Raw genomic sequence first — 113076 nt, forward strand, 5'->3', positions numbered from 1 at the left:
GCCTCGGTATCGCCGCTCTGCATCACATATTGATACTGGCTCTTAGAAATCCGCCCGCCGATATTGAGGTTCTGGATCGGCTGGAAGAATGCCTGCATGCCCGGAACCTGGCGCGCCTTGGCCCGCAGCCGTCCGATGATCACACCGAGATTGTCGCGCGTCTTCTTCGGCTTCAGCGCCACGAACAGACGCCCGTAGTTTGCCGTCGTATTCGGTCCGCCGGCTCCCACGGTCGAATTGATATAGTCGATCGCGGGATCGGACTTCAGCAGTTCGACCAGCGCCAGCTGCCGCTCCTTCATTGCTTCGAAAGAGGTATCGGTTGCAGCTTCGGTCACGCCGATGAGGAAACCGGTGTCCTCCTGCGGGAAGAAGCCCTTCGGCACGACCATGTAGAGATAGACGGTGCCGCCCAGCGTGGCGAACGTCACCAGCAGCATCAGGAGCTTCCGGGCCAATACCCAGTCCAGCGTAACTTCGTAGGCCCAAAGCCAGGAATCAAACATCCGCTCGAAAAGACGAAGCACGATGTTCGGCTTCCTGGTCTGGTCATGCGCCTTCAGCACGCGGGCGCACAGCATCGGGGTCAGCGTCAGCGACACGAAACCGGAAACCACGATGGCGACCGAGATGGTGACGGCGAACTCGCGGAACACGCGGCCGACGATGCCGCCCATCAGCAGCACCGGAATGAACACGGCGATCAGCGAGAAGGTGATCGAGATGATGGTGAAGCCGATCTCGCGCGCACCTTTCAGCGCGGCCTCGAACGGCCGCATGCCGTGCTCGATGTGCCGGACGATGTTCTCCAGCATGACGATGGCATCATCCACCACGAAGCCGACCGACAGTGTCAGCGCCAGCAGCGTCATGTTGTTGATGGAATAGTCCAGCACGTACATCACGGCACAGGTTCCGAGCAGCGAGATCGGAACGGCGAGCGCCGGAATGAAGGTGGCGGAAGCCGAGCGCAGGAACAGGAAGATCACGAGGATCACGAGCGTAATCGCGATCAGCAGGGTCTCCTCGACGTCGGCGACCGCCTGGCGAATGGAGATCGAGCGGTCCATCAGCACGTTGATGGAAACCGAGGGCGGGATCGAGGCGCGCAGCGCCGGAAGCTTCGCGAGGATGGAGTCGACGACCGCCACCGTGTTGGCGTCGGGCTGTTTCTGGATTCCGAGCACGATGGAACGGTTGCCGTTCAGCCAGCTCGCGATCTTGTCGTTCTCGACGCTGTCATAGATGCGCGCAACCTCGTCGAGCTTGACGGGCGATCCGTTGACCCACTTGACGACGATCTTGCTGTAATCGGCCGCCTTGTCCATCTGTCCGGAGGCCACCAGGGCAACGTCCTGCTTCGGCCCGTTCAGCGTGCCGACCGGCGTCGACGAGTTGGCGCTCGCAACGGCGTTCCTGATGTCCTCGAGCGACAGACCGCGCGCGGCTGCGGCTTCCGGATCGGCCTGGACGCGGATCGCGAATTTCTGCGCGCCGTAGACCGAAACCTGGGCAACGCCCGGCAGCTGCGACAGTGCCTGGCCGATGGTGATGTCGCCATATTCGTTGACGGCCGACAGCGGCAGCGTGGCCGAGCCGAGCACGACGAACAACACCGGGAAATCCGCAGGGTTCACCTTGCGGAAGCTCGGTGGAATTTTCATCTCGATCGGCAGTCTTCGTTGCGCGATCGTGAGCGCGGTCTGCACGTCGAGCGCGGCAGCGTCGATGTTGCGGTTGAGATCGAACTGGATGGTGATGACGCTGGTGCCCTGCGAGGAGTTCGACGTCATCGAGGAGATGCCGGCGATGGTCGAGAGCTGGCGCTCGATGACGCCGGCGACGGAGGCCGCCATCGTATCTGCGCTGGCGCCCGGCAGGGTCGCGGTCACTGCGATGGTCGGGAAGTCGACCCTCGGCAACGCCGACACCGGCAGCAGGCGGAATCCGAACACGCCGAACGCAATGATCGTCGCCGTGATCAGCGTCGTCATGACCGGGCGGCGGATACAGATTTCGGACAGTGTCATGGGCTACGCCCCGGCCTTCCTGGCGCGCGGTTCGACGCGCGTTCCGTCCGACAGGAGTAATTGGCCGTCGGTGACGATGCTCTCGTCGCCGGACAGGCCCTCGGAGATCACCGAAAAGCCCTGGAAGGTGCGATCGACCTTCACCGGCTGGACCTTGGCTGCACCGTCCTTGACAACGAAGACGAAGTTGCCGCTCTGGCTGCGCTGCACGGCGATGGTCGGCACCACGACGGATTCTTCGGTGCGGATGATCAGCTTGGTCGAAACCAGCGTGCCCGGCCACAGCGTTTCGTTGCCGTTCTCCATGACACCGCGCACCGTGATCATGCCCGTGGCGGCATCGACGGCGTTTTCCACCATCGCCACCTTGCCCTCCTCCGAGCTCTGCCGGCCCGGAATGGTCGCGATCACCCGCGCACCATTCCTCGCCATGGATTCACGCAGATCGACCAGCACGCGTTGCGGGACGGCGAAGGTCACGTAGACCGGCGCCATCTGGTTGATGACGGCGAGCGACTGGGTGTCGGCGGGCCGCACGAAATTGCCGACCTTCACGTTCGCCGCGCTGATCCGCCCCGAGAACGGCGCGCGGATCAGGGTGTAGCTCTTCTGGACCTTGTAATTGTCGAGCACGGCCTGATCGGCCTTGATGGTGGCGGTCAGCGTATCCGACTGGGTCCTGGCATTGTCGAGATTGACCTGGGTGGTCGCACCCTTGGCGACGAGATCGGTGTAGCGGCGCAAGTCGCGCTGCGCCCCTTCGAGCTGCGCCTGGTCCTTGGCGAGCGTGCCTTCGGCCTGCTCGATCTGGGCGTCGATCTGCCGGGAATCGAGGGTGAACAGGAGGTCGCCCTCGTTGACCTTGGCGCCGTCCTGGAAATGCACGGCGACGATGGTGGTTTCCAGACGCGACTTCAGCGCGACGCTGGAAATCGGGGTCACAACACCGTTGGCATCGACATCGACGGGAACCGGCTTGCGCTCGGCCTTGGCGATCTCCACCGAGACGGTGCGGGGACGCTGCGGGCCCTGGGCGCTCGCATTACTGCCCATCCAGGAAGACCGGGTCGCAAAGGCGGCTACCGCCACAATGCCAAGCGCGCCTGCCAGTAAAATCCAGTTTCGTTTTTTCATGCTTCTTCGGTCCACCGGTCCAAAAAGGCCGGGACGGCTATTCCTGCCCGTTGGCGGCGAGTTTTGCGCCTTGTTTCTAAACAGTTACCACAGCCGGACGGCGCATGGTATGCCACTAAACTAAATTGTCGGTAATGGTCGGCCTTCCCCATGCGCATTGCTACCTGGAACGTCAATTCGGTCCGTCAGAGGATCGAGCCCCTGCTGGCCTGGCTGAAGGAGTGCTCGCCCGACATCGTCTGCCTGCAGGAAATCAAGTGCGTGGACGACGCGTTTCCACGGCTGGAAATCGAATCGCTCGGCTACAACGTCGTCACCCACGGCCAGAAGACCTTCAACGGGGTGGCGCTGCTGTCCCGGCTGCCGTTCGACGAGACCAAGTCGGGCCTCGCCGGCGACGACGAGGACGCCCATGCCCGCTTCCTCGAGGGCGTGGTCACGCTGAAGCACGGCGTGATGCGGGTGGCGTGTCTTTATTTGCCCAACGGGAACCCGGCGCCGGGCGACAAATATACCTATAAGCTCAAATGGATGTCTCGCCTTCTTGAGTATTCGAAGGAGCGGCTCAAGGCGGAGGAGCCGCTGGTACTGGCCGGCGACTTCAACGTCATCCCGGCGGCCGCCGACGTCCACAACCCCGCCGCCTGGGTCGACGACGCCCTGTTCCGTCCCGCCACAAGGGAAGCGTTCCAGTCCCTGCTCGGCCTCGGCCTGACCGACGCCCTGCGCGCCGTCAGCGATGCGCCCGGCCAGTACACCTTTTGGGACTACCAGGCCGGGGCCTGGCAGAAGAACTGGGGCCTGCGGATCGACCACCTGCTGCTGTCGCCGCAGGCCAGCGACCGGCTGGTCGATGTCGGCATCGACAGCTATGTGCGGGCCTGGGAGAAGCCGTCGGATCACGTGCCGGTGTGGGCGGATCTCGATCTGGAGACGGCCTGAGCCCGTGGCCTCCACAGCCCCGGCCAGCGAACCTCAGTCGCGGCGGCCCTTGACCCAGTGTTCGAGCATCTGCAGCGCCATGGCGCGGTCGCTCTCGGACGCCTTGCCGATCGCCCGGTTGTAGCTTTCCTTGATCCAGGCCTCTTCGGCGCCGGCGCTGTCGCGCGCCAGGGTCAGCCACATCAGCCCGCGGGCGCGCTGCGGCGGCATCTGGTCGCCGTTGAACAGCATCTGTCCGAGCAATGCCTGCGCCTGGTACTGGCCCTTCTGCGCGGCCAGACCGAGCCAGCGAATGCCCTGGCGGAAGCTCTCGGGTGAATTGCCGGTGCTCTTGAAGTAGAGCCGCGCCAGATCGTATTGCGCGTCCGCGTTGCCGAAATAGGACGCGGCATAGTTGAACATCTCGCGCGCGCGCTCGGGATCGGACTTCACTTTCGAGTTCGGGATGCCGCTCAGATAGTAGCGGCCGAGCGCCACGAAGGCATTCGCCACGATCGCCGCCTGCGGCGCCGACGGATTATCCTCGGCATGCTGGTTGGCGATGCGGCTGAAATATTCGAACGCGCGCAGGTCGTTCTGCGCCACGCCGTCACCGTCGGCGTACATCCGCCCGAGCTTCCACTGCGCCACGGGATGGCCGCCCTCCGCCGCATATTCCAGCGCGATCACCGATGAGGACGCCGCATTGGAGGCCATCGGCACCGCCGCTGCAGGAGTTGCGGCCATGGGCACGGGGGCCGGCGGAACCGGCCTGTTGCTCAGCGGTGCAGTCGGCGCGGGAGCGGGCGAAACGACGCCGAGCGGCGCGCCCTGCTTGACCGGGGCGTTGACCGGCGTGCCGTCGAATCCGAACGCGGGAGCCAGCGGGAGGGCCCCCAGAACGAACGCGAGTATGGTACGCCTAGATGTCCGCATAACACTGTTTCTCGTGTGCGCCACCAGGATGGGTAACCGCCCCGTCCACCGCTGGCCCGACCTGCTGGGCATACTTCCACAGCGCACCCGACGTATGATTGGTCGCGCGAGGGGCCCATTTGGTCTTGCGTTCAGCCAGTTCGGCGTCGGTCAATTTTACGTTAAGGGTACCGGCCTCGGCATCGATCTCGATGATGTCGCCGTCCCGGAGCAGCCCGATCGGCCCGCCAATGGCCGCCTCCGGCCCGACATGGCCGATGCAGAAGCCGCGGGTGGCGCCGGAGAACCGGCCGTCGGTGATGAGGGCAACCTTGCCGCCCATGCCCTGCCCGGTCAGCGCCGCCGTGGTCGAAAGCATTTCCCGCATCCCGGGACCGCCGCGCGGGCCCTCGTAGCGGATGACGATGACCTCGCCTTCCCGGTAGGTGCGCTTCTGGACGGACTCGAAGGCGTCCTCTTCGCGGTCGAAGCAGCGGGCCGGCCCGGTGAATTTCAACTTCGACATGCCCGCGACTTTCACGATCGCACCTTCTGGAGCGAGATTTCCCTTCAGGCCGACCACACCGCCAGTGACGGTGATCGGCTTGTCGGCTGGCCGCACTACATCCTGGTGCGGATTCCATTTCACGCTCTTGAGGTTTTCGGCGATCGTTCGGCCCGTGACGGTAAGGCAATCCCCGTGCAGGTAGCCATTATCGAGCAGCGTCTTCATCAGAAGCGGAATGCCGCCAACCTCAAACATGTCTTTGGCAACATAACGGCCGCCCGGCTTCAAATCGGCGACATACGGTGTTTTTTTGAAGATTTCGGCGACGTCGAACAAGTTGAATTGAATGCCGCACTCGTTGGCGATGGCCGGCAGATGCAGCGCAGCATTGGTCGAGCCGCCGGAGGCAGCGACCACGGCGGCGGCGTTTTCCAGCGATTTGCGGGTGACAATGTCGCGCGGGCGGAGGTTTAGCGCGATCAGTTCAACCACTTTCTCGCCGGCGGCGGAGCAGAAGGCATCCCGGATCTCGTAAGGCGCAGGCGCCCCGGCCGAGTACGGCAGGGCAAGCCCGATGGCTTCCGAGACGGTCGCCATGGTGTTGGCGGTGAACTGGGCGCCGCAGGCGCCGGCCGAGGGACAGGCCACCCGCTCGATTTCGTCGAGGTCGGCATCCGACATCTCGCCCACGGAGTGCTTGCCGACGGCCTCGAACATGTCCTGCACGGTCACGGGCTGGCCGCGGAAGCTGCCGGGCAGGATCGAGCCGCCATAGATGAAGATGGAGGGCACGTTGAGGCGGACCATTGCCATCATCATGCCGGGCAAGGACTTGTCGCAGCCGGCCAGCCCCACCAAGGCATCATAGGCATGGCCGCGGACGGTCAGCTCGACCGAGTCGGCGATGCATTCGCGCGACGGCAGCGAGGAGCGCATGCCGTCATGGCCCATGGCGATGCCGTCGGTCACGGTGATGGTGCAGAATTCCCGCGGGGTGCCGCCGCCGGCCGCCACGCCCTTTTTCACGGCCTGGGCCTGGCGCATCAGCGCGATGTTGCAGGGGGCGGCCTCGTTCCAGCAGGAGGCAACGCCTACGAAGGGCTGGTGAATCTGCTGGGTCGTCAGCCCCATGGCGTAGAGATAGGAGCGATGCGGCGCGCGCTCGGGCCCTTCCGTCACGTGACGGCTGGGCAACCTGCTCTTGATGTTCGTCCTGACGTCCATCGCGCGGTCCGTTTCCACCAGACAACTCGCTTGCGGTCCCGGGAGGTCCCTCCCTCGCCCTTCGCCAGTCCTGTGGATTTCTGGGGAAATGATTTCATGGAGGGGTGTGGCTAAAAAGCGGCGGTAGGTTCTACCAGCCGGCTTTCCACTCAAATGTTAGCTGTCTGTTGCAACGGCGACACAATCGTTGCCCTCAGGCAACCATAAAGACACCAAAAAGCCTCCTTCCTTTAGCCTTCGCCAGCCATGACCGGCAACCGGTCGATCGCATTGAGCCCGGGACGCCTGCGCCAGGCGATCTCCAATTCCGGCACGGCGAGCGCCAGGCGGGGCCAGCGCGTCAACAGCGCCTCGAGCGCACACTTGCCCTCGATGCGCGCGAGCTGGTGGCCGAGGCAGAAATGAATGCCGGTGCCGAACGCGACATGCCGGTTCGGCCTGCGCGCGAGATCGAGCCGCTCCGGATGCGGATTGGCCGCGGGATCCATGTTGGCCGCGGCGAGCATCGCCATGATGCGCTCACCCTTCTTGACGATGACGCCGCCGAGGTCGACGTCACGGCGCACGTAGCGCGGCTTGGTGAACTGCACCGGCGTGAGGAAGCGCAGGAATTCCTCGACCGCGAGATCGGCGCGGCTCCAGTCCTCCGCGAGCCAGTCGCGCAACGCGGGTTTCTTCAGGAGCTCATGCACGGCGCCGCTGATCAGATGCGTGGTGGTCTCGTGGCCGCCGAACAGCAACAGAAACACCATCGAGACGATTTCTTCCGGGCTGATGCGGCCGCCTTCCTTCTCGACCCGGACGATCTCGGCAATCAGTCCCTCTCCGCCGTGCCGGCGCACCGCTTCGACATGCGCTGCGATGTAGCGCCTCATCGCGTAGAGGTTCGGCAGCGCACGGAAGAAATCCAGCGCACCGGTGAGGCGGGAGAGCCCGCCGGCCCAGGCCATGAATTTCGAGCGGTCCGCCAGCGGCAGGCCCAGCAATTCGCAGATGACCGACAGCGGCAGGATGCGCGCATAGCGCTGGACGAGGTCGGCCGGACTGCCCCCGGCAAACAGCTCGTCGGCGAGCTGTTCGGCCGTGGCCTGGATATGCGGCTCCATGCCGAGCACGGCGCGGCGGCGGAACGCTTCGTCGACGATATCGCGCAGCCGCTTGTGATCGGGCTCGTCCATCGACAGCATGCTGTTGGCGAAGGTACGGATCATCGGCGGCATCCACCAGCGCATGCCCGCAACCTGCCCATCGGCCTTGCGAATGGTGAAGGTTTCGGTGTCCTTCAGCACACGGTCGACCAGCGCCTGGGTCGTGGTGACCCAGACCCGGCCCACGATGGGGAAGCGGACTTCCACGACTGGGCCCTGATGCCGCAGCCTTTCGAGCGACGCCGCCGGATTGCGAAAATAGTCCTGACCGGTGAAGTCCACGCGCGCCATGAGCCGATATCCCCGCTGCAGATTGGGGCGGCCGGCGCTCCATCCGCCCCGCTACGGCTGGCCTGTAATCCTCGAGCGCGCCCGGTCCGCGACATAGACGACAAAGATGGCCACGAATGAAAGGCAGAACAATCCCGCAGTCCACACAAGCGCATTACCCGCTGTCGACATGACTTTCTCCCTTTCACCCGAAATGGATGAACTAGGAAGCATCGGCGACAGCGGCAGCGACCGTGTTGCGCCAGATCAATTTTGCGGCACGGTAGCTCCGGTATCTGCTATTCGTATCCGGCGCGGCGCACGGTGACGCGGCACAGGCCTTCGCAGCCGATCTTTCGCGCGGCGCCCAGCGAGAAATCCAGCACCCTGCCGCGGGCAAACGGACCGCGATCCTGCACCGGGCATTCGATCCTCTTGCCGTTGTCGAGATTGGTCACGATGAAAATGGTGCCGAACGCCTCGGTGCGATGCGCGCAGGAGACGCCGTGGGGATTGAAACGCTTGCCGCGCGCGTCCCACTTGTCTTCCCAGTAGACGGAGGCCTCTTCGTTTTCAGCGGGCGGGCGCGCGACACGGCCCATCCACATCTGCTGGAATGTCTGGGCTTCGGCCGGCAGCGCTGCAAGCAGCAGCGCAAGCGCAGCCAGCCTTGTGCCCAGAAATCCGCAGCGACGATCTGCCATGCCCCACCATGTCCCTTGCCGGACCGAGGGGTGCCTTATGGTAAATGGCCGGGTTACAAATTTGGCGCAGGCGTGGCTGAATTTTGCACGGAGTCGGGCAGCGGAGAGGCAGGGCTGGAAGGGGCCCCCGGCCTAATCCACCTTGACGTTGGCCGCCTTGATCACCGGCCACCACTTGGCGATCTCGGCCTTCTGCCATTCGCCGAGCGCTTCCGGCGTCAGCTTGTCGCTCGGCGGCATCTGCAAGCCCAGATTCTCGAACTGCTTCTTCACCGCCGGATCGTTCATCGCCTCCACTACGGCGGCGTTCAGCTTTGCAATGACGTCCTTCGGCGTGCCCTTCGGCACCCACATGCCCGACCACAGGTTCATGTGGAAACCGTTCAATCCCGCCTCGTCGACGGTCGGAATGTCGGCCGCGGACTCGATGCGCTTGGGGTTCGTGACGGCATAGGCGCGAATATTGCCGGCGCGCACCTGCTGGATCGAGTTGGAGAGCTGGTCGACGATGAGATCGATCTGGCCGGCGACCAGATCGTTCATCGCCGGACCCGTGCCGCGATAGGGCACATATTGCAGCTTGATGCCGGTGAGATTCTCGAAATAGAGCCCGGCGATGTGGCTGCCGGAGCCCGCGCCTGCGGTGCCGGCGGCGGCCGGCGACGGCCGCGCCTTGAGCCAGTCGATGAACTCCTTCAGCGTTTTCGCCGGCACGGCGTTCTTGCTGACGAGGACCATGGTGTTGCTCGGCAAGAGGACGACGGGATCGAGATCGGCAACGAGGTCATAGCCGAGCTTGTAGATCGCGCCGTTGGCGACGTGGGTGCCGAGATGGCCGAAGGAGATGGTGTAGCCGTCCGCGGCCGACTTCGCCGCACGGCCGACGCCGATCGAACCGCCCGCGCCCGTGACGTTCTCGACCAGCACGGTTTCGCCGAGCGTGACCTTCATCCGCTCGGCGAGGATCCGGGCCATCGCGTCGGACGGGCCGCCGGCGGCAAAGGGCACCACGATGGTGACCGGGCGCGTGGGGAAGTTTTGCGCGGATGCCGGGACGGCGAACGCGAGAGCAGCAAGTAGAGCAGCCAACACTATTCTTCGCATGTCCTTCCTCCAACGCGCCACTTCAACCCTCATGGTGAGGAGCGCGTACGCGCGTCTCGAACCATGAGGCCACAGACGGGCCTTCATCCTTCGAGACGGCGCTTTGCGCCTCCTCAGGATGAGGATGTTACAGCTTCGCGAAGTCGATCGGCTTGTGGCGATCGAGCGTGCGCGTGACCGGCGGCAGCGGATATTTAAGCCCTGTCGCGCAATTAAACAGCATCACCCGGTCCGTCTTTGCAACACGACCTTCGGCGAGGCTCTGCTGGTAGGCAGCATAGGTGGCAGCGCCCTCGGGGCAGAGCAACAGCCCCTCCTCGCGCGCCACTTCGTTGAGCGCAGCAGAAATCTTCTCGTCCGGCACCGCAATGGCAAATCCCTTGCTCTCGCGCACGGCGCGCAGGATGAGAAAATCCCCGATCGCCTGCGGCACGCGGATTCCGGAAGCAATGGTGTGGGCGTCCTCCCAGCGGGTGGCGTGCTCGGTGCCTGCTTCAAAAGCACGCACCATCGGCGCGCAGCCCGAAGCCTGCACTGCGACCATCCGCGGGCGCTTGCTGCCGATGAAGCCGATGGCCTCGAGCTCGGCAAAGGCCTTCCACATGCCGATCAGCCCGGTGCCGCCGCCGGTCGGATAGAAGATCACGTCGGGCACCTCCCAGCCGAGCTGCTCGGCGAGCTCGAGCCCCATCGTCTTCTTGCCCTCGATGCGGTACGGCTCCTTCAGCGTCGAGGCGTCGAACCAGCCGACCTTTGCCTTGCCCTCGCCGACGATCTTGCCGCAATCGTCGATCAGCCCGTTGACGCGATAGACGGTGGCGCCCTGCAGCTCGATCTCGCTGACATTCACCTCCGGCGTGTCGGCAGGACAGAAGATCGTGGTCCTGATGCCGCAGGCCGTGGCATAGGCGGCGAGCGCCGCGCCCGCGTTGCCGTTGGTCGGCATCGCCATGTGCCTGATGCCGAGCGCCTTGCCCATCGACACCGCCATCACGAGGCCGCGCGCCTTGAACGAGCCGGTCGGCAGCCGGCCTTCATCCTTGACGATGATCTCGCCGCCGCCGAGTTTCTTGCCGAGCTTTGGCAAACGAATGAGCGGCGTCATGACTTCGCCGAGGCTGACGATGTCGGCGCATTTGCGCACCGGCAGCAGCTCGCGATAGCGCCACATGTCGGCGGGACGGTCGCTAAGCGCATCCTTGGTAAGCGCCTTCTTCACGCCCGCGAGGTCGTAGCGCACCAAGAGCGGCTTGCCGGCCTTCGAGAGATTGTGCACCTGGTCGGCGGCATAATGATCGCCCGCCATCGCGCATTCGAGATGGGTCACGAAGGTCGGGCGCTCGGTGGTGAGGTTGTCGTTGTCTTTCACAACTGTTCTTTCTGGTTTGCTTGTCATTGCCGGGCTCGACCCGGCAATCCATCTCTTGGCAAAACTCTTGTGAAGGACGATGGATGCGGGGGTCAAGCCCGCGCATGACGAGTTCGGATGAGGCTACACGTTCAACACCCGCCCGTAGGCGTCGAGCACGGCTTCCTTCATCATCTCCGACAGCGTCGGATGCGGGAAGACGGTGTGCATCAGCTCTTCCTCGGTGGTCTCGAGATTCATCGCGACCACATAGCCCTGGATCAGTTCGGTCACCTCCGCGCCGATCATGTGGGCGCCAAGCAACTGGCCGGTCTTCTTGTCGAACACGACCTTGATCAGGCCCTGGTCCTCGCCGAGCGCGATCGCCTTGCCGTTGCCGACGAAGGGGAAGCGGCCGACACGGATTTCGCGGCCGCCCTCTTTCGCCCGCGCCTCGGTCAGGCCCACGGAAGCGATCTGCGGGTGGCAATAGGTGCAGCCCGGGATGAGGTTCTTGTCCATGGGATGCGGATGCAGGCCCTTGATGGCCTCGACGCAGACCACGCCCTCATGCTCGGCCTTGTGCGCCAGCATCGGGGGGCCTGCAACATCGCCGATGGCGTAGATGCCGGGCACGCTGGTCTTGCCGTAGCCGTCGATGACTACGCAGCCGCGGTCGGTCTTGACGCCGAGCTTCTCCAGCCCAAGGCCTTCGATGTTGCCGACGACGCCGACCGCGGAGATTACCCGCTCGAACTCGGCCGCCTGCGGCTTGCCCTTGCCGTCGTCGATGGTGGCAACGACGCTGTCGGCCTTCTTCTCCAGCTTCGTCACCTTGGTGTTGGTGAGGATCTTGATTCCCATCTTCTCGAAACGTTTTCGCGCGAGGCCCGCGATCTCCGCATCCTCAACAGGGAGGATCTGCGGCAGCACCTCGACGACGGTGACGTCGCTGCCCATGGTATGGAAGAAGGAGGCGAACTCGATGCCGATCGCCCCGGACCCGACCACCAGCAGCGACTTCGGCATGCGGTCCGGCACCATCGCCTCGAAATAGGTCCAGACCAGCTTCTTGTCGGGCTCAAGCCCCGGCAGCACGCGCGGCCGCGCGCCGGTGGCAAGGATGATGTGCTTGGCCTGATAGGCGCCCTCGCCGGCCGTACCCTTCGGCGCCTCGACGGAGGACTTCTTCACGGTGACCTTGCCGGGCGCGTCGATCGAGGCCTCGCCCCAGATCACCGTGACCTTGTTCTTCTTCATCAGGAAGCCGACGCCGTCATTGAGACGCTTCGACACCCCACGCGAGCGCGCCACCACCGCCTTGGGATCGTAGCTGACCTTCTCGGCCGACAGGCCATAGTCCTTGGCGTGCTGCATGTAGTGATAGATCTCGGCCGAGCGTAAGAGCGCCTTGGTCGGGATGCAGCCCCAGTTCAGGCAGATGCCTCCAAGATAGGATTTCTCGACAATCGCGGTCTTGAAGCCGAGCTGCGCCGCGCGGATCGCGGTGACATAGCCGCCGGGACCGGAGCCGATGATGATGACGTCGAAGGATGTGTCGGCCATGGTGGCTCCCGTTCAACTCAAGTCGTTGCGCCGCTGGCGCGGCGCCTGGAGATCAATAGCCTGACCAGCCATTCGAGTGCGCCGATCAAGACCAGGATTGCCAAACCGATGCAGAAGATCGGCTGGGCGATATTTCGCGACAACTGCTCGCCGGAGAAAAACGCGTTGTGAATGACCGCTCTGCCCTGCGGGCTGACGATCACGACGATCGCAAGCAGCAACGAGATCCAGGGCCAGCGCGTTCGCATCCACCTCGCCCCCTCGCCGTACGCGTCACACCATCATCATGACAGGGTTTTCGATCAGCCGCCTGAAGGCGCCGATCAGCTCGGCGCCGAGCGCGCCGTCGATGGCGCGGTGATCGCAGGACAGGGTCACGCTCATGATGTGGGCGGCCTCGACCTTGCCGTTGCGCACCACGGCCCGCTCCTCGCTGGCGCCGACCGCGAGGATGGTCGACTGCGGCGGGTTGATCACGGCGGTGAAGTGGCTGATGCCGTACATGCCGAGGTTAGAGACAGAGGTCGTGCCGCCCTGATACTCCTGCGGCTTGAGCTTGCGCGTGCGTGCGCGGGCGGCGAGATCCTTCATCTCGTTCGAAATCGTCGACAGCGACTTGCTCTCGGCATTGCGGATGATCGGCGTGATCAGCCCGCCGGGCATCGCCACGGCGACGCCGATGTCGGAATGCCTGTGCTTGACCATGCCGGCTTCGGTCCAGCTGACATTGCAGTCCGGCACCTGCTGCAAAGCGACCGCGAGCGCCTTGATGACGAAGTCGTTGACCGAGAGCTTGTAGAGCGGCTTCTTTTCCTTGTCCTTGGGAGCCGCCGCATTGATCTGCTCGCGGGCATCGAGCAGCCGGCCGATGTCGCAATCGATGGTGAGATAGAAGGTCGGAATGCTCTGCGTCGCCGCGGTCAACCTTTGCGCAATCGTGCGGCGCATGCCGTCATGCGGCACGATGTCGTAGGAGCCCGGCTCGAACAGCGCGAGGATCTGCTGGTCGCTCATCGCCGGCGCGACGGCAGGCGCGGCTCCTGCTGCTGCGGCCGGGGCCTTCAGGCCCTTGCCGGATTTTGCGCCCTCGACGTCGCGGGCGATGACGCGGCCGTGCGGGCCTGAGCCGGCGATGCGGGCGAGATCGATGCCGGCTTCCTTCGCCAGCCGCCGCGCCAGAGGCGAGGAGAAAATGCGGGCGTGACCGTTGGCTTGCGCAGCCGGCGCGGCTTGCGGTGCCGCGGCAGGCGGCGATTTCGCGGCAGGCGCAGCAGCCGCCGCTGCGGCAGCCGGTGCAGGCGCCGCAGCAGGCTTCGGCGCTGGCGCAGCGCCCGCGCCTGCGGCCTTCACGTCCTCGCCGTCGCCGGCAAGGATAGCGATGACGTCGTTGACGGGAACATCGGCCGTGCCCTCCGGCACGAGAATCCTGGCGATCGTGCCCTCATCGACCGCCTCGACCTCCATGGTCGCCTTGTCGGTCTCGATCTCGGCGATGACGTCGCCGGACTTGACCTTGTCGCCCTCCTTCTTGAGCCACTTGGCAAGGTTGCCCTTTTCCATCGTGGGCGACAGCGCGGGCATCAGAATGTTGATTGGCATCGTCAGTGACCCTGTTGCGACCGCGGCGTGGTTGAACCCATGTCGGTTGGACGCGCGATTTCGGCTTCGAACATGTCGAGGATGCGCGCCAGCGCCTCTTCCTCGGAAAATTCCGACTCGCGCGCATAGGCGCGTGCGGCGTGGCGCGCGACATCGACCAGCAGGAGGCCCCACATGTCGGGCTCCTCGAAGGCGCGAGTGAACGCGATCGAAAGGCCGCCGTCGACGACGAAGGCGCGCAGCACCTCGGTGGCGTCTTCGCGGCCCATCACGTCAGGCGGCAGTGGCTGCTCCCTCGGACCTGCCATGGCGCCTACCGGTAGCAGACGGCCTTGGCGGCCTCGACCACCTCGGCGACGGAGGGCAATGCGAGCTTCTCGAGGTTGGCCGCATAGGGCATCGGCACGTCCTTGCCGGAGATGCGCGCCACCGGCGCGTCCAGATAATCGAAGGCGTGCTCCATGATGCGGGCGGCAACTTCCGCGCCGACGCCGGACTGCTGCCAGCCTTCCTCCACGGTCACGGCGCGTCCAGTCTTCTTTACGGAGGCGACGATGGTCTCGGTGTCCATCGGGCGCAGCGTGCGGAGATCGACGACCTCGGCCTCGATGCCTTGCCTGGCGAGTTCGTCGGCGGCCTTCAGCGCGTAGGTCATGCCGTTCGACCAGGAGACGATGGTGACGTCCTTGCCCCTGCGCGCCACGCGCGCCTTGCCGATCGGGACGACGTAGTCGTCGAGCTTCGGCACCTCGCCGGTGTGCCCGTAGAGCACTTCATTTTCCAGGAAAATGACGGGATTGGGATCGCGGATCGCGGCTTTCAGGAGGCCCTTGTAGTCGGCGGCGGAGAACGGCGCGATTACCTTGAGGCCGGGGACCTGCGAGTACCAGGCCGAATAGTCCTGGCTGTGCTGGGCGGCAACACGCGCTGCCGCGCCGTTGGGCCCGCGGAACACGATCGAGCAACCCATCTGGCCGCCGGACATGTACAGCGTCTTGGCGGCGGAGTTGATGATCTGGTCGATCGCCTGCATGGCGAAGTTGAAGGTCATGAACTCGACGATCGGCTTCAGTCCCGTCATCGCCGCACCGACGCCGACGCCGGCAAAGCCGTGCTCGGTGATGGGCGTGTCGATCACGCGCCTTGCGCCGAATTCCTGCAGCAGTCCCTGGGTGACCTTGTACGCGCCCTGATATTCGGCGACCTCTTCGCCCATGACGAAGACGTCGGGATCCCTGCGCATCTCCTCGGCCATCGCGTCGCGCAGCGCCTCGCGGATGGTTTGCGTGATGAACTCGGTGCCGGCGGGCACTTCGGGTTCAGGCTCGCTGACGGAAGCAGGTGCCGCAGGCTGCGCCGGTGCCGAGATCATCGGCTTGCCCTCGCCGACCGGCGATCTTGATTCCGCAACTTCATGCGCAACGCTCGGGGCTGGCGCTGCGGGCGCCCTGGCCAGATCGGCGGCGCTCTCGCCGTCGGCCAGGATCATCGCGATCGGCGTGTTGACGGCGACGTCGGCGGTGCCTTCGGGAATCAGGATCTTGCCGAGCGTGCCTTCATCGGTCGCCTCGACTTCCATGGTCGCCTTGTCGGTCTCGATCTCGGCGATGACGTCGCCGGACTTGATGGTCTCGCCTTCCTTTTTCAGCCATTTGGCGAGATTGCCCTTCTCCATCGTGGGCGACAGCGCAGGCATCAGAACTTGAATGGGCATGTTAGCTCCGGAAACTTGAAGGCTGCGCTCAGCGATAGACGTCGGTCCAAAGCTCGGACGGATCGGGCTCGGGATCCTTCTGGGCGAAATCGGCGGACTCGTTGACGATCTCGCGGACCTCGGCGTCGATCTTCTTCAATTCGTCCTCGGATACCTTGGCGGCCAGCAGACGATTGCGCACCTGCTCGATCGGATCGGAGTCGTGGCGGACTTTCTCCACTTCCTCGCGGGTGCGATACTTCGCCGGGTCCGACATCGAGTGGCCGCGATAGCGATAAGTCTGCATCTCCAGGATGAAGGGGCCGTTGCCGGCGCGGCACCAGGCGACGGCTTCATCGGCGGCCGCCTTCACGGCGCGCACGTCCATGCCGTCGGCCTGCTTGCCGGGAATGTTGAAGGAAACGCCGCGCTTGGAGAAATCGACCTGCGCGGAAGCGCGCGACACTGCCGTGCCCATGGCGTAGCGGTTGTTCTCGATGACGTAGATCACGGGGAGCTTCCACAGCTCCGCCATGTTGAAGCTTTCGTAGACCTGGCCCTGGTTGGCGGCGCCGTCGCCGAAATAGGCGAGCGAAACATTGTCATTGCCACGATAGCGGTTGGCGAAAGCGAGTCCCGTGCCGAGCGAGACCTGCGCGCCGACGATGCCGTGGCCGCCGTAAAAATGCTTCTCCAGGCTGAACATGTGCATGGAGCCGCCCTTGCCCTTGGAATAGCCGCCGCGGCGGCCGGTCAGTTCGGCCATCACGCCGTTGGCGGACATGCCGCACGCAAGCATGTGGCCGTGGTCGCGGTATCCGGTTATGACCTGGTCGCCCGGCTTGAGCGCCATCTGCATGCCGATGACGACGGCTTCCTGGCCGATATAGAGATGACAAAAACCACCGATCGCACCCATGCCATAGAGCTGGCCCGCTTTTTCCTCAAAGCGGCGGATCAACAGCATGTCGCGCAGCGCCTTGAGTTCCTGCTCTCTGGTGAATTCCGGGGGAGAACCCGTTCCCTTTTCCTGACCTGAATCCTTGGGTACGGCTTTCTTCGGTGCGGCCATGAACAATTCCGAGTGAGAGAATTAGGAAAACCCTTCCTAGCTCAACTCAAATCGCCGCGAAAGGACAGCCGCGCCGTCACGAAAATATTGCTATGCCGCACTGCAACCAGCGCGAAAATATTGGAGTCGATTTTGCGGACGGCGCAGAATTTCGTTTCGTGACGGAAAAAATGGCGGCGCGACCGATGAGCCGCGCCGCCACCGTGGTTCTTGCTGAGTGTGGTCCGGTCTCAGAAGAACCCCAGCTTCTTCGGGCTGTAGCTGACCAGGAGATTCTTGGTCTGCTGATAATGATCGAGCATCATTTTGTGGGTCTCACGACCGATGCCCGACTGCTTGTAGCCACCGAACGCCGCGTGCGCGGGATAGGCATGGTAGCAATTGGTCCAGACGCGGCCGGCCTGGATCGCACGCCCGAAGCGGTAACAACGGTTGGCATCGCGGCTCCAGACACCGGCGCCGAGGCCGTAGAGCGTATCATTGGCGATCGCCAGCGCCTCGTCATCGGTCTTGAAAGTCGTGACCGACACCACGGGCCCGAAAATCTCCTCCTGGAATATCCGCATCTTGTTGTGGCCGTGGAACACGGTGGGCTGCACATAGAAGCCGCCGGAGAGATCGCCCGGCAGCATCGCGCGGGCGCCGCCGGTGAGGAGCTGAGCACCTTCTTTCTTGCCGATGTCGATATAGGAAAGAATTTTCTCCAGCTGCTCGCTGGATGCCTGCGCGCCGATCATGGTGGCGGGGTTGCGCGGGTCGCCCTGCACGATGGCTGCGACACGTCCCAGCGCCCGTTCCATGAAACGCTCGTAGATCGATTCATGCACCAACGCCCGGCTGGGACAGGTGCAGACCTCGCCCTGGTTCAGCGCGAACATGACGAAGCCCTCAATCGCCTTGTCGAGGAAGTCGTCGTCCTCGGCAACGACGTCCTTGAAGAAGATGTTCGGCGACTTGCCGCCGAGCTCCAGGGTGACCGGAATGAGGTTCGCGCTGGCATATTGCATGATCAGCCGGCCGGTCGAGGTTTCGCCGGTGAAGGCGATCTTGGCTATGCGGGGGCTGGAGGCCAGCGGCTTGCCGGCTTCGAGGCCGAAGCCGTTGACGATGTTGAGGACGCCGGGCGGCAAGAGGTCGGCGATCAGCTCCATCCACACCATGATCGAGGCCGGCGTCTGCTCGGCGGGCTTGAGGACGATGCAGTTGCCGGCGGCGAGCGCCGGCGCGAGCTTCCAGCAGGCCATCAACAGCGGGAAGTTCCAGGGAATGATCTGGCCGACCACGCCGAGCGGCTCATGATAGTGATAGGCGACCGTGTCGTGGTCGATCTCGGCGAGGCTGCCCTCCTGGCCGCGCACGACGCCGGCGAAATAGCGGAAGTGATCGATGGCGAGCGGAAGGTCCGCGGCGCGGGTCTCGCGGATCGGCTTGCCGTTGTCCCAGGTCTCGGCGACCGCGAGCAGTTCGAGATTGGCCTCCATGCGGTCGGCGATACGGTTGAGGACGATGGCGCGTTCGACGACGCTCGATCGGCCCCAGGCATCCTTGGCGGCATGAGCCGCGTCGAGCGCAGCCTCGATGTCCTGTGCATCCGAGCGCGCGATCTTGCAGACCACCTGTCCGGTGACCGGCGACATGTTGTCGAAGTACTTGCCCGATTTGGGCGCGACCCATTTGCCACCGATGAAATTGTCATAGCGCTCGGCGAAGGGATGTCTGCTCGTCGTGATGAATTCCGGCTTGTTCATGGTTCACTCCCGCTGTGTTGTGTCGATCATTGAACGTCGTGGAGCGGCTGCGCCGTGTCGGCGACGTGGCGCGACCATGTTGGGAGAGCGGATCGTTGTCAGCGGGGTGGCGACAGGTCACCCGATCGACCTGTCGCAAATCTGCGACAGTCGCGGCCGCAAGATCATGCGGCGCTGCCGTCGATCTTCAGTGCTGCCTGATGGCGAACTGCTTGAGCTTGCGATGCAGCGTGGCGCGGCTGATGCCGAGCGCTTTCGCCGCAGCCGACACGTTGCCCTGGCTGCGCGACAGCGCGCGTTGCAACAGGCCGCGCTCGACACCGCCGAGTTGATCCTGGTCGGTGCCGCCCAGCAGATCGGCCGCCGGGACCGGCCGCAGCGGCCGGTCGCCGGGGAGACCGAGGGCAAGGCGGGCCGAGCGGGTCGCGCCGATCACGAGATCGTCGGCATCGACGGCCAGCAATCCATTGCCCTGCCCGTCGGCCGCCGGCACCAGCACGATGCGCGCCCTGGCGAACACGGCACGGAAGAGTTCGGATTCGATGCGCCGCGCCGCCTCGCCGGCGGCGAGCGCGATCAGGCCGGTAAAGGCATCGGTGCGGTCGGCGCGGCAGGAGGAAACGTCGAGCACGCCCGCGAGCTTCGCGTCCGGGTCGTAGACGGGGACGGCCGTGCAGCTCAGCAGCGTGTTGCGGGTGAAGAAATGCTGGTCGCGGTCGATGGTGAGTGCGCGCTGTTCGACGAGGCAGGTGCCGATGCCGTTGGTGCCTTCCTGTGCCTCGCTCCAGACCGCGCCGGTCCACAACCCCCAGGAGCGGAACGTGTCGTCATCGGCGGCATAGCCCCTTCGGTCCACCGGCACGCCGTCGCGATCGGCAAGCAGCACGCAGCAACCGGCGGCTCCGACCGCCTGGTAGAGACGATCCATCGCGCCTTGCGCGGCACACAGCAGCGGTTCGATCCGCTGCCTGACTGCCATCAGTTCGACATCGGACAGCCTCTGCGGCGGGCGGGTGACGGCGGGGTCGAGCCGGTGCAATCGGGAGGAACGGCACCAGGACGCGACAAGCGACGATCGGGCGGCCTCGCCGGACGCGATCGCCCTCTCAACGCGCGCGGAATGACGAGCGAGCTGCTGCCCTTTCATCGCATGGGTTCCCCTCCCTTACCCAAGCCTAGGGCACGCGGGTGGCATCACGTTTGATCGGGGTCAATTCGACTTTCGAAAAGTCTGGCAGCGGCCGGCCGACTTCAGTTGGCACTCCTGGGCGGTACGATCCGCACCAGGTCGCGCGGATTGGCGTAGTCGAGCTGGAAGCGCGCGCGCTCGTCGAGCATATCGGGATCGATCTGGCCGGAACGGAGCAGCGCCACCCGCTGCTCACCCTCGGCGCGCTCGCGCTTGAGCCGGACCAGTTCGGAGGTCAGCGCAATGATCTCCTGATCGAGTTCCTGCCGGGCGTTGAGGCCGTATTTTCCGGTATAGGCGTTGACGCCGAAATAGCCGACCAGGAGCCCCGCCATCGTATAGAGGGCGAGCCCCGTGAGGATCGATTTGAGTCGGGTACGCGAGACCATAGTGGCCCCAAGATGGGGCCACAGGGTTAAGGGACTGCTAAGGTAGGCTGTCGGAGCCGTCATTGCGAGGAGCGCAAGCGACGAAGCAATCCACCTGTCCGCGGTGTGGCCCGATGGATTGCTTCGCTTCGCTCGCAATGACGGAATGGTTGACGTTACCGGTTCTGCTTCTCGACGAAGGCGGCAAATGCCTCGAGATATTGCTGCAGCACCTTCTGCACGGGCTCCTTCACGAGTTCGCCCTTGTCGTTGAAGGCATCGCCCACGCCGTTGAGATAAATCTCGGGCTGGCCGAGGATCGGGCCGGAAATGCCGGGCAGGATGTTCTGCAGGTGCTTGGCCGCGGCGACGCCGCCGAGCGCGCCCGGCGAATTGGAAACGATGCCGGTCGGCTTGCCCAGGAACGAGCTCTTGCCGTAGGGGCGCGAGGCGACGTCGATGGCGTTTTTCAGCACGCCCGGAATCGAGCGGTTGTATTCCGGCGTCACGAACAGCACGCCGTTCGACTTCTGGATCTTCTCGCGGAACGCCAGCCAGTCCGCCGGCGGACTGGCCTCCAGGTCCTGGTTGAAGAAGGAAATCCCCTGCAGCGTGGTGACGTCGAGCTTGAGCGAGCTCGGTGCGAGCTTCGCCATCGCATTGGCGATCTTGAGCGAGAAGGCTTCCTTGCGCAGGCTGCCGACGATAGTGACGATGGTATGGGCCATTGGATTTCCCTGTTGAAATGACTTGCGGCTCCTCCCTCACCTAGCGCCGCGGCGAGATGGATGCAAGTGCATGAAAGTCGATTTTTGGAAACGGAGCGTTTTCGAGAATGCGATTGCCAAACGAAACAGGCCGCCCATGACGGACGGCCTGCCAGATCAGTTGTCGAGACCCGCGGTCAAATCACTGGGTTCCACGGGGCCGGAATGAGCCGGAACTTGCTGCCCTCCTTCTCGACATAACCGATCGAGGGGAAGGTAAAGTGGAAGCCGACCACCACAGCCTTCTCGCTCGAGGCCATATCGTAGAATTTGTGCCGCGTGGCCTGCGCCGCCATCGGATCGATGTCGAAAGCGACATGCCAGTCCGGATTGCGCAGGAACAGTTCGGGGATGTTGGTGACGTCGGACTGGATCAGCACGCGTGAATTGCCCGACACCACGGCGAACGCGGTGTGGCCCGGCGTGTGGCCGGCCGCCGCGATCGAGGTGATGCCGGTGACGACTTCCTTGTCCCAGTCGTATTTCGTCACCTTGTTCTCGATGCCGGCATAGACCTTCCGCACATTGGCGAAATAGTTCTTCATCATCGCGTTGGACTCGGCCTTGGCGGCGTTGTCGTCGCTCATCCAGAATTCCCAGTCCTTCGCCGGGACCATGATCTCGGCATTGGGGAACGCCATCGAGCCGTCGGCGGCGCGGATTCCGTTGGTGTGATCGGGATGCAGATGCGACATCAGCACGACGTCGATTGCCTTGGGATCGACGCCGGCGGCGGCGAGATTCTGCAGCGTGCGGCCGACGGCGCCCTTGCTGGATTCGAGATTGGCGACGCCGTTGCCGCAATCGATCAGCACCAGCTTGCTGCCGGTGTTGATGAGCTGCGGATTGAACGGCACGGTCACCATGCCCTTCGGCATGTAGGCGGCTTCGGCCGCGGCCAGCGCCTGCTCCTTGGGCACGTTCTTCACGAACGTATCCGGCATCGGAAACGTGCGTGCGCCGTCATTGATCGAGGTGCACTCGAAACTGCCGACCTTGTAGCGGTAGAAGCCCGGCGCCTGCGCGCCGGACACCGGCGCCGCAGCATGAGCTTTCGATACGACCAATCGCGACAGCGCCGCGGCTGCACCGAATGCAGCCGCGCCTGCCAAGAGGTCACGCCTGTTCAGATCCGTCATGGATGTCCTCCCTAAGCCCGGCGGTTTCCCCGCCCCTCATTGCGGCGGGAATCTTCTCCCGTTGCCGGGAGAACGCAAGCCGGTTTTATGGGGTGGACACCGCCCTCACGCGCCCTTGTTCGGGTTGATCAGGAATTTCTCGCCGGTCGAACGCTTGTTGTAGATGGCGATGTTGGCAGGATCGAGCACCTCCGTCAGCGACACCACCTTGGTGTAGTGGCTGGCGAAGGTGGTCTTCAGCTCGGCGGCGACGCGCTGGCGCAGCCGGCCGATCTCGGCCGGGCCGATCTTCTGCAGGAACGGCGTGAGCAGCCAGCCGCCCACGCCCCAGGTCAGGCCGAAGGCGCGGGTCAGTTCGGTCGGGCGGTTGTCGAGGCTGCCGTAGATGTAGACTTGCTTGTACACGTTCGAGCCGTAGCGGCTGTATTCCTTGGCCGTCTTGTTGGCGGCGATTTCCATGGCGGTGAGAATCTGGCTCGCCAGCTTGCCGCCGCCGATGGCGTCGAAAGCGATGGTGGCGCCGGTCTCCACCAGTGCGGCGGTGAGATCTTCCATGAAGGTCGGCGCCGTGGAATCGACGATGTGCTTGGCGCCGATCTTCCTGAGGATGTCGGCCTGTTCCTTGCTGCGCACGATGTTGACGAGGCCGATGCCGTCCTTGATGCAGATCTTGTTGAGCATCTGGCCGAGATTGGAGGCGGCCGCCGTGTGCACCAGCGCCTTGTGGTTCTCGCGGCGCATCGTCTCGGTCATGCCGAGCGCGGTCAGCGGATTGACGAACCAGGATGCGCCGTCGGCGGCCGTGGTGCCCGGCGGCAATTCCATGACGTCGCGCACCTTCATCACGCGATACTGCGAATACATCGCGCCGCCGATGATGGAGACCGTCTTGCCCATCAGCGCCTTGGCGGCGTCAGAAGAACCGGTCTTGACCACGACGCCGGCGCCCTCGTTGCCGACCGGCAGCGACTGGTCGAGCCGGGCCCCCATCATCCGCATCGCCGCTTCCGGCATTCTTGCGGTGACAACGGGGGAATCCTTCGTCCCGGACACTTGCGCGGCCGACATGTCGGCCGGGCCAATCAACAGCCCGAGGTCGCTGGGGTTGATCGGGGTCGCCTCGACCCGGACCACCACCTCATCCTCGGCCGGCTCCGGCGTCGGGACATTCACCAGCGATAATTCGAGCTCGCCGCTCTTCTTGACCAGCGAACGCAGTTGAAGCCCGCTCTTGCCGTCAGCCATGCTATTTCCTCCCTGCCATCCGGCGTCTTGCCGGTCTGCTTTTGCTTGTCTTGAACCATTGTCGATATGGTCGCGCTCGGCAATGATGTCCAGCCGCTAAGCCAGATTTCGATCAAGCCCTTTGCATGCCAAGGTCCATGTTTTCATCCCGTTTCAAACTTAGTTCGCCCGTCCTCCCGATCGCCCTGTGCATGGCCGTCGTCGCCGGCCTCACCGTGCTGCGCGCAATCTTTGCGACCACGATCGAGCTGCGGGTGGACGAAGCCTATTACTGGACATGGTCGAGGGAGGGCGTCGTTTCCTTTCTCGACCATCCGCCGCTGATCGCCTGGTTTGTCCGGCTCGGCACCGCGCTGTTCGGCGACAGCAATTTCGGCGTGCGCTTTCCCGGCCTCGTGGCGATGCTGGTCATGCAAGTGCTGCTGGCCGATATCGTCTGGCGCGTGGTGCGCGACTGGCGCTATGTCATCGCCGCCGTGCTGATGACGGAAGCCGCGCCGCATTACGGGCTGATGATGGCGAAGATCGCGCCGGATACGGCGCTGATCCCCTGCGAACTCGCCATGATCTGGTCGCTGGTGCGGCTGGCGCAATCCGGCGATCAACGCTGGTGGATTCCGGCCGGATTGTTCGGCGGGCTGGCGCTCACGGCCAAATACACCGCCATCCTTCTCGCCCCCGCGATCCTCGCCTTCGTGCTGGTGCCGGCCTGGCGCTGGCGGCAGCTTGCAAGTCCGTATTTCTGGATCGCCACCGCGCTAGCGCTGCTGGTCTTCTCGCCGGTGCTGTACTGGAACGCCGCACACGAATGGGCATCGTTCCGATTCCAGCTCGACCGGCCGCCGCAGATATCCGGCTGGACGGCACGCTTCATCGCCGACTTCGTCGGCCAGCAATTGGCGCTCGTCGGCGTCCTGCTGCTGCCGGTCGCCGTGGTCGGCGCATCGATGCTCGCCTTCCGCGGCTATCGCAACCGCGACCCGATCGCGATCCTGCTGTCGACTGCGGTGATCTTCCCGCTGCCGTTCTTTCTCGGGCACGCCCTTTCCACGCGGGTCGGCGACAGCTGGCCGCTGTTCGTCTGGCCGATCGCCTTCGCCTGCGCGGCGATCAATCTGAAGCAATGGCGGCAGCAAGTGCCGCAGTCGGTCTGGGCGCTGGGCGCGCCGGGCTTCATGGCAGTGGCCATCGCGAGTGGAATCGCCACCGTCGTCGCGGCTCTCTGGTACTACGTCGCAGGCTCGGCAAATTATCTCGGAAGGAACGACCCGATCGGCAAGGAAGCCACCTTTGCAGCCGTCGTTGCCGCTGCCGACAGCAAGCGGAAGGAAACCGGCGGCGGCTGGTTCGTCACCTCGGACTACCGCATGTACTCGATGCTGCGCTGGCACCTGCGCGATACGGTGCCGGTGGTGCAGCTCAACGAGCGCAGCCGGTATATCGGCTTCCGCAATCCCGCGCTCGAGGGCCCGGCCGGGCTCTACGTCGCGCCGAAGGACAATCCGAGGCCGGCCGTGTGGAGCGGAACCGGCGCCGCCTTGCAGCCGGCCGGGCAAGCCGACCTCGCCTGGCGCGGCACCGTCTTTGACGTCTACGCCTTTCAGAGGGTGACAGGCTGGCACCCGGTGTTCTCACCGCCGCCCGGCGATCCGCTCTACGCGGCACGCCCGAATTAGGTGGAGGACGCCGCACTCAATGTGACAAAATGGTACCATGGTACGTCGGCGTACCGAATTCGCCATTGTGTGTCCACATTGTGCCGGGAAACTTTGAACCGCGTCGCGTGCTCGATTGTGCAACCTGGCTTTTGGGGAGGCCCGGATGATGAACCCGCAGCGATTTGCCGTTGCAGCGGTGTTGTGTTTTTCGGCCGTTTACGCCAGCGAGCGCATCGCCTGGTTTTCCGGCATCGGATCGGCCGGCGCCGCCAGCACTGGCGCGGCACATGTCGTCGACCGCCTCGCACCGTCGCTTGCCGCCAATGTCGCGGTCGTGACCAAGCCCGCCGCCCAAGCCCCGGCGGCTGCAGCAGGCAATTTTGCAATCAGCAGCGCCGATGTGGCGACCGCAGCCGAATTGCTGGCCGAAGTCGCCGTGGAAACGAAGCCCGCCGCGGACAAGCAGCCCAATGTCGTCGTGGCCTCGCTGACCGACCCGGCAGAAGTCTTGCCCGATGCAATGACGTCCGTACAGGCCGCAGCCCAGGGCGCCGCCGAAGCGCAGCCTCAGGACGCTCCGCGCGGCCGACCCCGCCTCGAAATCGTCGGCGAGTGCCTGGTGGCGGAGGCATGCATCGACCAGTACCTGTTTGCGCTCTACGAGCGGACGCCCAAGGAAGACACCATCAAGGAAACCGAGCGGCGCAAGGTGATGGTCAAGCGCAAGGGCAAGCTGGTGACGGTCACGCGCAGCGTCACCAGGCTGGTCGACAATGATTTCACCTGGAAGGATCCGCATGCGGCGGAACGCGCCGGCATGTCGATGATCGACTACGTCATCGGCGGCATGGAGAAGAGCTTCAAGCTGAAGCTGTTCTACATGCTGCAGGCAGCCGAGAACGCCGGGCTGCAACCCGGCATCACCAGCGCCTTCCGCGACGACTATCGCCAGTCCATCGCCAGCGGCCTGAAGGCGGCAAGCAACAGGTCGTTCCATGGCGGCAGCACGCGTGGCGGCTATGGCCACGGGCTTGCGGCCGACATCGTCAGCGTCAACGGCGCGAGCCGCGCACAGCGCTGGGTCTCGACCGAAGCGCTGTGGAAATGGGTCGATGCGAACGGCAAGCAGTACGGGATCGGGCGTCCCTATCTCGGCCGCGACCCGCCGCATGTCGGCCCGACCGACGGCCAGGAATATACGTCCCGCCGCGGCGGGACCAAGGCCGCCGACGTCAGGAAGCGCGGCAAGCAGGCGGCGCAGGGCAAGCCCGCTCCGGCGAACGCACCCGCCCGGCGCGTCGCAGCCGCCATGTAACGCAGACCCGCCGGCAACCGACGGCGCGGATCAGGCCAGCGCCTTCAGCGCGGCCCTGCCCGCATATTTCGCCTGCTTGCCGAGCTGCTGCTCGATGCGCAGCAGCTGGTTGTACTTCGCCGTGCGGTCGGAGCGCGCCAGCGAGCCGGTCTTGATCTGCCCGCAATTGGTGGCGACCGCGAGGTCGGCGATGGTCGAGTCTTCCGTCTCGCCGGAGCGGTGTGACATCACCGCGGTGTAGCCGGCCTTGAAGGCCATCTCGACTGCGGCGAGCGTTTCCGTGAGCGTGCCGATCTGGTTGACCTTGACCAGGATCGAGTTGCCGCGGCCGGCCTTGATGCCCTCGGCCAGCCGGTTGACGTTGGTGACGAAGAGATCGTCGCCGACCAGCTGGCACTTGTTGCCGATCAGGTCGGTCAATTCCTTCCAGCCCTCCATGTCATCTTCCGACATGCCATCCTCGATCGAGACGATGGGATAGCGCGCGGCGAGGTCGGCGAGATATTTCGCCTGCTCGGAGCGCGAGCGGGTCTTGTTCTCGCCGCCATAGACGTAGTTGCCATCCTTGAAGAACTCGGTCGCGGCGCAGTCCAGCGCCAGCATCACGTCCTGGCCTGCCTTGTAGCCGGCCTTGCCGATCGCGTTCATGACGAATTCCAGCGCGGCATCGGCGGACGGAATGTTCGGCGCAAAGCCGCCTTCGTCGCCGACATTGGTATTGTGGCCGGCCTTCTTCAGTTCACCACGCAGGGTATGGAAAATTTCTGCACCACAGCGCAGTGCTTCGGCGAAGCTCCTGGCGCCGACCGGCATGATCATGAATTCCTGGAAGTCGATCGGGTTGTCGGCGTGCACGCCGCCATTGACGATGTTCATCATCGGCACCGGCAGCGTCCGCGCCGAGGTGCCGCCGACATAGCGATAGAGCGGCATGCCGAGCGATTCCGCGGCCGCCTTGGCGCAGGCGAGCGACACGCCGAGGATAGCGTTGGCCCCTAGCCGCTTCTTGTTCGGCGTGCCGTCGAGCGCGATCATGATCTCGTCGATCTGCACCTGGTCCTCGACCGAGTGATCGGTGAGCGCCTCGAATATCTCGCCGTTCACTGCGGCGACCGCCTGTTGCACGCCCTTGCCGAGATAGCGGCCCTTGTCGCCGTCACGCAGCTCGACCGCCTCGTGTGCGCCGGTGGAAGCGCCGGAGGGTACCGCGGCGCGGCCGACCGAGCCGTCTTCCAGCACGACGTCGACCTCGACCGTGGGATTGCCGCGGCTGTCCAGGATTTCGCGGCCGATGATGTCAACGATGGCGGTCATTTCTTCGTCCCCAATAGTGAGATGTGGCTGGATTTGGCGGGGGTCTTACACGGCGCGCAAGCAAATGTGAACGCTCTCGCCGCGGCCGGCATGGGACGCTTCGATGTGGTAGCGTTATGCTTCTCAAAGGTTGATCCAAGCGTCGAAACCTTCCCATTCAGAAGCCGGGGTAACGCCATGAATCGCCGCAAGTTTCTCACCGCAACGACTGCCGCATTCCTGGCTACCCCAGCGCTGCTGTGCCCCGTTCGCGCGCAGGAAGGCCCGTTCCGGGTGAAATACTTCGCCGTGGCCCCCGGATCGGGTTCGCGCGACACGGCGACCGCCCCTGACGGGACGATCTGGTATTGCGGCCAGCGCAACGGCACGCTGGGCCGGCTCGACCCCCGCGACGGCTCGTACAAGCAGATCGATCTCGGCAAGGGCGCAGCACCCCACGGCGTCATCATCGGCCCCGACGGCGCGGCCTGGATCACCGAGGGCGGCCAGAATGCGATTGCGCGGGTCGATCCCGGCGACCACAAGGTGCGATTGTTCCGTCTGCCCGAGAAGGATGCCTACGCCAATCTCAACACCGGCCTGTTCGACAAGAACGGGATTTACTGGTTCACGGGACAGAGCGGCATCTACGGCCGGCTCGATCCGAAATCCGGCGACATGGCGGTGTTCAAGTCGCCGCGCGGCCGCGGCACCTACGGCATCACCATCACGCCGAAGGGCGACATCTGGTACGCCTCGCTCGCCGGCAATCATATCGCGAAAATCGATCCCTCCACCGGCAACGCCACGGTGGTCGAGCCGCCGACGCCGAACCAGGGCGCGCGGCGGGTGTGGTCGGATTCGAAGGGACGCATCTGGGTCAGCGAATGGAACAGCGGCAATGTGTCGGTGCACGATCCCGCCGACAATTCCTGGAAAGCCTGGAAGCTGCCGGGCACCGGTCCCCGCACCTATGCCGTCTATGTCGACGAGAAGGACAAGGTCTGGCTGACGGACTTTGGCGCCAACGCCATCGTGCGCTTCGACCCCATCACCGAAAAATTCGACGCCTTCCCGAGCGACATGTCGGGCGCCAATGTCCGGCACCTCGCGGGCAAGCCCGGCGAGGTCTGGGGCGGTGAATCCGGCACCAACCGCCTGGTGCGGATCCAGACCGTCGCGTGAAATCGCTGGCGTGCCTGCTGCTGCTGCTGATCCCCGTCGCCGCCTCGGCGGATGACGGCGCAAGACTGTTCACGCCCTGCCGCGCCTGCCACAGCCTCGATCCAGCCGACCGGGGACTGCCCGGCCCCAACCTGTCCGGCCTGATCGGCCGCAAGGTCGGCGGCGATGCAGCGTTCGACTATTCGCCGGTGCTGCGCAAGGCGAACACGGACGGCCTGCGCTGGGACGCCGGGAAGCTCGACCGCTTCCTCGCCGATCCCGCCGAAATGTTTCCGGGGCTGTGGATGTCCCTCCGCGGCGTCGAGGATGCCGCCGATCGCGCCGCACTGGTGCGCTTCGTGTCCGACCCCGCCTCGCGTTGATAGTTGACGCCTTGCGTCCCTTGCGCCAATGACGGCCCTGAAGGACCAACATCATGGCGAAGAAATCCCTGCAACTCGGCCGCGCCGTGGAGTGGCCGGACAGTCCGGAGAAGGCGACGCTGGACCGCGTGCCCAATCCGCAAGCCGGCACCAATTACGTGGTGCGCTTCACCGCGCCGGAATTCACCTCGCTCTGCCCGGTGACGGGACAGCCTGACTTCGCGCATCTGGTGATCGACTATGTGCCGGGCCGTTGGCTACTGGAATCCAAGTCGCTCAAGCTCTACGTCGCGAGCTTCCGCAATCACGGCGCCTTCCACGAGGACTGCACCGTGATGATCGGCAAGCGCATCGCCGATGAAGTCAAGCCGAAGTGGCTGCGCATCGGCGGCTACTGGTATCCGCGCGGCGGCATCCCGATCGACGTGTTCTGGCAGACCGGCAGGTTGCCGAAGGGCATGTGGGTGCCCGACCAGGGCGTCGCGCCCTATCGCGGGCGGGGGTAACGAGCCCCACCGCTCGGGATCGAGACCTCGTTCGGCCTGGAGTGTCACTAAAGTCGGATACCGGCCGCGATGGCGGCATCCGAGTATTGCGCGCTTGCCGCGTCAATTTGAACACTGCGGGGCTGGATAACAATGGCGATAATGACCGTTGGCGGCAGGCCGCAACGACGGCAGCCCAATGGGAGGAGTGGAATGATCAAGTCCGTTATCAAGCTTGCGGCGATTGCCTTGGCCGGGACCGCAGTCACGGCATCGGGCGCGGTGGCGCAAGTCAAGCTGCCGCCGACGATCACGATGACCGCCTATGACACGGGCACGTCCGGCTTCAACATCACGGTCGCCATCGGCAAGATGATGAAGGACAAATACGGCGCGGATGCGCGCGTGCTGCCCGCCGGCAACGACGTCGCCCGCCTGCAGCCGCTGCGCGCCAACCGCGCCTCGATCTCGGCCATGGGCGTCGGCGTCTTCTTCGCCCAGGAAGGCTTGTTCGAATTTGCGACCAAGGAATGGGGACCCCAGCCGCTGCAGATCACGCTGAGCTCGGTCGATTGCAATGGCCTTTCGCTGGCGGTCGCCGGCGACGTCGGCGTAAAGACGATGGCGGATCTGAAGGGCAAGCGCGTCGGTTTCGTCGTCGGCTCGCCTGCGCTCAATCAGAATGCGCTGGCGATGCTGGCCTTCGCCGGGATCACGGCCAAGGATGTCAAGATCGTCGAATTCGCGAGCAACAACGCGATGTGGAAAGGCGCCAACAACAACGATGTCGATGCCATGTTCGGCTCGACCATCGCGGGGCCTGCCAAGGAGCTGCAGACCTCGCCGCGCGGCATCTTCTGGCCGCCGCTGCCGCACGCCGACAAGGCAGGCTGGGAACGGGTGCGCAAGATCGGACCGTTCTTCACCGAGCACAATGCCACCTGCGGCGCCGGCGATTTCTCAAAGGACAAGCCGGTCCAGATGGGCACCTACCCCTATCCGATCTACACCGTCTACGCGAACCAGCCTGAAGCCGACGTCTACATGCTGACCAAGGCGCTGATCGAGGGTTATGACGGCTACAAGGACGGCGCGCCGGGCGCCAGCGGGCTCGCCGTGAAAACGCAAACCAAGAACTGGGCCGTGCCGGTGCACCCGGGTGCGGTCAAGGCGCTGAAGGAAGCCGGGGTCTGGAGCGACGACCAGGACAAGCACAACAAGGCCCTGTTCAAGCGCCAGGACGTTCTGCTCGCCGCATGGGCAGATTTCAACAAGGGCAATCCGTCATCGGATGCGGCGAAATTCACCGAGGAATGGATGACGGCGCGCAAGGCGGCGCTCGCCAAGGCCGGCATGGTTGACAACTTCTGACGAGAAACACTCGAGTCATGGCCTCGCTTTCGGCCGCAGGTGGGTTGCCCACCTGCGGGGACCCGGCGCGCTGTCAGTACGCGCTGAGCAGGTCGACTTTGGCATTCGCCAGAATCAGCCGGCGCGCCAGCAGGGCTGAGAGGTTTCGCATGATTTTCATTGATATCTGCGGATGCAGCTGCCGGTAATCGGCGAACGCATCGAGCGGCAATTCCAGGCATTTCACGTCGGTATCCGCCCAGACGTCCGCGCTGCGGTGCTGCTCGATGATCGCCATTTCGCCGAACTCCATGCCGGGTCCGAGCGAGGCGAGCCGCACGCCGCTTGGCAGCTTGACGCTGACCATTCCGCTTTGCAGGAAGAACAGCGAGTTGGCAGGCTCGCCGGCGGCGATGATGCGCTGGCCGGTTTCGTAGCGCCGCGTGGTCGAGAGCTCGGCGAGGGCTGCGATCTCCTCCGGCGCGAGCTCGGCGAGCAGCGCCTGCTCGCCGAGATGGGCGGTCTCCTTTGAAATCGTGAAGCCGCCGTAGCGGTAGATCACCTGGTCCTCGGCCCATTCGATGGCGTCGTCGAGCACGGCAAAATGCCGGAGTTTCCGGGGATCGCCGACGCGGGCGCGAATGGCCGGCAGGACCGCCGATGTGGCCTCGACACCGGTGATGATGGCGGTGACGCCGGCATTGCCGAGCACCGTCAGATTCTCGCCGAGCAATTGTGCGCCGGCAGCGGTGAGATCGGGCACCCGGCGGAAATCGAGGATCAACAGCGGCGCGTTCGGCGGCTCGCTGGAGAGCCGGCGGGTGATGTAGTCGATCGCGGCGAAGTTGAGCGCGCCGACCAGTTCGATGACGCGGATGTCGCCGTGGCGCTCGTCCAGGATCTGCTGCTCATGCGGCTGGCGGCTGCGGCGCGAGGAAATGCCGAGGACGTCGTAGTCGGCAATGATGCAGGTACGCACGTCGGCGCTGCGGTTGAGCATGTGCAGGTCGAAACGCGCCGACAGCGCCTCGCACACCTTCAGGCCGCGCACGCTGTTGAAGTGGTCGTCGAGCAGCGGCGAAAACGTGCCGAGTCCCATCTGCGACGGCAGCGCCGCGACGATGCCGCCCCCTACCCCGCTCTTGGCGGGGATGCCGACGCGGTAAATCCACTCGCCGGCATAGTCATACATGCCCGAACTCGTCATGACAGACAGCGTGCGGGCGACGATGTGCGGCGTGATCACCTGCACCCCCGTCAGCGGATTGACGCCGCGATTGGCCAGCGTTGCCGCCATGACCGCGAGATCGCGCGCGGTGACGAGGATGGCGCATTGCCGGAAGTAAGTGTCGAGCACGGCGTCGACGTCGCCCTGCACCACCGAATAGTTGCGGAGCAGCCAGGCGATGGCGCGGTTGCGATTGCCGGTCTCGGCCTCTGAGGCATGCACGGCATCGTCGACGCCAAGCTCGCGGCCGGCGAACTGGCTGAGCTTCGCGCGCACGCGCTCGAAGGCGCCGTCACCCTCGACCTGATGAATCAGGCCGGAGCATGCGATGGCGCCGGCATTGACCATCGGATTGAACGGCCGGTTGTCGTTGGTGAGCCGGATCGAATTGAAGGCATCGCCGCTCGGCTCGACGCCGATTGCGGCCCCAACGCGCTCCTCACCCACCAGCTCCAGCGCAAGCGCGAACACGAAGGCCTTCGAGACCGACTGTATAGTGAAGGGTACCGCGCTGTCGCCGGCCTCGTAAACGTGGCCATCGATGGTGACGAGGCCGATGCCGAAATGGTCGGGATTGGCTTGCTTGAGTTGCGGAATGTAATCGGCCACCGCGCCGGAATTATCCGCCTTGAATTCCTCGTAGCACCCCGTCAGGAAGCGCTGCAGCGGCGGCTCGGTGGCATAGCCACTGAGTCGGGCAGATGGGTTGGCATGGGGGGTGCGAAAAGTTTGGGCATCCATATCGCCACAACTCAAGCAATCCGCGTGCCATGGAGGTTCCGCAGACGGTACGCGGGTGCGTCACTCGGCAGCAACGTCGGCGGGCCTGCGCTGCCGCAGCAGCCGCGCGCAGGCAAAGCCGAGCGCGATCATGATCGCGGCCGCGGTCAGCAGCGTCGGAATCTTGCCGGCCTGCTCAAGGCCGAAGCCATAGGCGATGGGGCCGAACGTCTGGCCCATGAAGAAGAAGAACGAATGCAGCGCCAGCGCCGTGGCGCGGGCCTCGACGGAAAGCTCGCTGGCAAACACCTGGATGCAGCCGTGGATCATGTAGAAGCCCCAGCCCATCAACAGCAGACAGGCGAGTTGGATCTTCCAGTCCGGGCCGAAGGCAACGGCGGCAAGTTGCAGTCCCACCAGCGAGGCGCCCGCGACCATCATGCCGCGCATGCCGAGCCGCGGCAGGAAGCGCGACACCGTCAGCGTGTAGAACAATCCGCCGACGGCAAAGCCCGCGATCACGATACCTGCGATGGAGAGTCTGACTTCGCCGAGATCGAACAGGAACGAGGCGATGTACGGAAACAGGCCGAGCACGCAGCAGCCCTCGATGAACACCGCCGCGTAGCAGTATCTTGCATTCGGGTTGGAGAAGATGGTGCGGTAGCCCTGCCGGATGGCGGAAAATCCGGCGTGCGGCGGCCGCGCCAGGGCCGCTCCCCGGAAGCCCGCGGCGATCACGATCGACGAGGCGATCACGAGCACGCCGAGCAGCACCAGCACGCCGCGCCAGCCGAGCAGGTCGCCGATCAGGCCCGACAGCGTGGCGCCGAGCAGGTTGCCTGCCATCGAGCCCGCCAGCGTGCGTCCGATCGCGACCTGACGCTTGTCGGGACCGACGAGGTCGCTGACCAGCGACAGCGAGACCGGAAACACGCCGCCGGAAGCGATGCCGGCGAGGATGCGCGTGACGAACAGCATGGTGTACGAGTTCGACAGTGCGCCGAGGATATTGGCGAGGCCGAGCAGCACGAGGCAGATCGTCATCAGCCGCGCCTTGCCGAACATGTCGGCGGCAGCCCCCAGCACCGGTTGCACGATCGCGAAGGTGAAGGCGAACACGGCCGAGAAACCCGCCGCACTCGCGATGCTCACGCCGAATTCGCTGGCGACATGCGGCAGGACGGGATCGAGCGCGCGGCCGGAAAGGCTCGCAGCAAACGTCGTCAGCGCGATGATGTTCAGGGCTGGCGGAAGCGAGGACGTCACCGCGCCGCTTGCGTATTCTTGGCGAGCGTGTCGAACGCCATCAGCGTCCTCACGAGGCCCTCGAATTCGCGCAGCGGCACCATGTTGGGTCCGTCGGAGGGCGCATGGTCGGGATCGGGGTGGGTCTCGATGAACACGCCGGCCACGCCGACCGCGACCGCGGCGCGCGCCAGCACCGGCACGAATTCGCGTTCACCGCCGGACGAAGCCCCCTTCCCGCCCGGCTGCTGCACCGAATGGGTGGCGTCGAAAATGACGGGCGCACCGGTCGTGCGCGCGAGAATCGGCAGCGCGCGCATGTCGGACACCAGCGTGTTGTAGCCGAACGACGCGCCGCGCTCGGTGACCATCACGTTTGGATTGCCGGCACCGGTGATCTTGGCGACGACGTTGGCCATGTCCCAGGGCGCCAGGAACTGGCCCTTCTTGACGTTGACGGCCTTGCCGGTCGCCGCCGCCGCGAGCAGCAAGTCGGTCTGCCGGCAGAGGAACGCCGGAATCTGCAGCACGTCCACGGCTTGCGCTGCTTCCGCGCATTGTGCGGGCTCGTGCACGTCGGTGAGCACCGGCAATCCCAGCGACGACCGGATTTCGGCGAAGATCGGCAGCGCTTCCCTCAAGCCGATGCCGCGTGCGGTGGAGGCGCTGGTGCGGTTGGCCTTGTCGAAGGAGGTCTTGTAAACGAGCCCGATCTTCAGCCGGGCGGCGATCTCCTTCAGCGCGCTCGCCACTTCGAGCGCATGCGCACGGCTCTCCAGCTGACATGGACCGGCAATGACCGAGATCGGCAGATCGTTGCCGAAACGGACCTTGCCGACCGTCACGATGGGTGCTGCGGAGATGTCAACCTTCACGGGGGTTTCCCTGTTTCGCGCGGACCATGCCGGTCCGCGCGTTCACGATCAACCCAGTTTGAACGGTGAATATCAGGGTTGCGCCGGCTATTTCAGTGCGGAAAATGCAGTTGGCGTCAGCAGCTGGCTGACGATATTGGCAAGGATCTGGCCGTCTTCCTCGCTTTTGGCGCGGGCGGAGATCCAGTCCGGATCGGCTTGGAACGCGGTCCATTTCTTTTCACGTTCGGCAAGCGATTCCCAGGCGAGAAAATAGGTCAGCTCCTGGTTGGATTCGCCGATCAGCGTGGTGAAGAATCCCACCGGCCGGATGGCGTGCTTGTCCCAAAGCTTCAGCGTCGTATTCTCAAAGCGCTTCAGGAGCGCCGGTAGCCGTCCCGGCAGACAGCGATAGACGCGCATTTCGTAGATCATTGGAATTCCTCCCTGCTTCTTATCGGCGACCGCTTATAGCGGCTGGCCCTTGCGCTGTCTTGATGGCGCGAAACATGGCACCCCTGTGCTTGATCTTCACGAAGCTATCGGCAAATTGTATATACAATAAATGGCTGATTTCGACCCGTCGAAGGATGCGATCAATCAGGCCAAGCATGGCATCTCGCTCGCACGCTGGTCGACATGGAAATCAGGGCGATCGTCCCGGCCGAACCATTCGACTATGGCGATCCTCGTTACCGTGCGTTCGGATTCATCGACGGCCTTGCCCATTGCCTCGTCTTCACCACCCGAAACGAGCGCTATCGGCCCATCAGCCTGCGGCGCACTCATGCAAAGGAAATGAAACGCTATGTCCCGGAAAGCTAAGCGTCCTCCCTTCGAGGCCGAAAATCCGGAATGGACCAAATCAGACTTTGCCCGTGCGGCCAAGTTTCCGGCCGGTGTTCGCCTGAAGGATTTAAAACCGGGCGAACTGGCTCGAATGGTGGGCAAGCGCGGGCCGCAGAAGGCGCCGACCAAAATCCATGTCTCGATCCGCCTGAGCCCTGAAGTTTTGAAGCACTTCAAGTCCAAGGGACCGGGTTGGCAGTCGCGCATCGACGATGCTCTACGCAGGATCGCCAAAAAGGCAGGCTGACCGGCCGCTCAGACCAGCCGGCTCTGCACCACCGCGGCCTGGATGAAGGACGCAAAGAGTGGATGCGGTTCAAAGGGCCGCGACTTCAGCTCTGGGTGGAATTGCACGCCGATGAACCAGGGATGGTCCTCGTACTCGACGATCTCCGGCAGCACGCCGTCGGGCGACAGCCCCGAGAAGCGCAGGCCGTGCTGCTCGAGCCGGTCCTTGTAGGCGGTGTTAACCTCGTAACGGTGGCGGTGGCGTTCGGAAATCTCCGTGGCGCCGCCATAGACTTCGGACACCCTGCTGCCGCGCTTGAGCACCGCAGGATAGGCGCCAAGCCGCATGGTGCCGCCGAGATCACCGGACTTCGAGCGTTTCTCCAGCTCATTGCCGCGCAGCCATTCCGTCATCAGACCGACCAGCGGCTCCGGCGTCGGGCCGAATTCGGTCGAATTGGCGTTCTCGATGCCGACGAGGTTTCGCGCAGCCTCGATGACGGCCATCTGCATGCCGAAACAGATGCCGAAATACGGCACGTCGCGCTCGCGCGCGAACTGCGCCGCGCGGATCTTGCCTTCCGCGCCGCGCTGGCCGAAGCCGCCCGGCACCAGGATGCCGTTGACGTGCTCGAGGAACGGCGCGGGGTCCTCGTGCTCGAACACCTCGCTCTCGATCCAGTCGAGATTGACCTTGACCTTGTTGGCGATGCCGCCATGCGACAGCGCCTCGATCAGCGATTTGTAGGCGTCCTTCATGCCGGTGTACTTGCCGACGATGGCGATCGTCACCGCGCCCTCGGGATTGCGGATGCGCTCGTTGATGACGTTCCAGCTCTGCAGCGCCGGCGGAATTTTCGGCGTGATGCCGAAGGCGGCCAGCACCTCGTCGTCGAGACCGGCGGCGTGATAGGCCTCGGGCACGGCGTAGATGTTGTCGACGTCGCGCGCCTCGATCACGGCGCTCTCGCGGACGTTACAGAACAGGCCGAGCTTGCGCCGCTCTTCTTTGGGGATTTCGCGGTCGGTGCGGCAGAGCAGGATATCCGGCTGGATGCCGATCGAGCGCAGCTCCTTCACCGAATGCTGAGTCGGTTTTGTCTTCAGCTCGCCGGCGCTGGGGATGTAGGGCAGCAGTGTCAGATGAATGTAGACGGCGTGATCGCGCGGCAATTCGTTCTTGAGCTGGCGGATCGCCTCGAAGAATGGCAGGCCCTCGATATCGCCGACCGTGCCCCCGATCTCCACCAGCACGAAATCGAACTCGTCATTGCCGGAGACGACGAATTCCTTGATCGCATTGGTGACGTGCGGGACCACCTGGATGGTGGCGCCGAGATAGTCGCCGCGGCGTTCCTTGCTGATGATGTCCTGGTAGATGCGCCCGGTGGTGATGTTGTCCTGCTTGGTGGCGGGACGCCCCGTGAAGCGCTCGTAGTGGCCGAGATCGAGATCGGTCTCGGCACCGTCATCGGTGACGAACACTTCGCCGTGCTGATACGGCGACATCGTTCCGGGATCGAGGTTGAGATAGGGGTCGAGCTTGCGGAGGCGGACCTTGTAGCCCCGGGCCTGCAGCAGAGCGCCGAGCGCCGCCGATGCAAGACCCTTTCCGAGCGAAGAAACCACGCCGCCGGTGATGAAAATGTACCGCGCCATGGGACTCAACCTTTAACGCCATGAACCCGATTCGCAAAAACGAATCGCGGGCCCCGGCGAACTATTTGTGGGCCTGTGGGTGACGTGAAACTTGCAGGCTTATCAAGGCATTGATGGGTATTCCTGATGCGTCGCGGAAGCCGCAGCCACGCATACCCACCCTGCTTTATTGCGACCGCGGCGCCTCCGGCGCTGCAGGTGCCGGCCGATTCTGTTGCTGCTCGTCGGCCTTCTTCAGGCTGTCGAGAATGCCGCCGCCGCTGGTCGGCGGCTGCACCGGCGTCGCGCCACCCGCCGGCGCCGTCTGCGAGGCAGGCGCGACGATCGAGCTCGGCTTGCGGTCGTAGCTGGCAAGCCAGGACAAGAAGAGGCTGGTGATGAAGAAGCCGACCGCGAGCACCGCCGTCGTGCGCGTCAGCAAATTCGCGGTGCCGCGGCTCGACATGAAGCCGGCGCCGCCGCCCATGCCGAGGCCGCCGCCTTCGGATTTCTGCAGCAGCACCGCGCCGATCAGCACGGCGACGATCATGAGGTGGATGACGATAACAACAGTCTGCATTGCAAGCCTTCCGTCACAAGCCGGGAAGCAGCCGGACGATCGGCGCTGGCGGCTTTGCGGGTTTTCGTGAAGTCGCGCGGTGTTACACGATCGGACCCGGGATTGTCACCCCCGAGATAGTCGCAGGGTTGGGGAAGGCAAGCCGGCGCCGGCGGGCTTGATCCCGGCACCCGACATCTAATATAGTAGACGTATGGATACTTTAGTAGACGATCTCAGCCAACGCCTGGCGCAGCGCATCAGACTCGAACGCGATGGCCGTGGCTGGTCGCTGGCTGACCTCGCCCAGCGATCCGGCGTCTCCAAGGCCACCATCAGCAAGATCGAGCGCGCGGAGGTCTCACCGACCGCGGTGGTGCTGGTGCGGCTCGCCAGCGCCTTCGACCTTACCCTCGCCGGCCTGATGCTGCGCGCGGAGAGCCAGGGCGAGCGCGTCAGCCGCGCCGCCGACCAGCCGGTCTGGCGCGACCCCGAGACGGGTTATCTGCGCAAGCAGGTATTCGTTCGCCCCGACAACCCCGTCGAGATCATCAGGGTCGAGATGCCGGCAAGACAGCGCGTGACGCTGCCGGCATCGTCCTACACGCATATCCGCCAGGCGCTCTGGGTACTCTCCGGCTCGCTCGTCATCACGGAAGGCGGCACGCGGCATGTGCTGTCGGCCGGCGACTGCCTCGGCTTCGGCCCGCCCGCGGAAACCACCTTCGCCAACGAAGCCGCTTCACCCTGCACCTATGTGGTGGCGCTTGCCCGGAACTGAGCGGCGATGTCGGAGATCGAGCTTGATGATGCGATCGCGCCGATCGATCCGGCACGCCCCGCGCCCTCCGGCCACAATGGCGGGCCGCCGCTCGACGGGCACATCCCGGAATGGGGCAACGACGGCATCGGCAGTTACTTCTACTGGAAGGCCGCCCATCGTGCGGCCTGGAAAAGCTCCTTGCCCGGCATCGTCGCGTTTCGCATCCAAAAGGCCGAGCGGCTCGGGCTCACCTACGAGGAATACACACTGGAAATCCTCGAGCGCGGCCGCCACCTGCAGGTCGAGGACGTCGAGCGCATCGCACAAATCAAGCGGGCGCGGAGGAATTCGCGTTGAGCATGGAGGGCATCGGCGTGGATCAAGCCGCGATAGCTGAAATCGACATCCGGCCGCTGGCCCCCTCGCCCGCCATCCGCGCGATGTTGAGCGAGTTGCTGATCGAAGCCGTCGCAAACGGCGGCTCGGTCAGCTTCATGGATCCCCTGCCGCCGGAGACGGCGGACAAGTTCTGGGAGAATGCGCTGGCGGCTGCAGCGCGTGGCGACCGGATCGTTCTCGGCGCCTTCGACGGCGATCTGCTGGTGGGAACGCTGACGCTGGTGCTCGACCTCGCGCAAAACCAGCCGCACCGCGCCGAGCTCGTCAAGATGATCACGCGGATCGGTTACCGCGGGCGCGGCGTGGCGACCTCCTTGCTGCGCCGGGCCGAGACGATGGCGCTCGCGCAGGCGCGCACGCTGCTCGTGCTCGACACCGCCTCGGACGGCGGCGCCGCGCCGCTCTACGAGTCGGTCGGCTTCAAGCTCGCGGGCGAAATTCCAGATTATGCGTTGAAGCCGCAAGGCGGCCTCACCGGCACGAAGTTCTACTGGAAACGCCTGGTGGCGCTGCCGACCGCCTAGCAGCCGGCCGCGATCGCGAGGAAATCGGACGCCTTCAGGCTGGCGCCGCCGACCAGCGCGCCATTGACGTTGGCAACCGCCATCAATTCCTTCGCATTGGAAGGCTTGACCGAGCCGCCGTAGAGGATGCGCATCTTGCCGCCTTCCGCCTTGAAGCGCTCGGTTAGCTGCTTGCGGATGAAGCGGTGAACTTCCTCGACGTCCCCCGTGGTCGGCGTCAGCCCGGTACCGATGGCCCAGACCGGCTCGTAGGCCACGACCAGATTGGCCGCGGTCGCGCCGTCCGGCAGCGAGCCCTTCAATTGCGTGCCGCAGACCTCGAGCGTCTGGCCGGCATCGCGCTGCGCCCGGGTCTCGCCGATGCAAACAATCGCGGTGACGCCGGCACGCCAGGCGGCCTCGGCCTTCTGCCGCACCAATCCATCGCTTTCGCCATGGTCGGCGCGGCGCTCGGAATGGCCGACGATGATGCTGGTGGCGCCGGCGTCCTTCAGCATTTCCGCCGAGAGGTCGCCGGTATGCGCGCCCGAGGTATTGGGGTGGCAATCCTGCGCGCCGACCGCAACGCCCCCGCCCTTCGCTTTCTCGGCGAAGGACGCGATCAGGGTGGCGGGCGGGCAGACCAGCAGGTCGGCTTTGCCGGCGAAGGCGCCCGCGCCCGCCAGCATTGCGTCGAATTCGGCCATGGAGGCCTTTTGGCCGTTCATTTTCCAGTTGCCGGCGATCAGGGGCCGGATGCCATCGTTCATGTTAAATTCCTGACAGTTTGCCGCGCTTGGCTAGCAGAGCGCCGCGAATTCGGCCATATCGGGCCTCACACGATCCCCTGCCTGTTAACCGCTTCAATTGGCCCGCAGGGTCGTGGTTGCGGCGCGGTGACGGCCACTTTATGATGCGTTATCAACCCGGTGACGCCCTTTTTGCGGAATTCGCTCCTGTTTCCGCTTGGGCCCGTCCCGGTTCCCTCCTGCCAACAAGTTGGACCCATGCTTCGAGGAATACGAAAAGCCTCATCAAACTGGCTCGGCAAGACCGTCATGGCCGTGGTGATGGGCGTCCTGATCGTCAGTTTCGCCGTGTGGGGCATCGCCGACATCTTCAAGGGATTCGGCCAGTCGAAGCTCGCCAAGATCGGCAGTACGGAGATCTCGATCGAGGCCTTCCGCCAGATCTACAACGACCGCCTGCAGCAGCTCAGCCGCCAGTTCGGCCGGCCGCTGACCCAGGAGCAGGCCCGCTTGTTCGGGCTCGACCGCCAGGTCCTGCAGCAGACGATCGCGGAAGCCGCGCTCGATGAGGAGGCGCGCCGCATGGGGCTCGGGGTGTCCGATGCCGAGACCCTGCGCGTGATCCACAACGATCCCAACTTCAAGGGCGTCAACGGCCAGTTCGACCCGAACCGCTTCGCGGCGATCATCCGCCAGGCCGGCTACACCGAGCAGCGCTATCTCGCCGACCAGCGCCGGGTGTCGCTGCGCCGGCAGATCACCGGCACGATCTCGGCCGGGATCGAGCCGCCGAAACCGCTGATCGACGCCCTCACCCGCTTCCAGAACGAACAGCGTTCGATCGACTACATCAAGCTCGACGCCGCGCAGGCCGGCACCATCGATCCGCCCTCGCCGGAGACGCTCGCGGCCTATTTCGAGGACCGCAAGGTCCAGTTCCGCGCGCCCGAATACCGCAAGCTGTCGTTTGCGATGATCACGCCGGAAGAGATCGGCAAGTGGAGCGCGGTGCCCGACGAGGAGGCCAAGAAGGCCTATGACGAGCGCAAGGACAAGATGGGCACGCCCGACAAGCGCGAGGTGTCGCAGATCGTGTTCCCCAGCATGGAGGAAGCAACGACGGCGCGTAATCGCATCGGCGCGAGCTTTTCCTTCGAGGATCTGGCGAAGGAGCGCGGGCTCAATCCGACCGACTACGATCTCGGTTTGATCGCGAAATCCGCGATCATCGATCCCGCCATCGCGGACGCCGCCTTCGCGCTCGGCTCGGGCGAGCTCAGCCAGCCCGTGCAGGGCCGTTTCGGCGTGGCGCTGGTCAGGATCGGCAAGATCGAGCCGGGCTCGGTGCCGAGCTACGAGAGCGTGGCGGCGACCATCAAGAAGGAAATCGCGACCGCCAATGCGCGGATCAAGGTCAACGAGCTGCAGGGCAAGATGGAAGACGAGCGCGGCGGCGGCGCCAGCGTCGTCGAGGCCGCGCAGAAGCTCGGGCTGACGGCCGTGACGATCGACGCGGTCGACCGTTCCGGCCGCATGCCCAACGGCCAGCCCGTCGCCAACATCCCGCGCGGGCTCGATGTGGTCTCGCAGGCCTTCAACAGCGACGTCGGCGTCGACAACGATCCGATCCAGTTCCAGGGCGGCCATGTCTGGTACGACGTGCTCGGCATCACGCCGTCGCGCGAACGCCCGCTCGACGAGGTTCGCGACCAGGTCGAGGCGAAATGGCGCGAGGACCAGATTGCGAGCCGCCTGCGCACCAAGGCCGCCGAAATGGTCAAGAAGCTCGAACAGGGCGGCAACCTCGCCGACGAGGCGGCGGCCGCCGGATCGAAGGTCGAAAGCGCAAAGGACTTCAAGCGCGAAGCGTCCGTTGCGGGCGTACCATCCAGCGCGATCACGGCGGCCTTCCGCACGCCGAAGGACGGCATCGGACAAAGCGGCGCCGGCAGCGAATGGACCGTCTTCAAGGTCACCGGCATCACGGTGCCGGCGGCCGACATGGCTTCCGACGATGTCAAGAAGCTGCAGGACAGTCTGCAGCGCAGCATGTCCGAAGAGCAGGTGGCACAATACGTGACCAAGATCGAGCAGGCCATCGGTACCACGATCAACCAGGCCGCCTTCGCACAGGTGACGGGCGCCAACCAGTAACCGTGCATGATCCGGACCGGAAGGCCACGCCAGTGCAAAGTGGCTCCGGTTTCTCGATCGGATCATGCTCCGATGAGAGTTTGAAAGTGGGGCGATGGACGAGCTGAAATCGATTATCGGCAAGGTCGCAACCGGCGCGACGCTGTCGCGCGACGAGGCAGCGTCCGCCTTCGACGCCATGATGTCGGGCGAAGCCACCCCCTCGCAGATGGGCGGGCTGTTGATGGCGCTGCGCGTGCGCGGCGAAACCGTGGACGAGATCACCGGCGCGGTGGCGGCGATGCGCGGCAAGATGCTGAAGGTGCAGGCGCCGCTCGATGCGATCGACGTGGTCGGCACCGGCGGCGACGGCTCGGGCTCGGTCAACGTCTCGACCTGTGCGGCCTTCATCGTCGCGGGAAGCGGCGTGCCGGTGGCCAAGCACGGCAACCGCGCGCTGTCGTCACGCTCGGGTGCGGCCGACGTGCTGGCCTCGCTCGGGGTGAAGATCGACCTCACGCCGGAAAAGGTCGGCCGCTGCGTCAAGGAGGCCGGCATCGGCTTCATGTTCGCGCCCGCGCATCATCCGGCGATGAAGAACGTCGGCCCGACCCGTGTCGAGCTCGCCACCCGCACGATCTTCAACCTGCTCGGACCGCTGTCCAATCCGGCCGGCGTCAGGCGGCAGATGGTCGGCGTGTTCTCCAAGCAATGGGTGCAGCCGCTGGCCCAGGTGCTGAAGAATCTCGGCTCGGATTCGGTCTGGGTGGTGCACGGCTCCGACGGGCTGGACGAGATCACCCTCACCGGCCCCACATCGGTCGCAGCCCTCGAGCACGGCAACATCCGCACCTTCGAGGTGACGCCGGAGGATGCCGGCCTCACCCGCTCCTCGCCCGGCTCGCTGAAGGGCGGCGATGCCGACGCCAATGCGGTGGCGCTGCGCAGCGTGCTGGAGGGCATACCGAGCGCCTATCGCGACGTGGCGCTGCTCAATGCCGCCGCGGCGCTGATCGTGGCGGGCAAGGCGAAGGATCTGAAGGAAGGCGTTGCGATAGGCACCAGGACGATCGACAGCGGCGCGGCGGCGGCCAAGCTGAAGCAGCTGATCGCAGTTTCCAACGGTTGAGGCCAGCCAATGTCCGACATCCTGAAGAAGATCGAGGACTACAAGCGCGAGGAGATCGCAGCCGCCAAGCGCGCAAACCCGCTCGCCAGCGTCGAGGCGCGCGCCAAGTCGGCGCCGGCCCCGCGAGGCTTCGTTCGCGCCATCCGCGACAAGCTCGCGCGCGGCGATTATGCGCTGATCGCGGAGGTGAAGAAGGCCTCGCCGTCGAAGGGCCTGATCCGTGCCGATTTCGATCCGCCGGCGCTGGCAAGAGCCTATGAGGCCGGCGGCGCGGCCTGTCTGTCGGTGCTGACCGACACGCCCTCCTTCCAGGGCCATCTCGATTTCATGGTGGCGGCGCGCGCAGCGACCAATCTGCCGGTGCTGCGCAAGGATTTCATGTTCGACACCTACCAGGTGGCGGAAGCGCGCGCCTATGGTGCCGACTGCATCCTGATCATCATGGCTGCGCTCGACGATGCCGCCGCACGCGACATCGAGGATGCGGCGATCTCCCATGGCATGGACGTGCTGATCGAGATCCACGATCGCGCCGAGCTCGATCGCGCCATAAAGCTCCGCTCGCCGATGATCGGCGTCAACAACCGCAATCTGCGCACCTTCGAGACGACGCTCGAAACCAGCGAGGCGCTGGCGCCGCTGATCCCGCGCGACCGCCTGATGGTCGGCGAAAGCGGCATCTTCACGCCCGCCGACCTGGCGCGGCTGGAACGCGTGGGCATGTCGACCTTCCTGGTCGGCGAAAGCTTGATGCGGCAGGCCGACGTTGCCGCCGCGACGCGGGCGCTGCTGACCCGCGCGCAAGCGCCGCGGGCCACGGGAACGCGCTGAGCGATGCCGAAAAAACCGTCCAGGGCCAGCGCCGCCCTCACCCATATCGACAGCAAGGGCGAGGCGCGGATGGTCGACGTCTCGGCGAAGCCCGCCACCGAACGCGTCGCGATCGCTGAAGGCCGCGTGGTGATGAACACGGCGACGCTGGCGCTGATCGTCTCCGGCAACGCCAAAAAGGGCGACGTGCTGGGAACGGCGCGGATCGCCGGCATTATGGCGGCCAAGCGCACCTCCGAGCTGATTCCGCTCTGCCATCCGCTCGCCCTGTCCAAGGTCGAGATCGACATCGCGCCCGACGCAAAACTGCCGGGCTGTACCGTCCGCGCAACGGTCAAGGTCACCGGCCCGACCGGCGTCGAGATGGAGGCGCTGACCGCAGTGTCGGTCGCCTGCCTCACCATCTACGACATGGTGAAGGCGGTCGAGCGCGGCATCCGGATCGAAGGCATCCGCCTCATCGAGAAGACGGGCGGCAAGTCCGGCCGCTACCGGGCCGACTGATCACCGGCAGAGCTGTTGCGTCACGCCAGTGTGCCCGGCCTTGCCGGGATTGAACGCCGCCATCAGGTGTTCTGCCATCAGGGGCTTCACACGGAGGATGCAATGTCAGTCGGCAAGCTATTGGCAACCGTGACGATTTTGTCGGTCATCAATGCCCCCGCGATGGCGCAGCAGGTGATTTCCGAGCCCGGCTATTGCGCGTTCTTCTATCCGAACGCCAATTGCCAGAACAAGGGACCGGGCAATCCCTATACCGGCAGCTACCAGCGCAGCCTCGCCGATCGGGACGCGGCGAGCGCCGGCCAGACGGTCGGCGTCGCAGCGTCAAAACCGCATTCGCAGCGCGCGGTGAGGAAGCAGTAGACCGCCTGATCCGCCGACGGGATCCATGGCCGACGGCAAACGCCGGCCCTGATTGTTCGCATTCGATCACTTCAGCGAGGTGTTGATCGAGGTGAACTTGGTCTTCAGGTTGCTGCCGAGCCCGTTCACGACCGAGATGATCGCGAGCGAGATACCTGCGGCGATCAACCCGTATTCGATCGCGGTGGCACCGGATTCATCGGCGAGAAACTGCTTCAACTTGCTCATTCGGTGGCACTCCATTCACGCTTGTCTACACAGCAACGGACCTCGCAACTGTCGTGCCAGTTGGCCGCCGAGCGGTTACAACGGCTTAGATGGTTAAGCCCTGCTTGAGGCCAGCGGCGCCCGGCAATTGATTCCGTTTTGCCATCAGCCAGCTCGGCATTTTCTGCATTCGTATCGATTTCGCTCACGTTTCATTAACCGAACTTCCTAACCGCAACTCCACGTCGCTGCGGTACCGGTGTTGCGGGCCGGGGGTTGCACAAACCCCTTCCGTGGATTCCTCCTCGCTGCGACCGAAGCATGAAGAACAACACTACCCCGTCCGTCAGCGTCGCCGCCGTCCTTCGCGGCGGCCCGATCCGCTGGCTCGTGCTCGGCGGCGGTTTCCTGATCGCGGCGATCGCGGTCGGCGCCACCCTGATGGCCGGAAATTTCCGCGAGCGCGCCTTGCACAATGCCGAGCGCGAGCTGGAAAACACGGTGCTGCTGCTGGCGCGCCATTTCGGTCAGCAGCTCGAGGATTTCGAGGTCGTCCAGAAGGACCTGATCGGCTACATGCGCGCGAACGGCGTCACCACAGCCGAGGACTACAGGCGCCAGATGTCCGGCGAAGCCATCCACCGCATGATCAAGTCGAAGATGAGCGCGCTGTCCTATGTCGGCGGCGTGCACCTGTTCGACGACGACGGCAGGCTGATCAACACCTCGTCGGCATGGCCCGCGCCTGCGGTCAATATCGCCGACCGGCCCTATTTCCGGACTTTCAAGTCCGATCCCCGGGCACCGGAAATGACGATCGAGCCCGTCTACAGCCGCATCACCGGAATCTGGACCACGGTGCTCGCGCGCAGGGTAACCGGAGCGAACGGCGAGTTCATCGGCGTCGTCGGCCGCGGCATCGAATCCGCCAATTTCGAGAAATTCTTCGCCACGATTGCATTGGCGCCCGACTCGGCGATCTCCATGTATCACCGCGACGGCACCTTGCTCGCACGTCATCCGCATGTCGCCGAGATCATCGGCAAGAATTTCAGCACGAGCGGCGCCCCTGAGCTGCGGGCGGCGTTCGAACAGCCTGCGACCACGTCGCGGCGCGTCAGCCCGATCGACGGCAAGGACCGCCTGGCTTCCTCGCGCGCACTCAGCCGGTTTCCGCTGGTGGTCGTTGCGGCCACGACCACGGAAGCGGCGCTCGCCGACTGGCGCGAGCAGATCGCCATGCTGGTGACGATCGCCACCGCCTCGGCGTTTGCGATCGCCGCCCTGCTCCTGCTCGTGGTGCGCAAGCTGTCGGACCAGCACCGGCAATCGCAGCGCCGCCTGACGCTGGAGAAGCGGCGCCTCGACACCGCCGTCAACCATATGACGCAGGGCCTGCTGCTGTTCGATTCCTCGCAGCGGCTGGTGATCTGCAACCGGCGCTACATCGAGATGTACGGCCTGTCGGCCGACGTGGTCAAACCCGGATGCAGCTTCCGCGAGATCATCGCCCACCGCAAGGAATCCGGCTCCTTCACCGGCAACGTCGGCCAGTACGTCGAGCGCGTGCTGCGCGACATCGACCAGCGCAATGCCATGGTGATCGATACGCCCGACGGCCGCTCGATCCAGGTCGTCAACGAGCCGCTGGCCGACGGCGGCTGGGTCGCCACCCATGAGGACATCACCGAGCGCCGCCGGGTCGAGGAGCGCATCACCCATCTCGCGCATTACGACGCGCTCACCGATCTGCCGAACCGCGCGCTGTTCCATGAGCAGATCAAGCTGGAACTGTCGCATGCCAGCGCCGACCGGCAGCTCGCGGTGCTCTACATCGACATCGACGAATTCAAGAGCGTCAACGATTCGCTCGGCCACCTGATCGGGGACGAGCTCCTGAAATCGGTGGCGGCAAGCCTGCGCGGCTGCGTCCGGGAGAGCGATTTCGTCGCCCGCCTCGGCGGCGACGAATTCGCCATCGTGCTGACTTCCGTCAGCGATCCCGGCGATGTCGCCGATCTCGTCGACCGCGTCTACGCGGCGATCCGCACGCCCTATGACTGCCTCGGCCATCAGGTCACCGCGGACGCCTCGATCGGCATCGCGCTGGCTCCGCAGGACGGTTCCGATCTCGACCAGATCCTCAAGAACGCGGATCTGGCGATGTACGCCGCCAAGGCCGCCGGCCGCCGCACCCACCGCTTCTTCGAGCCTGTCATGGACGCCCAGGTCCGCGCGCGCCGCCAACTGGAGATGGACCTGCGCCAGGCCATCGCCGATGGCGGCTTCGAAGTCTATTACCAGCCCTGCCTGAGCCTGCGGGACGGCTCGATTACCGGCTGCGAGGCATTGGTGCGCTGGCGCCATCCGGAGCGCGGCTTGATCTCGCCGGCCGAATTCGTGCCGATCGCCGAAGATACCGGCCTGATCAACCAGCTCGGCGAATGGGTGCTGGCCACCGCCTGCATGGAAGCGGCGAAATGGTCCGATCACGTCAAGCTGGCGGTGAACGTCTCGCCGGTCCAGTTCAAGAGCGGCACGCTGGCCCTTAAGGTGATCGCGGCGCTCGCGACCTCCGGCCTGCCGGCGAGCCGGCTGGAGCTCGAGATCACCGAGGCCGTGCTGATCCGCGACGACGACGCGGCGCTTGCCATCCTGCATCAGCTGCGCGCCATCGGCGTGCGCATCGCGCTCGACGATTTCGGCACGGGCTATTCGTCGCTGAGCTATCTGAAGCGCTTCCCCTTCGACAAGATCAAGATCGACCGCTGCTTCGTCACCGACATCGCCGGGCCCGACGGCTCGGCCGGCATCGTGCGCGCGGTGGTGAGCATCGCCACCGAGCGAAACATGACGACGACGGCCGAAGGCGTCGAGACCGCCGAGCAGCAGCGCATCCTGCGCGAGCTCGGCTGCTCGGAGATGCAGGGCTACCTGTTCAGCGCGCCGAAATCGGCGGATGTGGTCCGTGAGATGTTGACTGCGCATCGGGCGGCTCCGGCGCAACCTGAAAACGGCGCGCGCAAGCGCAAGACGGCGACGGTTTCCTGAAACCGGATTCCGGCCGCAACTGTCATTGCGCGAGGAGCCCGAGACCCGCGGTACCCTCTACCCTCTCCGGATAGAGCGGCTTCGCGTCCCGTGCAGTGAGCTCGAAATTACTTCTGGTTGAGGTCGTATGCGGCGCTTGCCATGAGGACGCAAACACCGAACACGCATCGCCAGAGCGTCGTGGTTCCGGGGACGATGAGCATTGCGGCCGCGCCGACCAATCCGAACACCACGGCTCTCGTCTTCTGGACCTTTTGCCAAGCATCAGCCATGACAGTCTCTTTCCCCGCATGAGTGACCTCGGCGCGGGGACCATGCGTTGTCCGTCACCCGACCTTACCTACTGGACGTGCCAGTAGCTCGCCACACAACAGGCGCTCTATTCGGGAAAATAGCGAGTCAATTCAGTGGGTATTGGCCCGTAGGCGCATATGGAATATTCGCGAGAGCCGCGCCGCGGGCACGGCTCTAGAACGAATCAGCGAAGTTCAATCCGCCGCCCAAACCGCGGCTCCGATGGCGGATTGCGCTTCGCCAATCCGACATCCGCCAGGACTACGACGCCTTCGTCTCGTTCAGCCCGCTCTGCCACGTAGACGGCTGCGTGCCGAAGCCGCGCTTGGCGCGGGTGCCGAGCCAGTAGCCGAATTGCGGCGGCACGTTGCGGAACGGGCCTTCGATGCCGAGCTTCAGCGCGGCATCCATCGGCCAGTTCGGGTTGTTGAGTATCTCGCGGCCGACGGCGATCAGGTCGGCCTGCCCGGCGCGCAAAATGTCTTCGGCCTGGTCCCCATGGATGATGAGGCCGACCGCCATGGTCATGATGCCGGCGTGGCTCCTGACATATTCCGACAGCGGCACCTGGTAGCTGTACTTGATCTCCTTGCCGAGGATCGGCGCCACGTCGGTGATGCCGCCGGACGAGCAGTCGATGACGTCGACACCCTTGCCTTTCAATATTCTGGCGAGACGCACGCTCTGCTCCGGGCCCCAGCCGGCATTGTCCTCAACCGATAGCCGCACGAACAGCGGCTTGTGGTCGGGCCAATTCGTGCGCACGGCTTCCGTCACTTCGGTAATGAAGCGCATGCGGTTTGCTTCCGAGCCGCCATATTCGTCGCTGCGCTGGTTGGATCTTTCCGAGAGGAATTCGTGCATGAGATAGCCGTGGGCACCGTGCAGCTCCAGCACCTCGAAGCCGGCTTCGTGGGCGCGGCGCGCGGCGTTGCCCCAGGCCTGCACGAGGTCCTTCACTTCGGCCCGCTCCAGCGCCCGCGGCACCGGCCATTTCTCGCTGTGGGCGATTGCGCTCGGCGCGACCGGCGTCCATTCGTCCCAATCGTCGATGTCGGGCGTGCGCGTCAGCGGCCGGTCGCCTTCCCAGGGCCGCGTGGCGCGCGCCTTGCGGCCGGAATGGCCGAGCTGGATGCCGGCCACCGAATTCTGCTGCTTGATGAATTTGACGAGACGGCCGAGCGGCTCGACGAACTTGTCGTCCCAGATGCCGAGATCGCCGACCGTGCCGCAGCCGCGCCGCTCGACCTTGGTCGACTCCACGATCACGAGCCCTGCCCCGCCGGCGGCGAACTTGCCGGCGTTCATCAGGTGCCAGTCGGTCGGAAAGCCCTTGATCGCCGAATACTGGTGCATCGGCGGCACCACGATGCGGTTCTTCAATTCCACGCCGCGGATGGTGATCGGAGAGAACAACAGCGAGCCGGACATGAGCGCTTCCTCGTCGTCGGGCCGTCGTTTCGCGGCCTCATTCGGAGGCAAACGATAGCTTCATCGCGTGCCGCGGCAAGTCCGCATCGTTGCATGGCGGCTGCGATTTTCGTACACCACCGCCGTCATGACCCCGCCCTCCCTCTCCCCCGGCTCTGCCGACGTGCTGCTGTTCGATATCGGCCGCGTCGTGCTGGATATCGATTTCGGCCGGGTGATGAACATCTGGGCCGGTCACGCCGGTTGTGAGCCTTCCGACCTCGCCGCGCGCTTTGTCGTCAACGACAGTTTCCGGCACCACGAGACCGGCAAGATCGACGATGCCGCGTTCTTCGGCGATTTGCGGCGGTCGCTCGGCATCGGCATTTCGGACGCGCAGTTCCTGGAAGGATGGAACGCGATCTTCGCCGGCGAGATGCCCGGCATCGCACCGCTGCTGGCGCGCGCCGCCGCGCGCATGCCGCTCTATGCCTTCTCCAACACCAACCCGCCGCATGTCGAGCACTTCTCCAGGGCTTATGCGGACGTGCTCGGCCATTTCAGGGAAATATATCTCTCCTCCAGCATCGGGCTGCGCAAGCCGGAGCCGGACGCCTTCCATCACGTCGTCAACGCCATCGGCGTGCCCGCCGCGCGCATTGTATTCTTCGACGATTCCGCCGAAAATATCGCAGGCGCCCGCGCCAGCGGCCTTGCCGCCGTGCATGTGAAGTCTTCCGACGACGTGGCAGGCGCGCTTGCCGCGCTCGGAATCTAGGAGTTCTTGCTTTGGCCTTGATGCCGGTGACCTCTGCGCTTGCCGCGATCCTCGACGGCGTCCAGCCGCTGGCTGAGGAGATCGTTGCGCTCGACGCCGCCTGGCACCGCACCCTGGCGCGCGACGTTGCTGCCAAACGCACCCAGCCGCCGCAGGCGATGTCGGCGATGGACGGCTATGCGGTGCGCGCGGCCGATGCGGCCGATGTGAAGGCGCGGCTGAAGGTGATCGGCGAGATCGCCGCCGGCCGGCCGTTCGGCCGCACCGTCGGGATGGGCGAAGCGGCGCGCATCTTCACCGGCGGCGTGATCCCCGACGGCGCCGACGCCGTCATCATCCAGGAAGACACCAGCGTCGACGGCGATGCCCTCAGCATCACGGAAGCCGCGGTGAAGGGACGACATATCCGCCAGGCCGGCGTCGATTTCCGCGAGGGCGACGTACTGCTCAAGCGCGGAACCCGGCTCAGCGACCGCGACCTCTCGCTGGCGGCGGCCATGAACTATCCGGAACTGGCGGTGCGCCGCCGGCCGAAGGTGGCCGTGCTCGCCACCGGCGACGAACTTGTGATGCCCGGCACCACACCCGGTTCCGGCCAGATCGTCTATTCCAACGGTTATGCGCTGCGGGCGCTCGCGCGTGCCGAGGGCGCCGACACGATCGACCTCGGGATTGCCGCCGACACCGTCGCCGACACCACCGCCGGCATCCGCCGCGCCCGCGAGGTCGGCGCCGACGTGCTGGTCACCACCGGCGGGGCCTCGGTCGGCGACCACGACCTCGTCAAGCGCTCGCTGGAGGCCGAGGGCATGACAATCGCGTTCTGGCGGATCGCGATGCGGCCCGGCAAGCCGATGCTGTACGGCCGGCTCGGCGGGATGCAGGTGATCGGACTGCCCGGCAATCCCGTCTCCTCCTATGTCTGCGCCTTCCTGTTCCTGGTGCCGTTGATTCGCGCTCTGTCGGGCCGCAGCGACATCCACCACGCCAGGGAAACGGCATTGCTCGGGCGCGACGTCGCCGCCAACGACCAGCGCGAGGATTACCTGCGCGCGCGCCTCGAGCGGCGCGACGACGGCCAGTGCATCGCCACGCCCGTCAGTCATCAGGACTCGTCGCTGCTTGGATTTCTCGCTGCGGCACAGGGATTACTGGTACGCGCGCCGCTGGCGCCGGCCGCTGCGAAAGGCAGCGTTGTGGAGATCCTGCGACTGCCGGAATGACCGGCTGATTCGCGGTTCCCGACAAAAGCTCATCCCGTTCACCCAAAATTAAGTGGTTGCGGAACACATATCGAACATATAGTGTCCGTTCATGATTTGTTTCGAGCGGTAGTGCCTTTTGACTGCTTTGGCGCGCACCGCACGAGTCTCGGAATTGAACGACGCGCCACCAACGACGCTAACCCCGGGGATTGCTCGCGATGCTTACGCGCAAACAGTACGAACTCCTGCGTTTCATCAACGAGAGACTCAAGGAGGCCGGCGTGCCGCCTTCCTTCGACGAGATGAAGGACGCCCTCGACCTGCGCTCGAAGTCGGGCATTCACCGCCTCATCACGGCGCTGGAGGAGCGCGGCTTCATCCGCCGCCTGCCCAACCGCGCCCGCGCCATCGAGGTGATCAAGCTGCCGGAGCTCGCCGGCTCAAGCGGCAACGGCCGCCGCGGCTTCACGCCGAGCGTCATCGAAGGCACGCTCGGCAAACGCTCGGGTGGCGCGCAGGTCAATGAGGACAGCGGCGAGCGTCCCGTGGCCGTCCCCGTGATGGGCCGCATCGCCGCCGGCACCCCGATCGAGGCGCTGCAGACCCGCAGCCACACCATCAGCGTGCCGCCGGACATGCTGGGCTCCGGCGAGCACTACGCGCTCGAGGTGCGCGGCGACTCCATGGTCGATGCCGGCATTCTCGACGGCGACATGGCGCTGATCCAGCGCAACGAGACCGCCGACACCGGCGACATCGTGGTGGCGCTGATCGACGAAGAAGAAGCAACGCTGAAACGTTTCCGCCGCCGCGGCGCCTCGATTGCACTCGAGCCCGCCAACACGGCCTATGAAGTTCGCATCCTGCCGCCCAACCGCGTGCGCATCCAGGGCAAGCTGATCGGGCTGTACAGGAAGTACTGATTGCATCGCGTCCGGATCCGCGCTTGCGGGTCCGGACCTCCATCGCTTCCAGAGCCGGCGCTTCCGGTGAGATGATGGTTTTGCGTCCGGCCGCGACACAGCCGGAAAATTTCAAAACGCATTTGTGATCGCGCGAGCCATTGCCGGCCGCATCATTGCCCATAACCGGGCGCAACTTTTCGCACATCTCCACCTTGATAGAGGCCTGCGCCTCCAGGGCATGATCCCGAGAAGTGGAGATCGTTTTCGTCAAGATCATGCCCAGGCAAACCAGTGGCGCGGGCTGGCTCTATCTCGCAAGAGGAGCAATCCCATGTGCGATTATAGTCTGCGCGCTCTCGCGACACGGCCGGCGGAAGTCGGCGAAACCCTGATCACAACCACGTTCCGCGGCACTTCCACGCGAGGCTTCGCCTCGGAAAGCGACCCGGAGACCGCGGTCTGCATGCTGCCGGGAACGGAGCTCGCCTTCGCCGAGAACGTCCGCTACGACAGCCGCTGGATCTGGCCCAAGACGCTGGAATACCGCGTCGGCAAGTTCGGCATGATCGATCCGCACATTGCGGATCGTCACCATGACGCAATCGAATTCCCCGACGGAATGTTCGTGCTGGTGACGCAGCTCTGCGAAGGCCAGCGCGTTACCGTGCTGCAGCTTCCGGTGCGGGAAGGCCAGCACGAAGCGAGGAAGGCGGATACCGAGCAGACTGCTCCGCGGCCGATCATCGCCGACTGAACCTATTCGTCGGCCTGCATGTCGGCTTCCGACGGCGTTGCATCAACTGCCTGACGGGCGGGACGCGCAACGCGAAGCGTCGTGTCGCCATCGCCCAAGTCGCCGCCTGCGGACGGCGACCACGGCCGGTCAATGCCGCGCGGCTTGACTGCATCGACGGCAAATCCATCGCCCGTGCGGCGCAGCGCCAGCGCACCCTGCCGGCGCAGCCGCTCCGCATCGATGACGGAAGCGCGGCAGCCTGCCGGCACCTGCCGCGCCGTGACGATGACGGCGGCGCGCTCGCAATCCTCAGCGATGGCTTCCGGCCGCAGACTCAGCGCCACCAGGGCGCCACCGGCGGCCGGCGTTACGCAGCCGCCCGCGTCGCACGACACGCCTTCCGCCAGCGAGGTGTCGCCGGCGGTTCGCGCATCGGCGTCGGCTGCCAGCCATTCCCTGACGGCAAATGCGTCCTTGCCGCCCTTCATCAGGTGCAGCCGGCCGTCCGTGCCGCGCACGGCGACATTGCGGCCATCGCCGGAGATCAGGATATCCGGCCGCGGCGCTCCCGCCGCCCAGACGATGGCAAGCAGCAGCACCCCTGCCCCGCTCCAGCGCAGCGGCGTGCGCAACAGGCCCATCAGGATGATGCCGGCACTCGCCAGGATCAACGGCGCGATGCCGAACGCGGCCATCCGGCCGACCGCGCCGGGCAGACGCGCGACCCATTGCGCGACCGCGACCATCCAGTCGATGCCGACGCCCATCAGCCACCAGAAGAAGCCGTCGAAGCCGAACGGCATCGCCGCAAGGCCGAACAATCCCGCCGGCATCACCAGCGCCGAGACCACCGGCATCGCCGCGAGGTTGGCCACCACCCCATAGGGCGTGATGCGGTGGAAATGGAAGGCGGCGTAGGGCGTGGTGGCGAGGCCCGCGACCAGCGAGGCCAGCAGCAGCATGACGAACTCCCGGCCACCCCACAGCGCCACGCGCGCGCTCGTGGAATTGTCGGGCGCGGCGAACAGCTTTGGCATGCCGATCTGCACCAGCGCGACGAGGCCCAGCGTGGCCGCAAACGACATCTGGAAGCTCAGGTTCAATGAATTTGATTGAAAATGATTTCAAAGTCTTACCCTACCTTCCGAGCAGGTCCCCGGGACTTTTCCCGGGACTTTGCAACGTTTTCGATTGCCTCAGCTATGTCACCGTCTAAGACGTGAGCGTACCGCAAAGTGCTTTTGATGTCGGCATGATTCATAGCCCGCTGTACAAGCTTGAGGTTGCCCGAGGAGCGCAATAGTTTGGTGCCGAAATCATGGCGATAGTCGTGGAATCGGAAATCCGTCACGCCCGCCTTTGCACGAATGCTTTGCCAAGCTGATTTCGTGCCCGTGAGCGTCAGGGGATAGCGTTCTCCGCGTACCAGACCTAGCCGCTTATTGCCGTATTGCGCGAGGTAGGTGAATACGAAATCGGGATGCAACCCCTGCAAAGGGAAGAGGATCTCGCGGATGGTTCCAGTAATCGGGAACACCACGCGTCTTCCGCCCTTCCCTAGCCGCACAATCTGGCGGGTCCCGAAGTTGACTTCAGTCCAACGCAGAGTAACGCACTCCCGCAGGCGCAGACCGCTGGTCCGAACAAAATCAAAAAACGGCTGGTAATCGGAGCGCATTGCATCATCAAACGCCGCAGCTTCGTGATCTTGCAGCTCGCGAACACGCTCCGGCGGCTCCTTCAACCAATGTCTTGTCCAATTAATTTCACGCTCGAACCGCGCACCCTCGGAGATGGCAAAAGTAAAAAGCCGCTTGAGCACTTTGGTAACCGAACGATTGACGGTGGCAGGAGAAATAAGCGGTGCATCCCTTCGGCCTTTGACGTGTTGCCCTCGTCGCCATGCCACCAATTTCGCAATGGCTGCATCATCGATGACGGTCAGCGGCGTAGTTGGGCCGAAGTAATCAACGATACGCGCCAAGTTTCGCTGAGTGGCATCATAGCCGGCATGGTACTGGCCCACTTCCTGCCAAAATCGGTCCGCGACGTGGTCGATCTGAAGCGAATAAGCCGCATTACGTTGCGACTTTATCAACTCGCGCGCCCGTTTGCGCTCTATTGTCTCGAAGTCTTCGGCTTCTCGCTTAGAAGTGCAGCGCGTCGAGCCGTAAAACCGATGACCCTGGATGACAAAATCAAACCAGTAGACCGCGCCCGACTTCTTGGTTTTGAAGACTGACATGGGTGCTCCTGGCTCCTGCGCGCCGCAACGAAGTCTTTCAAATCGCTTTCATCAAAGGCGTATCTGGGACGTTTAGCTCCTCGACCAATGTTGACGTATCGTATCGCTCCATCCTTTACGAAGTCCATTAATTGTTGGACGGAAATCGCAAGCCTGGCTGCTGCCACGTGCGGCGAAACCAAAGCTACATTGTAGCTCGCAGTTCGCTCCACTGGCGCTGCTGACTGGGCACTGTTATCGTCGATCATTTCAAAACTCGTTGGAGCAAGGACAATCGCGATTTTGCCAGCGGTGATGCATGAACTAAATGGAGGACAAGAAAAGTTTGCTATGTCCCTGTTGGTAAGACCCTTCCCAATTCCGCTCTCTTGACGAGAAGCCATAGCCCGGCTCCCCGCAAAGCCCGGCACCCACTAAGCGCCATGCGGTTGAGGCGTTCGTAGCGCAAATCCCCAGGATGCCCGATCTCGGGGGCCAGCCGGCCCGGCCCACCAAACAATGCCCGGTGACGGCAACGCGGAACAAACGAATGCCTTTTATTGTCCTGGATACTGGTGGACCGTCGAACCGGCGCCACCACGGCGGGGGAGCAAGAACACCGCGCGCTTCGTCCCCGGAAAAAAAACGCCGGGCCGCCGCGACTATTCGATGAAAGCGGCTCGATCGGCTGATTGGGCCGGGCTGGCAAAGCGTGCCGTTGACGGCTTGGAACGATCAGTCTATTTGCCTGCAACGGAATCCGCGCCCTTGCCTGAATGCTTTGCGCGGATCAGCCCGGCGAGGGTCGCACCTCGGCCGGGCTCTTCTTTTTGTCAGCGCCGATGACTGAGCGAAATGGAGGACAAATCAACGTTTGCTCTGTCCCTGTTGAAATCTTCGTCGCTTTAAGTGTTGAGCAACGCTATCGATGGATGGGCTTTCGCCCGTCATTGCTGGCATGACGACGGCAACAAATCTTGCAACCGGCCCCTTGTTGGATAAACCGAGCTTTTGAGGGTGCATTGCGATCATAAACGCGTCGGCGATCATTCCCGCGATCTGATGCCAACTTTCCGCCTCAGGCATCAAGGCAATCTCGTCGATATCCATGTTCAGCTGAAAATCATGCTTTTGCATCGCCATTAAGAACAGGCAAAATCGTTGGTAGAGCCGAATTTCAGCCTTCATGGTCTTGGGACTGATGGCTTCCATCGAGCGGAACGCCTGCTCACGCTCTGCGAAAAAGTTCTGTAAGACAGCTATAGCCTCGCGGACGCGCTTTGCCGTCGCCTGCTTATTGCGGCTCTCGGGCCCCATCGTTTTACGAAGCCGAAAAGCACCGTGAATATCGTTCAAGTCATAAGCCAGTGTGACGAGATCGCTCGGCACGGCTTGACCCTTGAGAACCTCGTCCAAGAGCTTCTCCAAATTGGCCGCGGTGAATGGCTCCTGACCCGGCCAGAAAGCTACTCGCGCTCGCAGGTTTGGCTGGTCACTAGTGCTCGGCGCGGTATTGGGCTTTGCCTGACTTTTCCGCTCACCACCCTTTTGCTTTGTCCTACCGGTTCGCCCCGGAGGAGGCGTCCGCTTCTTGGTCATGGCGGCCCAACTCCACTACCTCAACGCATAGTCGCAGCTACTTTTCCGGACCAACGGTCAACCTGGCGCCATGACCCACCCTTCGCGGCGCGATCAAATAAAGGCGCGTAGGCCCCGGTCCCCACGCGGGCGGAGGGGGGAGCCGGCGCCCACCCAAAACCGTCCGGACGCGCCCTCCTAGGTCGAATAAGAGGCTATTAGACGAAGGCGGTCTACCCCCGAACCCGCCCCCTAGGACTAGCACAGGTCCCTCGAATGGCCTCGGGCAAGGCGGCGGGCCCATCCCAACAACCGGAGCGTGTGGACACCTTTTCCTTTCCACCGTAAAAACTCAATACGTCCGTATAGTCAATGAATGCAGGGGTGAGAAATGACGGAGGATGGCGGAAACTGGGTTTCCTACCTTCGGGTTTCAACAGACCGGCAAGGCCAATCAGGGCTTGGATTGGACGCGCAGCGCGCGGCGGTGCTGGCTTTTCTCAATGGTGGGAAGTGGGCCCTAGAAGCCGAGTTCGTCGAGATTGAGAGCGGCCGGCGCAGTGATCGGCCACAACTCGCAGCAGCCCTTGCTGCCTGCAAAAAACATCGAGCCAAGCTCGTGGTCGCAAAGCTTGACCGCTTAAGCCGTAACGTCGCGTTCATTTCCAGGCTCATGGAGTCGGGGGTCGAGTTTGTCGCCGCCGATATGCCTCATGCCAATAGGCTCACCGTGCACATTCTTGCTGCCGTGGCCGAACACGAGCGGGAAACGATCAGCACTAGGACAAAAGCGGCCCTTGCCGCTGCCAAGGCGCGCGGCCGCGTTCTGGGAGGCCCGAAAATTGCAATCGCACGCGCTCTCGGCGCAGCGGCTAACAAGAATGCGGCCGACCGCTTCGCGGCAAACATTCTACCCTTGATCCGCCAGATACAGGAGAGCGGCGCCAAGTCTCTGCGCGCCGTTGCGGCGGTTCTTGCCGCGCGCGGTATAGCCACCGCCCGCGGCGGAGAATGGAGCGCCGGCCAGGTTGCCAACATCCTTCGCCGCTCTACTTGACCCGGCAAAATCGCAGCTACTTTAGGACGGGGCTCCCGCTGGGCGCGACTTGTTCGCTCCGTGCTTCGAAACAAGGGAAGGCGGCCGAGTGGTTTAAGGCACCGGTCTTGAAATGCGAATAGCCACATCGCCTCTCGTCCGGTGTGGCGGTGCACCGGCCAGTTTCTCAGCCACTTAAACCGCATCATGTAGGTTCGTGTTGAACGCGAGCTGACACTCTTGGTTTGGGGCCAAGCGTGGTGCCAACCGCAATACCTCGTGGCTTGCGGACGCCCCGTCGCCGAGGGCATCCTCTCACCATGTCCACGAAGTCCCGCGAATACCTGTTCGGCACCTCGATCCGGCATGCCGCCGAGCGCGCTGCGGCGGCGCGCAAGGAAGCGGACAAGCTCGCCTGCGAGGCCTGGAACAAGCGGATGCTGGGCTACAAGGGCCCTGCCCAGCCCTCCCCGGCGCTCGGCGATGCGCTGAACGCGGGCTATGGCTACCTGGGGTCCGGTGCCTCGGTTGCGACACCCACCGGACCGTGGCGCTGGACGTGGTCAGGCGGCCGAAGACCACGCCGATCCACGAGCTGGAGCGGTACCTGCGGTGCAAGGACTGCTCGTCGGTGCGAGGCTACGCGTACAAGCGCAGCCATCTGGTCGCACTGCGGCCGACGAAGATCAGCACGACGAACCCGGCGTCGACCTGGTGGCCCGGGGAGCGGTGAACTCGGAAGGAAGAACATGTCATTTACCAAAGCCGAGATCGAAGAGAAGCAGAAGAAGGACTGGCTCGACGAGCACCTTCCGTACGAGCTTAAGATGGCGCGATACTCCATCGCGCAAATGCGAGGCACCTCCGTATTCTACCTTGATTGGAACGCCTACCACTCATCTTTCGCTGTTTCGGCATGCAACTTGGCCGCATTCCTTACGAACGGCGAAAAGAAGGGCAATAACCTTCAGGCTTGCGACTTTGTGCAGAACTTCAAGTCACGGAAGGACAACCTTGCTGGAATATTCAGCAAGCTCGAACCCCAAGTATTCCATCTTGGGAAGGCCCGGCCGACCGACGAAGGAAAGTTCAACCTGCATGAGGCCGAGAAAATTCTCCATTGGATCGAGGAGGAGATGGCGAAGTTTATCTCGCAGCTTGGGACATGGAGAAAGCATTGGAATGAAGCTCGATCCAAGCCTGAGGCACGTCCTGTGGGTCCGACACTTCGCCTAAACCGTGCGCTGCAGACAGCATCCTCAGCCGATCCAAGGTTTGTGACTGGACCGAACGCTGGTGCGATGGCTGAAGCCGAGAAGGGCGACTCATTCAAGCCAATCGGCCATGAAGTCAAAAAGAAGTAGGATGTGCAATCTCTACTCGATCACGACGAACCAGGAAGCCATCCTTCGGCTATTTCGTAAATTGAACAGGTACGTCGGCAACCTTGCGCCGATGCCGGGCGTCTTCCCTGACTATCCCGCTCCCGTAATCCGCAACACCGACGAAGGCGAACGCCGCGAGCTGGTCATGATGCGCTGGGGCATGCCGCCACCTCCGCGCACCGGCGGCCCGCCGGTCACCAACATCAGGAACACCAGCTCGCCGCACTGGCGCGGCAGGCTTAAGCCAGAGAACCGCTGCCTGGTGCCGTTCAACTCCTTCGCCGAGTACACGCCGGAGCCGAACCCTGAAACGAAGAAGAAGGACGTGGTCTGGTTCGCGGTGAACGAGGACCGGCCGCTGCTCGCCTTTGCCGGCATCTGGACCGTGTTCAAGGGAGATCGCAACGGATGATCGATGGCGTGGCTTATCTGCGACGACGCCAGGCTGGGTCGACGATCCGCCGCGCCTGCCGAAGGGGTTCGAGCCCGACGATGACGCTGATAAGCTGGGCGCGTGAAGCCGCCTGAAACACCAACCCCAGATCGACTGACGCCGAGCGAGATCGATGCGCTGCGCGAGCAAAGCCGCCGCGCGTTGGCGACGGCCCGGCGCTGCGCGGTAGATCGGGATGTGCGGCCGAACGAAAATGTGGGGCACATGCCTCAGGCAGGTAACTCCTGCTCTGGGGTTTTCGGTTCTACGATCTGCTTCAGACCGAGCTTCCAGAGCATTTTGATCGTCTTCAGGTACAGGTCCACCTTACGATCATCATCGCCAATGATGCTGCTGCCATAGCTCCTGGCGAAAGAGATTTCATGGGGCCAATAGTCGCCCCCAATGTTTGCACATGCCGCCTCGACGGCAGCCTGAGCAGACGGCAATCGCACACCGTTGAACTTTCCGGCAACCTCGCAAGAAAAAATCCCCTTGCGCTCGCCGAACATGATGAAGGAGGACAAATCGCCAGAGCGATAGAGCCGCTCGATGGGCATCATTACGCGTTCATCGTGATCTTCATCCCAGATCACGGCGAAATCCAGGAACTTTGCCACTTCTAAGGGTTGCGCCAGCTCATCGTGGAACACTGTGGCGCGCAGAATGGAATAGTGCGTCCCGCGACCGAGTGACCCCACCGGGCCGGTCTCATCGTGAAGCGTTTGAAAAAAGGGAGAATATGCTCGCATGAGCGTGCTCCGTTTCAGGGAGGTGGTCTCGGCTTCCGCCGAGTTAGTGCTTTGGGTTTCGCCCTCTGCACGGTTCAGGCCTATTACTTCGTCGATAACGAAGAAGAAGTCAAGATCACATGAGTAATGACGGATGGCGACGATCCTTCGACGATCCCATCCAGGTCGGCGAGAAGACGGTGGTCACGCTACGGGATGCCGCCGACTACATCGTGGCGCTGCCGCCGAAGACGTCAGGTAGATCGGGCCGTTGTCGAAGCGGGCATCGCGTTAGAGATGTTCGGAAGTCGCGCAAGTTATGGTAGAAACCCCATCAATTGCCGGGGCTGGGGAGTTCTTATGCGTCTGTGGGCCGCCATCAGTCTCCCTGACTTGCGCACGCGCAGCTATCCGAGCTGGATCGCAGGGCTGAGATACACCGGCCCCGACGGGACGAATCGCGGAAAGTACTGCAAAGGCCTCCGGCCCGGGACGGTGCTGAGCCTTGTGCGCGAGCCCGACAATCCCCACAGCGAGAGCGGGCTTGCCGTCGCCGTCAAACACAGCGGAAGGCATCTTGGTTACATACCCAATCGCCATCATTGGGTGGGGAAAGCGATGGACGAGGGAAAGGTCGTTGATTGCGCCGTGGACCGCATTGAGACAACTGGATGGTTCTTCGTGCGAGCGCGCTTCGTCGGGCTGACCCTCACTGTTGCAAACCCCACTCGCGAGCGGGCCGCGTCGGTCATCAAGGAGCCAAAGCCAAAGCGCGACAAGGTCGCCGAGGCCCGCGAAAAGGAACGGGAGCGCAGGGCGTCGGACCTCTGCATCGACGGCCTGCGAGTTCTGGCTCACATAGCGAGGTCGGATGACGACTTGTCGGCCGAAGAATTGGCGGTCCAAGCCGAGTATATCTTTCTGCGCCTGCACTCTGCTGGCTATGAGCGGGACGCTTTCCTGATCGAAAAGTTGTTAGGGACAGCACAGGGATTGATCGTCCCGCGCCGGGCCTTCGTCCGTGCGGCCAACATCGTTTCGAAGGATAAGGATAACTTCGCGCAGGTGCTGAATGCAACGCTCCGAATGGTCAGCCGATCCGGCCCATTCAATGAGATCGAAAGGACCGCGCTGGAAAAGTTGCAGGCGGCCGGTAGAACCAACGGCTGGCTTTAGCTGTTCTGGCGGGATCAACCATTTGCCGATCCGTATGGTCAGGAAACTCTGAAGCTGAACCGCCACACCCGCACGATGCCCGCATGCGTTATCGTCATCGCGACGGTGCGCGTGCTGCCGGTGATCAGCGGCTGTAGCTCGCGATTGGGGCCGGTGACGAACTTCTCCTTGATGGCGCTGCTGTACCAGGCCGCGCGACTCGCCTTTCTGCAGAGCGGGCTTGTCGTTGTCGAGAGGGGGGACCGTTGCTCGAAATCTCAAATTGCCAGATCGGGCCGTTTTTCTTTTGGCATACCTGCTGTTATAGTGGAATCGAAGCGGTCAAAGCCGTTTCGGGGCGTGGAAACCCCTTCGGTTAGGCGGCACAAGTGCGCCGTCAAAGCACTCCTCGACCATATGGTCGGGGAGGCATGTGCGTATGTACAGGGCGAAAGCCTAAAGGCGCATGCGGCTCTCCTAACCGAGGCTTTCCAACTCCCCGATCACCAGGACGGGGAGGCCCGAAGTGGCGACTATTTTAAAGCTTCTGGGGATACTGGCGCTGTTGGTCGCCCTCGCAATCGTAGCACCGCAGCACCAAAGCAATTCGGAACCTTCAAACGAGTCCAAAAAAGACCTGCCTCAGAAACAGAGAGAGAATTGGAACAGCGTCAACGTCCCACCAAATCTGGATGGCACGATTTACGCTTATGACAAGAACTCGATCACAATCATGCGGGGAGAGCGCGGCCAAATTGTCGGCGCGGAACTGATGGTGGTGATAATTCGCGGAGACGAAGCAATTCGGGGAAAGCGAGCGCGTTTTAGCTTCCTCTGCGATGGGAGCGGCCGCTACCGGATCAACGGATCACCCCCACTGCCAACACAAGGAACTTTACCTACTCAGGAAGGCTATTTGGCCAACGTGGCTTGTGGCGCCGCTCGATGCGAACAATGGCGACAAGGCGGTTCCGCGGTTTGCCGCGATTGAGCGCTGCGATAGGCAAAATGCTCCTACGCCGCTAAGTCTCTCCTTCGGCCTTTCGAACGGTAACGGCCAGCTTTGCGATCTTACGTCTGTGTGTCTGCTTGATCCCCCAGACGGCACCATGGTGAGGATGGCCGCCATCAGGGTCCCAACCGACCTTCAGGCCCATCGCGCGAAGACTCCTGACCTGTATTCTGGTGGCTCCGACAGTCTCGTCCGCAAGGTAGTGCTCGGCATTGAGCCCATCCTCCGCCATCCAGCGCAGGATGTCGACCGACATGCCACCGTCGCTAGATTCCGAGTATGCGCCGGACGACACTCGCGTCATCTTTTTTTCGGGATCGGGATGAAGATCGTGAGGCGGCACGATGTGCCTTAACACATAGTCATCATCCAAAATTTCGGGGTGATCGTGCGGCGTGATCTTGCCGTTTGCGTCGCGAGGGGGCGCGGACGGCATGATCGCGCAAACGCCGGCTCAGCTACGGAAGTTCTCTCGGATGACCTCGGCCAACTGGTCCCAGGTCTCCGTCTGAATCGGGATTTCAACCTCGTCGCCGTTTCGTTGCTGGAAAAACAGCGCCGAGATTTCGAACGGCCGCGCGATCTCGATTTCGAGATCACCGCGGTTCGAACTCCACTCCAGCTGAATCCCGCCATTGCCGAGCGGCACTGCCACGGGCGCGGCGCCGTCCTCCGGCATGATCTGGACAAGCAGCTGCCAGGCAAACGACAGCACGTCGGCGCGCACGGCCGCAGATCCGCGCTGATCCCAATTGTCGCGCAAGGGAGCGATCGCTATCAATCGATCTACCGTCGGCCGCGCCCAGCTCGATCGATGAACGACGCTCGGCGAGCTCAGCTGCGGACGCGTAACCACGACCGGTTTGATGCTCGACCGCACGAGTTCGTTGACCGGATTGACGGACTGATACCACTCGTCATCGATCGTGCGCAGGGCCATCGAACTCATTGCGTTCTCTCCCAAAGCTTGTGCATTTTTGGCCCGGTTAGGTGGGCAAAACCCTTCACCACGCTGATGCGGCCGCGCTTCAGGAAATCGACGATCCCCTTCTCGTCGGGCGAGCTTGGCCTGCCGCGGGCAGTCAGCGTCAATTGCACGATCGTCTGGCCGTCCGCTCGGCGCGCCGGCTCGGCCGAAGCGATCAGGCGGCCGATCGGCTTGCCTTCCGCATCCCGCATGACATAGCGCAGCAGGAAGCGGAGATCCTCCGGCTTGCCGAGGTCGCCGAGTGCAAGACTGCCGGTGTGCTGCCCGAACAAATCGTCGGTCAGATCAGACAGATTGCTGCCCGGCGGCACGGGCATCTGGTTGATATAGGTAACCTCGCATTGATTCGGAATGATCGGCCCGAGCCCCGCTGCGGAAATTGTCTTCGAAAAGGTGGCAAAGCTGGACGTGAATGTATCGAGCATCCGCTCGAATCGCGGATAGTTGTCGGCCTGCCCGACCTTCCGCCAGTTGTGCAGGAATCGGTCCCTCTGGACCTGCAGCAATTCTGACCGCGCCTGGTTGATGAAAAACACGCGCGGCGCTTCCGGCGCCATCGAAAGCTGAAAGCTGATGCCTGGTACGAATTGCGGGTTCGACCCGAACGTCTCGAACACCGGCGGCAGCGCCGAAGCTTCCTCAAGGAGGGGAAATTGGTCCCGGAAAGGCTGCCAGACGAGCCCGAGGTGGGGCGTCATGAAGCCGGGAATCACGTCAAATTGTGCCCCGATCGCGACCTCGGTCAGCGGAGGCGCCCCAAACTCGGGAAGGTCTGCCGGCCGTCCGTTAATCATGTCGGCTTTGGACTCAGCTCGGGTTTGCATCAGCGAACCATATGGCGCTTAAGAAAGCCCTTCAAGGCTGGGAGCCGCTTGCCATCGTCCGAATCGCACGAATTTGACTGGTTTTTAGCGGAATTGTTGCCGTGCTCTGCTCATCATTCGGTTGACGTGATATTGACCTAGGAAGCGGGAATTTCAGTACGTTCGCATCGGACGGACTCATCGGCAGTTTCGGTTTACCCTGGTCGGTCGCTGGAATCCACGTCTTGCCGGGTTCCGGCACCCCTCCGGCAACCGCATCCAAATTAACCATAAGACCGTCCGCAGTTTGCTGCAGATTGCGCTTTGATATCGCTCGCCGGGAAAGTGTAATAGAATATTAACTATCGGAGTTGGTTGGCGATTTTGGGGACGGGCTGCTTTGAAGCATGCTGCTTTTGCCATCGTGTGTTGTCTGGTCAGCGTTCATACGGTCCGTGCCGAGCCGCTACGGACCGTTCCTGAGATTGTCGACGCCGATACGATCTATGCAGGCTCGACGAAGATACGTCTGAGTGGCATCGACGCTCCGGAGACAGACCAGGTCTGCATCGATGCCTCTGGTAAGGATTGGAATTGCGGGATCGAGGCTAGGGAAAAGCTTGAGGCTTTCGCGCAGAATCGCCCTTGGGTCTGTGAGCTTACCGGCACCGATGTTTATCAGCGCCGTCTTGGCTCCTGCACGGTAGCCGGAGAAGATATCGCCCGATGGCTGGTGCGGAACGGCTTGGCCCTTGCCTTTCGACGATATTCCGACGCTTACGTTGCTGACGAAGACTTTGCCCGCGAACAAAAACGCGGCCTATGGAGCGGAGCGTTCATAGCGCCATGGGAATGGCGGCACCGGAGTTCCGCCACCGTTGTCCTCGGTGCGCTGGCGGTGCCTGTCACGGCGCAAAGCAGGTTGCTTTCCTCTGCCGCTGCTGCGCGGCCGCCCGCTCCGAGCTGTGCCATTAAGGGTAATCTCAAGAGTGCGGGCCAATGCATTTATCACATGCCCGGGGGGCGCTTTTACGATCGACTCGATATGCAACGAAATGCTTCGCGTCGCTGGTTCTGTAGCGAGGCCGAAGCTATTGCAGCCGGCTGCCGCAAGTCGAAGCTCTAGAGCAGGTCAAGTTTTCCCATGAGTCCCACTGGCACCCGGCAATCTCCTATCGCGCGCATCTTGGGCTTGCTGAAACAGCCTGTGCATCCCTATCGACCGGCCACTACAGTCTTCCTGGACCTGAACGTCGATCGCGTCGCTGACGAATTGCAGCTCGTGGCGCGGGGAAGAGAACGTGGCTCCCAGAATCGTCCGACTTCGGACTCGCAGACCCTAGATGACGTCGAGCATCAGACCATCGAACGAATTGAAGCGCACAAACAGGATTCTCACACCGTTTACCTGGACCACCTCCACACTTACGACGAGAGAGTGACTGCCCTCAGCTTCGAAGAACGCTTTGCAACCATCCAACAGGCGGCACCAGAAGCGGTCGGAGATTTCCGGGCTGAAGCAACGGTGGGCCGTGACGAGCTTTTTGCGTTGCGCCGTCGCCTAAATGAATCGGAGATCGAGCGCGAAAACTTCCGCGCCCGCCACGGGCTTCACAGACCGGCAAGACTCGCGAGCCCAGGAAAACTCATCCTCAAGGTCGGTATTCTCGCCATCATGTTCGTAACCGAGGTAATAATCAACGGCAGCTTTCTCGCGAACGCGAACGTCGGCGGTCTACTCGGTGGGGCTGTCCAAGCCGTCACATTCGCGGCACTGAACATCATCGCGAGCTTCCTCTTCGGCATGGTCCTCATACGCCTGATCAATCGCCGGAACTTTTTCCTCAAGCTTATCGGCGCCTTGTCGTTTCTTGGGTATGCGGCATTCGCCATCGTACTCAACCTGACGCTTGCCCATCTCCGGGAGATTCCGCCCAAGATTGATAGCGACGTCGGCCAAGAAGTCTTGCTTCGATTACTCACAGCACCTCACGTCCTCACCGATATCAATTCTTGGGTGTTCTTCAGTATCGGCTTCATTTTCTCACTGGTCGCAATGGCCGATGGCCTGTTGTTTTTCGACCCATATATCGGCTACGCCGGCCTTGAACGCCGCTGGCTGGAAGCCAGCAAGCAGTTCGCCAAGGCGAGAAGTGAGCTTATCGAAAGGCTTCGCGATATCCGGGAAGATTCGACGGAAGCGATGAACGCGGCTGCCCGTGATCTTTCCGTTCGGCGCAGCGAGTACGATTCCCTGTTGCAAGGCAGGAGCCGACTGGCCCAACGATTCAGCCAACACCAAAATCAAATCGAGCAGGCATGCCGTGCCTTGCTTGAAATTTACCGCGAGGCGAACCGGGGCGCCCGCTCCACGCCACCCCCCAGTTATTTTTCCAAGACCTATAGCATGGAGCGCATTGTCTACGCTGGTGGTGAACCGGATTCCACCGCTCGCGAGCACCTGCGCCAGATGATCGCGGAAACACAGGAATTGCTCAAGCAACAGATTGCCGCCATTCACGAAGCCTTCGACAGCGCCGTGAAAACTTATCGCGAAATTGACGAACTGCTGCCGGAGAAGAAGGGTGGCTAGAAGACGTCCAAGACAACGGAATACGCCGGGGATTGGTTGGGCGGGTATCGGCGGCATTTTGCTTATGCTGCTGGCCATCGCCGCTGGCGGGGGACTGGCTTATTTCTACTTCTCGACGCCAAAACGGCTGACTCTAGACGCTCAAAGCTTGTGCCCGGTGGACGGCCCCCAAGGCATCAGCGTGGTGCTGGTCGACACCTCCGACGACCTGCCAGAGACGACGCGACGGGAAGTCCAAGTCATCCTTGACGACATGATTGCATCCCTTCCGCCGTTCTATAAGCTCGATATTCGAGTACTGGACATTGCGGGGGCCCGCAGCCGCTCGCTATTTTCAAAGTGCAACCCCGGTGACGGAGTGGGCCTGAGCGAGTGGACGGACAATCCTCGCATAGCGCGGCTGCGATGGATTGAGAGCTTTCGCAAACCCGCTTCAGAGGCGGTAAGAAGCAGCATTGCCTCAGCAAAAGCCACCAGCTCGCCGCTCATGGCCGCCATTCAGGATATTGCCATTGAGCAGTTTTCCAGCGCTGCCAGTCAGAACGCCAAGAAGACCTTGACCGTCATCTCCGACATGATTGAGTACACTCGAGACTATAGCCAGTACCCGAAGGACGGCGATCTGTCTTTCCAGCGCTATAAGCAATCACCTGCCTACCTGAAATTTCGGACCGACTTGCATGGCGCAATCGTCGTTATCCGGTACGTGACCCGCCAGTCCAGGGGGCAGCCCTTACTCAACAACACGAGGCATGCCGAGTTCTGGATAGAATGGATGAAGGACAATCGAGCCTCCACCGTCAACGTCAAACGGCTTCAGGGAACCTAGGCGTGGCAATCGCGGAAACTCTTCGCCGATCACCGCCTGGCTTGCTGAGTGGGCTGCTTTTTTTTGCCGTCGTGCTGGCTGGCAGCGCTTACATAGTTTTCTCGAAATTTCACGGTTTCAGCGCTATCAACGTCACGACTGTTCCCGTCGTGATCATGATCACCTATGCGTTGATCCTTGGCGTCGCGCGCCTGTTCCGGCTTCGTGACGACCAGTCTGGCGACAATCTATATTACATGGGCTTCCTGTTTACGCTAACGAGCCTCGCCGTTTCGCTTTATCAATTTCGATCCGAAGGCTCAGCTGAACAGATTGTTCAGAATTTCGGCATTGCGATCGCCTCAACAATTGCCGGCATCACCCTTCGCATTTTGTTCAATCAGATGCGCCGTGATCCTGTCGAGGTTGAAGCAACCGCGCGTCTTGAACTCGCGGAAGCCTCACGGCGGGTCAAGCGGGAGCTGGACAGTACGGTACTAGAGTTCAGCTACTTCCGCCGCATGGCTCAACAGTCGATCAGCGATGCTTTGGATGAAGTGAAAGAGACTCTTGGCGACACCAGCGATAGACTGGCGGGCGAAATAAAGAAGTTTGCCGCAGCAGCCGGCAAACCTCTCGAAGAGGCGTCAAAGAAGTCTGGAGAAACGCTCGACGACATGAACGAGCGAATAGTCGAGACCCTTGAGACGGTATCCGCGCGCCTGGCGCACGAAAGCGAAGAGCTCTCACGAAGCACCGCGAGTATTGTCAATGCGATCGACGACGTAGCGACGAAGCTTGCTTCCTTGCAGACGCCCGACCAAATAATCGAAATCAAGCTCGCGCCGGTCATCTCGGCCCTCACCCGTGCCATTAACTCCTTCAACAAGAGCGCCGAAACTCAGGCAGAGGTCATTCAGGCCAATCTGCAGCAAACTCAGCAGGTCGGCGCAGCTGTGGTCAGGCTGATGCAGGAGCTTCGAGCTATCGAGGCGACGCGGACCACCGTGGGACCTTGGGGTTCGACAAGTCCAAGCGGGCTAGACCGGTAGGGACCAATGAAACCAACTTCTGCCTTGGATGGCGAAATCATTCAGCAGCGATCATCGTACCGGCAAGGACTAGTCCTCGGGCTCACCATGGCTGAAATCATGCTGCTCCTGGTATTCTGCCTCCTGATTGTAATGGCAACATTTCTAACAACGGAGCAATCAAAACGAGTCGCTGCAGAAGAAAAGCTCTTGCAACAACAGGAGCAGAACCAGCGCGACCGTGACATGGTCGCTGCTCTTCGTCGAAACTCCGCCGTTCTTGAGAAACTGCAGGCCTTTTCTGGTCTAACCGATCCGAAGGAGATTGATAAGTATTGGCGCGAGTTGGTCGATAGCCAGACGGCCATGGCCGATCTTCAGAAAATTGGTGTGTCGGTGAAGGAGGTTCGTGAGCGCCTCACTGATCTTGAGAAACTGCGATCGAACGGCCTTGACATCGACAAAGCTCTCCGAGACGTGGACGTCGTCAACGCCATTAACCGTGCGATGGCGAAGCCGGGACAACCCCCCCCTTCAACAGTTGATATTCTGAGTGCAATCGAAAAGGGAATGACCGGCGCCGGGCCCAGCGGCCACCAATGGCCCCCCATCATTGGCCTGAGCGAGGCTCTCGGCTATACGTTCAAGAGTGGAAGCGCAGAACTTTCGCCGGCCTTCCACAACACGCTGATTAGCAAGACCCCGAACGACATACTCAAGTATATCAAGAAGTACAATGTCGACGTGATCGAAGTGGTCGGACACACCGACGAGCAGCCGATTGGCATGCGCCCATCAAATCTGGATCGAGATCTTCTCGCCGTCTTGAAGAGTACGGCCAACGTCGCAACCCTGGTACCTGCGGACAACGCGGGATTAGGCCTCGCTCGCGCGGTATCAGTTGTGAGCGTTTTGCGCCAAAGCTCCCTCCTAGCGGGCTACAAGCTCATCCCGCTATCGGGCGCGCAGCTCGTCAACACCGACGAGACGCTTGCCATCTTGGGCATTCCCGCGAACGTCCCGGAGCGGCGCCGTATTGAAATCCGGTTGCGCAAGTCGGTGCCGCAAGAAACCACGGCAAGTATTGCGGCCGAGCCAATACTGCCGAAGCCGCGCCCCTTGGCGAAACAACCGCAGCAACCACGACCTCCTTCGCTAGCGCCTAAGGCAGGCCCTAGGCAGATTGTGACACCGGCCAATTGAACACCAGATTTAGCCTCTCCGGTCATGAGGCCAACCAATAACGCAACAGCTGTCATGTTGTTGAAGCCGTCGATCGGCGTATCAAACGCATGCAAATGCGACTTCGTCCTGCAAGTCTAATCGTTCGCGTCATTTTTTATCTCACCAGCTTTCCGGTTGGTAACGCCGAACCTTGTCTGGTCGCGCCCCCAGAGATTTCGCAGCGTTGATGATGGTCCGCCGCTGTTGTGACTTCTCCGACCAGCGCATTTTTTGGACCCGCCCTTGGGATGATCGAGCCCGCTCGCATTCAGTGGTCATCCTCCATGTTCGTGAAGACGTCGTTGAGACGGCTCTCGCCGGCAATTGAGATTATCGGCTTCAATGCGTGTCGGCAGCGCTCCCAGGATGGTGGCGGCAGCTGGGCTAACGACGCCAGCGTGCTCTCGCGCAGAGCGGATTAGCGCTTGGGAGGTCCGGCAGTAACTGCGACCCCGCCAATCGTCTCCACGCGACTTTTTTGGCGAACCGCGGCGCTGGAGAACCCACTGTATCCGATCTCGGCACTCTACGACGCGCCAATCCGGATTAAGCTGGGCGACGAAGCCGCGATAGTCGTCCGCCGTCTCGATAGGACTCATCGGCCGGCTCCGGAACCGACACTTGCGGAACAAGATTTCGACAAATCAGCGTAAGCCGTGCGCCGAGCAAGGCCGCAAACAATGAATGTTTCGGCGGACCTCCAAAACGGAGGTGAGAACGACGGAGGAACAAGATTGACCCGCCCGGGACTTTCCCCGGGACATTTTGCCGGCTTTTCCGGGATTATCCCTCGATTTGTTCGCTTTCCGGTCGTGCCACGCGCCAGCGAATTGTTTCTAACGCCTTGGTTTCCCGAGCCTTTTTTACCCGAGAAAGCCCTAGGGAGAATGTCGCCTACGACATCTGGAAACTCGGATGCACCAGCGCCTCTGGCGCCATCGCCAGCACAATCAGGGCTGCGACCGCCAGCGTCCGGAAAGTGATGGCGCGGCGGTCGACCATGACCGCGATCAGCACCACCGCCGTCATGAAGAACGAGCGCTGCGTCGCCACTTCCGCGCCCGACAGCAGCAGGTAGAACGCGGCAGCGAGCAGCGCGCCGGCGGCCGACCATTTCTTGATCGGGAAGGACACGGTCAGCGCCGGTGCCAGCGCGAGCAGCGCGCGGATTGCGAAGAACACGATGCCGGCGACGACGGCCATGTGATAGCCGGAGATCGACAAGACATGGCCAAGGCCGGAGATGAACATGGCATCGTTGACTGGCGCGGAGATGGCGTCGCGCCGGCCGGTCAACAGCGCAGTGGCGATCGCCCGCTTGTCGCCCTCCAGCACGTTGCCGATGCGCTTGTCGATGGCATCGCGTAGGCCCTGCATCACGGCCGAGTAGCGCAGCGCGATGCCGCCGCTGTCGGGCGGCTCGGCTGCCTTGATCGACCCCATCACGAAGCCGGAGGCGCCGATGCGCTGAAAGTACATGTCGCGGCCGAAATCGTAGCTGCCCGGCCGGCTCGGCGACATCGGCGGCAGCAGCCGCGCCTTCAATTCGACGAAGCTGCCGACTGCAGGCGCCGTGCCCTTCTTCACCGACAGCCGCACCCGCTCCAGCCTGATCTCCTTGCGCGGGCTCTCCATCGAGACCACCCGCAGCACGAAGCGGTCGGTGCGCTCGCGGATGTCGCGCGTCTCGACAAACCCCGTCAGCGCCACCGCATAAATCGGCCGCGCCAGCACACCATGCGCCACGCGCGCCGTCTTCCAGGTCGCCGTCGCAAAGCCCGCCGCGGCCGCCGCCAGCATCACCGCAACGGGAAAGACCTTGTGCCGCCGCAACAGGACCGCCGCCGCGCACAGCGCGATGGCGACGGTGACAGCGACCGGCAGCACCGGCTCGTGATCGGCGGCAAAATAGAAGGCGATGCCCGTGCCGAATGCCACCGGCACCCAGGGCAGCAGCCGCCCGGCGCCCGCTTCCGCCCGCGCCCAGCTGCGCAGCGTTTCGACAAGGGATGACCACGCGCGAAACCCTGATGGCGCATAACCGCCAGCCTGCGCAGCAGGCGCGCGCGGCGGCCACGTCCCGGCATAGCCCCGCCTGCCGCCCGGCGTCTCACCCTGCTCGGCCACGCAACACCCTGTGATCCCGTTGCGGCCACAAGGCTACCGGAAGGCGAATGGCGCAGAAAGCGGAACGGATGGGGAAAGTCGAGGAGGCGAACGCTGCGTGCCGACAATCCGCACGGGGTGCACACATGAATATAGGCCATCCATACACCGTCCGGTTGGTTAGTGGTATCGTCCTTCCTTCAGCGTGTATCGGGAGATGGACTTAGAATTGTTCCGGGGGAAGTTATGGATAAGGTTTATCAGGTTTTTGTAAGCTCTACTTTTGCCGATCTTGAAGAAGAACGCAGAAAGGTAAGTGACACCTTGGCCAAGGCTGGCTTTATCCCGGCCGGCATGGAGCTGTTTCCAGCCACAAGCCTCCAACAGCTTGAGTTCATCAAGAAGGTTATCGATCGCTGCGACTATTATGTCGTCATCGTGGGTGCCCGATATGGCTCGCTCGATGACGATAAGAGTTTCACCGAAAAAGAGTACGAGTATGCGGTTTCAAGAAATATTCCTGTGCTGGCTTTCCTTCACAAGGATCCTGGGAAGATTCCCGCGGAAAAGACCGATACCGATCCAGCACAGAAATCGCGGTTGGAAAATTTTCGAACTCGACTCAGGACGAGCCGCATTGTGCAATTTTGGACCGACGCCAACGATTTATGTATGAATGTAGTCGTTTCGGCGAACAATGCCACAATGTTGCAGCCCGGACATGGGTGGGTTCGTGGCGACCAAGCCATCGACCCTAAGGTCTTGCAAGAAGCAGAGCGACTACGAATTGAGAATGCAGGGCTGAAGGAGCAACTTGCTCGAATTAATGGCGAGCAGCTTGTGTTCGACCCAAATTTGTTGGGTCCAGACGACAAACTTGTTTTGAAGCTTATGATCAATGGCCAAGAGCAAACGCGCGAGGTCGGCATTGGTCAAATGTTTGTTGCTCTTTATGATGCGTTGTTGCCTGAGCCCTATCAGCGGATCATTCGGTTTGCCATTGCCAGGGCTGCATTGTCTTCTTCAGATACCCTGAATCCGAAAAATGAGATCAATTGTCATGACGACAGCGTCGCGCTCCTCCGGAATCAACTTGAGGCCCTCGGCTTGATTCTCCCGTTTTCACGAGACAGCGGCGACGGGCATTATTCGACGGCTTGGTCGTTGACTGACAAAGGAAGGCGCTATTATGCGGAGCAAAAGGCAATTCGAAAGCAAGTCGCCCCTTAGTGATGCTACCGCACCTGGTCGATCAGCGCCGCTTTGGACGAGACGTGGTGACTGACGATCTTCCAGTCGCCGTCCTCGCGGACGATGACCCAGGTGATCTTCACCGTGAGGCCCGTGCCGTCGACGGAAAAATTCGCGGTGCCGGCCATGTTGACGACTTCAGAGCCGGCTGCCGCCGTCGACACATCGGTGAATTGAACGTTGCGCGCATCCCAGTGCGGCAGCGCCGTGAAATAGGACTTCACCCCGTCGCGGCCGCGATAGAGCGTCGGGTTCGAGCCGTAGAACAGCGCGCTCTTCGAATAGAGCGCGGACAGCGCATCGGCGTCGAGTCTCGCGAACGCCGCCGACCATTTTGCGATGATCCCGGCGGCGATGTCGTCGGCCGCGCTTCCCATCTCGCTCAGCCCTTCCCGCCGACTTCCTTGGCAAAGGTGTCGCGCAGGCCGATAGTGCGGTTGAACACCGGCCGATCGGCGGTGGAATCCTTGTCGCGGGCAAAATAGCCCTGGCGCTCGAACTGCACCGGCTCGGGCGAGTTGCCCTGCGCAATCGCGGGCTCGACCCGCGCATCCTTCAGGATTTCCAGCGACTGCGGATTGAGGTCGGCGGCGAAGCTACCGGCGTCCGGGTTGGGCCTGGCGAACAGCTGGTTGTAGATGCGGATCTCTGCCGGGACCGAGTCCTGCGCGGAGAGCCAGTGCATGGTGGCCTTGACCTTGCGGCCGTCGGGGGCGTTGCCGCCCTTGGTGGCGGGATCGTAGGTGCAGCGCAGCTCGACGATCTCGCCGGCGACGTTCTTGATCGCCTCCCGGCACCTGATGAAATAGGCGTAGCGCAGCCGCACCTCATTGCCCGGAGAAAGCCGGAAGAACTTCTTCGGCGGATTCTCCATAAAATCGTCCTGCTCGATATAGAGCTCGCGGCCGAACCTGATCTTGCGCGTCCCGGCCGAGGGGTCGTCGGGGTGATTGACCGCCTCGAGCTCCTCGACCTGGCCTTCCGGATAGTTCTCGATCACGACCTTGAGCGGGCGCAGCACGGCCATGCGGCGCAGCGCGCTCTTGTTGAGATGCTCGCGGATGCAGAATTCGAGCATGCCGACATCGACTACGCTGTTGGCTTTTGCCACACCGATGCGCTTGACGAATTCGCGGATCGCCGCCGGCGGCACGCCGCGGCGCTTCAGGCCGGCGATGGTCGGCATGCGCGGATCGTCCCAGCCCGCGACATGGCCGTCGCGCACGAGCTGCGTCAGCACGCGCTTGGAGAGCAGCGTGTAGGTGAGGTTCAGCCGCGCGAATTCATACTGATGCGGGTGCGACGGCACCGGCAGCTTGTCCAGGAGCCAGTCGTAGAGCGGCCGGTGATCCTCGAATTCCAGTGTGCAGATCGAATGCGTGATGCCTTCGATGGCGTCCGACTGGCCATGGGCGTAGTCGTAGCTCGGATAGATGCACCATTTGTCGCCTGTGCGCGGATGATGCGCATGCAGGATGCGGTAGAGCACGGGGTCGCGCAAATTGATATTGCCCGCGGCCATGTCGATCTTGGCCCGCAGCACGCGTGCACCGTTCTGGAATTCGCCCGCCCGCATGCGGCGGAACAGGTCGAGATTCTCGTCCACCGGCCGCTCCCGGAACGGCGAGTTCCGGCCAGGCTCGGTCAGGGTGCCGCGGTTGATACGGATATCCTCCTGCGACTGGTCGTCGACATAGGCGAGCCCGGCCTTGATCAGGCCTTCCGCCCACTCGTAGAGCCGCTCGAAATAGTCGGAGGCGTAGAACAGGTTGTCGCCCCAGTCGAAGCCGAGCCAGCGCACGTCTGCCTGGATGGAATCGATGTATTCCTGCTCCTCCTTGGTCGGATTGGTGTCGTCGAAGCGCAGGTGGCACTTGCCGGCAAATTCCTGGGCGATGCCGAAATTGAGCGCGATCGACTTGGCGTGGCCGATATGCAGGTAGCCGTTCGGCTCCGGCGGGAATCGGGTCACGATCCGGCTATGCCTCTTCGAGTCGAGGTCGGCCTGGATGATGTCGCGGATGAAGTCGCGCCCCGCCTCTGATGTCACCGGCTCTGTCGTCATCAAGATGTTCCTGATTGCTGGCGGCCCTTCTGCCAAATTCGCCCCCGCCCGCCAAGCCTCCTTGGCGGCTGGCTGGCCTGCCGGTTGGGCTTTGTTTATGCCGTGTTCCTGCTATACACCACCGCCGTTTCCAGCCCTTTCCGCCAGATCATGACCGATTCCATCGTTACCCGCTTCGCCCCCTCGCCGACCGGCTTCCTCCACATCGGAGGGGCGCGCACCGCGCTGTTCAACTGGCTCTACGCCAGGAAGCACGGCGGCAAGATGCTGCTGCGAATCGAGGACACCGACCGCGAGCGCTCGACCGAGGCCGCCATCGCGGCGATCCTGGACGGGCTGAAATGGCTGGAGCTGGATTGGGACGGCGACGTCATCTACCAGTTCAGCCGCGCCGCTCGCCACCGCGAGGTCGCCGAGCAGCTGCTCGCCGAAGGCAAGGCCTACCGGTGTTACGCCACGGCGGAAGAGCTCGCCGCCATGCGCGAGAAGGCGCGCGCCGAGGGCCGCACCCGGCTCTATGACGGAATGTGGCGCGACCGCGATCCCGCGACCGCCCCGTCGGGCATCAAGCCGACCATCCGCCTCAAGGCGCCGCAGACCGGCGAGACCGTGATCGAGGACCAGGTGCAGGGCCGCGTGGTCTGGCAGAACGAGAACCTCGACGACCTCGTGCTGCTGCGCGGCGACGGCAACCCGACCTACATGCTCGCCGTCGTCGTCGACGACCACGACATGGGCGTCACCCATGTGATCCGCGGCGACGACCATCTGATCAACGCCGCCCGTCAGAAACAGATCTACGACGCGAAGGGCTGGACCATTCCCAGCATGTCGCACATCCCGCTGATCCACGGTCCGGACGGCGCAAAGCTCTCGAAACGCCACGGCGCGCTCGGCGTCGAAGCCTACCGCGCCATGGGCTATCTGCCGGCGGCGCTGCGCAACTATCTGGTGCGGCTCGGCTGGAGCCATGGCGACCAGGAGATATTCTCCACCCAGGAGATGATCGAGGCCTTCGATCTCTCCGGCATCGGCCGCTCGGCCGCCCGCTTCGATTTCGCCAAGCTGGAAAACCTCAACGGCCACTACATCCGCCAGAGCGACGACAAGACCTTGGTAAGCATGTTCGAGGATGTGCTGGACCACGTCCCCGAGGGGGCTGCGCTGAAGGCAAAACTCAACGACACCACCCGCGCGCAACTCTTGCAGGCGATGCCGAGCCTGAAGGAACGCGCCAAGACGCTGCTCGAGCTGATCGCCGGCTCCTATTTCATCTTCGCCGACCGGCCGCTGGAGATCGAGGCAAAGGCGCAAGCGCTGCTGACGGCGGAGAACCGCGCGCTTGTCGGACGGCTGCGCGGCGTGCTGGAGGCGGTTTCGCCCTGGAGCGCGGAAACGACCGAAGCCGCCATGCGGAATTTCGCGGAACAGAATAACCTCAAGCTCGGCGCAGTTGCCCAGCCGCTGCGGGCAGCGCTGACGGGACGCACGACTTCGCCGGGCATCTTCGAGGTTCTGGCGGTATTGGGACGCGAGGAATGCCTCGCCCGGCTGGGCGATCAGGCGGCCTAGAAAACGCTCAGGGACCCCCTACCTGCGTCCATCTTGCAGCGCACAGGGCAATAAGATACCCATCTTGCGCCGCCTTCTAGACAATCAGGCCCTTGCTCGCTCTCTCCCTGGAGAAAGCATCCAACCAGCCTGATTTCGCAACGATTTCATCGGGGACTACGACGATGGACGCCAAATCCAACAAGACCGCGACCCTTACGGTCGGCAACAAGACCTACGATTTCCCGATCCTGAGCGGCACCGTTGGGCCCGATGTGATCGACATCGCCAAGCTCTACGCCCAGGCGGGCATGTTCACCTACGACCCCGGCTTCACCTCGACCGGAAGCTGTCAGTCCAAGATCACCTACATCGACGGCGATGCCGGCGTTCTCGAATACCGCGGCTACCCGATCGAGCAACTCGCCGAGCACGGCGACTTCCTGGAAACCTGCTACCTGCTGCTGTACGGGGAACTGCCGACCAAGGCGCAGAAGCTGGATTTCGACTCGCGCGTGACCAAGCATACCATGGTGCACGAGCAGATGGCCCGCTTCTTCCAGGGCTTCCGCCGTGACGCCCATCCGATGGCGGTCATGGTCGGCTGCGTCGGCGCACTGGCCGCCTTCTACCACGACTCCACCGACATCAACGATCCGCAGCAGCGCATGATCGCCTCGATGCGGATGATCGCGAAGATCCCGACGCTGGCCTCGATGGCCTACAAGTACACCGTCGGCCAGCCCTTCATGTATCCGAAGAACTCGCTCACCTTTGCCGAGAACTTCCTGCACATGTGCTTCGCGGTGCCCTGCGAGGAGTACAAGATCAATCCGGTGCTCGCCGACGCCCTGGACAAGATCTTCATCCTGCACGCCGACCACGAGCAGAACGCCTCGACCTCGACGGTGCGCATCGCCGGCTCCTCCGGCGCCAACCCGTTCGCCTGCATCGCCGCCGGCATCGCCTGCCTGTGGGGCCCGGCGCATGGCGGCGCCAACGAAGCGGCGCTGGCAATGCTGGCCGAGATCGGAACGGTCGACAAGATTCCGGAATTCATCAAGAAGGTGAAGGACAAGAACTCGGAAGTCCGCCTGATGGGCTTCGGTCACCGCGTCTACAAGAACTACGATCCGCGCGCCCGCATCATGCAGAAGATGTGTCACGCCGTGCTGAAGGAAACCGGCCACGGCGACGATCCGATGCTGAAAGTCGCGCTGGAACTCGAAAAGATCGCGCTCTCCGACCAGTACTTCATCGAGCGCAAGCTCTATCCGAACGTCGACTTCTATTCGGGCATCACGCTGAAGGCGATGGGCTTCCCGGTCTCGATGTTCACCGTGCTGTTCGCGGTCGCCCGCACCGTCGGCTGGATCAGCCAGTGGAGCGAGATGATCGAGGATCCGCACCAGAAGATCGGCCGTCCGCGCCAGCTCTACACCGGCGTCGCCCGCCGCGACTACGTCGCGATGGACAAGCGGAAGTAACCGCTGCCGCAATCGCAAACCCGAAAGCCGGACGCGGTCGCCGCGTCCGGCTTTTTCCTTTTCAGCCGGGCGCGCGTGCCTTGCGCATCGTCGCCAGCACGATCTCCGCGGCGCGGACGCTCGGCGGCTGGTTGCCGGTAGACATGATGGAATCGATGCGGGCGAACGCCTCGAGCTGCTTGCGCCGCAGCGGCGTGTCGCCGAGCACCTCGCGCAGCGCCGGCAGCAGTTTTTCCGAGCGGCAGTTCTCCTGCAGGAATTCCGGCACGACATTCTCGCCAACCACGAGATTGGCCAGGATCACCGAGTTCACCCGGATCGCCCGGCGCAGGATGAAGGCCTCCATCGCGCCGGTTCGATAGGCCGCCACCATCGGCACGCCGGCAAGCGCAAGCTCCAGCGTCACCGTGCCAGATTTGGCGAGCGCGGCGTGCGCGATGCGGAAGGCGGCGCGCTTCTCCTCCTCGCCGATGACGACGCGCGGCTGCACCTTCCAGTACTTCAGGGCGGCCGTGATCGCTTCCTCGAGATGCGGCATGGTCGGCAGCACCGCCTCGAACGCGACGCCTTCCGACTGGAGCTTGGTCAGCGTCATGCCGAAAGCGGTCATGTGGTGCTTGATTTCGCTGCGACGGCTGCCCGGCAGGATCAGGAGCACCGGGGGCTTTTCCTCGCGCCGCTTCTGCTCCTCCGCGTTGGGACGAAGCTGGCCGACCTGCTCGGTCAGGGGATGGCCGACATAGCTGCAGGGGGGACCGTGCAGCTCCTCATAGGTATCCGGCTCGAACGGCAACAGCGCCAGCACGTGATCGATATAGGGCTTCATCGCGCGCGCCCGGCCCGGCCGCCAAGCCCACACCGTGGGAGAAACATAGTCGACGATGGGGATGTGCGGCGCCTTGGCGCGCACGCGTTTGGCCACGCGATGGGTGAAGTCGGGACTGTCGATGACGACGAGGATGTCGGGCGCCGCCGCGATCACGGCGTCCGCCGTTTCGCGGATACGCCGCATGATCGCCGGCAACTGCCTGACCACGGCGGCAAGCCCGATGATCGACAATTCCTCGATGGGAAAGCGCGAGCTCAGCCCCTCGATCGCCATGGCGCGGCCGCCGACGCCCTCGAACCGCACCGCGCCGCCAAGGCGCTGACGCAGCACCTTCATCAGATTGGCACCGAGGCGGTCACCGGATTCCTCGGTCGCGATCAGGAAAATCTTCCGCCCGGCGCCGGGGTTCGCGCGCACCGTGCTCACGTGGCGATCCCGGTGACGAACAGGCCGGCCTTGTCGGCGGCCTCGATCATGGCCTGCGGTTCGGCCGCAATGGTGTTTTCGGCGGCCACCGCAACACCGGCAAGCCCTGCGCCTGCGGCCGCCTCGATCGTTCGCGGACCGACGGTCGGAAGGTCGTAGCGCAAATCCTGGCCGCTCTTGGGACCCTTCACCAGCACGCCACGGCCCGCTTTGGCGCGGATCCGTCCTCCTTCCCGCAAGCGCGCGACGCGCGCCAGCAGCCCGTCGGTGCCCTCGATGTCCTCGACCGCTACCACATGGCCGTCGATCACGACCGCCGCCTGGCCGATGTCAAACGGTCCGAGCGCGGTCAGCACCTCCCTGCCCCGCGCGATATCGGCCGTCGCAGCCGCATCGGGCGCCGCGCGGGTGATGCATCCCCTGGGCATCAGCAGATCGGGCGCGGCCTCCTTGACGCCGACCATGCGAAAGCCGTCCTTCTCGAAGATGCGCCCGATGCCGGACAGCAGATGATCGTCGCCGCCGCGGAAGGCCGCGACTACATGGCCCATCACGCGCAGTGTGCCCCAGTCGAGCCTGATATCCGACAGCGCCGGGCGCGCCAGGCTGCCGATGAAGATCAGGTCGCGGCAGCCTTCGCTGCGAAACAGTCTTGTGGCCTTGCCGATCTGGCCGACGGAAATCCAGTGATGCCGGAAGCGCGCGGCGCCCGCCGGATCGCAGGCACCCTTCAGCGCAAAGATCACCGCGGCGATCCCGCGCGCGGCCAGCGAATCCGCAACCGCGAATGGCATGGCGCCGCCGCCCGCGATCACGCCCACCGGCGAAGAGAGGTTGCTGGCCGCTGATGTCATGGCCTGCGGCTGTCCCCTGTTTATGGCTGTCGATTGCCGCTATCGGCCGGCAGGCACAGCGCGCGGTGCTTGGCTTCGGCGATGAAGGTCAGGATTTCCGCAATCGCTGGATCTTCCGCTGCCATCGGCTGCACGGCCTCGAGGCGCTCGGCAAAGATGCCGGGGCCGTGAAACAGCTTTTGATAGAATCCGCGCACGGTGGCGAGACGTTGCTTGGTGAACTTGCGGCGTTTCATGCCGATGACGTTGAGGCCTTCGAGCGCCGCATACTGACCGTTGACGAGGCCGAACGGAATGACGTCGCCGCGCACACCCGAGAGGCCGCCGACCATGACCTGCGGCCCGATCCGGGTGAACTGATGCACCGCTGACAGCCCGCCGATGTAGACGAAATCGCCGATCTCGCAGTGGCCGCCGAGCGTGGCCGACGTCGCGAAGATCGCGTCGTTGCCGACCGTGCAGTCGTGCCCGACATGGCTGTTGTTCATGAAAAACCCGCGGTCGCCGACGCGCGTCAGCCCGCCGCCCTTCACCGTGCCGACGTTCATCGTCACGCCTTCGCGGATGGTGCAGCCATTGCCGATCTCCAGGCGGGTCGGCTCGCCCTTATAGCTGAGATCCTGCGGCGGGCCGCCAAGGGCGGCAAAGGGCGAGATCGTGCAATTGGCGCCCACCGTCGTGTGCCCGCTGACGGAGACATGCGAGGTCAGGACGCAATCGGCACCGATCACGACGTTTGGGCCGATCACGCAATAGGGCCCGATCGCAGAGCCGTCGCCGATCACGGCGCCGTCCTCGATACGCGCGGTCGGATCGATCTTCTTCATCGTCATCAGTCGGTCAGCATCGCGCCGACATCGGCTTCCGCCACGACCTGTCCGTTGACCTTGGCATCGCCGTGGAACCACCACATCGCCTTGCGCCGCCCGATCGAGCGCATGTGGTACTCGATGGTGTCGCCGGGCATCACCGGTTTGCGGAACTTGCACTTGTCGATGGTGAGGAAATACACCGCGCGGGGCTTTTCAGTGCCGGTCACCGACTTGATGCCGATGACGCCGGCGGTCTGCGCCATGGCCTCGATCATCATCACGCCGGGATACACCGGCCGATCGGGAAAATGGCCGAGAAAGCACGGCTCGTTGAACGTGACGTTCTTGATGCCGATGCCGCTGTAGTCGGTCCGGATGTTGATCACCCGGTCGATCAGCAACATCGGGTAGCGATGCGGCAGCGTCTTGAGGATGTCCTCGATACTGACGACGTCGAATCTGACCGCTGCTTCCTCCATCACTCCTTCCCCTCGCCCTTCGGATCGGCCGAGCCGTCGCGCACCAGGCGCTCGACCGCGACGATCTCCCGGAACCACTGCTTGGTCGGCTTGGCGAAATGACCGCCCCAACGCCCGTTGGGGGGAATATCATCCTTCACCGCGCTCATCGCCGTGACCTGGGCTCCGTCGCCGATCTTCAAGTGGTTGTTGATCCCCACCTTGGCGCCAAGCGCCACGTTGTCGCCAATCGTCAGGCTGCCGGCGAGCCCGATCTGGGCCGCGAGCAGGCAATGCCTGCCGATGGTCACATTGTGGCCGATCTGGACTTGATTGTCGATTTTGGTGCCCTCGCCGATCACAGTGTCACGCAGGCTGCCGCGATCGATGGTGGTGCCTGCGCCGACCTCGACGTCGTTCTGGATCAGGACGCGGCCGGTCTGCGGCACCTTCAGATGCCCCTCGGGACCGAAAAAGATGAAGCCGTAGCCGTCCTGCCCGATGCTGCAGCCGGGATGGATCAGCACGTTGTTGCCGATCAGGGCGGCCTGGACGGCCGAGTGCGGGCCGACATTGCAGTCGCGGCCGATCTTCACGCCGGGGCCGATCACGGCGGCCGCTCCGATCACGGTGCCCGTGCCGATCTCGACGCCGGGCCCGATCACCGCCAGCGGGTCGACCACGACGCCGTCTTCCAGGCGCGCCGTAGGATCGATGATCGCCGACGATGCGATGCCCTCATTGCCGACCCAGGATTGCGGGCGCAGCGTATCGCCGTGCCATTGCCGCGCGATCCTGACGAATGCGCGGAACGGCTGGGCGGCCTTCAGCACCGCGACATGGGCCGGCACGCGTGCGGCAAAGCGGTCGCTGACGAGGCAGGCACCGGCCTTGGTGGCCGCGAGCTGGTCGGCATATTTGAGGTTATCGAAGAACGTCAGATGTCTGGGACCTGCTTCGTCGAGCGAAGCCAGCCCCCTGATCTCCAGGCCGCCATGCGCAGGGTCGGCAAGCGTCGCCTTCGCCAGCTCGGCGACTTCCGCCAGCGTGGTCGGAGAAGGTTTTTGGAAGAATGTCGGCTGCGCCATATCACCCGTCGCGGTCCGGCAAAATGGCCGTCCCAGAGCCCCGCTCCCGGGGCTTTAGAGCCCGCGTCCCGGCCGCGGTTACCTGGCACGCCCGCTTGCGCGGGCGTACCCAATCACACCAAAGTCCTCTTAGAAAGACGTACCGCCGCCGAACTTGAACTGCTGCACGCGGTCGAACTGACCCTTGGAGAGCGGCACGGCATAGTCGAAACGCAGCGGGCCGAACGGCGAGGCCCAGATCAAGCCCACGCCGACCGAGCTGCGGACGACCCGGCTGTCGTCATAGACCAGTCCGGTACAGGTGCCGGGATTGGCAGGCAATACGCCCGGCAGGGTCGGACGGATGCAGTTCGAATTCTGCGGCGTCGTAACTTCACCGGTGTAAGTCCAGGTCGTCGGCCCCTGATAGTCATACAAGCCGCCGGCGTCGGCATAGACCGAGCCCTTCAAGCCAACTTCCTTGGGCAGGAACCAGAACGGCATCTGCAATTCCAACGAGGCGCCCCAGTATTTGGTGCCGCCAAGCGCGTCATTCGAGGTGAACGGATTGATCGAGCGCGGGCCGATGCCGTTCGGCGCAAAGCCGCGCACGAGGTTCGGTCCCATCTGGAAGTGGTCGAGCATGCGCAGGTCGGAGCCAACCTTGGTGAGCACGCCGCCCTGCAGATGGATCAATCCGACGATATCGGAGACCAGCGGGGTGTAATACTTCAGGTCGCCCACGGTCTTCAGATAGGTGACGTCGCCGCCGATGCCGGCGAAGTCCTGCCGCAAGTCGATCAGCAGGCCGTCGGTCGGATTCTTGTTGTTGTCGAGCGTGTTGTAATTCAGCGAGTAGCCGACCGCCGAGGTCAACACCTTGCCGCTCTGCAGCTCCTTGCGCACCGGCAGCGAGGCTTCGCCGTCGAAGTAGCACCACAGGCCCATGCCTCCCGAGGCGTCCGTGACGCCATTAACCGTTCCGTTTGGCCATTGGCCGACCGAGTTCACGAAAGCCGGAGTCGGGTTGAACGCCATCGTTGGGTTATTGACGTCGTTGTTACAATTCTGCAGCGCGGACGGTAGCTGGATTTGCTGCTGGTAGATCGAGTAACGCAGCTGCAGAGCCAAATCCTCGCGCAGGCTGAAGCCGAGGCGCGGGCTGAAGCCGAACGTCTTGGTTCCATACGAGATGTAGCTGTTGGCCAATTGCTGGCGCTGGTAGAGGTCGAGACCGAGCGCCACGCGGTAGTCGAGCAGATAAGGCTCGACGAATGACAGCGTGTAGCCGCGCGCGTACTGGCCGTAGGTCACCGCCGCCTTGGCGTAGAGGCCTCGCCCCAGGAAGTTGCGCTCGGAGATGCTGACCTCGGCAAGCGCGCCGTCGGTCGTGGAATAGCCGCCTGACACCGAGAAGTCGCCGGTAGACTTCTCTTCGAGGTCGACGATCAGGATCACGCGGTCGCTCGACGAGCCGGGCTCGGTGACGATTCTCACGCTCTTGAAGAAATCGAGGTTCTTCAGGCGTCGCTCGGCACGATCCACCAGCGCGCGGTTGTAGGCGTCGCCTTCGGACAGATCGAACTCGCGGCGGATCACGTAGTCGCGGGTGCGGGTGTTGCCGCGGATGTTGATGCGCTCGATGTAGGTGCGCGGGCCTTCGTCGACCGCGAAGGTGATCGACACCGTATGCGCCTCGAAATTGCGGTCGCCGCGCGGACGCACCACTGCGAAGGCGTAGCCGCGGCGCGATGCCTCGATCTGCATTTCCTCGATCGACTTCTCGAGCGCCTCGGCGTTGTAGGTGCCGCCGACGTTGACGCGCGAATAGGTGCGCAGGACATTGGCGTCGAAATTCGCGATCGAGGAGACGTAGTTGACGGAAGCGACGCGATACTGCTGGCCTTCCTCGATCTTGAAGGTGACCAGAAAGCCCTTCTTCTCCGGATCGTACTCGGTCAGCGCAGCGACCACCTGCACGTCGGCATAGCCGTTCTTGAGGTAGAATCGGCGGATCAGGTCGCGGTCGGCCTCGACGCGGTCGGGATCGTAGACGTCGGCGCCGCCGAGGAAGCTGAGGAGATTGGACTCGCGCGTCTTGATGATGTCACGCAGGCGATAGGAGGAATAGGCGACGTTGCCCACGAACTCGATCGAGCGCACGCCGGTCTTGGAGCCCTCGACGATCGTGAAGACGAGGTCGACGCGGTTGTTCGGCTGCTCAATGACCTCGGGGTTGACGCGAACGTCGTAGCGGCCGGAACGGCGATAGATTTCGGCGATGCGCTGCGCGTCCGACTGCACCGTCGGGCGCGAGAACGTGCCGCGCGGCTTGGACTGGATTTCGGTCGAGAGCTGCTCGTCCTTGACCTTCTTGTTGCCCTCGAAGGCGATGCGGCCGATCACCGGGTTCTCCACCACGGTGACGATGATCCGGCCGCCCTGCGTATTGATGCGCACGTCGCGGAACAGGCCGGTTTCGATCAATGCCTTGAGGCCGTCGTCGATCTGGGCCTGGCCGAGACGGCCGCCGGGACCGGGGCGGAAATAGGAGCGGATGGTTTCGACCTCGACGCGGCGGTTACCCTCCACCACGATCGAGGCAACCGTCTGGGCGGCCGCTGGCGACGAGGCAAGCGTCATCAGCGTGGCGGCAACCGGCACGGCGAACATGATCAGGGCGGCCAACACGCCCCCCCGTACTCGCATTCCAAACTTCATGCGCTAAGCGCCCTCGTCATTCCGGTACCGGCCCCACGACCCCAAGGGACCGGCAGATTCCCAACCTGTTGCCCTGCTTGTAGCCAATTTTGCCGGAGGGGCAAACGCTCTGACGCAGCGCAATTCCATTTTCATTCCAACACGTTGCCCATTGGCAACGTCACAAAAAAGCCTTTTCTGGGTGCCCGCCGCGCGCGCCCCCTCATCCGAATAGATTCCGGAGGAAGGGAACCTGATGGAAATCGTTGTAAAACGCGAAAACCATCAGCATCAGCACCAATACCAGGCCGACGCGGAAGCCGTATTCCTGCGCCCGGTCCGATAGCGGGCGGCCCCGCACCACCTCGGCGGCATAGAACAAAAGGTGCCCGCCATCCAGCAAGGGGACGGGAAACAGGTTCAGGAGCCCGATCGAGATCGACAGCACGGCGGCCAGATGCAGCAGCGGGATGATCCCGAGCGTTGCGACCTGCCCGGAAATCTGGGCGATCCGAATCGGACCGCCGATCTGGTCGGCGCTGGCGCGGCCGCGGAAGATGTTGGTGACGTAGGACAAGGTCTGGTCGATGACGAACCAGGTTTCCTTGACGCCGAGCCAGAGCGCGGTTGCCGGATCCACCCGCTCGGTCGTGGCCTCGCCCGCCGTGGTCTCCCGGGTCAGGCCCAGCACGCCGGTCTTGTGGACGTTGCCGAACGGATCCTTGGTTTCGCGCAGCTGCGGCGTTCCCGTGAGCTGGACGCTGCCAGTGCCGCGCTTGACGGTGAAGGTCAGCTTTTCGCCGGCGCGCATGCTGACATAACGCTGCATCTCGACGAAGCTTGCGATCGGCTTGGCATCGATCGCTGTCACGACGTCGCCGGGTTGGAAGCCGGCCGCCGCCGCGGCGCTGCCGACCTCGACCTTGTCGACGCGCGCACTCGTGCTCGGCTTGCCGAAGAAGGTGAACAGGCAGGTGAAGATCACGATCGCGAGCAGGAAGTTCGCAAACGGACCGGCCGCGACGATCGCCGCGCGCGGTCCGACTTTCTTGTGATGGAAGCTCCCCTCGCGCTCTTCCGCCGTCATGCCGGCAAGCGTTTCGGTCGATGGCGTCGAAGCCTCGGAGTCGTCGCCGAAGAATTTGACATAGCCGCCGAGCGGGATGGCGGAGACCTTCCAGCGCGTACCGTGGCGGTCATTGAAACCGAACAGTTCCGGCCCGAAGCCGAGCGAGAACGTTAACACTTTCACGCCGGCCCAGCGCGCGACCAGGAAATGGCCGAGCTCATGGAAGAACACGACGATCGTGAGCACGAACAGGAAGGGGACGATGTAGCCGATGAGCCCATGGCTCAACATATTGAAACTGTTCAGAAAAAGATCAAACATCAAGTTCCCCTCGACGAGGGCCAAAGGCCCCGTCCCCAACCCTCTAGGATGCCTTTAAGGCAATTTGAGGCAATAGGGAGGCGGCCTTATTTCTCGCAACATGGTCAACGGAAATCGCATCATCCGCCGACGTCAGCGGTGACCGGTTCCCGCCGCGAATCCAGTCGTTCAGCGTCGCCTCGACGAGGCGCGCGATGCCGCCGAACCTGATTTGGCCAGCGACGAAAGCGGAGACCGCAATCTCGTTGGCCGCGTTGTAGACGGTAGTCGCACCGCGCCCGGTTCGCAGCGCTTCATAGGCAAGGCGCAACGCCGGGAAGCGCTCGAAATCGGGCGCCTCGAAGGTGAGCTGGCCGATCTTCGCAAGATCGAGTTTTGCCGAAGGTCCGACGATGCGGTCGGGCCAGCCGAGGCAATGCGCAATGGGAATGCGCATGTCCGGCGTGCCGAGCTGCGCGACCACGGAGCGGTCGGAGAATTCGACCATGCCGTGGATGATCGACTGCGGATGCACCAGCACGTCGATCTCGTCCGGCGTCAACGCGAACAGATAGGAAGCCTCGATCACTTCGAGCCCCTTGTTCATCATCGATGCGGAATCGATGGTGATCTTCCTGCCCATGCTCCAGTTCGGATGCTTCAGCGCCTGCTCGAGCGTCGCCTGCTCGATGTCGGCGGGCGCCCAGGTGCGGAACGGACCGCCGGATGCGGTGATGATGACCCGCATCAGTTCTTCGCGGTTGCCGGAAGAGAGCGCCTGGAACAGCGCGTTGTGCTCGGAATCCGCAGGCAGGATGCAGGCGCCGGCTTTCGCGGCGCGCTGCATGAAAAAATCGCCGGCGCAAACCAAGCATTCCTTGTTGGCGAGCGCAACGGCTGCGCCGCGATCGACGGCGGCAAGCGCGGGCTTCAGTCCGGCCGCGCCGCTCACCGCCGCCATCACCCAATCCGCCGGCCGTGCGGCGGCCTCGATGATGGCGCTCTCGCCTGCCCCGCATTCGGTGCGGGTGCCGGCCAGCGCATCCTTCAATTCGCCGAGACGCGCGGGATCGGCAATCGCGGCAAAGCGCGCGCCGAACTCCCTCGCAAGTTTTGCAAGCGCCTCGACATTGCTGTTGGCGGTCAGCGCCTCGACGCGATAGCGATCACGGGCGCCGCGCAGGAGGTCCATCGTGCTGTCGCCGATGGAACCGGTGGCGCCGAGCACCGTCACGCTGCGCGCGGCGCTGGCAGCGGCCTTGTTGTTACGCAGGGGTACAGCGCTCATAGCCTCACCAAACCATAAGACCGCGGCCGACGCCATCGGCACCGCCCCGCAGGAAACCCAAAATCGCCGCCGCCACGACGGCTGCGACAAACCCGTCCAGGCGATCCAGCAGCCCGCCATGGCCGGGAATGATGTGGCTCGAATCCTTGACGCCGAAACGCCGCTTTACCGCGGATTCGAAGAGGTCGCCAAGTTGGGAAATCACAGACAGAAACGCCCCTAAAGCCAACAGGGGCGCGGCTTTTCCGGCGCCGGCGGCGGCAAATGCCCCGCCCACGGCGAGGCTGCCGAAGAAGCCGCCGATGGCGCCCGCCCAGGTCTTTTTCGGGCTGACCTTGGGCCACAGCTTTGGGCCGCCAATGCCGCGGCCGGCAAAATAGCCGCCGATATCGGCCGCCCAGACCACCAAGAGGACGAAGAACAACGCGGCGAAGCCGCTCGCCGTATCCTGGCGCACCAGCACCGAGCCAGTCTCCGCGGCGGCGGCATAGAGAAATCCGGTCGCCGACCAGTTGCGACGCTCCGGCGACAGCAACGCGACGGCAACGAGGCCGACAGCGAGCACGATCAGCGCGGCATCGAGCCGTCCGGCGACCAAGCAGATACCAGCAATGGCCAAAGCGGCGACGCCGGGCACCGTCGCGCGCATCTGGCGCGCAAGGCCGACGATCGCAAGCCATTCCACATAGAGCCCGATCGCGGCGAGCGTGACCAGCAGCGCCCACAGCCATCCGCCGGCCCAGGCGATGGCAATCGCCGCCGGCGCCAGCACCACGGCTGCGAGCACCCGCATCAGAAGATTGCGCGACCCCTGCTCGGCTGGTGCCGCAGGCGCGGCATCGCCCTCGGTCACGAGCCAGTTTTCGCAACGAGGCCGCCGAAACGGCGCTCGCGGCGCGCGTATTCGGCGATGGCGCTTTCCAGCGCGGCCTTGTCGAAATCAGGCCAGTGGATCGGCACGAACACCAGCTCGCTATAGGCAGCCTGCCACATCAGGAAGTTCGACAGCCGCTGCTCGCCGCTGGTGCGGATGATCAGATCGGGATCCGGAATATCGGGCGCATCGAGATACTGGCCGAGCGTATCGGCGTCGATCGATGCGGGATCGCGCTTGCCCTCCGCGGCCTCGCGGGCCAGCCGCTGCGCGGCCTTGGCGATTTCCTGGCGCGAACCGTAGTTGAAGGCGACGACGAGATTGAGGCGCGTGTTGTCGCGCGTCAGTTCCTCGGCCTCGTTGAGCAGCGCGCAAATGTCGGGCTCGAGCCCTTCGCGCTCACCGATCACGCGTACCCGCACGCCGTCGCGATGCAGCGTCGCCAGGTCATTGCGGATGAAACGGCGAAGCAGGCCGAAGAGATCGCCGATCTCGGTGGCCGGACGCGACCAGTTCTCGGAAGAGAAGGAGAAGATCGTGAGATAGACGATGCCGAGTTCGTGCGCGGCGCGCACCACGCGGCGCAGCGCCTCGACGCCGCGGCGATGGCCTTCCGCCCGCGGCAGGCCGCGCGCGGCCGCCCAGCGCCCGTTCCCGTCCATGATGATCGCGACATGGAGGGGATAGCCGGAGCGATCCGGTCCATCGGTTGCGGGGGCGGCGGCGTTCGTCATCGCTCCATACCTAAACCGTGAGGATTTCCTTTTCCTTAGCCGCCAGCAACGCGTCGATCTCGGAAATCGTGCCGTCGGTCGCTTTCTGCACGTCGTGGGAGAGACGTTCCTGGTCGTCCTCGGAGATTTCGTGATTCTTTTCGAGCTTCTTGACGATATCGAGTCCGTCCCGGCGAACGTGGCGAACCGCCACGCGTGCCGCCTCGGCATATTTGTGCGCGACCTTCACCAGCTCCTTGCGGCGATCGGCGTTGAGTTCGGGGACGCGCAGCCGCAGCACCTGGCCTTCGGTTGCGGGAGACAGGCCAAGGTTTGAATCCACGATCGCTTTTTCAACCGCCTTGACCAGGGATTTGTCCCAGACCTGCACAGAAAGCAGGCGCGGCTCGGGCACGCTGATGGTCGCGACCTGGTTGAGCGGCATGTGACTGCCATAGGCGTCGACCTGGACCGGCTCCAGCATGGACGCAGCCGCGCGTCCCGTGCGCAAGCCGCCCAGTTCATGCTTGAGCGCCTGGGTGGCGCCTTGCATGCGGCGCTTCAATTCGTTGATGTCGAAACCAGGTGTGGGCATAAGCCTCTCCCTCTTCACAGAATTTGCCGTCGCCCGGTTGCGGGGGTCGACGGCAGCCGCCGTTAGCCAGCGACAATCGTGCCGTGGCCGGCGCCACGCAGAATTGCGCCGATCGAACCCGGTTCGGCGATCGAGAACACGATGATAGGCAGCGACGTCTCCCGGGCAAGCGCGAATGCGGTTGCATCCATCACCTTGTAGCCACCCTCGATCGCCTGTGAATGGGTCAGGCGGTCGAAACGCCTGGCCGCCGGGTCTTTCTTGGGATCGGCGCTGTAGACGCCGTCGACATTGGTGGCCTTGAGCACCGCATGGGCGCCGATTTCGGCCGCCCGGAGCACGGCGGTGGTGTCGGTCGTGAAGAAGGGATTGCCGGTGCCGCCGCCGAGCAGCACGATGCGGCCTTCCGCCAGGTATTTGTGCGCCGCACTGCGGGTGAACAGCTCGGAAATCTCGGGCATCACGAAGGCCGACAGCGTCCGCGCCGGCGTACCCTTGCGCTCGATAGCGGCCTCGAGCGCGAGGCAATTCATCATGGTGGCCAGCATGCCCATGGTGTCGCCGGTCGGGCGCGACACGCCGCGGGAGGAGACTTCCACGCCGCGGACGATATTGCCGCCGCCGACCACGACCGCAACTTCCGTGCCGAGCTTCTGGGCCGCGATCACCTCGCCGGCGATCCGGTCGACGGTCGGCTGGTCGATGCCAAAGGAGTTCGAGCCTGCGAGATACTCGCCCGAAAGCTTGACCACGACGCGACGATAGACCGGCTCAGCCATTAGCGTATCGCTTTCTTCTCCCGCGCAGGTCCGCCCTCCCGGCGCGGCTGCGCCGGGAAAAGGCGCCGGCCGGCGGTTACTTCTTGCCGCTGGCTGCCGCGACTTCGGCCGCGAAATCGGATTCCTGCTTCTCGATTCCCTCGCCGAGAGCATAGCGCACAAAGCCGGCAATCTTCACGGGTCCGCCGACCTTGCCCTCAGCTTCCTTCACCGCCTGCGCCACCGATTTGCCGGTGTCGTGGATGAAGGCCTGCTCGAGCAGGCAGACTTCCTTGTAGTAAGTCTTGAGGCCGGACTCGACGATCTTCTCGATCACGTTCTCGGGCTTGCCCTGCTGGCGGTACTTGTCGGCCAGCACGTCCTTTTCGCGCTTGACCAGCTCAGGATCGAGCCCGGCCGGATCCAGCGCCTGCGGATTGGCAGCCGCGACATGCATCGCGAGCTGACGGCCGAGCGCCGCAAGCTCGTCGGCCTTGCCGGCGGATTCCAGCGCGACGAGCACGCCCATCTTGCCGGCGCCCTCGATCACCGCACCGTGGACGTAGCTCGACACCACGCCCTGGCCGACTTCGAGCGAAGCGGCGCGGCGCAGCGACATGTTCTCCCCGATGGTGGCGATGGCGTCGGAAATCGCGGTCTCCACGGTGACGCTGCCGACCTTGGCGGCCTTGATCTTCTCGACATCGGTGCCGGCGTCGAGCGCGACCTGGGCGATCATCTTGACGAGACCCTGGAACTGGCCGTTGCGGGCGACGAAATCGGTCTCCGAATTGACCTCGACAACCACGCCCTTGTTGCCCTTGGTCAGCGCACCGATCAGGCCTTCGGCCGCGACGCGGCCGGCCTTCTTGGCGGCCTTGGAAAGACCCTTCTTGCGCAGCCAGTCCTGGGCCGCCGTCATGTCGCCGGCGGTCTCGGTGAGCGCCGCCTTGCAGTCCATCATGCCCGCGCCGGTGGACTCGCGGAGATCCTTGACCATCGCAGCAGTGATCGTAGTCATTGCTAAACGTCCTTCTTGCCTGTCAGGGCGGTTGCCGCGCGGCCCAAGACCTCGCCAGCATGCGCCGCAGGGAATGCGTCAGTTGAGAAACGAAGCGGCGGCCGGGAGGCCCGGCCACACGTTGAGACCGTCGAATTATTCCGCTTCCGCGGTGAGCGCCTTGGCCTTGGCGACCCAGGCATCGGCGCGGCTGGAAAGCCCGACTTCTTCGCCGATCTTGTGCGCGGTGTCGTGATCGAGCTCGGCGAGCTGCCAGTAGTGGAAGATGCCGAGGTCGTTGAACTTCTTCTCGATCGCGCCGGACACGCCGGGCAGCTTCTTGAGATCGTCGGCAGGTCCGCGCGGACCGGCCAGGCCCTGGAAGCCGGAAGCGGCCGCCGGGATTTCCTCCTGCACGGGCTTGGCTGCGGCACCGACGTCGATGCCGGCATCGCCTTGCGCACGCGAAATGCCGTCGATGACCGCGCGGGCCACCAGATCGCAATACAGCGAGATGGCGCGGCCGGCGTCGTCATTGCCCGGCACCACATAGGTGATGCCCTTGGGATCGGAATTGGTGTCGACGATGGCGGCAACGGGGATATTGAGCCGCTGCGCTTCCTGGATCGCGATGTCTTCCTTGTTGGTATCGATCACGAAGATCATGTCGGGCAGGCCGCCCATGTCCTTGATGCCGCCGAGCGAACGGTCGAGCTTGTCGCGCTCGCGCTGCAGGGTCAGCCGCTCCTTTTTGGTGTAGGAGCTGGCTTCGCCCGAAGCGAGCACTTCATCGAGGTGACGCAGGCGCTTGATAGAGCCCGAGATGGTGCGCCAGTTGGTCAGCGTGCCGCCGAGCCAGCGCGAATTGACGAAATACTGCGCCGAGCGCTTCGCCGCTTCGGCCACGCCGTCCTGCGCCTGCCGCTTGGTGCCGACGAACAGCACGCGGCCGCCCTTGGCCACGGTGTCGCTGACGGCCTGCAGCGCACGGTGCAGCATCGGCACGGTCTGCGCGAGGTCGATGATGTGGATGTTGTTGCGGGCGCCGAAAATGTACTCGGACATTTTCGGATTCCAGCGGTGGGATTGGTGGCCGAAATGCACGCCAGCTTCGAGCAGCTGACGCATGGTGAATTCAGGTAGCGCCATAGTGATAGTTCTCCGGTTGGTTCCTCCGGAAACGTGTGAGCAAACGAGCCTTGTCGGCCCGGCTGCCACCGGACGGCCTTGATGAGCCATGTTTCCGTGTGAGATGGCGCGCTATATAGCGCGATTTCGGCCAGAAGCAAGGAAAATGGGCCGGATTTGGGAGCCGATCCGGCCTCTGCGGCAGCCAAAACGGCTTTTTTGATCCCTGGAGGGGCCCCTACCGGCCTTCCCAAGCCCCGTTCCGCTATTGCGCCAGCCGGAGCTCGGCAAGCGCAATCTTCGCGGTCGCCTCATCCAGCGGGAAAAAGTCGACCGGCCCCGGATTTTGATTCCCCGAGGTCACAACGGAAGCTGCTACCACACCGGCAATTCCGCCAAGGATGGCGCCTCCCGCAACCGCATCGTGCCGCTCGCTGGATCGGGCAACGAAACAATAGATGCGGCCGGATTGCGTGGTGAAGTCACGCCTGGTTTCGCCTGGAAACAGGGCTTCGCTGGCGACGAGTTGATGCGGGCCCGCCGGCCGATCCGCATAAGCGTAGGTGCCTACGATCACCTTGCCGATCGGCTCTCCGTCGAGCTTCATCTCGCAGGCGCAAGCGTTCAGCCCCAGGTTCTTGCTCTTTTCCTGAAACACTACGATGCGCGAATGTCCTGCCCCTGGCGGACCAATTTTCTGGGCGACGGCTGCGTATTCAGTACCAGGCCCGCCAGTCATGCAACCGGACAATAGAATCGCGGCTGCCAGCAACAACACCCCACCACGCCGAAACATCACGCTCCCCGAACTCTCGTCCCCGCGCGACAATAAGCAAAATCGCCGCGAGGTTGCAACCCCGAGTTCAACCTACCTCAGGCTTCGCGAGCACCTCGACCAGGCTCTATTGGCGCGCCTTCGGCTTGAAAACGCTGTCGTTGTGAAGCAACGGCTGGCGGTTCTCGATGCACCAAGTGCCGTTCAGGAGATCGATGGTCTTGCGGACGGTGATGCCGAGCCGGTGCACTACCGTACTCGCAGATCTGAAGGACGCTACAGCGTCTGCACGTCCACCACCCCCGCCACCGCCTTCAACGCGCCGGCGATCTGCGGCGAGACCTTGTAGCGGCCGGGCAGCTTCATCTCGATCTCGGTCTCGAGGTCCAGCATCAGCACCAGCGAGACGTCGCCATCGGAACCGCCGGCCGGCGCCGGCGTGGGTTTCGATTGCGGGGTGCGCGCGGGTCCGCCGTTGGTCGCAGCGGCTTCCGGCATGTTGAGGCGGCGCGCGATGGAATCCAGCGGCCTGGTGTCGCGCAGGAAGATGCGCAGGCCCTTTTGCGTCTTGGCAGCGGCGTCATCGAGCGGTTCGGCGTGCAGCACGCGGGCGCGGACGTCCTCACCCTGCAATTCGGCGCCGAGTTGCAGCAGCACGGCAGCGCCCGGCTCCAGCACCTCGCGATATTGCGCCAGGCCCTCGGAGAACAGCACGGCCTCGAAATGGCCGGTCGGGTCCGACAGGCCCATGATGCCCATCTTGTTGCCGGTCTTGGTGCGCCGCTCCATGCGCGAGACCACGGTGGCCGCGACCTTCCCCGCCGTCGCGCCGGTCTTCACCGCGCGGGAGAATTCGGCCCAGCTCTGCACCCGCAGCCGCTTCAGCACGGTCGCGTAATCGTCGAGCGGATGGCCGGAGAGAAAGAAGCCGATCGCATCATACTCGCGCCGCAGCCGCTCCGCCGGCAGCCACGGCTCGATCTGCGGCAGCACGATGGACGGCGCATCGGCCGCGCTGCCGAACATGTCGTTCTGGCCTGAACTGGCCGCCTCATGGCTGCGCTGGCAGGCCGCCAGCATGGCGTCGGCGCCGGCAAAGACGCGCGCCCGGTTCGGCTCGATCGTATCGAATGCACCGGCGGCGGCGAGACTTTCGAGAATGCGCTTGTTGATGGCACGCGGGCTGACGCGCGCGGCAAAATCGGCAAGCGAGGTGAACGCGCCCTTCTTCCGTTCCTCGACGATCAGCTCGACGGCGTGCGGGCCGACGCCCTTCAGCGCGGCGAGCGCGTAGTAGATCGTGCCGTCACCGACCTCGAAAGTGGCGCCGGAGCGGTTGATGTTGGGCGCTTCGACCTTGATGCCGAGCCGCTGCGCCTCGGAACGAAATTCGCTGAGCTTGTCGGTGTTGTTGAGATCGAGCGTCATCGAGGCCGCGATGAACTCGACCGGATAATGCGCCTTCATATAGGCGGTGTGGTAGGACACCAGCGCATAGGCCGCGGCATGGCTCTTGTTAAAGCCGTAGTCGGCGAATTTTGCCAGCAGCTCGAAGATCGTCTCCGCCTGCCCTTTAGGCACGTTGTTCTTGACCGCACCGGCGACAAAGACCGCACGCTGCTTCTCCATCTCGGCGCGGATCTTCTTGCCCATGGCGCGGCGCAAGAGGTCGGCGTCGCCGAGCGAATAGCCGGCCATCACCTGCGCGATCTGCATCACCTGTTCCTGGTAGATGATGACGCCGAAGGTCTCCTTCAGGATCGGCTCCAGCATCGGATGCAGATATTCCGGCTCCTCGTCGCCATGCTTGCGCGCGCAATAGGTCGGGATGTTCGCCATCGGACCCGGACGATAGAGCGCCACCAGCGCGATGATGTCCTCGAAACGGTCGGGCCGCATGTCGACCAGCGCGCGTCGCATGCCCTGGCTTTCAACCTGGAACACGCCGACCACGTCGCCGCGCGCCAGCATCTGGTAACTCGGGGCATCGTCGAGCGGCAGCGTGGCGAGATCGACGTGAATGTTGCGCTGCTTGAGCAGCTTCACGGCAACATCGAGCACCGTGAGCGTCTTCAGGCCGAGGAAGTCGAACTTGACGAGCCCTGCGGGCTCCACCCACTTCATGTTGAACTGGGTGACGGGCATATCGGACTTGGGATCGCGATAGAGCGGCACCAGCTCGCTGAGCGGCCGGTCGCCGATCACGATGCCGGCGGCGTGGGTCGAAGCGTGCCGGGTCAGCCCCTCGAGGCGCTGGGCGATGTCGAAGGCGCGCGCCACCACCGGATCCTCGTCGCGAAACGCCTGCAGCTTCGGCTCGCCGGCAATGGCGGCCGCCAGCGTCACCGGCGCGGCCGGATTTTGCGGCACGAGTTTTGTGAGCTTGTCGACCTGCCCGTAGGGCATCTGCAGCACGCGCCCGACATCGCGCAGCACGCCACGCGCCTGCAGCGTGCCGAAGGTGATGATCTGCGCGACCTGATCGCGGCCATAGCGCTCCTGCACGTAGGAGATGACCTCGCCGCGACGGTCCTGGCAGAAGTCGATGTCGAAGTCCGGCATCGACACGCGCTCGGGATTGAGGAAGCGCTCGAACAGCAGACCAAAGCGGATCGGGTCGAGATCGGTGATGGTGAGCGCATAAGCGACCAGCGAGCCTGCGCCGGAGCCGCGCCCCGGCCCCACCGGAATGCCCTTCGACTTCGCATGCTTGATGAAGTCGGCCACGATCAGGAAGTAGCCCGCATAGTTCATGCGCATGATGACGTCGAGCTCGAACGCCAGCCGCTTGCGGTAGTCCTCCTCCGTGGTGCCCTGCGACAGACCATGCACCCGCAGGCGGTTGGCGAGGCCCTCCTCTGCCTGGCGGCGCAATTCCTGGTTCTCGGCTTCCTGCGCGTTGGCGTCGGCGCCGACGGTGAAGCGCGGCAGGATCGGCTTGCGCGTCATCGGCCGGAACGAGCAGCGCTCGGCGATCTCGACGGTGGAGGCGAGCGCCTCGGGAATGTCGGCGAACAGCACGGCCATTTCGGCGCGCGTCTTGAAGCGGTGGTCGGGCGTGAGCTGGTCGCGGTCGGTCTCGGCGATCAGCCGGCCGCCGGCGATGCAGAGCAGCGCGTCGTGGGCTTCATAGTCGTCATTGCCGGCAAAATACGGCTCGTTGGTCGCAACCAGCGGCAGGCCTTTGGCATAGGCGAGATCGATCAGTCCGCTTTCGATGCGGCGCTCTTTGTCCATGCCATGGCGCTGCAGCTCGACATAGAGACGGTCGCCGAACGCGCCTGCCAGCAACCCGCAGCGCGCCGCCGCCAGCTCCGTATTCCCTGCACTGAGCGCCGTGGAAATTGGCCCGTCCGGCCCGCCCGTCAGCGCGATGATATCTTCGGCTTCGCCCTCGAGCCAATCCAGCTTGATGTGCGGCGCCTGGTGCACCGGCGTTTCGAGAAAGGCGCGGGAATTGAGCCGCATCAGGCTGCGATAGCCGCGCTCGCGCGCGGCAAGCAGCACGATCCGCGAGGGTTGGGCGGCATGCGCATTGCGCGCATTGGGATCCTGGTCGCCGAAATCGACGGCGAGTTCGAGGCCGACGATCGGCTGGATGCCATAGCCCGCCATCTTGTCGGAGAATTCCAGCGCCCCGAACATGTTGTCGGTGTCGGTCAGCGCCAGCGCCGGCTGGCGATCCGCCTTGGCGAGCTCGCCGAGCTTGGCGATCTTGATCGAGCCCTTCAGCAGCGAATAGGCGGAATGGACATGGAGATGGACGAATCCGGCACTGGGCATAGAACGGTCTTGGGCTCGCGTCTGGCGGTGGGAGCGATCGCGCAGCCGGTTCCAGCCGGCGACTCGCGAAGCGATGGTGAAGGCTTGGACATTACGAGTCCACGCGAAAGCCCGAGGGGTCGCCACCCGTCCCGCTTTTCCCCAACGGGAACGCCATCAGAGCTGGGTAAAGAGCTGCGCCCAAACCGCGATCATCCCGACGAACAGCGTCAGCGACGCCAGAGCTGCGGCTTCTTCCACGAAAATCTTGAGCATGCCCGCCTCCATGACTGGAACATATGCGGAACATTGTTCTAGTTTTGTTCCGACGGTCAAGGCCAAAAATGGAGCCACAATCGGCTGGGTTAACAAACCGTTGCGCCGCTAGGACTGGGGTCGTTCGAGAAGGTGAGTTGACGAAAACCTGACGGCCCGGCTTGGTGGTTCGGGAGAATCGCACCGTGCGGTTTCGCGATTGCCTTAACGGAGATTTCCATGCGCCTCCCCATCTTGCTGTTCGCGACCGCCTGTGCCGCCTTTGCCGCCGCTCCCGCGCAGGCCGTCGGAACGCGCTACCCGTTTTGCATCACCGGCGAGGACCAGCCCGGCCTGAGCAATTGCACGTTCACCAGCTACGAACAGTGCGCGGCGACCGCGTCGGGAAGGTTTCTGTCCTGCATTCCCAATCCCTATTACGTTCCCGAAGGGGACGCCCCACCGCCCGCCGCCTATGGCCGATCTGTACCTCCGCCGCCACCCCCGCCAGGCTATCGCCGGTACTGACCGTACAATTCGCGCACATCATCGTTCATCCAGCGAACGTGAATTGACGTTAGCCGAGGGCGGCTGTCTGCTCGCCTTACTGGGGCATAGATCAGCAATCCCGAGGGAGCTTCCAATGCGCGCGATGATTTCAACCCTGCTGGTGCTTGGTGCCGCCACTGCAGCCGCGCCGGCGAGCGCGCAAACCTATGGCGCGGGTTATCCGGTGTGCCTGCACGCCTACGGGCCCGTCACCTATTATGATTGCGGCTACACCTCGATCTCGCAATGCAATGCGTCGGCATCCGGACGCGCCGCGCAGTGTGTGCCGAACCCCTATCTCGCGCACGCGGCAGTTCCGCCGATCTCCAGGCGGACGCGCAGCCCTTACTGAAGTTCAGTCCAGTTCGACGACCCGACCCTCGGCCAGCGATACGCGCCGGTCCATGCGGTTGGCGAGTTCCATGTTGTGGGTTGCGATCAGCATCGCCACGCGCGTAGCCCGCACCAGCTGCATCAGCGCGTTGAACACGTGGTCGGCCGTATGCGGGTCGAGATTACCGGTCGGCTCGTCCGCCAACAGCGCCCGCGGCGCATTGGCCACCGCGCGCGCGATTGCCACCCGTTGCTGTTCGCCGCCCGAGAGCTCCGCCGGCCGGTGATTGACGCGGTCGCCCAGCCCCAGATAGGTCAGGATCTCGGTCGAGCGCTTGATGGTCTCGATGCGCTTCAGGCCGCGGATCATCTGCGGCAGCATGACGTTTTCAAGCGCGGTGAATTCCGGCAGCAGCCGATGCGACTGGTAGACGAAGCCGATGTCGGAGCGGCGGATCTGGGTGCGGTCGGCGTCGGAGAGCTGCGAGGTTGGCGTACCCCCGACATAGACCTCACCGTCATCGGGCGATTCCAGGAGGCCCGCAATGTGCAGCAGCGTGGACTTGCCCGAACCCGACGGCGCCACCAGCGCCACCGACTGTCCCGCCCACAGAGCGAGCTTGGCGCCGTCGAGAATGGTCAGCGTGGCTTCGCCCTGACGGTATTGCCGCCTGATCTCGTGAAGATAAATGACCGGTACGTCGTCCGCCCCCTGCTCCATCTGCCCCTCACTCGTACCGGAGCGCGTCGACGGGATCGAGGCGCGCTGCGCGCCAGGACGGATAGAGCGTGGCGAGGAAGGACAGCGTCAGCGCCATCACGACCACCGCGGTGGTCTCGCCGAAATCGACCTCGGCCGGCAGCCGCGACAGGAAATACAGCTCCGGCGAGAACAATTCGGTATTGGTCAGCCAGGACAGGAAGCGCCGGATCGATTCGATGTTCATGCAAATCAGGAGGCCGACGAAGAACCCCGTGAGCGTGCCGACCACCCCGATCGCGGCGCCCGTGATCAGGAACACCCGCATGATCGAGCCCTGCGAAGCGCCCATGGTGCGCAGGATGGCGATGTCCTGCCCCTTGTCCTTCACCAGCATGATCAGGCCGGAGACGATGTTGAGCGCCGCCACCAGCACGATCATGGTCAGGATCAGGAACATCACGTTGCGCTCGACCTGCAGGGCGTTGAAGAAGGTCGAATTGCGCTGGCGCCAGTCGACGAGGAATACCGGCCGGCCGGCGGCTTCCGTCACCAGCTTGCGGAAATTGTCGATTCTGTCGGGATTGGAAGTGAACACCTCGATCGCGGTAACGTCGTTGTTGCGGTTGAAATAGGCCTGCGATTCCGGCAGCGGCATGAAGACGAAGCCGGCGTCGTATTCGGACATGCCGATCTCGAACACGGCGGCGATCTTGTAGGGTTTTATGCGCGGCGTGGTTCCCATCGGGGTTACCGCACCGCGCGGGGCGACCAGCGTGATGCTGTCGCCGGCATGCAGCGACAGCTGGTCGGCGAGCCGCCGGCCGATCGCCACGCCCTGCCCCTCGTCAAAGCCCTCGAGCGAACCCTGCCTGATGTTCTTGGCGATGGAGGTGAGGTTGTTCAGGTCCTCCGCGCGCATGCCGCGGACCAGCACGCCGGAAGCGTTGAAGGCCGAGGACGCCAGCGCCTGGCCGTCCACCACCGGCGCGGCGAGCCGGACGCCCTGCACCTGGCTGACGCGGTCGGCGACGTCCTTCCAGTCGGTCAGCGGCGACTCCAGCGGCTGCACCAGCAGATGGCCGTTGAGGCCCAAAATCTTGTCCAGGAGTTCCTTGCGGAAGCCGTTCATCACGGCCATCACGATGATCAGCGTGGCAACGCCGAGCATGATGCCGAGGAACGAGAAGCCGGCAATGACGGAGATGAATCCTTCCTTGCGGCGCGCCCGCAGATAGCGTCCCGACAGCAGCCACTCGAATGGCGCAAAAGGTGCGGTGCGTTGCGGCTCTGTCATGGTCTCATCCATAGCTTGATAATCCCATGATTCGGGCCAAATGTGGCCGCAATGGCCCGCGCGCGGTGTATAATGAACGCCCGGAGCCCCGGTTCTGACTGGATCAGAACCGAAGCTCCGGATTCTTGATTTGACGCGTTTTCTTCACGCGAACCGGTATCCACTTCGCTCCAAAACGCTCTAGCCGCTCAGGCGCGCGACGACGTCGGCCGGGCTCATGTTCTCGCGCGAGCCGTCGGCGCGCCGTTTTACCTCGACCTTCCCCTCGGCAAGGCCCTTGGGACCGACCAGAATCTGCCAGGGGATGCCGATCAGGTCGGCGCCGGCGAATTTGGCGCCGGCGCGCTGGTCGGTGTCGTCATAGAGGACGTCGACGCCCTTGGCGGTGAGTTCGGCGTAGAGCTTCTCGCAGGCGCCGTCGACCGCCGCATCGCCCTGCTTCAGGTTCAGGATGGTGGCGCGGAACGGAGCCACCGCTTCCGGCCATTTGATGCCGGCATCGTCATGGCAGGCCTCGATGATGGCGCCGGCCAGGCGGGAGACGCCGACGCCGTAGGAGCCGCCATGGATCGGCACATCGACGCCGTCGGGGCCGGCGACCAGCGCCTTCATGGAGTCGGAATATTTGGTGCCGAAATAGAAGATCTGGCCGACCTCGATGCCGCGGGTATGCAGGCGCTTGTCCGCCGGCACCTCGGTCTCGAAGCGCGCGGCGTCATGGACGTCTTCGGTTGCGGCGTAGACCGAGGTCCATTGCTTGATGATCGGCGAGAGATCGCCCTCGTAATCGACGTCGTCGGCCGGGATCGGCAGGTCGAGCACGTCCTTGTCGCAATAGACGCCGGACTCGCCGGTCTCCGCGAGCACGATGAACTCGTGGCTGAGGTCGCCGCCGATCGGCCCGGTTTCGGCGCGCATCGGGATCGCCTTCAGCCCCATCCGCGCGAAGGTGCGCAGGTAGGCGACGAACATCCGGTTGTAGGCGCGGCGGGCCGCCGCCTCGTCAATGTCGAAGGAATAGGCGTCCTTCATCAGGAACTCGCGGCCGCGCATCACGCCGAAACGCGGGCGCTGCTCGTCACGGAACTTCCACTGGATGTGATAGAGGTTGAGCGGCAGGCTGCGGTAGGACTTCACAAAGGCGCGGAAGATCTCGGTGATCATCTCCTCGTTGGTCGGCCCGTAAAGCAGCTCGCGCTTGTGGCGGTCGGCGATGCGCAGCATTTCCGGGCCGTAGGCGTCGTAGCGGCCGCTCTCGCGCCAGAGGTCGGCGAGTTGCAGCGTCGGCATCAAGAGCTCGAGCGCGCCGGCGCGGTCCTGCTCCTCGCGCACGATCTGTTCGATCTTCTTCAGCACCCGGAAGCCCAGCGGCAGCCAGGCATAGATGCCGGCGGCTTCCTGCCGGATCATGCCCGCCCGCAGCATCAGCCGGTGCGAGACGATCTCCGCCTCCTTCGGATTCTCTTTGAGGATGGGCAGGAAGAACCGCGACAATCGCATGGGTTTTGGCTCGACGGATTCGGGGGGAAACGGCGTGAGGCAGTCAAACCGGATTGCCCGGCAAAACACAAGGCCGGGCCCGGTCGAAATGCCCGCAAACGGGCCGATTATGCCGGCTATCGCCGCGGATTTACGCGATAAGGCCGGACGCCTTGAGCGCGCAACTGTAACCGTGCGATCTCTTCGGCCGACAGTTGACGTCGCGCTGTCCTGACGTCGTCGCGGATAACACCGGGATAGCGGAGGATCGCCTCCTCCGCCTGCTCCGGTCGCGCTATGCCGACTGCGAAGAATCTGAAGCCCGGTCCCGTGTCGATGGTCAGCCTGACCTCGACGAGCCAGCCGCATGGCGCCCACTCGCTGATGCCATCGGCTGGCCCGGGATCGGCGCCTGACAAAAGCTGCGCTTCCCGATCGCGACCTTGCGGCCGGGCATCCAGCACCCCAAGCTGGTCGTGGGCGCCGGTCATCGGCCGCTACTTCTTCATCATGTGGCCGGAATGATCGTCGCCACCGGGCGCCTTCGCACCGACGCTCTGCACGTCCAACGACACGTTCACCTTGCCGGCTTTCTCGAACTGCAGCGTCACCGGCACCTTGTCGCCCTGCTTCAGCGGGTTCTTCAGGTCCATCAGCATGATGTGATTACCGCCGGGGGCAAGCTTCACCGTCTTGCCGGGATCGATGACGAGCCCCTTGTCGAGCGGACGCATCTTCATGACGCCGCCATCCATCGCCATCTCGTGGATTTCGATGCGGCCGGCGATTTCGGCGCTGCCGCTGACCAGCCGGTCGACAGACTTGCCCTTGTTCTCGACGGTGAGATAGCCGCCCGCCACCTTCGCGCCGCTCGGCGTCGCCCGGCTCCAGGGCTGGGTGATGACGAGATCGCCCGCCTTGACTTCCTGTGCGTGTACCGGCGCGGTCACGAGCGCCGCAAGTGCGATGGCAAGAGCAATCGTTTGGTTAAGTCGCTTCATGATTTTCTTCCTTTTCTGCCCAGACTCTTCTTCAATTTCGCGCGGCGAGCTGTCGCGCCGACCATTGCTTGAGATCGGCGATCTCCGCCGAACCTTCGATCGTCGTCATCTTGCCTTCGCGCGTGATCAGCAGCGTACGGGGTATGTCGCCCTGCCAGGTCGGATCGATCTCGAATCTCAGGCGATCGGCGAAACCGTCGAACATCCAGTTCTCCGCCAGCGACAGCCCGGACCGTTCCAGCATGGCGCGTGTCGCCGCCGGCAGGTTGGGAACGAAGTCGGCGCTGATCGTCACAATGTCGATGCCGGGATGATCCTTCATGAAGGCGCCGAGCAGCGGCAGTTCGACCTTGCAGGGCCCGCAGGTGACGCCCCAGAAATGCACGATGGTCGGCCGTCCCGCATGCGCCTTCATCAGCTCCTGCCAGCTACCCCGCCCGAACGGCTTGAGCTGCGTCTCCGAATCCTGCGCCGGAGCGGGCATCAGGAGCGCGAGAAGGAGGGCTATCGCCAGAAATTGCGGTCTCATGACTCGTCCCCGATCGGGATGAAACGATAGCCATCGGCTTTCGTCATCCAGGAAAGATAGGTTCGCCGCCCGTCCGTGACCAGCAGCGGGTGATCCGACGCGTCGGAGGTTTCGGCGATGGTCCGCGGCCTGGTCCAGCTCTGCCCGTCATCGGCGGAGGTCATCAGGTTGACGCCGGTCTTCTCGCCGTCGAATTCCTTCCACGCAACGATCAGTCCATGCGGGCCGGCGAGCACGAAGGGGCGCGACGGCCCGCGCTTCGCATCCCCAAGGGGCAACGGCACCGAGAAGCTTTTGCCGCCGTCGCGCGAATGCGCATAGAACAGCCCCTTGCGCGCCCTGCCGTTGGTGAACCAGGTCACGTGATAGGTGCCGTTGGACGAAATCGCTAGGCTCGGCCCGTGATGCGGACAGGCCGCGATCTGCCAGTCGTCCACGCTGACCCGGCGCGGCTCGCCCGCTGCGGCGGGGCCGGAGAAAGCGATCACGGCATGATCGCGCACGCCGCCCTCAAAGATGTTCCTGAACACGATGACGGGACGGTTCGACGGATCGAATGCGAGGCCGATGCGGCAGCATTCGCAGGTGTTGTCGATTGCCATCCGCGCGTCGGACCAGCTCGCACTGCCGTCCTTCGAGGAAGCAAAGAACAACGCCGCGCCCTCGTACTTCCGGCCCGCCTGCTGCGCCGGAACGCGATTGCGCTTGTCGATCCACGCCACGAACAGCTCGCCGTCTTTGTCGAACCCGATCGCCTCGAAACGCTGGCTTTCGTTGCTCGCCGTGACCGGACGCATGGCGGCAAAGCTCTTGCCGCCGTCGTCGGAGCGCGTGGTGAGCACCTGCCCGTTGAAGGCCTTGTCCTTGAAGATGGAGAATGTCAGCGCGATGCCGCCCTTGCGGTCGATCGCGATCTTCGGGCGGGCATCCGGACCCCAATCGAGATTGAGCGGCTCCGGCGTCGCTGCAACCGGCGCTGCAAAGCTCTTGCCGGCATCGTGCGAACTCGCCACGGAGATCCTGCCGCCAGCCATCCAGGCGAGCCACAACGTTCCATCGGGCGCAAAGGCGGGCGTGACCTTGGTTGCACAGCGCAGCGCAGCCTCGTTGCAGGCGGCCTCCGCGCCGTGCTGGTGTTGCATTTGCGCCAGAGCGCCACCCTGCCAGAGGAGGAAGGTTGCGGCGGCGAGCGGTTTCGAGATGTTGGCCATTTGCTTGTGCATCCGGGTCACCTGAACGCGATCTTCATGCCCGCGACGAACGCCCGTGGCGCACCGGCATAGATCGATCCGGCGGTGGCCGCCAGGACGCTCGCGGGATTTTGGACACCCGCTGCCGTCACGGTATTGCCGATGTTGTTGGCGGAAGCGACATAGGTTCGGTCCAACAGGTTGCGCACCTCGAGGAACAGGCTCAGCGACTTCAGCGATCCCGATGCAAGCTCCGTCTTGTAGTGCACGTTGGCGTTGACGAGCTCATAACCCGGGGCCTTGAGCAAATTCGCGTTCTCCATGTAAAAGGAGTCCTTCCAGACCACCTCGACGAAGGCGCCGAGGCCTCGCAACGGCCCGGACGTCTCGTCCCACGATAGTCGCGCCGTCAGTTCGTTCGGCGAAATGCCCGGGATCTTGTTGCCGACGCGGTTGAAGCTGTAGGTCGTGCCGTTTGTGATCTTCTCGACATACTCGGTGTAGAACTCGTCGAGATAGGTGTAGGCGGCTGTAAGGCGCCAGGTCGGCAGGAAGCGCCAGTCCACGGCGAGTTCGACCCCCCGATGCTCCGACCGGGGAGCATTGAACGTGTAGCTCGTGTTGGGCGCGCCCGCTGGCGTCGCCTGGGTAACCAGCTCGTCACGGAAAAACTCATAGAAGCCGGTCAGGCTGACTTTCAGCGCGTTGTTGGGTGTCCAGTCGGCCCCAAGGTCATAGCCGATGTTGCGCTGCGCGTTCAGCTGCGTGTTGTTGCCGAATTGACCGGAGGAAATCACGAAGAGATTGCCAACCTGCGGCGTCCCGTACCCCGTTCCGACGCGCGCCCGGAACTGCCACTCGCTATCCGGCTTGAACAGCAATGCAACCTCGGGGGCGGTGTTCTGGAATTGCCGATCCGCGCCCGTAAGGCCGGTGGTGATGACGGGCGCCGCGCCGGTGTAGGTATATGCGGTGTTGATGCCCCACAGATTCGTCTGCTCCCAACCGACTCCGGCAATGGCGGTGAGCGTAGGGGCGAGCTTGATTTCCTCGCGCGCACGGAAACCCCAATTGGTATGGGAAGCGGTCGTATTCGCCACGATCCGGCCCTGTGTCGCATTGCCTCCCGGCACCACATTTCGCGTATCGCTCGACCACGGAAGCGTATTGTAGAAGGCGCCGACATAGGTCGTCGTGTCCATCCCGAAGATCTCGCCGCGCCGGGTGACGTCGCTCACGAAATTGTAGGATGCGAAATCGCCGATAGCGCTGGTCGTGCCCGTGGGCTGGTTGATGTTGCGGTCATCGAACACGAACTGGTTGCGCCAGATCGTCTGATTGTCGAAATCATGCTCCCATCGGCCACCGACGATGGTGCGACGGTCGTTGCGGCCGAGGCCCGCGACGATCGAGGTGAACGGAGTCCTCGTGCCGTTGAATCCATTGTTGAACAGCGACACCGTCCCGCAGCCGACCGTACCCGGTGTCTCGCATCCCGCCTGGAACGGATTTTGATAGTACTGGTTCAGCGATAGGCGGACCGGCAAGCGCGCGAAAAGGTCGTTGTGGATCAGCTTGAAGGTCAGGCGGTCATCCGGCGTTGCCTGCAATGTGCTGACGAAATTGACGGTCTGCGTGTTGAACCAGCTGTTCTGGATGTAGCCGTCACCGCGAACGTCGCTGCCAAAGAACGTGTACTCGAAGTTTCCGATCTTCTTGCCCGCGCTGAGGTAGTTGTTGAGGTAGCCGAAGCTGCCGCCGTCGACGCCGTATTCGAATCCGTCGATCTCGCGCCCCGGCCGCGTGCGGAAATTGATCGCGCCGCCGGTCGCATAATTGCCGTAGAGCGCCGAGGACGGTCCGCGGATGACGTCGATGGCGCCGTAGGCGTGCGGATCGATCAGGTCGCTGCGCGACAGCCCGTCCGGCTGGGTGACCGGAAAGCCGTCGTCGAAGATCACCATGTTGCGGATGCCAAAGCCGTTGCGGGCATTGGAGCCGCGGATCGAGATGCCGAAATCGCGCGGGCCGTTGCCCTGCTTGATCGAGATGCCCGGACTGTCGCGCAGCACGTCGGCCACCGAGAAGGCCGGACGGTTGTCGAACTGGCTGCGGTCGATCGTGGTTCCGGTCTGCCCGTTCGGCGCCTGGTAGAGATTCCCGGCACCCATGCTGCTCGTGTTGATGACGACGACAGGCAACTGGCGCTCCGAGGGCGCACTCGCCGGCTGCATCCGACGCGGTCCCGCGGCTGCGGTGCCGCTGCGCTTCGGTGGAACCGGCCTGGCCTGGCCCTCGCGCGGGGCCTCGACATTGACGGGCGGCAGCGCGGCCGGTTCGGCGCTCTGGCCATGGGCAAGACCGGCATGGGCGATCCAAGCCACATGGATAGCCACGATGCTCACGCCGCAGAGGGCATGACGTCCTAACATTGCAAATTTCCTGACGCCGACGCGACGACGGCCGGCCACTCACAAGCATTCACCGGCACGGCAAGCCGATACCGGTAGCGAGGCTTTGGTCAGGAAAGGGGCGGAGGCGCGCGCGCCTGTTCCGGTGAGCCGGCACGGGAGGTGACCGGGTCGAGCGCCAGTTCGTGCCAGACCACGGAGGTGACCTGGCGGTCGAAGGTGAAGACGGCCGCGGTCTGCGGGGGATCAACGGGCGCTCCGGTGTGCAGCACCCCGCACAGGCCGCAGCAGCCCCGCTGGGCGCCCTGCGCGCCGGACTGGTCATCCTGGCCGTTTGCAGCCGTGCCATTGCCGTGGCAGATCGCGGCCCCGCTCAGCGGATCGGAAGCGGCAACGCCCGCAGCCCAGCAGGCGGCGATCGGCGCAAAAACCTGCACCGCCAGCGCAATCAGGACTATGGGCAGAAAGTTCTTCAGCCGCCTGCGCATCGCAACACCCATCCACGGCCAGAGTAACCACCTGCGGCGCCTGAAGTCGAGGCTGGGTTCCCGGGATTCTCTTGCTGGAGGGCCATGAAATACCAGCATGGCGCGGGGGTATCGTCGTAGCGCAAGGTAAGCCGGAGGTTTTTCGGCCCCGTCCCTATCCCCTTACTCCGGCACGGGTTTTTCGGACATTTCCGCAACCGACGGTGGCACAATTCCAATCATTTCGCAGTTTGCTGGAATTTTGAACAATCGTTGCTGAAAATGGTGACAAGACGAAAAAGATGGTCTACGAAAGCGGCCTCAGGCCAGCCGCGAGGTTGGACTGGTGGTCCAAGTCTCGGGAGGAACCCTGACGCGCACAAGCAGCGTCACCCCGTTCAATAAGAGCAAATCTAATTTTTCGGGTGAAACAGGGTCGACACAATTTTTAGAGCAGGGCTTGCGCCCTGCTCTTTTTTTTCGCGAGTAAGGATCGTGGCTGAACGGCGCGAAAGACCATGCCCTTAATGAACTTCATCGAGCGCAGTTTCGAGCTCGCCGCAGAGCGTTGCGAGGACCTGACCCCGCCGGTCTATCGCCGCCTGCATGCCGAGCACCCCGAAACGCTGGCACTGTTTCGCAGCGAAGGCAGCGAGCTCGTCAAGGGCTCGATGCTCGCAATGGCGATCGAGGCGGTCCTCGATTTTGCGGGGGAGCGCAGCGGCAAATTCCGCATGATCGAATGCGAGGTCGGCACCCATGACGACTATGGCGCCCCGCGCGAGCTTTTCGTCGCCTTCTTCGGCGTGATCATGCGGACGTTGCAGGAGGTTCTCGGCCCGGACTGGACCGCCGAGATGGACGAGGCCTGGCGCAAGCTGATCGGCGAGATCGAAGGCGTAGTCGCGGAGACCCTGAACTAAACTAGAACAGCTCCCGCTCCAGGAAGTTCGAGCCGATGTCCGCCGTCCGCCTGATGGGATTGAAATCGCAATAGACGCCGTCGGCGAACAGCGTGTAGCTCGCGATGATGGTGTCCTTGTTGAGCTTGACCGAGTTCAGGCCGATCACCGCGGTCTGCTTGCCGCCGTTCCATTTGAAGGGCGTCGTGCTCTGCGCCCTCTCGCAGGCCGCCACGGCTTCGGCGAAGACGGCGCTTTCCACAAAGGCCTTCGTGGTCTGCAGCTGTCGCAGCGTCTTCCAGTTCATATAGAAGGAGCCGGCGAGGCCCGCGATCAGCAGGACGATGAGCCCGATCGTGATGCGCTGAAAATTCATCTTTCTCCTCGCCCGTTACTCACTTTTCGGGATCATGCCCTAGAACGGCATCCCCATCAGCTTCGACAACCGCTCCACGGAGAGGTATCCGGCCTGATGGGCCCACATGCCGATGGCGAAAATGACCGCCGAGATCACCGTGGTCCAGATCAGCTTGCGGCCCATCCGCGCCATGATCGGCGCGCCCGGATCGGTGCCGGGAGCGCCCCCGCCGTCTTCATGCTGGCTGCGCACGCCGAACGGCAGCGTCAGGAACAACGTCACCCACCAGATGACGAAGTAGATCGCAAGCGCCGTTGTGATGCTGTAGGCCATCTCCGTCAGGCCTGCTCGATTTCGACCAGCGCGCCGGAAAAATCCTTGGGATGGAAAAACAGTACGGGCTTGCCATGCGCGCCAATCTTCGGCTGGCCGTCACCGAGTACGCGGGCACCTTCCCTGATCAGCTGATCGCGCGAAGCGATGATGTCCACCACCTCGTAGCAGACATGATGGATGCCGCCATCCGCGTTGCGTTCGACGAATTTGGCGATCGGCGAGGCTTCCCCGAGCGGCTCGATGAACTCGATCTTGGTGTTGGGCAGGGTCACGAACACGGTGACCACGCCGTGCTCGGGCAGCGGCACCGCGTCGGAAATCTGCGCGCCGAACGCCCCGCCATAGATCCTGGCGGCCTTCTTCGCGTCCTTGACCGCGATCGCCACATGATTGAGCCGGCCCAGCATGTCTCTCTCCCAATTCTCACGCGTCACACCACGAGGACATGGACGAAGCACAGCGGCTTCTTGCCCCACTCCTCGTTCACCGCGGCCCGCACCGCCCGGCGCACCGATTCCGCCAGCGCATCCGGGTCGCGCCGCCGCGCCCGCGGCAGGCCCTCGACCGTTGATACCACGGCCTCGAAGACAATCTCGTCGAGTTCCTCGCCTTCCGCATTCTTCTCGGGGACGCCGACCAGATCAACCTCGGGATCGTCGGCCAGCTCGCCTTTTTCGGTCATGGCGACCGCGACGAAGACACAGCCGGCAAAGCCGATCTTGCGGCGTTCCACCACCGCACGCGACTTGGAATCCTCCAGGATCTTGCCGTCCTTGTAGAGGCGTCCCGACGGCAGCTGGTCGATGATGCCGGGATCGCCCGGGCCGAGCTTGACCAAATCGCCGTTGCGGCAGGTCAACACCTTCGGCACGCCCGCGGCGCGCGCGAGTTTGGCGTGTTCCGACAGATGCAGCGCCTCGCCGTGGACGGGGATCAGGATCTGCGGGCGCACCCAGGAGATGATGTCGCGCAGCTCGTCGCGCCGGGGATGGCCGGAGACGTGCACGAGGTGGGTGCGGTCGGTGATCACCTCGACCCCCTGGGTGACGAGGCCGTTGATGATGCCGCCCACAGCCTTCTCGTTGCCGGGAATGGTGCGCGAGGAGAAGATCACGCAATCACCCTTGTTCAGGGTCACCAGCGGATGGTCGTCGTTGGCGATGCGCGCCAGCGCCGCGCGCGGCTCGCCCTGGCTGCCGGTGCAGAGCGCCAGCACCTTGTCCGGCGGGAAATGACCGTAGAGGTCCATCCCCCGGAAATTCTGCACCCCGTCGAGATAGCCGCATTCGCGCGCCACCTGCACCACCCGCTCCATGGCACGGCCGACCACCACGACTTCGCGGCCGGCTTCCTTTGCGGCGTCCGCCACGGCCTTCACGCGCGCGACGTTGGAGGCGAAGGTCGTCACCGCCACCCGGCCCCTGGCGGACTTGACGATCTCCGCGATGCTCCTTGCGACCTCGGTTTCAGAGGGTGAGCGCCCCTCGCGCACGGCGTTGGTGGAATCGCCGACCAGCGCCAGCACGCCGGCGTCGCCAAGCTCGCGCAGCCGCTTCTCGTCGGTCGGCGGTCCCAGAATCGGGGTCGGATCGATTTTCCAGTCCCCGGTATGCAGCACTGTGCCGACCTCGGTATGAATCGCCAGCGCATGCGATTCCGGAATCGAATGCGCGACCGGAATGAACTCGACGTTGAACGGCCCGAGATCGATGCGCCCGCCCGACTGCACCACGTTGACCGGAATTTTCGGCGGATTGCGCTCAGCCTCGAGCTTGG

106 protein-coding genes and 4 pseudogenes (2 of these 110 cut by a window edge) are annotated in these 113076 nt (G+C 63.7%); 39 read left to right on the forward strand and 71 right to left on the reverse strand.

Annotated features, from left to right (window positions below):
- On the reverse strand, nt 1-2030 hold the 5' portion of the coding sequence (locus HZB49_RS09900; RefSeq protein WP_291610608.1) for an efflux RND transporter permease subunit. 1099 nt of this gene lie to the left of the window's left edge; 2030 of the gene's 3129 nt are visible here — the first part of the coding sequence; the start codon lies at nt 2028-2030; its stop codon lies off the left edge, out of view.
- Nucleotides 2031-2033: 3 nt separating this feature from the next.
- Nucleotides 2034-3164 carry an efflux RND transporter periplasmic adaptor subunit gene (locus HZB49_RS09905; RefSeq protein WP_291610610.1) on the reverse strand — a complete coding sequence of 377 codons (1131 nt, stop codon included), beginning with the start codon at nt 3162-3164 and terminating at the stop codon, nt 2034-2036.
- A 150-nt stretch (nt 3165-3314) separates the two neighbouring features.
- Here HZB49_RS09905 and xth point away from each other — a divergent pair, with 150 nt between their 5' ends.
- On the forward strand, nt 3315-4106 hold the full coding sequence (gene xth / locus HZB49_RS09910) for an exodeoxyribonuclease III (protein WP_291610613.1): 792 nt from the start codon (nt 3315-3317) through the stop codon (nt 4104-4106).
- 33 nt (nt 4107-4139) lie between these two features.
- Here xth and HZB49_RS09915 read toward each other — a convergent pair whose 3' ends face one another.
- The 18 genes from HZB49_RS09915 to HZB49_RS10000 all read right to left on the reverse strand — a co-directional run bounded on the left by HZB49_RS09915 (nt 4140) and on the right by HZB49_RS10000 (nt 23692).
- Complete coding sequence (locus HZB49_RS09915) at nt 4140-5021, reverse strand: tetratricopeptide repeat protein (protein WP_291610615.1); 882 nt, start codon at nt 5019-5021, stop codon at nt 4140-4142.
- Entirely contained in the window at nt 5008-6732 is a 1725-nt protein-coding gene (ilvD, locus tag HZB49_RS09920) for a dihydroxy-acid dehydratase (protein WP_291611169.1), read from the reverse strand. Before ilvD ends, HZB49_RS09915 begins: the two co-directional genes overlap by 14 nt.
- 230 nt (nt 6733-6962) lie before the next feature.
- Nucleotides 6963-8171 (reverse strand): cytochrome P450, encoded by a 1209-nt coding sequence (locus tag HZB49_RS09925; protein WP_291610617.1) that lies wholly within the window; start codon nt 8169-8171, stop codon nt 6963-6965.
- 278 nt (nt 8172-8449) lie between these two features.
- On the reverse strand, nt 8450-8854 hold the full coding sequence (locus HZB49_RS09930; protein ID WP_291610618.1) for a septal ring lytic transglycosylase RlpA family protein: 405 nt from the start codon (nt 8852-8854) through the stop codon (nt 8450-8452).
- Nucleotides 8855-8986: 132 nt separating this feature from the next.
- Nucleotides 8987-9958 carry a tripartite tricarboxylate transporter substrate binding protein BugD gene (locus HZB49_RS09935; protein WP_291610620.1) on the reverse strand — a complete coding sequence of 324 codons (972 nt, stop codon included), beginning with the start codon at nt 9956-9958 and terminating at the stop codon, nt 8987-8989.
- Nucleotides 9959-10085: 127 nt separating this feature from the next.
- Nucleotides 10086-11327 (reverse strand): threonine synthase, encoded by a 1242-nt coding sequence (locus HZB49_RS09940; protein WP_291610622.1) that lies wholly within the window; start codon nt 11325-11327, stop codon nt 10086-10088.
- 123 nt (nt 11328-11450) lie between these two features.
- On the reverse strand, nt 11451-12872 hold the full coding sequence (gene lpdA / locus HZB49_RS09945) for a dihydrolipoyl dehydrogenase (RefSeq protein ID WP_291610625.1): 1422 nt from the start codon (nt 12870-12872) through the stop codon (nt 11451-11453).
- Nucleotides 12873-12889: 17 nt separating this feature from the next.
- Entirely contained in the window at nt 12890-13120 is a 231-nt protein-coding gene (locus HZB49_RS09950; protein WP_291610627.1) for a hypothetical protein, read from the reverse strand.
- Between the two features lie 25 nt (nt 13121-13145).
- Nucleotides 13146-14471, reverse strand: coding sequence for a pyruvate dehydrogenase complex dihydrolipoamide acetyltransferase (locus HZB49_RS09955; RefSeq protein ID WP_291610629.1), 1326 nt, complete (start codon nt 14469-14471; stop codon nt 13146-13148).
- 2 nt (nt 14472-14473) lie between these two features.
- On the reverse strand, nt 14474-14779 hold the full coding sequence (locus tag HZB49_RS09960; protein WP_291610631.1) for a DUF5076 domain-containing protein: 306 nt from the start codon (nt 14777-14779) through the stop codon (nt 14474-14476).
- 5 nt (nt 14780-14784) lie between these two features.
- Nucleotides 14785-16185, reverse strand: a complete 1401-nt coding sequence (locus HZB49_RS09965) for a pyruvate dehydrogenase complex E1 component subunit beta (protein WP_291610633.1) — start codon at nt 16183-16185, stop codon at nt 14785-14787.
- Nucleotides 16186-16213: 28 nt separating this feature from the next.
- A complete protein-coding gene (pdhA, locus tag HZB49_RS09970; RefSeq protein ID WP_291610635.1) occupies nt 16214-17236 on the reverse strand; it encodes a pyruvate dehydrogenase (acetyl-transferring) E1 component subunit alpha in 1023 nt (340 codons plus the stop codon).
- 230 nt (nt 17237-17466) lie between these two features.
- Nucleotides 17467-18984, reverse strand: a complete 1518-nt coding sequence (gene adh / locus HZB49_RS09975) for an aldehyde dehydrogenase (RefSeq protein ID WP_291610637.1) — start codon at nt 18982-18984, stop codon at nt 17467-17469.
- 187 nt (nt 18985-19171) lie between these two features.
- Nucleotides 19172-20131 carry a GAF domain-containing protein gene (locus HZB49_RS09980; RefSeq protein ID WP_291610638.1) on the reverse strand — a complete coding sequence of 320 codons (960 nt, stop codon included), beginning with the start codon at nt 20129-20131 and terminating at the stop codon, nt 19172-19174.
- Nucleotides 20132-20235: 104 nt separating this feature from the next.
- Entirely contained in the window at nt 20236-20562 is a 327-nt protein-coding gene (locus HZB49_RS09985) for a septum formation initiator family protein (RefSeq protein ID WP_291610640.1), read from the reverse strand.
- 155 nt (nt 20563-20717) lie between these two features.
- Complete coding sequence (locus HZB49_RS09990; RefSeq protein ID WP_291610643.1) at nt 20718-21269, reverse strand: NADPH-dependent FMN reductase; 552 nt, start codon at nt 21267-21269, stop codon at nt 20718-20720.
- 176 nt (nt 21270-21445) lie between these two features.
- A complete protein-coding gene (locus tag HZB49_RS09995; protein ID WP_291610645.1) occupies nt 21446-22447 on the reverse strand; it encodes an MBL fold metallo-hydrolase in 1002 nt (333 codons plus the stop codon).
- Nucleotides 22448-22552: 105 nt separating this feature from the next.
- Complete coding sequence (locus HZB49_RS10000) at nt 22553-23692, reverse strand: zinc-binding dehydrogenase (protein ID WP_291610647.1); 1140 nt, start codon at nt 23690-23692, stop codon at nt 22553-22555.
- A gap of 191 nt (nt 23693-23883) precedes the next feature.
- Between HZB49_RS10000 and HZB49_RS10005 the strand changes: the two genes are divergently transcribed.
- On the forward strand, nt 23884-25368 hold the full coding sequence (locus HZB49_RS10005; protein WP_291610649.1) for a glycosyltransferase family 39 protein: 1485 nt from the start codon (nt 23884-23886) through the stop codon (nt 25366-25368).
- Between the two features lie 145 nt (nt 25369-25513).
- On the forward strand, nt 25514-26665 hold the full coding sequence (locus tag HZB49_RS10010; protein WP_291610651.1) for a D-alanyl-D-alanine carboxypeptidase family protein: 1152 nt from the start codon (nt 25514-25516) through the stop codon (nt 26663-26665).
- Between the two features lie 30 nt (nt 26666-26695).
- Here the strand turns inward: HZB49_RS10010 and eno are convergent, their stop codons facing one another.
- Complete coding sequence (eno, locus tag HZB49_RS10015) at nt 26696-27979, reverse strand: phosphopyruvate hydratase (RefSeq protein ID WP_291610653.1); 1284 nt, start codon at nt 27977-27979, stop codon at nt 26696-26698.
- 177 nt (nt 27980-28156) lie between these two features.
- Between eno and HZB49_RS10020 the strand changes: the two genes are divergently transcribed.
- The 4 genes from HZB49_RS10020 to HZB49_RS10035 all read left to right on the forward strand — a co-directional run bounded on the left by HZB49_RS10020 (nt 28157) and on the right by HZB49_RS10035 (nt 31361).
- A complete protein-coding gene (locus HZB49_RS10020; protein ID WP_291610655.1) occupies nt 28157-29143 on the forward strand; it encodes a lyase in 987 nt (328 codons plus the stop codon).
- Nucleotides 29140-29505, forward strand: coding sequence for a c-type cytochrome (locus HZB49_RS10025; RefSeq protein ID WP_291610657.1), 366 nt, complete (start codon nt 29140-29142; stop codon nt 29503-29505). The genes HZB49_RS10020 and HZB49_RS10025 overlap by 4 nt, the downstream gene beginning before the upstream one ends.
- 53 nt (nt 29506-29558) lie before the next feature.
- Nucleotides 29559-30011: a preQ(1) synthase gene (queF, locus tag HZB49_RS10030; RefSeq protein WP_291610660.1), complete on the forward strand. Its 453-nt coding sequence runs from the start codon at nt 29559-29561 to the stop codon at nt 30009-30011.
- Nucleotides 30012-30203: 192 nt separating this feature from the next.
- Entirely contained in the window at nt 30204-31361 is a 1158-nt protein-coding gene (locus HZB49_RS10035; RefSeq protein ID WP_291610662.1) for a TAXI family TRAP transporter solute-binding subunit, read from the forward strand.
- Between the two features lie 73 nt (nt 31362-31434).
- Here the strand turns inward: HZB49_RS10035 and glsA are convergent, their stop codons facing one another.
- From glsA to HZB49_RS10055, 4 genes are all read right to left on the reverse strand, one after another.
- Nucleotides 31435-33309 carry a glutaminase A gene (gene glsA / locus HZB49_RS10040; RefSeq protein ID WP_291610664.1) on the reverse strand — a complete coding sequence of 625 codons (1875 nt, stop codon included), beginning with the start codon at nt 33307-33309 and terminating at the stop codon, nt 31435-31437.
- 60 nt (nt 33310-33369) lie between these two features.
- The gene (locus HZB49_RS10045; protein ID WP_291610666.1) at nt 33370-34557 is read right to left on the reverse strand and encodes an MFS transporter; all 1188 of its coding nucleotides are present in this window, start codon (nt 34555-34557) and stop codon (nt 33370-33372) included.
- A complete protein-coding gene (kdsA, locus tag HZB49_RS10050) occupies nt 34554-35411 on the reverse strand; it encodes a 3-deoxy-8-phosphooctulonate synthase (RefSeq protein WP_291610668.1) in 858 nt (285 codons plus the stop codon). The genes HZB49_RS10045 and kdsA overlap by 4 nt, the downstream gene beginning before the upstream one ends.
- 87 nt (nt 35412-35498) lie before the next feature.
- Complete coding sequence (locus HZB49_RS10055) at nt 35499-35825, reverse strand: NIPSNAP family protein (RefSeq protein ID WP_291610670.1); 327 nt, start codon at nt 35823-35825, stop codon at nt 35499-35501.
- Nucleotides 35826-36029: 204 nt separating this feature from the next.
- On the opposite strand from HZB49_RS10055, the gene HZB49_RS10060 reads away from it, so the two are divergent.
- Both HZB49_RS10060 and HZB49_RS10065 read left to right on the forward strand, forming a co-directional pair.
- A complete protein-coding gene (locus tag HZB49_RS10060; protein ID WP_291610672.1) occupies nt 36030-36215 on the forward strand; it encodes a BrnT family toxin in 186 nt (61 codons plus the stop codon).
- Nucleotides 36199-36486, forward strand: a complete 288-nt coding sequence (locus HZB49_RS10065) for a BrnA antitoxin family protein (protein WP_291610673.1) — start codon at nt 36199-36201, stop codon at nt 36484-36486. The genes HZB49_RS10060 and HZB49_RS10065 overlap by 17 nt, the downstream gene beginning before the upstream one ends.
- 8 nt (nt 36487-36494) lie before the next feature.
- Here the strand turns inward: HZB49_RS10065 and HZB49_RS10070 are convergent, their stop codons facing one another.
- Both HZB49_RS10070 and secG read right to left on the reverse strand, forming a co-directional pair.
- Nucleotides 36495-38126: a CTP synthase gene (locus tag HZB49_RS10070; protein ID WP_291610675.1), complete on the reverse strand. Its 1632-nt coding sequence runs from the start codon at nt 38124-38126 to the stop codon at nt 36495-36497.
- A gap of 166 nt (nt 38127-38292) precedes the next feature.
- Nucleotides 38293-38685, reverse strand: coding sequence for a preprotein translocase subunit SecG (gene secG / locus HZB49_RS10075; RefSeq protein WP_291610677.1), 393 nt, complete (start codon nt 38683-38685; stop codon nt 38293-38295).
- A gap of 193 nt (nt 38686-38878) precedes the next feature.
- On the opposite strand from secG, the gene HZB49_RS10080 reads away from it, so the two are divergent.
- From HZB49_RS10080 to HZB49_RS10090, 3 genes are read left to right on the forward strand one after another with little or no spacing between them, the layout of a single operon-like run.
- Nucleotides 38879-39445 carry an XRE family transcriptional regulator gene (locus HZB49_RS10080; protein WP_291610679.1) on the forward strand — a complete coding sequence of 189 codons (567 nt, stop codon included), beginning with the start codon at nt 38879-38881 and terminating at the stop codon, nt 39443-39445.
- A gap of 6 nt (nt 39446-39451) precedes the next feature.
- The gene (locus tag HZB49_RS10085) at nt 39452-39784 is read left to right on the forward strand and encodes a hypothetical protein (RefSeq protein WP_291610681.1); all 333 of its coding nucleotides are present in this window, start codon (nt 39452-39454) and stop codon (nt 39782-39784) included.
- A 2-nt stretch (nt 39785-39786) separates the two neighbouring features.
- Entirely contained in the window at nt 39787-40350 is a 564-nt protein-coding gene (locus tag HZB49_RS10090; protein WP_291611171.1) for a GNAT family N-acetyltransferase, read from the forward strand.
- On the opposite strand, the gene tpiA is transcribed toward HZB49_RS10090, so the two are convergent.
- Nucleotides 40347-41099 carry a triose-phosphate isomerase gene (gene tpiA / locus HZB49_RS10095; protein WP_291610683.1) on the reverse strand — a complete coding sequence of 251 codons (753 nt, stop codon included), beginning with the start codon at nt 41097-41099 and terminating at the stop codon, nt 40347-40349. The two genes, HZB49_RS10090 and tpiA, sit on opposite strands and share 4 nt — an antisense overlap.
- A gap of 237 nt (nt 41100-41336) precedes the next feature.
- Here tpiA and HZB49_RS10100 point away from each other — a divergent pair, with 237 nt between their 5' ends.
- From HZB49_RS10100 to HZB49_RS10120, 5 genes are all read left to right on the forward strand, one after another.
- Nucleotides 41337-43232 (forward strand): peptidylprolyl isomerase, encoded by a 1896-nt coding sequence (locus tag HZB49_RS10100; protein WP_291610685.1) that lies wholly within the window; start codon nt 41337-41339, stop codon nt 43230-43232.
- A 94-nt stretch (nt 43233-43326) separates the two neighbouring features.
- Entirely contained in the window at nt 43327-44340 is a 1014-nt protein-coding gene (gene trpD, locus HZB49_RS10105; protein WP_291610687.1) for an anthranilate phosphoribosyltransferase, read from the forward strand.
- A 9-nt stretch (nt 44341-44349) separates the two neighbouring features.
- A complete protein-coding gene (gene trpC / locus HZB49_RS10110; protein ID WP_291610689.1) occupies nt 44350-45171 on the forward strand; it encodes an indole-3-glycerol phosphate synthase TrpC in 822 nt (273 codons plus the stop codon).
- Nucleotides 45172-45174: 3 nt separating this feature from the next.
- Nucleotides 45175-45675 carry a cyclic pyranopterin monophosphate synthase MoaC gene (moaC, locus tag HZB49_RS10115; RefSeq protein WP_291610691.1) on the forward strand — a complete coding sequence of 167 codons (501 nt, stop codon included), beginning with the start codon at nt 45175-45177 and terminating at the stop codon, nt 45673-45675.
- 102 nt (nt 45676-45777) lie between these two features.
- Nucleotides 45778-46038, forward strand: coding sequence for a hypothetical protein (locus HZB49_RS10120; protein WP_291610693.1), 261 nt, complete (start codon nt 45778-45780; stop codon nt 46036-46038).
- Between the two features lie 66 nt (nt 46039-46104).
- Here the strand turns inward: HZB49_RS10120 and HZB49_RS10125 are convergent, their stop codons facing one another.
- On the reverse strand, nt 46105-46266 hold the full coding sequence (locus tag HZB49_RS10125) for a Flp family type IVb pilin (protein WP_291610695.1): 162 nt from the start codon (nt 46264-46266) through the stop codon (nt 46105-46107).
- Nucleotides 46267-46566: 300 nt separating this feature from the next.
- On the opposite strand from HZB49_RS10125, the gene HZB49_RS10130 reads away from it, so the two are divergent.
- Nucleotides 46567-49296, forward strand: coding sequence for an EAL domain-containing protein (locus HZB49_RS10130; protein WP_291610697.1), 2730 nt, complete (start codon nt 46567-46569; stop codon nt 49294-49296).
- 107 nt (nt 49297-49403) lie between these two features.
- Here the strand turns inward: HZB49_RS10130 and HZB49_RS10135 are convergent, their stop codons facing one another.
- Both HZB49_RS10135 and HZB49_RS10140 read right to left on the reverse strand, forming a co-directional pair.
- Nucleotides 49404-49568, reverse strand: a complete 165-nt coding sequence (locus HZB49_RS10135; RefSeq protein WP_291610699.1) for a hypothetical protein — start codon at nt 49566-49568, stop codon at nt 49404-49406.
- Between the two features lie 283 nt (nt 49569-49851).
- Entirely contained in the window at nt 49852-51021 is a 1170-nt protein-coding gene (locus HZB49_RS10140; protein WP_291610701.1) for an NADH:flavin oxidoreductase/NADH oxidase, read from the reverse strand.
- 127 nt (nt 51022-51148) lie between these two features.
- Between HZB49_RS10140 and HZB49_RS10145 the strand changes: the two genes are divergently transcribed.
- The 4 genes from HZB49_RS10145 to HZB49_RS10160 all read left to right on the forward strand — a co-directional run bounded on the left by HZB49_RS10145 (nt 51149) and on the right by HZB49_RS10160 (nt 54642).
- On the forward strand, nt 51149-51778 hold the full coding sequence (locus tag HZB49_RS10145) for an HAD-IA family hydrolase (RefSeq protein ID WP_291611173.1): 630 nt from the start codon (nt 51149-51151) through the stop codon (nt 51776-51778).
- An 11-nt stretch (nt 51779-51789) separates the two neighbouring features.
- Nucleotides 51790-53001, forward strand: coding sequence for a gephyrin-like molybdotransferase Glp (glp, locus tag HZB49_RS10150; RefSeq protein WP_291610703.1), 1212 nt, complete (start codon nt 51790-51792; stop codon nt 52999-53001).
- Nucleotides 53002-53201: 200 nt separating this feature from the next.
- Entirely contained in the window at nt 53202-53906 is a 705-nt protein-coding gene (gene lexA / locus HZB49_RS10155) for a transcriptional repressor LexA (RefSeq protein WP_291610705.1), read from the forward strand.
- A gap of 313 nt (nt 53907-54219) precedes the next feature.
- Nucleotides 54220-54642, forward strand: coding sequence for a hypothetical protein (locus HZB49_RS10160; RefSeq protein ID WP_291610707.1), 423 nt, complete (start codon nt 54220-54222; stop codon nt 54640-54642).
- Between the two features lie 2 nt (nt 54643-54644).
- On the opposite strand, the pseudogene HZB49_RS10165 reads toward HZB49_RS10160, so the two are convergent.
- The 3 genes and pseudogenes from HZB49_RS10165 to HZB49_RS10175 form a co-directional block, all read right to left on the reverse strand.
- A pseudogene (locus tag HZB49_RS10165) lies at nt 54645-55718 on the reverse strand (ComEC/Rec2 family competence protein); the annotation flags it as partial.
- Nucleotides 55719-55756: 38 nt separating this feature from the next.
- Nucleotides 55757-56869, reverse strand: coding sequence for a site-specific integrase (locus HZB49_RS10170; protein WP_291610708.1), 1113 nt, complete (start codon nt 56867-56869; stop codon nt 55757-55759).
- A gap of 846 nt (nt 56870-57715) precedes the next feature.
- The gene (locus HZB49_RS10175) at nt 57716-58447 is read right to left on the reverse strand and encodes a hypothetical protein (RefSeq protein WP_291610709.1); all 732 of its coding nucleotides are present in this window, start codon (nt 58445-58447) and stop codon (nt 57716-57718) included.
- A gap of 370 nt (nt 58448-58817) precedes the next feature.
- On the opposite strand from HZB49_RS10175, the gene HZB49_RS10180 reads away from it, so the two are divergent.
- The 4 genes and pseudogenes from HZB49_RS10180 to HZB49_RS10195 all read left to right on the forward strand — a co-directional run.
- Nucleotides 58818-59483 carry a recombinase family protein gene (locus HZB49_RS10180; protein WP_291610711.1) on the forward strand — a complete coding sequence of 222 codons (666 nt, stop codon included), beginning with the start codon at nt 58818-58820 and terminating at the stop codon, nt 59481-59483.
- Between the two features lie 299 nt (nt 59484-59782).
- Nucleotides 59783-60195: pseudogene (locus HZB49_RS10185) on the forward strand (hypothetical protein).
- 16 nt (nt 60196-60211) lie between these two features.
- Complete coding sequence (locus HZB49_RS10190; protein ID WP_291610713.1) at nt 60212-60826, forward strand: hypothetical protein; 615 nt, start codon at nt 60212-60214, stop codon at nt 60824-60826.
- Between the two features lies 1 nt (nt 60827).
- Nucleotides 60828-61250: pseudogene (locus tag HZB49_RS10195) on the forward strand (SOS response-associated peptidase family protein); the annotation flags it as partial.
- Between the two features lie 260 nt (nt 61251-61510).
- Here HZB49_RS10195 and HZB49_RS10200 read toward each other — a convergent pair.
- On the reverse strand, nt 61511-62032 hold the full coding sequence (locus HZB49_RS10200; protein ID WP_291610715.1) for a hypothetical protein: 522 nt from the start codon (nt 62030-62032) through the stop codon (nt 61511-61513).
- Between the two features lie 339 nt (nt 62033-62371).
- Here HZB49_RS10200 and HZB49_RS10205 point away from each other — a divergent pair, with 339 nt between their 5' ends.
- On the forward strand, nt 62372-63187 hold the full coding sequence (locus HZB49_RS10205; protein ID WP_291610717.1) for an HIRAN domain-containing protein: 816 nt from the start codon (nt 62372-62374) through the stop codon (nt 63185-63187).
- 505 nt (nt 63188-63692) lie between these two features.
- Complete coding sequence (locus HZB49_RS10210; RefSeq protein ID WP_291610718.1) at nt 63693-64157, forward strand: hypothetical protein; 465 nt, start codon at nt 63693-63695, stop codon at nt 64155-64157.
- A gap of 31 nt (nt 64158-64188) precedes the next feature.
- Here HZB49_RS10210 and HZB49_RS10215 read toward each other — a convergent pair whose 3' ends face one another.
- From HZB49_RS10215 to HZB49_RS10225, 3 genes are read right to left on the reverse strand one after another with little or no spacing between them, the layout of a single operon-like run.
- Nucleotides 64189-64614 (reverse strand): hypothetical protein, encoded by a 426-nt coding sequence (locus HZB49_RS10215; protein WP_291610720.1) that lies wholly within the window; start codon nt 64612-64614, stop codon nt 64189-64191.
- Between the two features lie 18 nt (nt 64615-64632).
- On the reverse strand, nt 64633-65127 hold the full coding sequence (locus HZB49_RS10220) for a hypothetical protein (protein ID WP_291610722.1): 495 nt from the start codon (nt 65125-65127) through the stop codon (nt 64633-64635).
- Nucleotides 65124-65960: a TIGR04255 family protein gene (locus tag HZB49_RS10225; RefSeq protein ID WP_291610724.1), complete on the reverse strand. Its 837-nt coding sequence runs from the start codon at nt 65958-65960 to the stop codon at nt 65124-65126. Before HZB49_RS10225 ends, HZB49_RS10220 begins: the two co-directional genes overlap by 4 nt.
- 409 nt (nt 65961-66369) lie before the next feature.
- Between HZB49_RS10225 and HZB49_RS10230 the strand changes: the two genes are divergently transcribed.
- The 5 genes from HZB49_RS10230 (at nt 66370) to HZB49_RS10250 (ending at nt 71604) form a co-directional block, all read left to right on the forward strand.
- Complete coding sequence (locus HZB49_RS10230; RefSeq protein WP_291610726.1) at nt 66370-67095, forward strand: thermonuclease family protein; 726 nt, start codon at nt 66370-66372, stop codon at nt 67093-67095.
- Between the two features lie 18 nt (nt 67096-67113).
- Nucleotides 67114-68562 carry a hypothetical protein gene (locus HZB49_RS10235; protein ID WP_291610728.1) on the forward strand — a complete coding sequence of 483 codons (1449 nt, stop codon included), beginning with the start codon at nt 67114-67116 and terminating at the stop codon, nt 68560-68562.
- A gap of 64 nt (nt 68563-68626) precedes the next feature.
- Nucleotides 68627-69391, forward strand: coding sequence for a hypothetical protein (locus tag HZB49_RS10240; RefSeq protein ID WP_291610730.1), 765 nt, complete (start codon nt 68627-68629; stop codon nt 69389-69391).
- 2 nt (nt 69392-69393) lie between these two features.
- Complete coding sequence (locus HZB49_RS10245) at nt 69394-70422, forward strand: hypothetical protein (protein WP_291610732.1); 1029 nt, start codon at nt 69394-69396, stop codon at nt 70420-70422.
- Between the two features lie 87 nt (nt 70423-70509).
- Nucleotides 70510-71604, forward strand: coding sequence for a hypothetical protein (locus HZB49_RS10250; protein ID WP_291610733.1), 1095 nt, complete (start codon nt 70510-70512; stop codon nt 71602-71604).
- 918 nt (nt 71605-72522) lie between these two features.
- Here the strand turns inward: HZB49_RS10250 and HZB49_RS10255 are convergent.
- Nucleotides 72523-73752, reverse strand: a pseudogene (locus HZB49_RS10255) (ComEC/Rec2 family competence protein); the annotation flags it as partial.
- A 225-nt stretch (nt 73753-73977) separates the two neighbouring features.
- Between HZB49_RS10255 and HZB49_RS10260 the strand changes: the two are divergent.
- Nucleotides 73978-74961, forward strand: coding sequence for a DUF4062 domain-containing protein (locus HZB49_RS10260; RefSeq protein ID WP_291610735.1), 984 nt, complete (start codon nt 73978-73980; stop codon nt 74959-74961).
- Nucleotides 74962-74966: 5 nt separating this feature from the next.
- Here the strand turns inward: HZB49_RS10260 and HZB49_RS10265 are convergent, their stop codons facing one another.
- Together HZB49_RS10265 and HZB49_RS10270 are read right to left on the reverse strand one after the other, a co-directional pair.
- Nucleotides 74967-75359, reverse strand: coding sequence for a nuclear transport factor 2 family protein (locus HZB49_RS10265; RefSeq protein WP_291610737.1), 393 nt, complete (start codon nt 75357-75359; stop codon nt 74967-74969).
- Between the two features lie 5 nt (nt 75360-75364).
- On the reverse strand, nt 75365-77047 hold the full coding sequence (locus HZB49_RS10270) for a glutamine--tRNA ligase/YqeY domain fusion protein (RefSeq protein WP_291610739.1): 1683 nt from the start codon (nt 77045-77047) through the stop codon (nt 75365-75367).
- A 150-nt stretch (nt 77048-77197) separates the two neighbouring features.
- Here HZB49_RS10270 and gltX point away from each other — a divergent pair, with 150 nt between their 5' ends.
- Both gltX and gltA read left to right on the forward strand, forming a co-directional pair.
- Entirely contained in the window at nt 77198-78619 is a 1422-nt protein-coding gene (gene gltX, locus HZB49_RS10275; RefSeq protein WP_291610740.1) for a glutamate--tRNA ligase, read from the forward strand.
- A 164-nt stretch (nt 78620-78783) separates the two neighbouring features.
- The gene (gltA, locus tag HZB49_RS10280) at nt 78784-80085 is read left to right on the forward strand and encodes a citrate synthase (RefSeq protein WP_291610742.1); all 1302 of its coding nucleotides are present in this window, start codon (nt 78784-78786) and stop codon (nt 80083-80085) included.
- 61 nt (nt 80086-80146) lie between these two features.
- Here gltA and lpxB read toward each other — a convergent pair whose 3' ends face one another.
- The 17 genes from lpxB to dnaE form a co-directional block, all read right to left on the reverse strand.
- Nucleotides 80147-81331 carry a lipid-A-disaccharide synthase gene (lpxB, locus tag HZB49_RS10285; RefSeq protein ID WP_291611175.1) on the reverse strand — a complete coding sequence of 395 codons (1185 nt, stop codon included), beginning with the start codon at nt 81329-81331 and terminating at the stop codon, nt 80147-80149.
- A gap of 5 nt (nt 81332-81336) precedes the next feature.
- Nucleotides 81337-82194, reverse strand: a complete 858-nt coding sequence (gene lpxI / locus HZB49_RS10290) for a UDP-2,3-diacylglucosamine diphosphatase LpxI (RefSeq protein ID WP_291610744.1) — start codon at nt 82192-82194, stop codon at nt 81337-81339.
- Between the two features lie 20 nt (nt 82195-82214).
- Nucleotides 82215-83021: an acyl-ACP--UDP-N-acetylglucosamine O-acyltransferase gene (gene lpxA / locus HZB49_RS10295; RefSeq protein ID WP_291611177.1), complete on the reverse strand. Its 807-nt coding sequence runs from the start codon at nt 83019-83021 to the stop codon at nt 82215-82217.
- A gap of 5 nt (nt 83022-83026) precedes the next feature.
- Nucleotides 83027-83485: a 3-hydroxyacyl-ACP dehydratase FabZ gene (gene fabZ, locus HZB49_RS10300; RefSeq protein ID WP_291610746.1), complete on the reverse strand. Its 459-nt coding sequence runs from the start codon at nt 83483-83485 to the stop codon at nt 83027-83029.
- On the reverse strand, nt 83485-84552 hold the full coding sequence (gene lpxD, locus HZB49_RS10305) for a UDP-3-O-(3-hydroxymyristoyl)glucosamine N-acyltransferase (RefSeq protein ID WP_291610748.1): 1068 nt from the start codon (nt 84550-84552) through the stop codon (nt 83485-83487). The genes fabZ and lpxD overlap by 1 nt, the downstream gene beginning before the upstream one ends.
- A 129-nt stretch (nt 84553-84681) precedes the next feature.
- A complete protein-coding gene (gene bamA, locus HZB49_RS10310) occupies nt 84682-87252 on the reverse strand; it encodes an outer membrane protein assembly factor BamA (RefSeq protein ID WP_291610749.1) in 2571 nt (856 codons plus the stop codon).
- Between the two features lie 202 nt (nt 87253-87454).
- The gene (locus tag HZB49_RS10315) at nt 87455-88621 is read right to left on the reverse strand and encodes an RIP metalloprotease (RefSeq protein ID WP_291610751.1); all 1167 of its coding nucleotides are present in this window, start codon (nt 88619-88621) and stop codon (nt 87455-87457) included.
- A gap of 43 nt (nt 88622-88664) precedes the next feature.
- A complete protein-coding gene (gene dxr, locus HZB49_RS10320; RefSeq protein WP_291610753.1) occupies nt 88665-89888 on the reverse strand; it encodes a 1-deoxy-D-xylulose-5-phosphate reductoisomerase in 1224 nt (407 codons plus the stop codon).
- A 4-nt stretch (nt 89889-89892) separates the two neighbouring features.
- Nucleotides 89893-90741 (reverse strand): phosphatidate cytidylyltransferase, encoded by an 849-nt coding sequence (locus HZB49_RS10325; RefSeq protein ID WP_291610755.1) that lies wholly within the window; start codon nt 90739-90741, stop codon nt 89893-89895.
- Nucleotides 90738-91496 (reverse strand): isoprenyl transferase, encoded by a 759-nt coding sequence (locus HZB49_RS10330; RefSeq protein ID WP_291610757.1) that lies wholly within the window; start codon nt 91494-91496, stop codon nt 90738-90740. Before HZB49_RS10330 ends, HZB49_RS10325 begins: the two co-directional genes overlap by 4 nt.
- Before the next feature lie 10 nt (nt 91497-91506).
- Nucleotides 91507-92070 carry a ribosome recycling factor gene (gene frr / locus HZB49_RS10335; RefSeq protein WP_291610759.1) on the reverse strand — a complete coding sequence of 188 codons (564 nt, stop codon included), beginning with the start codon at nt 92068-92070 and terminating at the stop codon, nt 91507-91509.
- A gap of 62 nt (nt 92071-92132) precedes the next feature.
- On the reverse strand, nt 92133-92849 hold the full coding sequence (gene pyrH, locus HZB49_RS10340) for a UMP kinase (RefSeq protein WP_291610760.1): 717 nt from the start codon (nt 92847-92849) through the stop codon (nt 92133-92135).
- Between the two features lie 76 nt (nt 92850-92925).
- The gene (gene tsf / locus HZB49_RS10345; protein WP_291610761.1) at nt 92926-93849 is read right to left on the reverse strand and encodes a translation elongation factor Ts; all 924 of its coding nucleotides are present in this window, start codon (nt 93847-93849) and stop codon (nt 92926-92928) included.
- A gap of 135 nt (nt 93850-93984) precedes the next feature.
- Nucleotides 93985-94977 carry a 30S ribosomal protein S2 gene (locus HZB49_RS10350; protein WP_291610762.1) on the reverse strand — a complete coding sequence of 331 codons (993 nt, stop codon included), beginning with the start codon at nt 94975-94977 and terminating at the stop codon, nt 93985-93987.
- 244 nt (nt 94978-95221) lie between these two features.
- Nucleotides 95222-95752: a DUF2846 domain-containing protein gene (locus HZB49_RS10355; protein ID WP_291610763.1), complete on the reverse strand. Its 531-nt coding sequence runs from the start codon at nt 95750-95752 to the stop codon at nt 95222-95224.
- A gap of 106 nt (nt 95753-95858) precedes the next feature.
- Nucleotides 95859-95981: a hypothetical protein gene (locus HZB49_RS10360; protein ID WP_291610764.1), complete on the reverse strand. Its 123-nt coding sequence runs from the start codon at nt 95979-95981 to the stop codon at nt 95859-95861.
- A 26-nt stretch (nt 95982-96007) separates the two neighbouring features.
- Nucleotides 96008-99514 (reverse strand): DNA polymerase III subunit alpha, encoded by a 3507-nt coding sequence (dnaE, locus tag HZB49_RS10365; protein ID WP_291610766.1) that lies wholly within the window; start codon nt 99512-99514, stop codon nt 96008-96010.
- A gap of 474 nt (nt 99515-99988) precedes the next feature.
- Between dnaE and HZB49_RS10370 the strand changes: the two genes are divergently transcribed.
- Complete coding sequence (locus HZB49_RS10370; RefSeq protein ID WP_291610768.1) at nt 99989-100276, forward strand: DUF3551 domain-containing protein; 288 nt, start codon at nt 99989-99991, stop codon at nt 100274-100276.
- Nucleotides 100277-100391: 115 nt separating this feature from the next.
- Entirely contained in the window at nt 100392-100649 is a 258-nt protein-coding gene (locus HZB49_RS10375; protein WP_291610770.1) for a DUF3551 domain-containing protein, read from the forward strand.
- A 3-nt stretch (nt 100650-100652) separates the two neighbouring features.
- On the opposite strand, the gene HZB49_RS10380 is transcribed toward HZB49_RS10375, so the two are convergent.
- From HZB49_RS10380 to HZB49_RS10420, 9 genes are all read right to left on the reverse strand, one after another.
- A complete protein-coding gene (locus HZB49_RS10380; protein WP_291610772.1) occupies nt 100653-101351 on the reverse strand; it encodes an ABC transporter ATP-binding protein in 699 nt (232 codons plus the stop codon).
- Nucleotides 101352-101358: 7 nt separating this feature from the next.
- Complete coding sequence (locus HZB49_RS10385) at nt 101359-102639, reverse strand: lipoprotein-releasing ABC transporter permease subunit (protein ID WP_291610774.1); 1281 nt, start codon at nt 102637-102639, stop codon at nt 101359-101361.
- Between the two features lie 168 nt (nt 102640-102807).
- A complete protein-coding gene (gene proS, locus HZB49_RS10390) occupies nt 102808-104127 on the reverse strand; it encodes a proline--tRNA ligase (RefSeq protein WP_291610777.1) in 1320 nt (439 codons plus the stop codon).
- A 116-nt stretch (nt 104128-104243) separates the two neighbouring features.
- Nucleotides 104244-104597, reverse strand: a complete 354-nt coding sequence (locus tag HZB49_RS10395) for a hypothetical protein (protein ID WP_291610779.1) — start codon at nt 104595-104597, stop codon at nt 104244-104246.
- 6 nt (nt 104598-104603) lie between these two features.
- Nucleotides 104604-105107: a copper chaperone PCu(A)C gene (locus HZB49_RS10400; RefSeq protein ID WP_291610782.1), complete on the reverse strand. Its 504-nt coding sequence runs from the start codon at nt 105105-105107 to the stop codon at nt 104604-104606.
- A 31-nt stretch (nt 105108-105138) separates the two neighbouring features.
- Nucleotides 105139-105636, reverse strand: a complete 498-nt coding sequence (locus tag HZB49_RS10405; protein ID WP_291610784.1) for a TlpA disulfide reductase family protein — start codon at nt 105634-105636, stop codon at nt 105139-105141.
- Nucleotides 105633-106847, reverse strand: a complete 1215-nt coding sequence (locus HZB49_RS10410; RefSeq protein ID WP_291611179.1) for a sialidase family protein — start codon at nt 106845-106847, stop codon at nt 105633-105635. Before HZB49_RS10410 ends, HZB49_RS10405 begins: the two co-directional genes overlap by 4 nt.
- A 17-nt stretch (nt 106848-106864) precedes the next feature.
- The gene (locus HZB49_RS10415) at nt 106865-109258 is read right to left on the reverse strand and encodes a TonB-dependent receptor (RefSeq protein ID WP_291610787.1); all 2394 of its coding nucleotides are present in this window, start codon (nt 109256-109258) and stop codon (nt 106865-106867) included.
- Between the two features lie 89 nt (nt 109259-109347).
- Nucleotides 109348-109725 carry a DUF2946 domain-containing protein gene (locus HZB49_RS10420; protein ID WP_291610789.1) on the reverse strand — a complete coding sequence of 126 codons (378 nt, stop codon included), beginning with the start codon at nt 109723-109725 and terminating at the stop codon, nt 109348-109350.
- A gap of 497 nt (nt 109726-110222) precedes the next feature.
- On the opposite strand from HZB49_RS10420, the gene HZB49_RS10425 reads away from it, so the two are divergent.
- A complete protein-coding gene (locus tag HZB49_RS10425) occupies nt 110223-110627 on the forward strand; it encodes a globin (RefSeq protein WP_291610790.1) in 405 nt (134 codons plus the stop codon).
- A gap of 1 nt (nt 110628) precedes the next feature.
- Here the strand turns inward: HZB49_RS10425 and HZB49_RS10430 are convergent, their stop codons facing one another.
- The 4 genes in view from HZB49_RS10430 to HZB49_RS10445 are tightly spaced (at most 39 nt apart) and all read right to left on the reverse strand, a layout consistent with a single transcriptional unit that may run on beyond the window.
- Nucleotides 110629-110982, reverse strand: coding sequence for a hypothetical protein (locus HZB49_RS10430; protein ID WP_291610792.1), 354 nt, complete (start codon nt 110980-110982; stop codon nt 110629-110631).
- Between the two features lie 39 nt (nt 110983-111021).
- The gene (locus HZB49_RS10435) at nt 111022-111297 is read right to left on the reverse strand and encodes a DUF1467 family protein (protein WP_291610794.1); all 276 of its coding nucleotides are present in this window, start codon (nt 111295-111297) and stop codon (nt 111022-111024) included.
- A 5-nt stretch (nt 111298-111302) separates the two neighbouring features.
- On the reverse strand, nt 111303-111707 hold the full coding sequence (mce, locus tag HZB49_RS10440; RefSeq protein WP_291610797.1) for a methylmalonyl-CoA epimerase: 405 nt from the start codon (nt 111705-111707) through the stop codon (nt 111303-111305).
- A gap of 23 nt (nt 111708-111730) precedes the next feature.
- Nucleotides 111731-113076, reverse strand: partial view of a ribonuclease J gene (locus HZB49_RS10445; protein WP_291610799.1) — the 3' portion only. 325 nt of this gene lie beyond the right edge of the window; the window shows 1346 of its 1671 coding nt (coding positions 326-1671); the start codon falls outside the window, past its right edge — the gene reads right to left on this strand; its stop codon occupies nt 111731-111733.

The sequence above is a fragment of the Bradyrhizobium sp. genome (genome assembly GCF_016219575.1).
Taxonomy (GTDB): Bacteria; Pseudomonadota; Alphaproteobacteria; order Rhizobiales; family Xanthobacteraceae; genus Bradyrhizobium.

Bases quoted from the DNA above. Each gene is read 5' to 3' on its own strand.
- HZB49_RS10090 (WP_291611171.1), top strand. From the start codon at position 39,787: ATGGAGGGCATCGGCGTGGATCAAGCCGCGATAGCTGAAATCGACATC.
- trpD (WP_291610687.1), top strand. From the start codon at position 43,327: ATGGACGAGCTGAAATCGATTATCGGCAAGGTCGCAACCGGCGCGACG.
- HZB49_RS10410 (WP_291611179.1), bottom strand. From the start codon at position 106,847: ATGGCCAACATCTCGAAACCGCTCGCCGCCGCAACCTTCCTCCTCTGG.
- HZB49_RS10035 (WP_291610662.1), top strand. From the start codon at position 30,204: ATGATCAAGTCCGTTATCAAGCTTGCGGCGATTGCCTTGGCCGGGACC.
- HZB49_RS09980 (WP_291610638.1), bottom strand. From the start codon at position 20,131: ATGAAAGGGCAGCAGCTCGCTCGTCATTCCGCGCGCGTTGAGAGGGCG.
- HZB49_RS10375 (WP_291610770.1), top strand. From the start codon at position 100,392: ATGCGCGCGATGATTTCAACCCTGCTGGTGCTTGGTGCCGCCACTGCA.
- gltA (WP_291610742.1), top strand. From the start codon at position 78,784: ATGGACGCCAAATCCAACAAGACCGCGACCCTTACGGTCGGCAACAAG.
- HZB49_RS09935 (WP_291610620.1), bottom strand. From the start codon at position 9,958: ATGCGAAGAATAGTGTTGGCTGCTCTACTTGCTGCTCTCGCGTTCGCC.
- HZB49_RS10175 (WP_291610709.1), bottom strand. From the start codon at position 58,447: ATGACCAAGAAGCGGACGCCTCCTCCGGGGCGAACCGGTAGGACAAAG.
- HZB49_RS10395 (WP_291610779.1), bottom strand. From the start codon at position 104,597: ATGACCGGCGCCCACGACCAGCTTGGGGTGCTGGATGCCCGGCCGCAA.
- HZB49_RS10130 (WP_291610697.1), top strand. From the start codon at position 46,567: ATGAAGAACAACACTACCCCGTCCGTCAGCGTCGCCGCCGTCCTTCGC.
- trpC (WP_291610689.1), top strand. From the start codon at position 44,350: ATGTCCGACATCCTGAAGAAGATCGAGGACTACAAGCGCGAGGAGATC.
- fabZ (WP_291610746.1), bottom strand. From the start codon at position 83,485: ATGGAGGAAGCAGCGGTCAGATTCGACGTCGTCAGTATCGAGGACATC.
- lexA (WP_291610705.1), top strand. From the start codon at position 53,202: ATGCTTACGCGCAAACAGTACGAACTCCTGCGTTTCATCAACGAGAGA.
- HZB49_RS09985 (WP_291610640.1), bottom strand. From the start codon at position 20,562: ATGGTCTCGCGTACCCGACTCAAATCGATCCTCACGGGGCTCGCCCTC.
- HZB49_RS10430 (WP_291610792.1), bottom strand. From the start codon at position 110,982: ATGAATTTTCAGCGCATCACGATCGGGCTCATCGTCCTGCTGATCGCG.
- tpiA (WP_291610683.1), bottom strand. From the start codon at position 41,099: ATGAACGATGGCATCCGGCCCCTGATCGCCGGCAACTGGAAAATGAAC.
- tsf (WP_291610761.1), bottom strand. From the start codon at position 93,849: ATGACTACGATCACTGCTGCGATGGTCAAGGATCTCCGCGAGTCCACC.
- xth (WP_291610613.1), top strand. From the start codon at position 3,315: ATGCGCATTGCTACCTGGAACGTCAATTCGGTCCGTCAGAGGATCGAG.
- HZB49_RS10270 (WP_291610739.1), bottom strand. From the start codon at position 77,047: ATGACGACAGAGCCGGTGACATCAGAGGCGGGGCGCGACTTCATCCGC.
- HZB49_RS09905 (WP_291610610.1), bottom strand. From the start codon at position 3,164: ATGAAAAAACGAAACTGGATTTTACTGGCAGGCGCGCTTGGCATTGTG.
- HZB49_RS09950 (WP_291610627.1), bottom strand. From the start codon at position 13,120: ATGCGAACGCGCTGGCCCTGGATCTCGTTGCTGCTTGCGATCGTCGTG.
- HZB49_RS10125 (WP_291610695.1), bottom strand. From the start codon at position 46,266: ATGAGCAAGTTGAAGCAGTTTCTCGCCGATGAATCCGGTGCCACCGCG.
- HZB49_RS10200 (WP_291610715.1), bottom strand. From the start codon at position 62,032: ATGCGAGCATATTCTCCCTTTTTTCAAACGCTTCACGATGAGACCGGC.
- pyrH (WP_291610760.1), bottom strand. From the start codon at position 92,849: ATGGCTGAGCCGGTCTATCGTCGCGTCGTGGTCAAGCTTTCGGGCGAG.
- dxr (WP_291610753.1), bottom strand. From the start codon at position 89,888: ATGAGCGCTGTACCCCTGCGTAACAACAAGGCCGCTGCCAGCGCCGCG.
- HZB49_RS10250 (WP_291610733.1), top strand. From the start codon at position 70,510: ATGGCTGAAATCATGCTGCTCCTGGTATTCTGCCTCCTGATTGTAATG.
- HZB49_RS09925 (WP_291610617.1), bottom strand. From the start codon at position 8,171: ATGGCGCGCGTGGACTTCACCGGTCAGGACTATTTTCGCAATCCGGCG.
- HZB49_RS10085 (WP_291610681.1), top strand. From the start codon at position 39,452: ATGTCGGAGATCGAGCTTGATGATGCGATCGCGCCGATCGATCCGGCA.
- frr (WP_291610759.1), bottom strand. From the start codon at position 92,070: ATGCCCACACCTGGTTTCGACATCAACGAATTGAAGCGCCGCATGCAA.
- HZB49_RS09960 (WP_291610631.1), bottom strand. From the start codon at position 14,779: ATGGCAGGTCCGAGGGAGCAGCCACTGCCGCCTGACGTGATGGGCCGC.
- glsA (WP_291610664.1), bottom strand. From the start codon at position 33,309: ATGGATGCCCAAACTTTTCGCACCCCCCATGCCAACCCATCTGCCCGA.
- bamA (WP_291610749.1), bottom strand. From the start codon at position 87,252: ATGAAGTTTGGAATGCGAGTACGGGGGGGCGTGTTGGCCGCCCTGATC.
- lpxD (WP_291610748.1), bottom strand. From the start codon at position 84,552: ATGGCGCAGCCGACATTCTTCCAAAAACCTTCTCCGACCACGCTGGCG.
- HZB49_RS10420 (WP_291610789.1), bottom strand. From the start codon at position 109,725: ATGCGCAGGCGGCTGAAGAACTTTCTGCCCATAGTCCTGATTGCGCTG.
- HZB49_RS09995 (WP_291610645.1), bottom strand. From the start codon at position 22,447: ATGACGGATCTGAACAGGCGTGACCTCTTGGCAGGCGCGGCTGCATTC.
- HZB49_RS10380 (WP_291610772.1), bottom strand. From the start codon at position 101,351: ATGGAGCAGGGGGCGGACGACGTACCGGTCATTTATCTTCACGAGATC.
- mce (WP_291610797.1), bottom strand. From the start codon at position 111,707: ATGCTGGGCCGGCTCAATCATGTGGCGATCGCGGTCAAGGACGCGAAG.
- HZB49_RS10240 (WP_291610730.1), top strand. From the start codon at position 68,627: ATGCTGCTGGCCATCGCCGCTGGCGGGGGACTGGCTTATTTCTACTTC.
- HZB49_RS09915 (WP_291610615.1), bottom strand. From the start codon at position 5,021: ATGCGGACATCTAGGCGTACCATACTCGCGTTCGTTCTGGGGGCCCTC.
- HZB49_RS10260 (WP_291610735.1), top strand. From the start codon at position 73,978: ATGGATAAGGTTTATCAGGTTTTTGTAAGCTCTACTTTTGCCGATCTT.
- HZB49_RS10140 (WP_291610701.1), bottom strand. From the start codon at position 51,021: ATGTCCGGCTCGCTGTTGTTCTCTCCGATCACCATCCGCGGCGTGGAA.
- HZB49_RS10215 (WP_291610720.1), bottom strand. From the start codon at position 64,614: ATGCCGTCCGCGCCCCCTCGCGACGCAAACGGCAAGATCACGCCGCAC.
- HZB49_RS10425 (WP_291610790.1), top strand. From the start codon at position 110,223: ATGCCCTTAATGAACTTCATCGAGCGCAGTTTCGAGCTCGCCGCAGAG.
- HZB49_RS09955 (WP_291610629.1), bottom strand. From the start codon at position 14,471: ATGCCAATCAACATTCTGATGCCCGCGCTGTCGCCCACGATGGAAAAG.
- HZB49_RS10355 (WP_291610763.1), bottom strand. From the start codon at position 95,752: ATGTTTCGGCGTGGTGGGGTGTTGTTGCTGGCAGCCGCGATTCTATTG.
- HZB49_RS09965 (WP_291610633.1), bottom strand. From the start codon at position 16,185: ATGCCCATTCAAGTTCTGATGCCTGCGCTGTCGCCCACGATGGAGAAG.
- eno (WP_291610653.1), bottom strand. From the start codon at position 27,979: ATGACCGCCATCGTTGACATCATCGGCCGCGAAATCCTGGACAGCCGC.
- HZB49_RS10100 (WP_291610685.1), top strand. From the start codon at position 41,337: ATGCTTCGAGGAATACGAAAAGCCTCATCAAACTGGCTCGGCAAGACC.
- HZB49_RS10070 (WP_291610675.1), bottom strand. From the start codon at position 38,126: ATGGCGCGGTACATTTTCATCACCGGCGGCGTGGTTTCTTCGCTCGGA.
- HZB49_RS10205 (WP_291610717.1), top strand. From the start codon at position 62,372: ATGCGTCTGTGGGCCGCCATCAGTCTCCCTGACTTGCGCACGCGCAGC.
- HZB49_RS10350 (WP_291610762.1), bottom strand. From the start codon at position 94,977: ATGGCGCTACCTGAATTCACCATGCGTCAGCTGCTCGAAGCTGGCGTG.
- pdhA (WP_291610635.1), bottom strand. From the start codon at position 17,236: ATGGCCGCACCGAAGAAAGCCGTACCCAAGGATTCAGGTCAGGAAAAG.
- HZB49_RS10385 (WP_291610774.1), bottom strand. From the start codon at position 102,639: ATGGATGAGACCATGACAGAGCCGCAACGCACCGCACCTTTTGCGCCA.
- HZB49_RS10135 (WP_291610699.1), bottom strand. From the start codon at position 49,568: ATGGCTGATGCTTGGCAAAAGGTCCAGAAGACGAGAGCCGTGGTGTTC.
- queF (WP_291610660.1), top strand. From the start codon at position 29,559: ATGGCGAAGAAATCCCTGCAACTCGGCCGCGCCGTGGAGTGGCCGGAC.
- HZB49_RS10005 (WP_291610649.1), top strand. From the start codon at position 23,884: ATGGCCGTCGTCGCCGGCCTCACCGTGCTGCGCGCAATCTTTGCGACC.
- HZB49_RS10060 (WP_291610672.1), top strand. From the start codon at position 36,030: ATGGAAATCAGGGCGATCGTCCCGGCCGAACCATTCGACTATGGCGAT.
- HZB49_RS10000 (WP_291610647.1), bottom strand. From the start codon at position 23,692: ATGGCTGACGGCAAGAGCGGGCTTCAACTGCGTTCGCTGGTCAAGAAG.
- moaC (WP_291610691.1), top strand. From the start codon at position 45,175: ATGCCGAAAAAACCGTCCAGGGCCAGCGCCGCCCTCACCCATATCGAC.
- HZB49_RS10415 (WP_291610787.1), bottom strand. From the start codon at position 109,258: ATGTTAGGACGTCATGCCCTCTGCGGCGTGAGCATCGTGGCTATCCAT.
- dnaE (WP_291610766.1), bottom strand. From the start codon at position 99,514: ATGCCCAGTGCCGGATTCGTCCATCTCCATGTCCATTCCGCCTATTCG.
- HZB49_RS10180 (WP_291610711.1), top strand. From the start codon at position 58,818: ATGACGGAGGATGGCGGAAACTGGGTTTCCTACCTTCGGGTTTCAACA.
- HZB49_RS10435 (WP_291610794.1), bottom strand. From the start codon at position 111,297: ATGGCCTACAGCATCACAACGGCGCTTGCGATCTACTTCGTCATCTGG.
- HZB49_RS10055 (WP_291610670.1), bottom strand. From the start codon at position 35,825: ATGATCTACGAAATGCGCGTCTATCGCTGTCTGCCGGGACGGCTACCG.
- adh (WP_291610637.1), bottom strand. From the start codon at position 18,984: ATGAACAAGCCGGAATTCATCACGACGAGCAGACATCCCTTCGCCGAG.
- ilvD (WP_291611169.1), bottom strand. From the start codon at position 6,732: ATGGACGTCAGGACGAACATCAAGAGCAGGTTGCCCAGCCGTCACGTG.
- secG (WP_291610677.1), bottom strand. From the start codon at position 38,685: ATGCAGACTGTTGTTATCGTCATCCACCTCATGATCGTCGCCGTGCTG.
- HZB49_RS10400 (WP_291610782.1), bottom strand. From the start codon at position 105,107: ATGAAGCGACTTAACCAAACGATTGCTCTTGCCATCGCACTTGCGGCG.
- HZB49_RS10170 (WP_291610708.1), bottom strand. From the start codon at position 56,869: ATGTCAGTCTTCAAAACCAAGAAGTCGGGCGCGGTCTACTGGTTTGAT.
- HZB49_RS10190 (WP_291610713.1), top strand. From the start codon at position 60,212: ATGTCATTTACCAAAGCCGAGATCGAAGAGAAGCAGAAGAAGGACTGG.
- HZB49_RS10370 (WP_291610768.1), top strand. From the start codon at position 99,989: ATGCGCCTCCCCATCTTGCTGTTCGCGACCGCCTGTGCCGCCTTTGCC.
- HZB49_RS10010 (WP_291610651.1), top strand. From the start codon at position 25,514: ATGATGAACCCGCAGCGATTTGCCGTTGCAGCGGTGTTGTGTTTTTCG.
- HZB49_RS10120 (WP_291610693.1), top strand. From the start codon at position 45,778: ATGTCAGTCGGCAAGCTATTGGCAACCGTGACGATTTTGTCGGTCATC.
- HZB49_RS09930 (WP_291610618.1), bottom strand. From the start codon at position 8,854: ATGGCAGATCGTCGCTGCGGATTTCTGGGCACAAGGCTGGCTGCGCTT.
- HZB49_RS10145 (WP_291611173.1), top strand. From the start codon at position 51,149: ATGACCCCGCCCTCCCTCTCCCCCGGCTCTGCCGACGTGCTGCTGTTC.
- HZB49_RS10315 (WP_291610751.1), bottom strand. From the start codon at position 88,621: ATGTTTGATCTTTTTCTGAACAGTTTCAATATGTTGAGCCATGGGCTC.
- HZB49_RS10225 (WP_291610724.1), bottom strand. From the start codon at position 65,960: ATGATTAACGGACGGCCGGCAGACCTTCCCGAGTTTGGGGCGCCTCCG.
- HZB49_RS10080 (WP_291610679.1), top strand. From the start codon at position 38,879: ATGGATACTTTAGTAGACGATCTCAGCCAACGCCTGGCGCAGCGCATC.
- proS (WP_291610777.1), bottom strand. From the start codon at position 104,127: ATGCGATTGTCGCGGTTCTTCCTGCCCATCCTCAAAGAGAATCCGAAG.
- lpxA (WP_291611177.1), bottom strand. From the start codon at position 83,021: ATGAAGAAGATCGATCCGACCGCGCGTATCGAGGACGGCGCCGTGATC.
- lpxI (WP_291610744.1), bottom strand. From the start codon at position 82,194: ATGACATCAGCGGCCAGCAACCTCTCTTCGCCGGTGGGCGTGATCGCG.
- HZB49_RS10265 (WP_291610737.1), bottom strand. From the start codon at position 75,359: ATGGGAAGCGCGGCCGACGACATCGCCGCCGGGATCATCGCAAAATGG.
- HZB49_RS10235 (WP_291610728.1), top strand. From the start codon at position 67,114: ATGAGTCCCACTGGCACCCGGCAATCTCCTATCGCGCGCATCTTGGGC.
- HZB49_RS10405 (WP_291610784.1), bottom strand. From the start codon at position 105,636: ATGAGACCGCAATTTCTGGCGATAGCCCTCCTTCTCGCGCTCCTGATG.
- HZB49_RS09990 (WP_291610643.1), bottom strand. From the start codon at position 21,269: ATGGCCCATACCATCGTCACTATCGTCGGCAGCCTGCGCAAGGAAGCC.
- lpdA (WP_291610625.1), bottom strand. From the start codon at position 12,872: ATGGCCGACACATCCTTCGACGTCATCATCATCGGCTCCGGTCCCGGC.
- HZB49_RS10160 (WP_291610707.1), top strand. From the start codon at position 54,220: ATGTGCGATTATAGTCTGCGCGCTCTCGCGACACGGCCGGCGGAAGTC.
- HZB49_RS10065 (WP_291610673.1), top strand. From the start codon at position 36,199: ATGTCCCGGAAAGCTAAGCGTCCTCCCTTCGAGGCCGAAAATCCGGAA.
- gltX (WP_291610740.1), top strand. From the start codon at position 77,198: ATGACCGATTCCATCGTTACCCGCTTCGCCCCCTCGCCGACCGGCTTC.
- HZB49_RS10220 (WP_291610722.1), bottom strand. From the start codon at position 65,127: ATGAGTTCGATGGCCCTGCGCACGATCGATGACGAGTGGTATCAGTCC.
- HZB49_RS10330 (WP_291610757.1), bottom strand. From the start codon at position 91,496: ATGACGAACGCCGCCGCCCCCGCAACCGATGGACCGGATCGCTCCGGC.
- HZB49_RS10020 (WP_291610655.1), top strand. From the start codon at position 28,157: ATGAATCGCCGCAAGTTTCTCACCGCAACGACTGCCGCATTCCTGGCT.